Genomic DNA, 115343 nt, shown 5'->3' with positions numbered 1-115343 from the left:
TACACCAATGAAGGCGGCATCCGTTCGCCGGCCTTCGTCTCGTTTCCTGGACATGTTCAACCGGGCAAGAGCGAACAGGTGCTCACGGTCAAGGATCTGACGCCGACCATCCTCGACTTCGCCAATATCCAGCAGCCTGGTATCGAGTTCCACGGCCACACCGTGCTACCAATGCAGGGCATGTCGATGAAACCATATCTGACCGGCGAGCGTAAGCGCGTGCATGTGGACGACTACGTGTACGGTATGGAGCTGATGGGACGTAACGCGCTGCGCAAGGGCAACTGGAAGCTGGTCTATTCCTACGACAAGGGTAAGGGCCACTGGCAACTGTACGACCTCGCGCACGACCGCGCCGAACTGCACGATCTCTCCGCGAAGCGTCCTGAAGTCCTCGAGCAGATGCTGACCGAGTGGGCGCAATACGTGCAGCAGAACAACGTTGTCGAGACGTGGCGCGATACGTCTTACCCACGCATGGATTACTGAGGAGTGTGGGCATGAGCATGCACATCCGGAAATCGACCGTGCGATATGGCCTAGCGATGGTGTGCGTCGTGCTCACTCGGGCGGCGCTGGCGGCCACTGTGACGGCCGGCGCGGCGCCGCAAGCCGTGCCGCTCGGCAACCTGCAGGCGTGCAAGGCGTTCAGCGGTTTGCCGCCGGCATCGTCGGAAAGCGATCAGGTACGTGTGCCGGCCGGCAGCTTCGTGATGGGTTCCGACGGCGATTATCCGGAAGAAGCACCTGCCCGGCGGGTCAAAGTGGGCACCTTCATGATCGATCGCTACGACGTGACGAACGCGGAGTTTGCCCGCTTCGTTGCGGCGACGGGTTATAAGACGCTCGCCGAACGCGGACTCGATCCGAAACGCTATCCATCGTTGCCGGCGGAGATGACGCGGCCCGGCTCGACGGTTTTTCTGCCGCCCAAGGACCTGCTGGTCGGTGCGATGCAGTGGTGGCATTTCGTGCCCGGCGCCGACTGGCGGCATCCCACCGGGCCCGGCAGTTCAATCGACGGGCTTGGCAATCATCCGGTCGTGCATATCGCCTATGAAGATGCGCTGGCCTACGCGAAGTGGCGTGGCCGCGATCTGCCGACCGAAGCCGAGTACGAGTACGCGGCGCATGGCGGCACCTCGACCCCCTATCCGTGGGGCGACACCTTCGCGATCCGCTCGAAGATGATGGCCAACACCTGGCAGGGTGCTTTTCCGTTTCAGAACACCGCGAAAGACGGCTTCGTGTCGACTTCACCGGTCGGTTGCTTTCCGGCCAACGGTTATGGGCTATACGACATGGTCGGCAATGTCTGGCAGTGGGTGAAGGACCCGTGGCAGCAGAACCATGCGCAACAGGTGAGCGAGCCGCCGCCGAACCCGAACGTCGATCTCGAAGACGCGCTGGTGGCGAAGGCACGCAGCACGGACCTCGGCACGATCAAAGGCGGCTCGTTTCTCTGTTCGCCGATCTATTGCAAACGCTATCGGCCGAGCGCGCGCCATGCGCAGGACGTGACGATGGGCACCAATCACATCGGTTTTCGTACGGTGCTGAGACTGCCCGGGTCATAAACGCGTCGGCGTGAGCGCCGGCCGCAAAAACTAAACAACTGGATCTGGAGAGGACTTTTGAAATCACGAGAAAAGACCGTGAGGATGACGCTCGTCGCTGCGTCCTGTGCCTGGCTGGTCGGCGCGCCGTTCGCCGCTCATGCGCAAAGCAGTGTGACCCTGAGCGGCATTATCGATGCGGGCATCCTCTACGCGAACAATAGCGGCGGGCATTCCGACTGGTCGACGACGAGCGGGCAGTTGACGGCGTCGCGCTGGATCATGACCGGCAGCGAAGACCTGGGTGGCGGATCGCACGCAATTTTCCGCTTGATGAGCCCGTTCAATGTCCAGAACGGACATGGCACGGGTCGCGCGTTCAATGTCGCGTACGTGGGTCTCGCCGACGATCGTTTCGGCACGGTGACGGTGGGCCGGCAGTGGGACACGACGATCGACACGGTCTCAGGTTTCGCGACCAACGAAACATGGGCCGGCTATATCGGCGCCCATGTCGGCGATGCGGATAACACCAATGCGAGCTTCAAGGTTAGCAACGCCGTTAAATACGCGAGTCCGCAATTCGCCGGGCTGAGTTTCGGTGCGACCTATGGCTTCAGCAATCAGGCAGCGGCCTCGGACGGTTCGTCGGGCTTTGCGAATAATCGCATGATGAGCGCCGGCGCCGCTTACACACGTGGACCGTTTGCGGCAGGCCTCGGCTTTCTGCAGGCGGACCGGCCCGACGCGCAACCTGCCGGCGCATTGGGCGCGCCGGGTGCCGGCGTGTACGACGACTATGAGAATACGTTTTCTGGCAGCATCGCCAGTACAGCGGGGGTGAAACGGCAGCGTATCTGGCTTGCCGGGGCTTCGTACCGGTTCTTCGGTGCGCTCACATTGGGTGGTATGTACTCGAAAACGCAGTACCGTTATCTGGACGCGACCGCGTTGACGCTCGATAACTACGAGGCGAATCTGACGTGGCAGATCACGCCGGCCTGGCAAACCGGTGTGGCCTACATCCGGACCAATGGGCGCTACTCGGGCAGTGGCACGGGCGATGCGGAGCCAGGCTGGGATCAGATCAACCTCGGCACGGAGTACGCGATATCCAGGCGCACGACGCTCTATCTGATTGGCGTTGCGCAACAGGGGCGTCATGCGGTGGCGCAGATTTATGGCGTGTCGCCGTCGGGTACGCGCCGGCAACTGGTGGTGACCTCAGGCATCCAGCATCTGTTCTAAACCGATGAGGACGGCACGGTGGTGCTGTTGCGCGCCGTGCCGGTGATTATCTGATCCTCACCAGCCTTGAAAGCGCCGCCACTCGACACTCTCGCCGTCCGCCGAAACCGCGTGATACTCGGGGAACTGCGCACCGGTCGCGCATGCGTGATTCGGCAGGATGCGCAGTTTCATGCCGATCGGAAAGCGTTCTGCGATGTCGTCGGCCGGCACACCTTCTTCCGCTGACGACAGAATCCCGTGCTCCTGATTGGCGCCGCTCACCACATAACCGCCAAGCGGGGTACCGTTCAGCAGACAGGGCTGGCCGTAGCCGAAATCATGAGCTTGCTTCGAGGTGCCGCGATCGCGGCTCATGGCCATCCAGCCCGCGTCGAGAATCGCCCAGCCTTTATCCGCCTGATGCCCGATCACGGTAGCGAGCACGCTGAGCGCGATATCTTCGAGCGCGCATACGCCGACGTTGTGCATGACCAGATCGAAGAAGACATAGACGCCCGCTCGCACCTCGGTCACGCCATCCAGTTGCGCGGCGGCGAGGGCCGTGGGCGTTGAGCCGACGCTGACGGCGGGGCACGGAATGCCCGCGTCGCGCAACCGTTGCGCCGCGCGTACACAGCCGACGCGTTCCTGTTCCGCAAGCGCCGTGAGCGCCTGCGGTGTATGAAGCTCGTAGCTGGAACCCGCGTGAGTCATCACGCCGCCTACGGTGACGCCGTTCTCATGCAGAATCCGGCCGACTTCGAGCAGCGTGTCCTGTTCCGGTGTGATACCGGAGCGGTGCCCGTCCGTGTCCACCTCGATCCAGACCTCGAAGGTTTCGCCGTGCTGGTCCGAGAATGCGGCGACGGCTGCCGCGGCGGTCGGATTGTCCACCACCAGCTTCAGATCGCAACCCTGGCGGCGCAACGCCAGCGCGCGCGGCAGTTTGGAGGGGACAATACTGACCGCGTAAAGAATATCGCTGACACCAGCCGCAAAGAATGCCTCAGCCTCTTTCAGGGTCGAGACCGTAATGCCACGCGCCCCGGCGGCGATCTGCGCGCGAACCACGTCGATGCATTTGGTGGTCTTGACGTGCGGGCGGAATGCCACGCCCAGTGTGTTCATATGAGCCTGCATCCGCGCGATGTTCTTCTGCATCCGGGGGATGTCGATCAGCGCGGCGGGGGTGCCGATATGGTCGAATTTCATGTTTTCACCGGGAAGCAGGGTGACTTGAGACCGGGCCGAACCGGCCGAGCCACGGGACCAGCGCGTCGAGCGTCGGCGACTCCACCTCGGGCGCCTGTGCGCCCGCCACGAGCGGCAGACCCACGCGGTTATGCCAGTAGGTCCGCAGGCCGACCGCGGCCGTGCCGAACATGTCGTAGCTGGAGCCCGCTACGAACGCGGCTTCATGGGCGCCGACGCCGAGCTTGTCCAGCGCGAGCCGGTAAGGCAACGGATCCGGCTTGTACATACCGGCCTCTTCCGCTGTGACAACAGCGTCCCAGTGGATCGGGAAAAGCTCCGCAGCCTGGGTGCCGAGACGGATGGAGCAGTTGGTGACAATCGCCAGTTTGCAATGCGGCCTGAGCGCATGCAACGTATCGACAGCGCCGCTCCAGGGGGCGAGCTTCAACCAGTTGGCTTCGAGCGCGATTGCCGCGAATTCCGGTAAGCCCACTTCCGCGGCGGCTTCGCGCACCAGTTGTTCATACGCGATGTATTGGCCGCAGCCGTAGGTCCGGCGCAAATAAGCCGCGCGCCACGCACGGCCCGCCGCTTCGGAACCCGCGGCGTGATTCCATGACGTCCACGAATCGAGCAGGGCGGTCAGGAGATCGAAGAGGACCGCCTTGGGGTAGGCGGTGGAGGGCGATAAGGATGTCATGATTTAACCGGCGAGGAACGGTAAGCTGATTATAGAGTTTCGATACGTGCGTGGCGTTCAGCCCGGCTAACTCTCAAATTCAGTTTCAATGAATTTACCGCGTTTGAATCTCTATCTTCGCCACGGCGGCAACGGCCTGAATCTGCTCTGTAAATACTGCATGAAATGCCGCGTACGAGCCGGCAAGCCGGCCCGCTGATGCGTGAGCGCGATGACGTTGGCGTCAGGCGCCTTCCAGCCTTGCAGCAGGCGCACGAGTCTTCCTTTCGCGAGGTCGTCCGCCACGTCCCATTCGGAACGCAGGATTACCCCCCGGCCTTCGCACGCCCATTGGCGGATCACGTCGCCGTCATTGCAGCTCAGATGCGGAGAAACGCGCACGCTGCGCCGCGTGCGGCCCTTGCTGAACTGCCACAGCGAGACATCTTCGCTGTTCTCGCGCAGCACGATGCACGGCAGCTTGCTCAGTTCCTCCGGCGACTCCAGCTGACCCATGCGCTTGACCAGCGCTGGCGCGGCGCAGACGAAGCGCGCATTCGGTGCAATCGCGTAGCCGATCAGATTGGATACCGGCAATTCGCCGATATGCACGACGATGTCGAAACGGTCCATCGTCTCGGTCAGCGGCTGGTCGGACAGCGTGAGCGCCACGTCGATATCCGGGTTCTGCTGCTGGAATTCGGCAATGGCGGGCGCCAGGTGGCGCCGTCCGAATCCCAGCGGCGCATTGATTTTCAGCGTGCCGATCAGACCGCCCCGGCGGGTCTGAAAGTCTTCGAACAGCGAGTCGAATTGCTGGACCAGTTCGGCGCCGCGTTCACACAGAAGCGTGCCTTCTTCCGTGAACTGCAAACGACGCGCCGTGCGGTTCACCAACTGGGCGCCCAACTTCCTTTCCAGTTGCTGCAGGCGTTGGGTGACCGCCGAAGGTGACAGTCCCAGTTTTCGCGCCGCGGCAATCAGGCTGCCACTTTCGCGGATGGTCAGCAGAAACCGGATATCGGCCGAGTCGTTCATGGTGGAAATTTTAGTGGCCTCGGCCGCTTTCTCAACGTTATCAATGTTTATCCGCCGCTCGAAGGGCGCGCATAACTCGATACATAGTCGTACTCCTGCGTATTCACATGAGTGAGCCGGTACTCGACCGGCTGTTCATTGTACGAATACGCGATCCGCTCGACTTCCAGGACGGACGCGCCCGAGGCGAGTTCGAGCAGTCCGCTCTCGAGTTCGCTCGCCTGTCCGACGCGCACCCGCTCGTCCGTGCTCACCACATTGATGCCGAACGTATCCTGATAGAAGTTGTAAAGCGTGTTGGGACGATTGCGCAGCGCGGCTTCCGTGAGGTCGGGGAAGCGCGCTTCCGGCACCACGATGTTCTCGACGATCACGATTACGCCGTGCAGCGCGAGCTGATTCGTGAACTGAAAGACCGGCGCCCCTTCGCTAATGCGCAACCGGGCCGCGACTTTCTGCGTGGCCTTCGTTTTACGGAAGTTGACGAGGCTCACGGTGGGGTAGGTCTTGTCGCCATCGTTGCGCACGATGCGAAAGAAGCGGAAGAAATGCCGGTCGCGCTGATGCATCGCGACGAAGGTGCCAAGGCCCTGGTGCCGGATGAGTATGTTCTCGGCGCACAGTTCGTCGATAGCCTTGCGCAGCGTGCCGATCGAGACGCCGAAGCGTTCCGCGAGACGTTTCTCCGCTGGAATCGCCTCGCCACCCTTCCATTCGTGCGCCGCGAGCGCCGCCAGCAACGCGCTCTTTACTTCCTTGTACCGCGTACCGCCAACGGCGGCCGGCGTCTCCGTCATGGTGCTCATGGTTCTCCCTGAATTCTTCTGAAACGCGTTGACGCGATTTTACGGCAATAAGTCACTCATGTAACACATATAGATGATCTAGTTGACATGGATGAATTTGACGCCTAGGATGATTCAACACAACGCAGCGGCGACTTGTGAATCGCCGCCCGGCACGCACCGGCCACTAATTGAACTCAACCAGGAGACGCAGATGAGTCAGGCAGCAGCAGAAACGCATGGCGCCGCGAGCACGGCGGCTGAAACCGGCGAACGCAAGACGATCCACATCGTGTTGCACGAGGCCAGAGACACGGTGGGTGTGGCGGTTGTCGAAGGGATTCAGGCAGGAACGCAACTGAACGCGTGGATCATGGACGAGGACGAGATCGTGACAGTGGCCGCGAAGCAGGACATTCCAATTGGCCACAAGGTGGCGCTCAAGGACATGGCCGTTGGCGACACGGTGTTCAAGTACGGCGTGGATATCGGCAAGGTGGTCGCGCCGATCAGCGCGGGCGAGCACGCCCATGTGCACAACATCAAGACGAAACGCTGGTAAGCCGCGCGCCTCCCAGGCAGTCAAAAAACATTTCGCTTCCCCATATCGAGAGAGACACCATGAGCGTCATTGAACTGGATACGACTTTCCGCGGCTATCGCCGCAGCAACGGCCGCGTCGGCGTACGCAATCACGTGATCATCCTGCCGGTCGACGATCTGTCGAACGCGGCGGCGCAGGCGGTCGAGAACAACATCAAGGGCACGATGGCGCTGCCGCATCCGTATGGCCGTTTGCAGTTCGGCGCGGACCTCGACCTGCACTTTCGCACGCTGATCGGTGCGGGCAGCAACCCGAACGTCGCGGCGGTCGTCGTGATCGGCATCGAGGAAGGCTGGACCAAGCGCGTGGTCGACGGTATCGCGGCGTCGGGCAAGCCGGTCATGGGCTTCGGCATCGAACTGCACGGCGACCACGACACCATCATGCGGGCGTCGAAAGCGGCGAAGGAGATGGTGCAATATGCGACCTCGCTGGAGCGCGAGGAATGCCCGATCGGCGACCTGTGGGTATCGACGAAATGCGGCGAATCGGACACTACGTCCGGCTGCGGCGCGAACCCCACCGTTGGCAACGCGTTCGACAAGCTGTACGGCTTCGGCACCACGCTCGTGTTCGGCGAGACGTCCGAGTTGACGGGCGGCGAGCAGATTGTCGCCGCGCGCTGCGCGAACGACGGCGTGCGCGAGCGCTTCCAGTTCATGTTCGATCGCTACCAGGACATGATCAATCGCTGGAAGACCGACGACCTCTCGGAGTCGCAGCCTACCAAGGGCAACATCGCGGGCGGCCTCACGACCATCGAGGAAAAGGCACTCGGCAACATCCAGAAAATCGGCAAGAAGTGCATGGTCGACGGCGTGCTCGACAAAGCCGAAATCCCGACGCATCCGGGTCTCTGGTTCATGGATTCGTCGTCGGCCGCAGCCGAGATGGTCACGCTGTGCGCGGCCTCGGGTTTCGCGGTTCACTTTTTCCCGACAGGGCAAGGCAACGTGATCGGCAATGCGATCGTGCCGGTCATCAAGATCTGTGCGAATCCACGCACCGTACGCACGATGAGTGAGCATATCGACGTGGACGTATCCGGCATTCTGCAGCGCGAGCAGAACCTCGACCAGTCCGGCGACCGCCTGCTCGAATGCATGCTTGCCACGGCGAACGGTCGCTGGACCTCGGCGGAAACGCTTGGCCATCGCGAGTTTGTGCTGACACGGTTGTTCGAAAGCGCCTGATCCGCCGCAGGCGCAAACGCGCCACAGCAGCACAGCAGCATTAGCAGCATTGGCAGCACCGATAGAAGCAGCAGGGCAAAACGAAGTCCCCGTCCGGTGCGCGCCGGCACGACACCGCTCGGCGAAGCGGGCGTGCCGTACGGCGCGCCCGTCTATCTTCTGGCAGCAGCGAGTGGAGGAGACACCATCTTGCGCGTGCTCAAGCATCTCTATGTGCAGGTCCTGATCGGACTTGCGGCCGGCATTCTCGTCGGTCATTTCGCGCCGTCGCTCGGCGTTCAGTTCAAGCCGCTCGGCGACACATTCATCCGCCTGATCAAGATGTTGATCACGCTGCTGATCTTCTGCACGGTGTCGGTTGGCATCGCGCGCATGGAGAACCTGAAGCAGGTCGGGCGTGTGGGCTTCAAGACGATTCTCTATTTCGAAGTGGTAACGACGATCGCGCTCGTCATCGGGCTCGTGGTCGCGAACGTCGTGCATCCGGGCGCGGGGCTCAACGTCGATCCCGCAACGCTCGACGCGAGCGGCGTTTCGCGCTTCGTGAGCGAGGCACATACGCAGTCGCAGGCGAGTTTCCTCGATCAGATCGTGCCGAATTCGGTGGTCGGCGCGTTCGCGCGCGGCGATCTGTTACAGGTGCTGCTGTTTTCGGTGCTGTTCGGGATCGCGTTGTCGATCATGTCAGGGCGCAGCCGGATTCTTCAGCGCGGCATCGAACAGTTCGGCGACGTGCTGATGCGGATCGTCGAGATGATCATGCGGCTCGCGCCGCTCGGCGCCTTCGGCGCGATCGCATTCACGGTTGGCAAGTACGGCATCGGGAGTCTGCAGCAGCTCGGCCTGCTGATCCTGTGCTTCTACATCACGAGCATCCTGTTCGTCGCGATCGTGCTGGGTACCGCATGCCGCTGGGCGGGCGTAGGTCTCTGGCCGCTCCTCAGATACCTGCGCGAAGAACTGCTGATCGTACTCGGCACGTCGACCACCGAATCCGTGCTGCCACGCCTGATGGAGAAACTCGAACGGCTCGGCTGCCCGAAGTCGGTCGTCGGTCTCGTGCTGCCAACCGGCTATTCTTTCAACCTCGACGGCGCCGCGATCTACCTCACGATGACTTCGCTGTTCATCGCACAGGCGACCAACACGCACCTCACGCTGATGCAGCAGATCGGACTGCTTGCGATCCTGATGCTGACGTCGAAGGGTGGGGCGGGCGTCGCGGGTGCAGCGCTCGTCGCGCTGACGGCGACACTCTCAACGCACCAGATCATTCCGGTGGCGGGTATCACGCTGATCATCGGCATCGACCGCGTGCTGAACGAAGTGCGCGCGATCGTGAACATGATCGGCAATGCGGTGGCGACGTTAGTGGTCGCGCGCTGGGAAGGTGTCTTCGATGTCGAAACGGCGCGTGCCGTGCTTGCGTCGCCGCGCAGCGAAGCGTTACAGGAGCGGACGGACGAAGTAGACGGCGGGATGATGCCGCTGTCTTCGCGTCAGACGATGCGCGAGGGTCACAAATGAGCGATCCGGGTCTGCGGTACGTTGCGGCTGACGAACTGGGCAAACTGGCTCGCGCGGCCCTGCTTGGAGCGGGCGCGACGCCCGCGACCGCCGACGCTACGGCACGCGCGCTCGTCTATGCCGACGCGCGCGGGCTCGCTTCGCACGGTGTTGCGCGCCTGCCGATGTACCTCGCGCAACTGCGCAACGGCCGGGTCGATCCGGCGGCGGTGCCGGGCATCGTACGGGACAAGGGTGCGGCTTTTCTGGTCGATGCCGCCGACGGTCTCGCGTTCGCGGCCTGCGAACTGGCGATTGCAACCGGTATCGAGCGGGCACGACAGTTCGGGACGGCGGCGGCGAGCATTGTGCGCAGCCATCATTTTGGCGCAGGGGCGTATCACCTCGAAGCGATCGGCGCGGCCGGGCTCGTCGGGCTCGCCTTCAGCAATGCGCCCGCATCGATGCCGGCCTGGGGCGGTAAGAAACCGCTCTTCGGCACGAACCCGATCGCGGCCGTGTTTCCTCGCTCGAAGGGTCGCCCGCTCACCATCGACCTGTCGCTATCGCAAGTGGCGCGCGGCAAGATCATGGTTGCGGCGCGAGATGGCAAGCCGATCCCGCAAGGTTGGGCGACGACCGCGGACGGCCAGCCGACGACCGATGCGCAGGCCGCGCTCGACGGCATGATGCTGCCGTTCGGCGGCGCCAAGGGGGCGATGCTCGCGCTGATGGTCGAACTGTTGGCTGCCGCGTTATCGGGCGCGCAATTCGGCGCGGAAGCGGGATCGTTTCTCACCGCCGAGGGTGCGCGTTCGCGCGTCGGGCATCTGTTCTGGATCATCGATCCGGCCGCGCTCGCGGGCACCGCGATATATGAGGCGCGGCTCGAGACGCTGATCGACCTGATGCTCGCGGACGACGGTGTCCGTCTGCCGGGCTATCGGCGAGACGAGGTGGCCGAAACTGCCGCGCGCGACGGCATTGGCCTGCCGGCGACGCTGCTTGCGCAACTGGAGGTGTTTGCGGCAGCCGCAGGGTAAACTGACGCTTCCGTGACGAAGCCGACAGTCTGACCCGTATGCCGAACGATCCCGCTTCCCAGCCAGCCGAAGACCCGCAACACAGTGCCCTGAAACACAACGCCCTGAAACAGGGGGTATTTCTGCACGCAGGCTGGCGTAGCGCCGGAACGTGGATCTGGTCGCGCCTGCGCGCGCTCGATTCCGTGACGGGGTTCTATGAGCCGTTCAGCAACGTGCTCGCCGATCTGAGCCTCGCCGACGTTTCTGCGTCCCGTCCCACGCTGACTTCCGGACATCCTCCGCTAGCCGCACCGTACTTCGAAGAGTACCGGCCGTTTCTGCAAGAGGGCGCGCGCGGCGTAGCCGGATACCGCAAGCGCTTCGGCACCGATCGCTTCTCACCTGAGCCGGACGCGGAATTCCCCGCGTTGCAGGCTTATTTGACCCATCTGTGCGAGCGCACGGCCGGGCAAGGCAGCGTACCTGTCTTCAAGTTTTGCCGGTCGTCGGGCCGGCTGCCGTGGCTCAAACGCGCCTTTCCTCAAGCGATGCATGCCGCGGTGCTGCGAAACCCCGCCTCGCAGTTTGCCTCGGGGTGGCTGCTCAATCAGCAATGGAGCAACCCGTTCTTCGTAGCCGCACCGTTTCGCGTGCTGGGTCTGAATCAGTCGGAGCCCTTGGTCCGGCAGGCCATCGAGATCTGCGGTGTAAGTTTGCCGCCAGTCGCGCCGGGTTCGGATGACGCTTACGCGATGGCATGCGAGCAATATGCACGCACAGCGGAGGGCAACAACGCGTATCGGGCGTTCGTCGCGTTGTGGATTCTCTGCGCGTTGCGGATGGCGGACGGCGTCGATCTGATGATCGACATCGACCGCCTCGGACAGTCGCGCGACTATGCGGCCGGACTGCGCGCCGGGTTTCTGGCGCAGAGCGGCTTGTCGCCCGACTTCGGCAGCGCGCGCGATCTGGTCGAGGAAACGCGTCGCAGCGCGGCACGTATGGCCGGGATCGACGGCCGGTCGATGCGGGCGGTTCATTCCGCGGCGCTGAAATTCCTCAAGGCGCAGGGCGTGGCGGACGCCGACTTTGTCGAACTCATCCGGCAGAAGATGGTTCTGGCCAACGAACTGACCGAGCAGTGGCACTGAAGGCACGGTAGGAGCGCGGCGATCCGGAGCGCCGCGTTCCTTGCACAACCTGATGGCGCCGTCCCGCACGGGGCGCCTTCTCTTTCTCCCCTGCATAAGCCCCGTTTCGTATGCGTTGCCGACCCCATCGGCCAATACAGTTGCCGCGCAAAAAACAATACAGTGAGGCGCGGTTTTATTGTGCTGTATCGGGAATATGACTGGCACCGTCGATACAGTTGGCGGGTCTTGATGGAGCCCGCCGACGAGCGCGGGGACCGTCCCAAGGTATCTTCCGGCATGCCACCGCTCGCGAAGCCGCGCGACGTCGCCTGATCTTTTTGCTTTGGCCCAGTGGTCCGCGCTTGCGGCCTTTCCCGAACACGAGGTAACGAAATGAATGCAGTGAACGAACAAGCGAAGTTGTCGGTGCAGCAACTGGGCCATTACATCGGCGGTGCGCCGGTTGCGTCGGCTAGCGGCCGCTTCAAGGACGTGTTCAATCCCGCTACCGGCCAGGTGAGCGGCTCGGTCGCTTTGGCGTCGGTCGAGGAAGTGGACGCGGCGGTCAAGGCCGCGAAGGCCGCCTTCCCGGCATGGAGCGAAACCGCGCCGATCAAGCGCGCGCGCATTCTGTTCAAGTTCAAGGAATTGCTGAACCGGCATCACGACGAACTCGCCATGCTGATTACGCGCGAACACGGCAAGGTGTTTACGGACGCGCAAGGCGAAGTGGTGCGCGGTATCGAAGTGGTCGAGTTCGCTTGCGGCATTCCGAACCTGCTGAAGACCGATTTCACCGACCAGATCGGCGGCGGCATCGACAACTGGAATCTGCGTCAGGCGCTGGGCGTAGTGGCGGGCATCACGCCGTTCAATTTCCCGGTGATGGTGCCGATGTGGATGTTCCCGGTGGCACTGGCTTGCGGCAATACGTTCGTGCTGAAGCCGTCGGAGCGCGATCCGTCGGCCTCGTTGCGCATTGCCGAACTGCTGAAGGAAGCGGGTCTGCCCGACGGTGTGTTCAACGTCGTGAACGGCGACAAGGTGGCCGTGGATGCGCTGATCGAACACCCGGACGTCGCGGCGCTGTCGTTTGTCGGCTCTACGCCGATTGCCGAATACATCTATACGGAAGCGTCGAAGCGCGGCAAGCGTGTGCAGGCGCTCGGCGGCGCGAAGAATCATCTGGTGGTGATGCCGGATGCCGATCTGGACCAGGCAGTCGACGCGCTGATCGGCGCCGCCTACGGTTCGGCGGGCGAGCGCTGCATGGCGATCTCGGTCGCGGTGGCGGTCGGCAATGTCGCCGATGAACTGATCGAACGCCTGGTGCCGCGCGTGAAATCGCTGGTGATCAAGAACGGCGAGAACCTCGACGCGGAAATGGGTCCGCTGGTTACCGCCGAACATAAGGCCAAGGTGGCGGGTTATATCGACGCGGGCGTCGCAGAGGGGGCAAAGCTGATCGTCGACGGCCGTGCTCATCCGGTCGCGCAGGAAGCGGGCTTCTTCATCGGCGGCACGCTGTTCGACCAGGTCGGCACCGAGATGAAGATCTACAAGGAGGAAATCTTCGGCCCGGTGCTGGCGGTGGTCCGCGTGCCCGATTTCGCGAGCGCGGTCGACCTGATCAATGCGCACGAGTTCGGCAACGGCGTGTCGCTCTTCACATCGGACGGCGGCGTGGCGCGCGCATTCGGCCGGCAGATTCAGGCGGGCATGGTCGGTATCAACGTACCGATTCCGGTGCCGATGGCATGGCACTCGTTTGGCGGCTGGAAGCGTTCGCTGTTCGGCGACCACCACGCGTATGGCGAAGAAGGCGTGCGTTTCTATACGCGCTACAAGAGCATCATGCAGCGCTGGCCGGATAGCATCGCGAAGGGTGCGGAGTTCACGATGCCGGTTGCGAAGTAAGCAGGCAGACGCTATCGCAGCGAAAAAAGCCGCGCCTGATTTCAGGCGCGGCTTTTTTGTTCGTGGGCCGCAGTCAGGCTGAGCGGGCACGTTGCCGTGTTTTATGCAGCGGGCGGATCAGCGCACGTTAAACGCCGGCGGACGAATCCTCTTCCGCTTCGCTCAGTACGGCATTCTGTATCGCTGTGACAGGGCTCACGTAAGGCGGCGCCTGGCGCGGATCGTCGATGCTGTAACGCAAGCGGCCGGCCTCGACATACACGCGCAACTGGCGGTACTTCACCAGATACATCAAGCCGACAACCGCCGCGGCAAAGCCCGATGCCGCGCCCACGCCAAGCGCCCAGCGCGGGCCAAAGCGATCCGCCACCCAACCCACCACCGGTGCGCCGAGCGGCGTACAGCCAAGCGAGATGGCCAGCAGGATCGCGATCACCCGGCCACGCATAGCCGGCTCGGTGGAGATTTGTACGAGGCTGTTCGTCGAGGTATTGAACGTCTGCGTTGCCGCGCCGACCACGACGAGCGCGAGGCCGAACAGGACGTAGTTCGGCATCAGCGCGGCCACCGTGCAGCTCACGCCGAAAATTGCCGCTGCGCCAAGCAGGATCGCCATGCGAGGCCTGGCTCTGCGGGCGGCGAGCAGCGCGCCGGTCACCGAGCCAATCGCCATGGTCGAGCTCAGCACGCCGTATTGACTCGCGCCCGCATGAAACGCGGTGACCGACATGGTCGAGATGAAGATCGGGAAGTTCAGCCCGAAGGTGCCGATCAGGAACAGCATCAACAGTGCGGCCTTCAGATCGGGACGCGTCCACACATACTTGAAGCCTTCCACGAAACTGCCACGCGAGCGTGTTGCGCGCGGTTTCAGATTCAGCTCGCTGAGGCGCAGCGTGCGCAGTGAACCGAGCACGGCGACGAACGAGAGCGCGTTGATCAGAAACACCCAGCCGGTGCCCACCGAGGCGATCAGCAGCCCCGCGACGGCAGGGCCGATCATGCGCGCCGCGTTGAACGAGGTGGAGTTCAGCGCGACTGCATTCGACAGATCGGCTTCTCCCACCAGATCGGAGACAAAGGTCTGACGCGCCGGCGAATCGAACGCGGTGACGCAGCCGAGCAAGCCCGCGAACACGTAGACCTGCCATAACTGCACGAGGCCGGTCACAGTGAGCAGCCCGAGGCATAACGCCAGCGTGCCCATTGCCGCCTGAGTGAAGAACAGCAGCTTGCGGCGATCGAAATGATCGGCCGCGTAGCCGGTGAGAGGCAGCAGGAGCATCTGCGGCCCGAACTGCAGCGACATCACAATGCCCACGGAGGTGGCATTGTGATGCGTGAGCTCCGTGAGCACGAGCCAGTCCTGCGCCGTGCGCTGCATCCATGTGCCGACGTTGGAGACGATCGCACCGCTGGCCCAGACGCGGTAGTTGAACGTGCGCAGCGAACGGAATGTGCCGCTCACCGGGATATCTCCAGGTGAGCGATTCGCGCCGCGCAGCGGTTCAAACAGGCGCTCATGCGCGCGACTTGTCGAGCAGATCGAGGACGTCTTGCGTCGTGCCGGTTTCGCCGAGACGCGGGAAGATTCGCGTGATGCTGTTGGTATGAGCGTCGGCGTTCATGTCCGTCATTGCGTCGACCGCGAACGTGACGTTGAGGCCGAGTTCATGGGCGAAACGCGCGGTGGACTCGACGCCGATACTGGTGGCCACACCGACCAGCACCACTTGTGTGACGCCTTGCTGGCGCAGATACGCTTCGAGGTCCGTGTTCGTGAACGCGCCCCAGGTGCGCTTGGTGACCAGATGATCCGACGGCTGTTGCTTCAGTTCGGCAACGAGGTCCGCGAAGCCGGCCGGGAAATCACCCGTGGGGCGCGATTGTTCCGCGCGGCCCGGTGCGCCGCCCGCCACGTTGACGAGCACGACGGGCAAACCGTGACGGCGAAATGCATCGGCCAAACCCGCGGAGAGTTTGACAATCTCGCCGGTGGGGTGGGCGGTGGGCAGCGCGACGATACCTTGCTGCAAATCGATGACGACCAATGCGGTCTTTGGGTCGAGTGTAGTGAGAGCCATGGTGTTTTCCTGTGCGTTACGAGTCGATGAGGCGTTTGAGCAATTCGACGCCAATCGTGAGTTGTTTCTGTTCGGCGGCGGAGAAGCGGGTCTGCATCGTACGGAATAGCCAGTCTTCGCGTGCCGCGCGACTGGCTTTTATCTTCTTGCGGAAGGCGGGCGTTAAAGAGAGAACGGTTTGCCGCCCGTCGTTCGGGTCGGGTGCGCCGCTGACGAGCCCCGCAGCTTTCAATGCTGAAAGCTGCTCGCCCATGGATTGCGGACGCATACCCTGGATACGCGCGAGCGTGGTGACCGTTGCAGGACCTTCGCGTTCCAGCAGAAGGAGAACCTGCACCTGCGACGGCGTGAAATCGCCCACGTGCGCCTCTTCACGCAACCGGCGGCGCAACTTGCCGATGAGTACGCGCAGGTCTTCCGCCGTGGCGTGCAAGGCGTCGGGATCGGAGGGGGCGCGAGTGGGCTGAGTGTCGTTGCTGGACATGCGGGCAGATGCGAAGGTTACCTTCACAGGTTACCTTCGCATCTGTCGGGCGTCAAGGTCTAGCCAGGCCCGCAAGCGTTGCGCGAAATGCCGAAATGCTGCTTGAGTCCTTCCCAGCCGAGCGCCGTAACGCTCACCGAGCGCGCCGCGGACGACCTGCTGATCCAGCCCCATGCAAGGAAGGCGGCCATCAGCCGGGCGCCCAATGGCCCCGCGACGTGATACTGCCGCTCGGTCCAGTCAAGACATTGGCGCGCATGCTCCGATGCCTGGCTGAATGCCGGGTCGTTCATATCGATGCCGAGTTGCTGCAGCCATTCGCAGCCTGGCGCGGTGACAGCGTATTGACGCTCACCCGCCTCGACGATGAAACCCCGCGTGAGCATGCTTTGCGTCACCGCGATGCTGATCTGTCCCGCCAGGTGGTCGTAGCAGCAGCGCGCGAAACGCAGCGCCTGAGCGGGACGATTGGGTGTATGGCGCCAGGCGGGGGTAACCGGTCCGATCGTCGCGAGGCTTTCGAGCACATGGGAAACGTGCGCGCCGGCGAGCCGGTAATAGCGATGCCGGCCTTTGCTTTCGACACTCAGCAAACCGCCATCGAGCAGCTTGGCGAGATGCGAACTGGCGGTCTGCGCGGTGACGCCCGCCGCTCGCGCAAGCGCGCCGGCCGACATGGCGCTGCCGTCGAGGAGGGTGATCAGTATCACCGAACGAACCGGCTCGGCGATCAGATGCGCAACGCTCGAAATATTGTGCTGGCCCATGTGTTTGCAGCGTCCTTGATTGATGCGTGTTTGACGCGTGTTGGCCGGTGAGAACCACCCGTTTATGCGGTTCGATACTTCGATACAGCCCGAAGCATTCTCAGCGCGAGCCGTCTTATAGTCAACGGTGAACCGATCACCAGGGGCTGGAACTCTTGAACAATGAACGTGAATACCAGAAACGGGTAGTGATCGCGACGTGCCTCAGCTACGTCATTGTCCTACTCGATACATCAATCGTAAATGTTGCGCTGGAGCCGGTGGCGATGAGTTTGCACTCGGATATCAGCGGTCTGCAATGGGTGGTCAACGCCTATACGCTGACATTCGCCAGCCTGCTGCTGAGCGGTGGCGCGCTAGGCGACCGGATCGGCGCAAAGACCGTTTATCTGGCCGGTCTGGTGATTTTCGCCTGCGCGTCGGCATTATGCGGATTGGCGCCGAATTTGCCGGTTCTGGTTGCTGCCCGGATCGGGCAGGGCGTCGGCGCGGCCTTATTGGTGCCGTGCTCACTGACACTCATCAACCGTGCTTTTCCGGTCGCGCGGCAGCGAGCCAGTGCGATCGGCGTATGGGCCGGATGCGGCGGCATCGCGATGGCGGCAGGGCCGCTCGCCGGTGGTCTGCTGATTCATCTGCTGGGCTGGCGGAGCATTTTTCTGGTGAATGTGCCGATCGCGCTGATTGGTGCCTGGCTGACCACGCGCGTCGACTCGGTGCGGCCGGACGCTACGGACAGGCCATTGGACATTGCCGGTCAGTTGCTCGCTATCGTGGCGCTCGGCGCGTCGGTCGCCGTGTTGATCGAGGGCGCGAAGCTCGGCTGGCAGGTGGGCATGATTCGCGTGGGTGCCGTGATTGCGCTCGTCGCCTGGATTGCGTTCGTGCTGGTCGAGACCAAGCGCAAACAGCCAATGCTGTCTTTACACTTCTTTCGTAGTCCGGTGTTTTCTGCGTCGGCGTTTGCTTCGTCGGTTTCCGGCCTGGTGTTTTACGGGTTGTTCTTTCTGCTGAGCCTCTACTTCCAGTCCGCTCGTGGATGGTCGCCGTTGCAGACCGGCCTGGCATTTTTGCCGCTGACGGCCATGGTGGCGATCGGCAGCTTTGCATCGGGCGCATTGAACAGGGCGTATGGCGCGCAACGACTCGTTTGCGGTGGCTTCCTGCTGTACGCGCTGGGTTTCGCCGGACTCCTCGCGCTCGCGGACAACGCGCCGTATTGGCGTATCGCGCTGTGCTTCCCGGCGGTCGGTTTCGGGGCCGGTGTGATTACGCCGGCGGCGACCGCCGCATTGATGACGACCGTGGACAAGGCGCGCGCCGGGGTCGCGGCGGGCGTGCTCAACGCGAGCCGGCAGACCGGCTCCGCCTTTGGCGTGGCAATCTTCGGCGCCTTGATGAGCGCGGTCCAGCCGCTCGATACCGGGATTCGCGTGGCGGTCTATCTGGCGATCGGCTTGTCGCTGCTGGCCGCGCTGGTCTGGAGTATCGCGTTGGCCGTGGCGACGCGTTATGTAGGCAGCGACGCCTGCTGAGCCTATTTTGACCAGCGGCGCGGCCACAAACGGGTCTCGCGCGTCGATAACAGGGTGTTTGGCGTGCCAGTTCCGGCTGGCACCATCGAAAGGACGCCGCTGGCACTACGCGGGTGTTCGGAATATTGCGAAGATACCGGCCCTTTCCTGAAGCTGTCGTCGTGCGCAAAACGTAGCAATCGATTTGACCTTCGATTCTCCGTCTATTGCGAACGAACGACTTATGAATGTTGCCGATACTCCTTCCATTCTGGGATGTCTGGCCCTGGTGACCGTGGTGGCGGGTATGGCAAAAGGCCTGACCGGATTCGGCGGCGCGCTTGTCATGGCGCCACTGTTCGGGCTCCTGATTCCCGCACCCGAAGCCGGTGTGCTGATCGTCCTGATCCATTTCGCGACCTCGCTGCAAGGCGTGCGCAGTTGGGCGAACGCGGTGCGCTGGCGCACGGTGATTCCTCTCGCGCTGGTTGCGATGGCGTGCACGGCAGTCACGACCCTATGGATGGCGAGCGAGAACGCGGTGGAACTGCGCCGGCTCGTCGCGCTCGCCGTTCTTGCCTCCACGGTGATGCACATCCGCGGCTGGCGCTGGCTTCACGATAGCGGCTGGCGGCCGACCTTCACTGCCGGCGCAATGAGCGGCGCGCTGACCGCGCTGGGCGGCATTGGCGGTCCGCCGGCCGTCTACTATCTCAACGGCATTGGCCAGGGTGCCGCGCTGCGTGCCAATCTTCTCGCTTATTTTGCGGTGCTCTATGTGGGTGTGGTGGCCCTTTTTGTGGCCGAACATCAGGTTCACGCGCCCCAGCTCAGCTCGATGGTGCTGCTCGTGCCCGTGTTCGTGCTTGGCGTCTCCGTGGGGGAGCGTCTGCGGCGGCGCGTGCCGGTGCGCCGGGTCGACCATTTCGTGAGCGCTTTGCTGCTGTGTTCCGGACTGGTCGCGCTGCTTACGTAACGGCGCGTAAAAAAACACGTAAAAACGACCTTGCCATCGAGGTACGAGCGGGTGCAATGTCCGCTCACGGTCTACTCCCATGTGGACCAGGCGATTTATTATCGCTGGTACTAGCCAGGTGCATTTTCGGCCACCGATACTGAAATCATTGTAATCGTCTGCAATGGCCGTCGTGCCGCATCCGCTTGCCGCGGATCAGCGCCGCCCGGTCCAGTCCGTCAATGAAAGGCGGATCAGCAGAGGTGATTTCACTGGTCACAAAAAAGCAGACGGAGACTTCATGCTCAAGTTCCTGATTGGGATCGGCATCCCCTATATCGGCGTGATCGGCCTGCTGCCCTGGGTTGCTTCAGTCGACCGATTCGTGCTGGGCGTGCCGTTCATTTATGCGTGGATTTTCATGTGGTTTGTTCTGACGTCGATCTGCCTGCAGATTTGCTGGCGTCTGTTCGATCGTCGCGCGGACGATGCAGATCCGCAAACTCACTGAAGCAGCAGGAGAGCCCGGATGTCCACCGTTGTCTTTCTCGGTTTGATTCTCTTCTCGCTGTATCTGGCGATACGCTCCAAAAAAGGGCATGGCGCGCAAAGCGTTCATGACTTCTTTGTCGCGTCCCGTCAGTTCGGCGCGTACCTGGTCTTTTTCCTCGCCGCGGGCGAGATCTACAGCATTGGCACGATGGTCGGTTTTCCCGGCGGTATTTATGCCAAAGGACCGACGTATGGGGTCTGGTTTCTTGGCTATATCCTGCTGGCGTATCCCGTCGGCTATTTCATCGGACCGAAAATCTGGGAGGCCGGCAAACGCTATAACGCCATTACGCTGCCCGATCTGTTCAAAGGCCATTTTGGCAGTCGCGCATTGGAGTTGATCGTTGCCGGATCGGCGATTCTATTCCTGCTGCCGTGGGGGGAGTTGCAGTTCACGGGACTGGTTGCCGCGTTCAAAGGTCTCGGCTGGAATTTCCAGCCGCTCTACCTGATCCTGATCTCCGCGGTATTGGCATTTACCTACATCGCCATTTCAGGCGTGCGGGCGTCGGCCTACATTGCGATCTTGAAAGACGTGCTGATGGTGTTGGCGATTGTGATCACCGGGCTCGCGGTCGCGTGGCAATCGGGCGTCACGGAGGTTTTTCACGCCGCGAGCCTGCACGTCAGCAACAGCATGAACGCCAGCCAACTGACGTTCTCGATGAGCACCATGCTGTTCCAGTCGCTAGGGTTCTACGTGATGCCGTTCGCCGTGCAGGTTTTCTTCACGGCGTCCAGTCCGAACACGATCCGGCGTACCCAGGTGGCCATGCCGCTGTACATGCTGATGTATCCGTTTCTGGTGATTGCTTCGTACTATGCGATCAGTCAGAACCTGCATCTGGGTTCGCCGAATGAGGCGTTCTTTGCTGCGGCGATCCGATTGCTGCCGGGCTGGCTGCTGGGTCTGGTCGCGGCCGGCGCCTCGCTATCCGGCCTGCTGGTGCTAACCGGGATCTGTCTTGCCATCGGTCCGATCGTGACACGCAATCTGTTGCCGAAGATGCCCGAGAACCGGCAGAAAGCCACCGCGAAAACGGTGATCGTGATCTACCTGCTGGTCTCGATCGTGATGACCCTGTTGACGCCGAATCTGATGCTCACGCTGATCAATACCGCGTACTACGGCGTGACCCAGTTTTTCCCGGGCGTGATGATCATTCTGTTTTCGCTTCGCGTCAAACCGGCCGCGATTGCAACCGGTATCCTGACTGGCCAGATACTCGCGATCATCCTGTACATGCTTCATGCCGATCTCGGCGGATTCAACCTGGGCTTGCTGTGTCTCGTGATCAACGTCGCGGTGACCGCCATGTTGAACCATGGCTGGAAGCGCAAACCGGTTCACGCGCTATCCTGAGCATTCGGCCCGCTTTCTGAATCTGAGACCATCTATTTATGAATTCGATTGAACGAGGTCCCGTTACTGTATTCGTCGCCAGAAAGATTCTGACCATGAATCCGGTCCAGCCGCATGCCACGCACGTTGCGGTGCGAGACGGCAAAATTCTTTCGGTCGGCAATCTGGAGGACGTTAGCCGCTGGGGCGAGGTTGAGATCGTCGACACGTTTCAGGACAAGGTGCTGATGCCGGGTCTTGTCGAAGGGCATTGTCATCTGATGGAAGGCGCCATGTGGGACGCCGTGTATCTCGGCTACTACGACCGGCGCGGTCCCGACGGCACGTTGTGGCCCGGTCTGAGAACGCTGGACGCGGTGATCGCGCGGCTCGCGGATGCTCAACGCGGTATGACGGACGCGGCGGCGCCATTGCTCGCATGGGGCTTCGATCCGATTTTCTTCGGCACGAGCCGCCTGTCGGTCAAGGAACTCGATACCGTTTCGACTACCCGGCCCATTGTCGTGCTGCACGCGAGTGTGCACCTGATGAACGTCAACTCCGCCATGCTGGCGCTCGCGGGGATCGACGAAAACACCGATATCGACGGCATCGACAAGGACGAAGACGGACAGCCGACCGGCGAGCTGCAGGAATTCGCCGCCATGTTCCCCGTGTACGAGGTGATCGGCAGTCAGCTTTCCATTGCGGCCAGCGAAAAGAAAGCGGCGATCTGGAACTTCGGTAAGGTCGCCCAACTCGCCGGTGTGACCACCGCAACGGATCTGGTCAACGATCTGTCGGCGCTGGGCAATCGCAACCTGCGCGAAGTCACGGCCGATCCGCAGTATCCGATCAGGATCGTGCCCGCGTTCGCGCCGCAGCGCAGCCCCGAAGGTGGCGCTGAAAAAGTACTGTCGGCGATGCGTGACAGCACGGAAAAACTGAGCTTCGGCCCGGTCAAATTCATCGTCGACGGATCGATTCAGGGCTTTACCGCGCGGCTGAAGTGGCCCGGCTATGTCGGCGGGCAGCCCAATGGCTTGTGGCTAATTCCGCCGAGTCAGCTGGAGGAGGTGTTCACGCCGTTTCACCGCGCGGGGCTGCAACTCCATATTCATACCAACGGCGATGAAGCTACCGAGGTCGTGCTGAACGCTGTCGAGAAGATGCTCGACGCGTGCCCGCGCAGCGACCACCGCCACACGCTGCAACACTGCCAGATGGCCGACGCGAGCCAGTTGGCGCGCGCGGCGAAACTCGGCATGTGCATCAATTTTTTCTCCAACCATATCTACTACTGGGGCGACGCCCACTACGCGCAGACCATGGGTCCCGACCGGGCGAACCGCATGAACGCGGCGGGCTCGGCGCGGCGGCTGGGCATTCCCTTTGCGTTTCACTCGGACGCGCCGATCACGCAGTTGAGTCCGTTATTTACCGCGTGGTGCGCGGTGCAGCGCAAGACCGCCAGCGGCCGTGTGCTGGGCGCGAGCGAGTGCATCCCCGTGGCGGACGCGTTGCGCGCGATCACGCTGGGCGCGGCTTATACGCTCAAGATGGATCATCTGATCGGCAGTATCGAAGTGGGCAAATTCGCGGACTTCGCCGTGCTGGCGGAAGACCCGAGCGAAGTCGCCGCCGAGCGGCTGAAGGACGTTGAAGTGTGGGGCACGGTGCTGGGCGGCCGCGTATTCCAGTCGCCGGAAAAATGAACGGAGTGGTGAACGACGCTGCTGCGCCGGACGTCCGGCCGCCCATTCCTCTGGTGGTGCTCGGCGGTTATCTGGGGGCGGGCAAGACGACCTTGCTGAACCACGTGCTGTCGATGGCGGGGCAGCGCAAGGTGGCCGTGCTCGTCAACGATTTCGGCGATATCAATATCGATGCCGCGCTGATCCGCGAACGCACGGACGACGTCATCAATCTGGAGAACGGCTGCATCTGCTGTTCGATTGGCGGCCGTCTTGTCGACGTACTCGTGAAAATCAGCGCGCGGCCCGAGCGTCCCGAGTTGCTGATCATCGAAGCGAGCGGCGTTTCCGATCCGGTGAAGATCGCGCAGATCGGCTTGCTCGACCGGGCCTTCAGGCTGTTCGGGATCATCGTTGCCGTGGATGCTGAGCGCATCGGCGCAACCTTGCTCGATCCCTACGTCGGCGATATTGTGCGTCGCCAGATCGAGGGGGCAACGGCCCTTGTACTCACCAAGACTGATCTCGTGACCGAACAGGAAAAGGTCGCGGCAACGCAGGCCGTGCTAGCGCTTGCGACCACCTCCATCCTGTTCGAGGCGGTCGATGGACAGATACCGCCGGCGTTGATCTTCGACGCTAGCGTGGTGCCTCGTCATCAAGCAGGTGGGCGAGGCGTGATGACGGCTGGCGCTTCGAGCCTGCATCGGGATATCAGCAGTTTTTCGTTTCGTTCGGACTTTCCTCTGGACCGGAAGAAACTCCGGGCCGCGCTGCGCGGCCTCTCCGCCACGCTGTTGCGAGCGAAGGGCATTGTCTGGCTGGATCAGGACAGCTTGCCGCAAGAGCTGCATGTAGCAGGTGGCCGCATTCTCATCACCCCATTCGCGGGTCACGCGGCGGCCGAATCGACACTCGTCCTGATCGGCCGTTTCACCGGCGAAGACGAGCGCGCAATCAGGCGTTGCCTCGAAAGCACGCGCGCGCTGAACTGACTTCCGTTGCGCGGCAGCGTGGCTCGCACACGCAGCACACGCAGCATACCCACGGCCTGAATCCAGAAACGCGCTTGGCGGCCTGTCAACTCGCGTCTTCTTTCCCACGCGCCGCACCGCACCACACTGCACCAGGCGAAACCAACGCACTGGCCCTACCGTCGAGCCGACACCAAACTTACACTTTTCCATAAGAGATCGCCGCTTAGGCAAGCTCACGAGTCTCACCCAAATCACCAAGCAGGAGACATGGATGGCCACAACAGAAACGTCCGCAGCGAAGGTCACCGCGGACACACTCGCTGCATTTTCCGATGCATTCAACCGTCACGACGCCAATGCGCTGATGGGCTTCATGACTGAAGACTGTGTGTTCGACACGGCTGGCGGAAGCGAAGTTTACGGCACGCGTTTCGTTGGTCGCGAGGCGGTGCGCGCGGCGTTCGAAACGGTCTTCAAGACCTTCCCGGATGCGCATTGGGGAGACGGACGCCATTACGTTATCGGTGAGCGTGGCGTGTCCGAGTGGGTGTTCACGGGCACGCATGCGGAGGGCTGGCGCATCGAAGCAGAAGGCTGCGATCTGTTCGAGTTCCGCGACGGCCTGATTGCGGTCAAGCGCGCGTTCCGCAAGGAACGTCCGAAGCAGAACGTTTGACGCCGACGAGGAGCTTCACATGGAGCAAAGTGTCATCACACGGGTCGGCGACGGCCTGTCCGCAGGACGGGACGGCGCGACACAGTATGACCCGCGCTACGACCCGCTGGTCTCGCCGGGGCCGGGGCACGGCAAGCAGTACGCACCGACTTATTGGGCCGCGACTGCCGGCACGCCGCCGCCCGACGACGGCCCGATCACGAAAGATATCGACGTGGACGTGGCGATCATCGGCGCGGGGTATACCGGGCTCGCGACGGCGCTTTGTCTGGCGCGCGAGCATGGCATCAAGGCGGTGGTGCTCGAGGCCAACAAAACCAGTTGGGGCTGCAGCAGCCGCAATGGCGGACAGGGGCAGAATGCGTCGGGACGTCTGTCGCGTTCGCAATGGATCGAGCGTTGGGGTAAAGACGTCGCGCTGAAAATGCACGACGAGATCCAGGAAGGTTTCGACAACTTCAAGTCGCTGGTGGCCGAAATCGATTGCGATCCGCAACCCGGCGGCCACTTTCTGATTGCGCACCGGCCGCGCATGATGGCCAAACTCGCCGCCGAAGCCAAAGTCTGGAAAGACGTGTTCGGCTATCCGTCCGAACTCATCGATCAGGCCACATTGCGCCGCGAGTACGTCAACGATTCCGAGGCGGCCGGCGCGCTGCACGAACCCGAAGGTATCGGCATTCATGCACTGAAACTGGCGTATGGCTATCAGCGGCTGGCGCGCGAAGCGGGCGCGCGGGTTCATCCGTCGAGCCCGGTGATCGGCTGGGAAACGATTAACGGCATTCATCATCTGCGCACGCCGGGTGGCATTGTGCGGGCCCGCTCGGTGGGTATCGCGACCGGCGCCTATACGGCGCCGAACCTGCACCCCTCGCTGACGAGCCGCGTGATGCCGATCCTGTCGAATTCGATGGTGACGCGTCCGCTCACGCAGCAGGAAATCGCAGCCTGCAATTTTCGAACGACGCAGGTGCTGACCGATACGCGCACTTTGCGTTTCTACTATCGCTTCCTGCCGGACAACCGGTTGCAGATCGGCAGCCGTAGCGCGATCACCGGTGCGGATGCGCCGAATCCGCGCCACTACGAGTTGCTCATCGAAGGAATGGGCCGCAAGTTCCCGGCGTTGCGCGGTATCCAGATCGATTATTCGTGGTGGGGCTGGGTGGATGTGAGCCACGACATGATGCCGCGTGTGTGTCAGCCGGACCCGAAGCAGTCGGTGTTTTACGCACTGGGCTACGGCGGCAATGGTGTGTCATATTCGCAGCAGGCGGGGCGCCGCCTCGCCGAACGGATAGCCGGTAAAGGAGCGAAGCAGACACTGCCGATCTTCACCTCGCCATTGCCTGGTCATCCGTTCGCACCGTTCCGCCGCATCGGCCAACGCATGCTCTACCAGTTGTACTTCCGGCGCGACGAGAAACCTTGACGCGTTCTGCGTGCCGCGCGCGCTTGCGGCACGTCATTCGCCCGCCGTCGCGCCTCACGCGCACGGCGGCGCTGCGCGGCCAGACAGGTCTGCGCGTTAAGCCATAAGAAAAAACACGATGCAGCGAGGCGCGCAAGCGTCCTCGCTCGATCCGAATTGACGGCGCCCAGGTTCCGGGACTGCGCACGCAGTCTCGCGCAACCGGCGCCGACATCAACAGGATGTGGAGGTGACATGCAAGTATCGAATCGAAGTGAACTGAAGACCGGCCTCAAAGAGCGGCATATGACCATGATCGCGCTGGGCGGCGTAATTGGCGCGGGTCTGTTTGTCGGTAGCGGTGTCGTGGTCCAGCAGGCCGGCCCGGCGGCGGTGCTGTCGTTTCTGATTACCGGTGGCCTGATCGTGCTCGTCATGCGTATGCTCGGCGAAATGGCCTGTGCGATGCCGGCGGTGGGCTCGTTCTACGAATATGCGCGCATGGCCTTTGCCGGCAAGCGCGGGCCGGGCAAACTGGCCGGCTTTCTGACCGGCTGGATGTACTGGTATTTCTGGGTCATCGTCGTGGCCGTCGAGGCGGTGGCCGGCGCGAAACTGGTGCAATTCTGGCTGCCGGATACGCCGGCGTGGGCGATCAGTCTCGTGTTGCTGGTTGTGCTGACCGCGACCAATCTGATCTCGGTGGGCAGCTACGGGGAGTTCGAATTCTGGTTCGCGTCCATCAAGGTGGCCGCGATCGTCGTGTTCCTGTTTCTTGGCGCGCTCTATGTGCTGGGTCTGTGGCCCGCATCGATGCACACCACGGCCGTGATGCCGACACTGCTTTCGCACGGCGGCCTGATGCCGAAGGGCATTGGACCGGTGTTGAGCGGCGCTGTTGCGGCAACGGGTTTTTACTTCGGCGCCGAGATCGTCACGATTGCCGCGGCTGAAGCGCATGAGCCGGTCAAGGCGGTCGCCAAGGCCACCAATTCGGTGATTACCCGCGTGCTGATTTTCTATGTCGGCTCGATCCTGCTGGTGGTGGCGCTGGTGCCCTGGAATTCACCGGCTATGGCTACACCGTATGTGAGCGCGCTCAATGCCATGGGTATTCCCGCCGCCGCTAACGTGATGAATGCAATCGTGCTGACCGCGGTGTTGTCCGCACTCAATTCCGGCCTGTACGCAGCCTCGCGAATGATGTTTGCGCTGACCCGCCACGGCGACGCGCCGGCTGCGCTGGCCCGGGTCAATCGCCGCGGCGTTCCGGTTCGCGCGATCCTGGTCGGCACCTTGTTCGGCTATGTGTCGGTCGTCATGTCGTATGTATCGCCTGACACGGTGTTCGCATTCCTTGTCAATTCATACGGCACGGTGGCCATTTTCGTCTACGTGCTGATTGCCGTGTCGCAACTGAAGCTGCGCGCCCGGCTCGAGCGCGAGGCGCCGCAGATGCTGCGCGTGCGGATGTGGTGCTATCCGTATCTGACCTGTTTCGCGATCGTCGGCATGCTCGGCATTCTGGTGGCGATGGCGTTCATACCGGACCAGCGCACGCCGCTGTGGCTCGGTGTGGTGAGTCTCGGTGTGCTGCTCGTCGCGTATGTGTGGCGGGCCCGGAAAAGGGGCGCTGTTTCCACTGAGCCGGAATTCGTCGACTATCGGCCTCGTACGCATTGATGCATTGTCTTTTGCACGTGGTTTGACGACATGCAGCGGCGGTCCGCTTGAGGTCGCCGCTGCAAGGCAAGCTGCAGCGATGCGTGGGTGGCTCAGCCGGGGGCGGCGTCTCCCCGTTACTTCGACGCGGCCACTGCCGCCGCCGTTGCAGGCTGAAGCAGCGGTCCGATGCGCAACGCAATCTCCTTGAGCCGCGGCACCGCTTTCAGCAGATCTTCCAGACTGGCCCGCGCCGTGGGGGCATGAACGGCCAGTGCCGCGAGCACATGGCCATCGTCGACGTGGCGCACCGGCACCGCGACCGCCACCATTCCGCGTACGAATTCCTCGTTGTCGACGCCGATGCCGCGCATGGCAAGACGGTCGAGTTCGGCCTCCAGCAGATCGATGTCGGTCAGGGTGCGATATGTCATCGACTTGAGCGGCAAGCGCCGGATGACGAGGCCACGCTCGGGCGCTGCCATCTGCGAAAGAAACAGCTTGCCGCTGGCGGTGCAATGCAGCGGCACGCGCGTGCCGGGTTGCAGATGCAGACGCAAGGGTTCGCTCGTCTCGACGCGCTCGACGTACAGCACGGTATCGCCGTCGAGCACGGTGAGATTGCAGGTCTCGCCAAGCGACTCCACGAGCGTGCGCAGCAACGAGCGGCATGCCCGCGTGAACGTACTGTTCGCGAGCGTGGTCAGGGCGAGTTGCGCGGCGCGTGGCCCGAGTGCAATGGCGCGATCGGCGCCGCGCGAGTCCGGCATATGTGTGACGTAGCCGCGCGCTTCGAGCGACTCGATCAGGCGCATCAGCGTTGCCTTCGGAATCTGCAGACGTGAGGACAACTGGGAGAGCGACGACGGTTGTCCCGCCGATGCAAGTTGTTCCAGCACGCTGAGCGCGCGCAGCACGCGGGTGTCGTCGGCGGGCTCGTGGGCAGGTGAGGGGAGATGCGTGGTGTCTCTCATTGTCCTTCCCGAGGCGGATCAAGGGGAATGCAGCCCGAACGGATCAGTGACAACCCGGATGAACGCGTTCGGACAGATTGAATAGTGAAACGAAAAAGTCGGTTTTCGTACCGGTTTATTCAATCGTAACCGGATTTGCTTGAAGTCGAAACTCTCATCCAATAAATTGGGACGAAATGATCCAGTTTTAAAAGAAAAGATATCGGCACGGAGACGTTATCAATGGTACGGAGTTTCGACTACGTGGTTGTCGGCGCTGGATCGGCGGGCTGTGTCCTCGCTAACCGCCTTTCCGAGAATGGCCGTTACTCGGTATGCCTGCTCGAAGCCGGTCCGCCCGACCGTTTTCTGTGGATTCATATCCCGATCGGTTACGGCAAAACCATGTTTCACCCGGTCTACAACTGGGGCTTTTACACCGACCCGGATCCGAACATGAACGACCGCAAGCTCTACTGGCCGCGCGGGCGCACGTTGGGCGGCTGCAGTTCCATCAACGGCCTGATCTACATTCGCGGTCAGAAAGAGGATTACGACCAGTGGGCCGCGCTCGGTAATCGTGGCTGGAGCTGGAAGGACTGCTTGCCTTACTTCCGGCGGCTTGAGCATAACGAACTCGGCGAGTCGCCGACACGTGGCGTGGATGGCCCGTTGTGGGCCTCCACGATCAAACAGCGGCACGAACTGGTGGATGCATTTATCGCCGCGTCGAATCGCCTGGGTGTCCAGACGGTCGACGACTTCAATCAGGGCGATCAGGAAGGGGTCGGCTATTACCAGTTGACCACGCGGCGTGGCTGGCGGTGTTCGACAGCGGTCGCTTACCTGAAACCCGCGCGCAAGCGCCCAAATCTGCAGATCGAGACCGACGCACTCGCTTCGAAAATTCTCTTCGACGGGACGCGCGCGACAGGTATTCGCTATGAGCAGCATGGCAAGCTTCACGAAGTGCGCGCGCATCGCGAGGTGGTGTTGACGGCAGGCGCGTTGCAGTCGCCGCAATTGCTGCAGGTGTCGGGCGTCGGGCCGGCGAAATTGCTCAATGAACTGGGTATTCCGGTGGTCGCCGATCGGGCCGGCGTCGGCGAGAATCTGCAGGATCATCTGCAGATACGTCTGACCTATGAGGTGGCGCGGCCGATCACGACCAACGACCTGCTGCACTCCTGGACGGGGCGCGCCAAGATGGGCCTGCAATGGGCGCTGTTTCGCGACGGGCCGTTGGCCGTCGGCATCAATCAGGGCGGCATGTTCTGCCGCGCGTTGCCGGATGTGGCGAAAACGCCGGACATCCAGTTTCACTTCTCCACGCTGTCGGCCGATACCGCGGGCGGCGATGTCCACGCGTTTCCTGGCTGCACCTATTCGATCTGCCAGTTGCGTCCAGAGTCGCGCGGGAACGTGCGGATTCGCACGGGCGATATGCGCGACGCTCCGTCGATCCAGCCCAATTATCTGGCGACCGATCTCGATCGCCGCACCACGGTTGCAGGTGTGCGTTTTGCGCGCAGCGTCGCTGCCACGGAGCCTATGGCATCACTGATGAAGCGCGAAGTCCGGCCGGGCCGGGAAGCGCAAAGCGACGACGAACTGCTGCACTTTTGCCGCGAATACGGCCAGACGATTTTTCATCCGTCCGGTACCGCGAAGATGGGTGTCGCAAGCGATCCGGGCGCCGTGGTCGACGAACGATTGCGTGTATACGGCACGCAGGGGTTGCGGGTGGTCGATTGTTCGATCATGCCGACGCTGGTTTCCGGCAATACCAATGTGCCGATCGTGATGGTCGCCGAAAAGGCGTCCAGCATGATCCTCGAGGATGCGCGAGCGGGCGACAGGCCGGCCGCACAGGTGCAATCGCCAAGCATGGCAGCACAGTATTAAGGCAGGAGCGGACGCAAAAGCACCGAACCGAAGTAGCTGCAGGCAGTAAAAAGATCACTACCTGACTCGCTGCATCCGAAGCCGATAACAGCAGCGGGCAGGCGGTGAAATTCGCGCCCCAGGAGGAGACAGACAGGGGCCCAGAAGTGCTGCGTTGCCGGGACGGCGCGCGGCCATTCATTGGAGGAGGCGCTATGGCAATCGATAAGCGGGTTATCCGCCGCGTTGCATTCGCGAGCGTGATTGGAGCGACGGTCGAATGGTATGACTTTTTTCTGTACGGTGTCGTGGCGGGCATCGTCTTCAACAAGCTCTATTTTCCCGCGCACGATCCGCTCGTCTCGACGATGCTGGCCTACGCCACGTTCGCCGTCGGTTTCGTCACGAGGCCGCTCGGCGGCGTGATCTTCGGCCACTTCGGCGACAAGGTCGGACGCAAGTCCGCGTTGATCTGCACACTCATCATCATGGGAATTTCGACGGCGGGTGTCGCCTTCGTGCCGACCTTCGCCCAGATCGGCATCTGGGCGCCGATTCTGCTGCTCGCCTTGCGGGTGTTGCAGGGCATCGGGCTCGGCGGCGAATGGGGCGGCGCGGTGCTGATGGCCTATGAATATGCGCCGCCGAACCGGCGCGGTCTGTACGCAAGCTTGCCGCAGATCGGCTTGTCGATTGGCTTGTGCCTCGCGTCGGGCATCGTCGCGGGTATCTCCCGCCTGCTGCCGGAGGCGGCGTTTCTCGCGTGGGGCTGGCGGGTCGCGTTTGGCGCTTCGCTGCTGCTGGTGGTGCTCGGCCTCTACATTCGCCTCAAGGTGATGGAGACGCCCGAGTTTCTCGCGCTCAAGCGCAATCGCCGCGACGTGAAAATCCCCTTCGTCGACATGCTCACGCGTTATCGCAGTTCGGTGCTGCTCGGCATGGGCGCGCGCTGGATCGACGGGGTGTTCTTCAACATCTTCGCGGTATTCATGATCGGCTACCTCACGCAACGTCTTTCGATGAGCCGCACGGAAGCGCTCACCGGCGTGATGATCGCGGCGATGGTGATGTGCTTCTTCATCCCGTTTTTCGGCCGGATGTCGGACCTGATGGGCCGCGCGCGCGTGTATCGCTGGGGTTCGCTGATTTGCGGCGTTTCGGTGCTGCCGGCGTTCTGGCTGATGGAGACGCAGGCCGGCAATACGCTGGCTGTCTGGCTCGGCGTGGTGATCCCGTTCGGCATCTTCTACGCGATGGTCTACGGCCCGGAAGCCGCGCTCTTTGCCGAGCTGTTCGATCCGGAGGTGCGCTATACCGGCATCTCGTTCGTGTACCAGTTCTCGGGCATTTTCGCGAGCGGCCTCACGCCGATCATCGCGACGGCGCTGCTGCGGCTGGATGGCGGCAAGCCCTGGTATGTGTGCGGCTATGTGATTCTGTCGGCGCTGCTGTCGGCATGGGCCGCGTGGGCGATGGAACGGCGCGCGAAACCCTTCGACGAGATGGCGACCGTGCGTTGACAGCGAGGCCTGCGGGGTGAATGTGGACGGAAGCGCCACCTGAAACGTGAGATTCTGCGTATAATAAAACGGAACAAAACGTACCGAAAATTATCGTAATTCGGCGGCGCCCCATCTACATCCCGCAGCAGGGAGGAGCATGAAGTGACTGATATCGTGACTGGCAAACCCGACAGAATGGTCTCGGTGCGGACTGTGTTCGGCATTGATTCCAGCCTGATGGTGCCCGCTTTCAGCGAGCGTGACGACCACGTGCCGGAGATCGACGAGGTCTACCGTTTCAATCCGGAAGTGACACTGGCCATTCTGGCCGGCTTTAGCCGGGATCGCCGGGTGATGGTGCAAGGCTTGCACGGTACCGGGAAGTCGACGCATATCGAACAGGTGGCGGCCCGCCTCAATTGGCCCTGCGTGCGCGTCAATCTCGACGGTCATATCAGCCGTCTCGACCTGGTCGGTAAAGACGCGATCGTGGTGCGCGACGATCTGCAGGTCACGGAGTTTCAGGAAGGGATCGTGCCATGGGCCTTGCAGCGCCCGGTCGCCCTGATCTTCGACGAATACGATGCGGGGCGCCCGGACGTGATGTTCGTGATCCAGCGCATTCTCGAGCGCGACGGCAAGTTCACGCTGCTCGACCAGAATCGCGTGATTCATCCACATCCGTATTTCCGCATGTTCGCCACCACCAACACGGTGGGCTTGGGCAATCTGAACGGCCTGTATCACGGCACACAGGTGCTCAATCATGCGCAGATGGACCGCTGGAACGTGGTGGCCACGCTCAACTATCTGCCGCGCGCGGAAGAGGCGGGCATCGTGCTCGCGCGTGTCCCGGAACTCGGCGATGCTGCGGGGCGCGCGCTGATCGAATCGATGGTGAGCGTGGCGGAACTGACCCGCAAGGGTTTCGCCGCCGGCGACCTGTCGACGCTGATGTCGCCGCGCACGGTGATCAACTGGGCGGAGAACTGCCAGATTTTCCGCGATCCGGCGATGGCGTTTCGTCTGACCTTCCTGAACAAGTGCGACGAAGCCGAGCGTTCGATCGTCGCCGAGTATTTTCAGAGGTGCTTCGGTACCGAACTCGAGGCCGACGTTAAGGTTGAAGGCCACCCGGCGGGTAGCCGCTGATGGCGCTGGACAGGCACCCGCAGCAGGATCAGCAGCAGGACCCGCAGCAGACCCAGCGGCAAGCGATCCTCCGCGCGGAGCAGCGCGAGGCGCTGTGCGCGGCGGCCGTGCGCGCGCTCACCGGCGACGCCGCATTGCACTACCGCGAAGGGCGCCTATGCCGTGATCTGCGACCTTTGCCCTTGCACGCACCCCATCTGCGCACCGACCCGCAGCAGGACGATTTCGCGTCTTTGCGCGGCGCTGCCGATGGCGCGGCCTTGCGGCTCATGCACTCCGACGCGGCGCTGCACAACCGGCTATGCCCGGCCGACTCCGTCGAACGGCTGCTATTCGAATTGCTCGAGCAGTTGCGCTGCGAGACCCGGACGCCACCTGGCATGCCGGGCCTCGTGCAGAACCTGCGCGATCGTTTCGAGGCCTGGTCGCGGGCGTTCTATCGCTCCGGACTCGCCGAGGATCATCTCGGCATTCTCCTGTACACGGTCGCGCAGATTGCCTGGTCGCGCCTGACGGGCTGGCCTGTGCTCGAAGACACCGAGGACCTGATCGAAGCCACGCGCGCGGCGATCGTGCCGGTGCTGGGCGTGTCACTGGCGGGCTTGCGCCGGCATCGGGCCGAGCAGGACGCGTTCGCGGTTCATGCGCTTGAACTGGCGCGGCTGGTGGCCGGGATGATTCGTGCCGCTCGCGCCGGCACACTGGACGATGCCGAAGATGATCCGCAGGAAAGCGACGATAAAGCGCCGCGCACGGCGTTCTCGCTCTGGTTCGACGTCGAGGACGACGAATACAAGGACATGGCCGTTGCGCTGACCGGCCAAAGCCGCGTGCTCGAGGCGTCGGAACAGGGTTATCGCGCCTATACGACGCGCTACGACCGTGAGTTATTCGCGGGTACGCTGGTGCGCAAGGCCTTGCTCGGCGAGTTCCGCGAGCGGCTCGACGAACGCGTCGCCGCCCAGGGCATCAACGTGGCGCGGCTTGCCCATGCGCTGAAAGCGGCGCTGGCGCTGCCGCAACGCGACGGCTGGTCGTTCGGCGAAGAGCATGGCCGTATCGACGGGCGGCGCCTCGCACAACTGGTTAGTTCTCCGGCTGAACGGCGCCTGTTCCGGCTCGAACGGAATACGCTCATGGCGGACTGCGTGATCGGTTTTCTGATCGACTGCTCGGGCTCGATGAAGGCGCATATCGAGCCGGTGGCGACCATGGTGGATATCCTCACGCGCGCGCTCGACCAGGCGGGCGTCACGACCGAGGTGCTGGGCTTCACCACCGGCGCGTGGAACGGCGGCCGCCCCCGGCTCGACTGGCTTGCGCAGGGCCGCCCGCATCACCCGGGCCGGCTCAATGAGCTGTCGCATCTGGTATTCAAGGACGCCGACCGGAACTGGCGGCGCGCCCGCGCGGACATTGCCGCGCTCTTCAAGGCGGACCTGTTTCGTGAGGGCGTGGATGGCGAAGCGGTCGACTGGGCCTGCGCGCGTCTTCTCGCCCGTCCCGAGGCACGGCGGATTCTGATCGTGATTTCAGATGGCAGCCCGATGGACAGTGCGACGGGCCAGGCCAACGACGCGTTCTATCTCGACAACCATCTCAAGACCGTTGTGGCGCGCCATGAAGCTTCGCGCGATGTGGAGGTGCTGGGTCTGGGCGTCGGGCTCGATCTCAGCCCGTATTACCGCCGCTGTCTGGCAGTCGATCTCTCGGTGCCGCCCGACATGAAACTGTTTGCGCAGATCGTGAGCTGGATTGGCGCACGCGGGCAGGGCGGCAGGCGCTAGTCACGCCCGCGGCCGGATGAGCGCGGCCGGGTCACGACGCGAGCGGTGTGGCGCGTGCGGCGAGCGGTGCAGCCGCGCTTTGCGCCTGCACCGCAGTGACCGCGATCACGTAGTAGATGTCGTCGGCGCTACAGCCGCGCGAAAGATCGTTGGCAGGCTTTTTCAGGCCTTGCAGCAAGGGGCCGATCGCTTTCGCATCGCCGATCCGCTCGGCCAGCTTGTAGCCGATATTGCCGGCTTCGAGGCTGGGGAAAATCAGTACGTTGGCGTGTCCCTGCACCTGCGAATGTTCGATCTTGCGCATCGCGATCTCGGAGACGAGGGCCGCGTCCAGTTGCACGTCGCCGTCGATCGCCAGATGCGGGCGCGCGGCTCTCACCTGGCGGGTCGCTTCCACGACCTTGTCGACGGCCGCGTGCCGGGCGCTCCCGCTGGTCGAGAACGACAGCATGGCCACGCGCGGTTCCTCCATCAGCAGGCTTTGCGCGCTGTCAGCCGCAGCCATGGCAATCTGCGCGAGTTCGCCGGCGTCCGGGTCCACTACCAGCCCGCAGTCGGAGAAGATCAGGCCGCCTTTGAGCGTGTGGAAAGGCTCGCACAACATCATCAGAAAGAAGCTCGAGACCAGTTTGAACGAGGGGTGAATACCAATGATCTGGATCGCCGTGCGGACCACGTCGGCGGTGGTGTGGACAGCGCCGGCCACCGAGCCGTCCGCGTGGTCGAGCCGCACCATCAGGTTCGCGAAGCAGAGCGGCTTGAGGATTTCCTGTTGCGCTTCCTCGAGCGTCATGCCTTTTTTGCTGCGCAGTGCGAAGAGCGCTTCAGTCAACGAGGGGGCGAGCGGCGAGGTTGCGGGATCCACCAGTTCCATGCCGCTCAAGTCGATGTTGTGGCCGGCCGCCGCCGCGCGGATGCGCTCGCCTGGACCTACCAGCACGATGTGGGCGATGCCTTCACGGCTCGCGCGTTGCGCGGCCTCCAGCATGCGGGGATCTTCCGCCTCGCAGAGCACGATGCGTCTCGGCGAAGTGCGGGCGCGTTCGATGATGCGATTGATGGCTTTCATGGCACAGGGCGGCGGTCACGGTTGAAAAAACGGCCGGAAACGGCAGGGGAAGCCCCGTTTCCGGCCTGCCGGGCACGCAGCAAGCTGCGCCTTGCGCCCGGGCCTTCAGACAACGGATGAATCAGACATAGTCCTTGTACTTGTCGAGCAGGCGTACCGGCTTGGCCAGCGCATCGCGGCGGAACGGATCGCCGAGTTCGCGGGTGCACATGATTTCGATGATGGTGGTCTTGCCATGGTTCATCTGCGCATCGATCGCACGCTTCAGTGCCGGGCCGACGTCCTCGAGCCGGTCCACCGTGACACCCTCGGCGCCCATCGCGCGCGCGATGCCGGCAAAGCTCTGGTTGTCGAGTTCACCGGCGACGAAGCGGCGGTTGTAGAAGTCGACCTGGTTTTTCTTCTCCGCGCCCCATTGCCGGTTGTGGAAAACCACGGCGGTGACCGGAATGTTGTGACGCACGCAGGTCATGGTTTCCATCAGGCTCATGCCCCACGCACCGTCGCCGGCATACGAGACAGCGGGGCGATGCGGTGCCGCGACCTTGGCGCCGATGATGGTCGGGAACGCATAGCCGCAATTGCCCCAGCTCATCGCGGCGAAGAAGCTGCGCGGCTTGTTGAAACGCAGATAGCTGTTGGCCACGGAGTTGATGTTGCCGATGTCGGTGGAGACCATCACGTCTTCCGGCATGGCCTTTTCGAGTTCGCGCAACACCTGGCGTGGATGCAGATAGTTGCCGCCGCCGGGGGTGCGCTCGCCTTTTTGCTCCTCGATCATGTCCATGCTGTAGGGGTCGCGCTCATGCGTCCAGCCGTCCAGCTCCTTCTCCCATGCCGCTTTCTCGGCGGCGATTTCGCCGGCGCGTTCTTCACGCGAGGCGTCGCAGACGAGGGTGCGGCCTTCGAGGCGCTGCGTGAGCGCTACCGCGGCGGCCTTGGCGTCACCGCAGATGCCTACCGAGATCTTCTTCACCAGGCCGAGCATTTTGTGGTCGGCATCGATCTGGATGATCTTGGCGTTCTGCGGCCAGTAGTCCATACCGTGCTGGGGCAGCGTGCCGAATGGGCCGAGCCGCGAACCGAGCGCGATCACCACGTCGGCGCGCTGGATCAGCTTCATGGCCGCCTTCGAGCCCTGATAGCCGAGCGGGCCGCACCACAGCGGATGGTTGGCGGGGAACGAGTCGTTGTGCAGATAGCTGTTGACGACCGGCGCGCCAAGGCGCTCGGCCAATGCCTTGCACTCCTCGATTGCGTCGCCCATGACCACGCCGCCGCCGGAGATGATGACCGGGAACTTGGCCTGAGCGAGCAGTTCGGCCGCTTCGTCGAGGCGTTGATCGCCGCCCGGGCCGCGGTCGAGGCGTTGCGGTTGCGGAATCTCGGCCTTGATCTGGCCGTAGAAGTAGTCGCGCGGAATGTTGAGCTGGGTCGGGCCCATTTCGGCCAGTGCGCGGTCGAAGCAGCGGCCGGTGAATTCAGCCATGCGCGCGGGATGGGTGACGTGGCCCTGATACTTGGTGAACTCCTGGAACATGGGGAGTTGCTTCGCTTCCTGGAAGCCGCCCAGGCCGATGCCCATGGTGCCGGCTTCGGGCGTAATCATGACCACGGGGCTGTGCGCCCAGTAGGCCGCGGCGATGGCGGTCACGCAATTGCTGATGCCCGGGCCGTTCTGGCCGATCACCACACCATGGCGGCCCGATACGCGGGCATAACCGTCGGCCATGTGGCCGGCGCCCTGTTCGTGCACCACGGGAATGAGGCGGATGCCGGCGGGCGCGAAGATGTCCATGGCGTCCATGAAGGCCGAACCCATGATGCCAAACATGTCGGTCACGCCGTTCGCGGCCAGGGTTTCGACGAAAGCTTCCGACGGGGTCATGGCCTGCGGGCCGCTGATGGGGGTGTGATCGCTCATGGGCTGTCTCCGATGTTTAATTAAACCGGAACAATTTGTTCCGAAAAGTGGTTATCTAAAATGTAGAGCATGCACCGGGGATGGTCAATAGGTGTAGCGAAATAAACGGTACGTTTTGTCTCTAAAAATCAATATCGAGGTGCGAACTGCAAGAGGCGCGCCGCTCGATAGCGGCCGCGCCGCGCCATCACACCCGGCCTTTCCACGGCACCAGCACGCGTTCGAGGTGGCGCATCAACAGGTCAAAGCACAAGGCAAAGAAGCCAATCACGATGATCCCCATGATCACCACGTCGCTCGCGAGGAACTCCGCGGCGTTGAGCACCATGAAGCCGAGGCCGCTGGTGGACGCCACCATTTCCGCGGCAACCAGCGTGGTCCAGCCGACCCCGATGCCGATTCGCATGCCCGTGAAAATCTCCGGCAGCGCGGATTTCAGAATCACGTACAGCACGACCTGGGTGCGCGAAGCGCCCATCGAATAGGCTGCGTGAATCTGTTCGATCGACACGGAGCGCACGCCCGAGCGCGCGGCGATGGCGAGTGGCGCGAAGATGGCCAGATAGATGAGAAAGACTTTGGAGAATTCACCAATGCCGAACCAGATGATGATGAGCGGCAAATAGGCGAGCGGCGGCAGCGGCCGGTAGAACTCGATGGGCGGATCGAAGATGCCGCGAGCAAACCGTGAGACACCCATCATCACGCCGATCGGAATCGCGCTCACGCAGGCGAGCGCGAAAGCGCCGAACACGCGCAGCAAGCTGATGCCGGTATGTTGCGCGAGCGTGGAATTGGCGAAACCCTCGGTGGCCACGAACACAAACTTGGCATACACCGCTTGCGGCGACGGCAGAAAGAGCGGCTTGATCCAGTGCAGGTTGGTCGCGGCAAACCATAGTCCGACGAATACCGCGACCGTCGCGAGGCTCGTGACGACGCTGCTGCCCTGGCCGGGTACGCCGAAGGTGTCGCCTGGCCGCGCCGGCTTCTTGGCGAGAAGCCGTGGACGTGGGCCAGGGGTGCGAGGCGGTTGGACAGGCATCTCGGTTCCGAGTGGGGCGTCATGGCCGCGAGGGAATGCCGGAGCCCGTTTTGAGCTAAACATGTGTCACCTCGGCTTCGGCGCCGTGCATTTTCTCGTCGCCGTAAATGATGCTGAGCACGCGCTCGCGCATTTCGATGAAATCGGGACTCGATTTGATGGCGCGCGCATCGCGTGTTTCGAGAAAGCGCCGGTTGAAATCCAGCGCGTAGGTGTGCGTGATGCGCCCGGGGCGCGGCGACATCACGATCAGGTGGCTCGCCAGGAAGAGCGCTTCCTCGACGCTGTGTGTGATGAAGAAGAACATCTTGTTCGTCTTCGTCCAGACGTCGAGCAGCAGTTCCTGAATCGTTTCGCGGGTCAGCGCGTCGAGCGCGGCCATCGGCTCGTCCATCAGCAGCATGGCGGGGTCGCAGGTCAGCGCGCGCGCAATGCCCACGCGCTGCTGCATTCCTCCGGAGAGCTGATAGATCATGTGCTTGTGAAAATCCTGCAAGCCGACCAACGCCAGATTGCGCGCGGCGATCTCGCGCCGCTGCGCTTTCGGGACGCCCTGGAGCTTCAGGCCGAACTCGGCGTTGTCGATTACGTTGAGCCAGGGCAACAAGGCATGCTTCTGGAACACGACGCCACGGTCAGAACCCGGCCCGGCGATCGGCGAGCCGCCGAGCAGGAGCTCGCCGCTGGTGGGCGCGATAAAGCCGGCCATCAGCGAGAGCAGGGTGGTCTTGCCACAACCCGATGCACCGAGCGCCACGACAAAGTCGCCCGAGTTGATCGTCAGATTGATGTCGTCGAGCGCGTGTACCGTCTGGCCGGCCTTACGGCCCGGAAAGACCACGCTCACATTCTTGACTCTCATGCTTTCCATGTTGCCTCCTGATTCGACAGAACCGGCTTACGTCATTTGAGTTTCATTGCCGCTTCGGCATACGCCGGGGTCACGAACTTCGAGTAATCGGGCAACACCGCGCTGATCTGTTTCTGATCTTTCAGGAACGTGGCCGTGTCCTTCAGCGCAAACGTCGCGCGTCCGGCACTGCCGCCGCCGAGCCATTGCGACGAGGCCTGCTCCTGGAGCGTCGGGAACGCATAAAGCGAGAGCGACTCCGGCACGTCGGCCGGCGAGCCGCCGATCATCTTTGCGATGGCGGCCGCTTGCGGCGAGGTGGCATTCCATTGCGCCGTATTCTTGCGGTACTGATCGTCCGCATCGGCGATGGCTTTCACGAGTTTTGCCATGAAGTCCTTATGCGCCTCGCCCCATTGGCGATCGACAGCAATGCCGTCGAAGGTCGGTTTGCCGAGCTTGGACAGATCGCCGGACGTAATCAGAACCTTGCCGCTCTTCTTCAATTGGGCGAGCGCCGGGTCCCACACGTAGGCGGCGTCGATATCGCCGCGCTCCCATGCCGCGACCAGCTGGTTAGGCTGCATGTTGAGGATCTTCACCTCGGACGGATTGATGCCCCAATGCTGCAGCGCGAACATGGTGTGATAGTGCGTGGTCGACACGAACGGCACGCCGATCGTTTTGCCCTTCAGATCAGCCGGTTTGTTGATGCCGGAGCCGTTGCGCACCACCATCGCCTCGGCCTGATTGATGTTGTCCAGAATCCAGAATAGCTGCAGATCGAGCCCCTGGCTGACTGCCGCGGCAAGCGGGCTCGAGCCGATCACGCCGACCTTCACGTCGCCCGACGCCATGGCGGTCGCGACCTTCGCGCCGGATTCGAACTGCCGCCAGTTGATCTTGTAGCCGGTTTCTTTCTCGATGGAGCCGTTCGCGATCGCGACGACCCATGGATCGACGATCTGCTGGTAGGCTATCGTGACTTCCTTGTCCTGCGCGTGGCTGGCCGGCGCCACCACGCAGGCGAGTGCGGCGAGTGCCGCCACAGTCGCACGGCGAGTCAGATTGCCGAACCAGCGGGACAACTTCGTGTGTGTGTCGCTTTTCATCGTAGGTCTCCAGAATGGCCGTGCAGGTACGCGAATAACACGTGAATCGAACGCCCGCCGACGGGGGCTTGTCCCAATCGCCGAGATTGGGTTGATGCGAGTATCGTCAGTAAAAAATGTTGCGGGTTAGGGCCAGACGTGGCTGATCGTTGAGTCCAACCGCTGCACCAGAACGGGCCGTGGCGCCAGTCCTGCCGGCAGCCGCTCAGGGCGGCTGGCAGACGCTTTTTGGCGCGTCCAGAATGACGGTGTCCGCCTTCGTGCGGACGGACTCCGTCTACAAAAAACAGGAGATAGAATGGCAAGTCGCACCTCGGTGGCCCTATGGAGCCAGCGGTTCCAGCGCTCACCCGAGTCGAACATGAGCCTCCAGGGCCAGATTCGCCAGATGCTGGTTGCCGCGATTCTGGACGGGCAACTGTTGCCGGATCACGCGTTGCCGTCCAGCCGCGAACTGGCCGACCAGTTGAGTGTTGCCCGCAATACGGTGGTGCTCGCGTATCAGCAACTGGTTGAGGAGGGCTATCTGATTTCGCGTGAGCGTAGCGGCCACTTCGTCAATCCGGCCATTCTCGAAGGGCGGCACGAATTCGCGCCGTTGCAGACGGTCCCCGCGCAGGCGGCCAATGAGGCGCTTGCACGGCCCGATTGGGACCACCGCCTCAGAAGGCGGCCGTCTTCGCAACGCAACATCGTCAAGCCGGGCAACTGGCTGAGTTACGAATACCCCTTTATCTACGGACAATTCGACCAGTCGCTGTTTCCCACCAACGACTGGCGCGAATGCTGCATGAAAGCGCTGTCGGTCATGGAGATCCGCAACTGGGCGCCGGACCTGATCGAGCGCGACGACGATACGCTGATCCAGCAGATCCGCACGCGGGTGTTGCCGCGGCGCGGCGTGTTTGCGATGCCGGACGAAATCGTCGTGACGATCGGCTGCCAGCAGGCGCTTTATCTGATCGCGGACCTGCTGGCGAGCGAGCGGACCACGATCGGCTTTGAAAACCCCGGTTATCCGGATGCCCGCAATATCTTCGAGAATCGCAATGCGCGGCTGCAGCCGCTGCCGGTGGATAGTGGCGGCGTGCGCCCGGTCGAAGACGCCGATCTGCTCGCGCAATGCGACTACGTCTACGTGACGCCGAGCCACCAGTGCCCGACTACGGCCACCATGCCGATCGAGCGGCGCCATGCGCTGCTGGAACAGGCGCAGGCCCATGACTTCGTGCTGATCGAGGACGACTACGAAAGCGAAAACAACTTCTCAGGCGCACCGCATCCGGCGTTGAAGAGCCTGGATACCGCGGACCGGGTGATCTATATCGGCAGTCTGTCGAAGACTTTCGCGCCGGGATTGAGGTTGGGTTATATCGTCGGGCCGCGTGAGCTGGTGCGCGAGCTGCGCGCGCTGCGGCGCCTGATGGTGCGGCACCCGGCAGCCTATATTCAGCGCGCGTTCGCTACGTTTCTGGCGCTCGGCCACCACGATGCATTGCTGCGGCGCCTCGCACACGCCTATCGGGAGCGCGCCCAGGCGCTGATGACCGCGCTCGACACACACTTACCGGAAGCGCGCTATCTGCCGATGTCGGGCGGCGCGTCGTGCTGGGTCGAGGGGCCGCCGTGGCTCGATGCGACACGCCTTGCAGCGGATGCGCAGACACACGGCATTCTGATCGAACTGGGGCGGGTCTTCTTCATGACCGGACTGGAGCAGAACCACTGCTTCCGGATGGGTTTTTCGGCCATCAAGCTCGAAAAGATCGACGAAGGCGTACGCCTGCTCGCGGAGCTCGTGCGCGCGCAGCAGCCCGAGGAGTAGGCGGCAGGCCGGGCGCCGCCGCGACCGGTGGTGTCAGCTATTCGCCGCGCAATCGGCGGCCTAGAACGTTTTGGCGAGTTGCTGGGCGGCTTCCTGCAGACGCGGCACGAATTCGAGGGCGCGCGACAGCGGCGCGCGCGAGACCGGCGCATGAACGGCGATTGCTGCGATGCAGGTATTGTTCTCATCCATCACCGGCGCGGCCACGCACGCGATGCCGGCGACGAATTCCTCATTGTCGATGGCGATACGCTTGTGTGCGGTACGGTCGAGTTCCGCTTCGAGCAGTTCGGGATCGGTGATGGTATTCGGCGTGAAGCGTTCGAGCTTCAATGTGCGCACGAGGGCGGAGCGCTGTTCGCGCGGCAGCATGGCCAGCAGCAGCTTGCCGCTCGCGCTGCAATGCGCCGGCACGTGCGAGCCGGGCTTGAGATCGAGCCGCAACGGCCAGGGCGCTTCGAGCCGGTCCAGATAGAGCACTTCGGTTTCGTGCAGCATCGTGAGATTGCAGGTCTCGCCGAGATCGGCCACCAGATTCGACAGGATGGCGTGCCGCAGCCGGCGTGCGCCCGAATGCATCATGACGCCAAGGCCGAGTTGTGCGAGACGCGGCCCGATCACATAGGCGTTCTTCTGGCCCGGTTCGCGGATCACGAGGCCGCCGGCCTCGAGCGAAGCCAGCATGCGATGCAGCGAAGCCTTGGGCAGATCGACGTCCTGTGCGATGTCGGCAAGCGACACCGGACCTTCGGCGCGCACGAGATGCTCGAGCAGCGCGAACGCGCGCAGGGTAGGGGTATCCGCTTTAGTCATGTCGGCCGTTCCGGAAAATGGATCGGCGTCATTGTACCGCGTGGCCTTGCCGGCCTTGGTTTTTGCGGGAAATCGGGTGATTCCCGTGTGTCGTTCCAGGGATGAGGGTTCCGTTTTTCGGAATGGCTGGCTGCGAACACTCTACTGCCGGAACGTCTTGGCGGTTTCCTCCGCCGCGAACCGCAGATCGGGCAGGAAGGCCAGCAGGTCGTCGAGTACAACGCGCCCGACCGGCGCCTGCACGGCAATCGCCGCGCACGCGCGATTGCGGTCCAGCATGACCGGCACCGCGATCGCGATCAGCCCCTGCAGGTGTTCCTGATTGTTGATCGCAAGCTGGCGCCGCCGCGTAATGGTCAGTTCGCGGCGCAATTCAGTGCGATCCGTAATGGTTCGCTCGGAATAAGCGCGTAGCGGCAAGGTTTCGATGACCCGTTCGCGCCGTTCCTTCGGAAGAAAGCTGAGCAGCAGCTTGCCGCTTGCCGAACAATGCAGCGGCACATGCGAGCCTGGCTGAAGGTGCATGCGCAGCGGCCATTCCGTTTCCACCCTGTCGACATAGACCACGTCGTTGCCGGCCAGCATCGTCAGATTGCAGGTCTCGCCGATCTTGGCCACCAGCTGTTCCAGCAGTACATGGCGGGCCGCGGCCGGGCCCGCGTGCATCAGCACGTTGACCGCCAGCATCCGCACGCGCGGCGAGCACTCGTACAGCCGGTCGCTGGCGCTGCGCGTGACCAGCCACGCATCCATCAACTGCACCAGAATCCGGTGCACGGTCTGCTTGGGCAGTTCGAGGGCGTGGACGAGATCCGTCATGGAAAGTGGGCCGCTTGCCTCAGCCAGGGTTTCGAGTACACGAAATGCACGCACGGCCGCTGCATTCGATTGATTCGAAGTCGACACGCTGTCTCCTCAACGTCGTAGTTATACGTTCGATTGTGCATCGGTCTGTTTAGTTTTCGGGACTATGGAAAGTCCCGAATATTGCACTTTTCGATTCTCGCCCGTCCGGCGCGAGGGATAGTTCAAAAAACGGGACTCCGAAGCAGGTGCGGCTCACTAGATTGGTATCAATACCCATCTTTTCCGTCCGGAGTGAACCGTATGAATGTCAGGGCCACAGAAGCCGAAGCTGCGCACGTGGGCGTGGGCGCGCATAGCGAAGTCGAACGCGTTGTCGCGTCATTGGTGGCGCGGGCGCGCGCCGCACAGCGCGTATTCGAGGTCGCGGGGCAGGAAGTGCTCGATGCCGCCGCCGACGCCGCCGCGTGGGCGATCATGGAGCCCGGGCGCAACCGGCAGCTTGCCGAACTGGCGGTGCGCGACACCGGTCTTGGCAACGCGGACGACAAGTTCCGCAAGAACTATCGCAAGACACTCGGGCTGTTGCGCGATCTGCGCGGGCAGAAAACCACCGGCGTAATCGAGCGTCATGACGCCACCGGGATCGTCGAGATCGCGCGGGCGGTGGGCGTGGTGGCGGCGATCACGCCGTCCACCAATCCGGCGGCCACACCGGTCAACAAGATCGTCAACGCGCTCAAATGCGGCAACGCCGTGATCGTCGCGCCTTCGCCGAAAGGGTATTCGTCGTGCGCGTTGCTGATCGATTTCATTCACGCGCAATTCGCCAAAGCCGGCCTCTCGCCCGACCTCGTCCAGATGTTGCCCGCGCCGATCAGCAAGGCGGCCACCGCTGAGCTGATGCGGCAGTGCGATCTGGTCGTGGCGACCGGCTCGCAGGCGAATGTGCGGATGGCCTATGCAAGCGGGACGCCTGCGTTCGGCGTGGGGGCGGGGAACGTGGCCTCGATTGTTACCGCTCCGGCCGATCTGCACGATGCAGCGCACAAGATTGCACGCTCGAAAACCTTTGATAACGCGACGAGCTGTTCCTCCGAGAACAGCGTTGTCATTGAAGCTGCGGTGTACGCAAACATGCTGGCGGAATTGACAGCTTGCGGCGGCGTGCTGCTCGACGCCGCGCAAAAGGCGCGCCTGGAGGCCACGCTGTGGTCGAACGGCAAGCTGTCCGCACACTGCACCGCACGCTCGGCCACGGAAATTGCACGGGCGGCCGGTCTGGACGAAATCGCCGCACGCGAGCCCGCATTCCTGATGGTCGAGGAAACCGGCTTCGGCGCAGATTTCCCGTTCTCGGGCGAGAAGCTCGCGCCGGTGCTGACCGTCTATCGCGCGCAGAGCTTCGACGCCGCGGCCGACATTGTGCGCGGCATCTACGCGTATATGGGCGCGGGGCACTCGGTCGGCCTGCACTCCACCGACCCGGAGCAGGCCTTGCAACTCGCCTCGACGCTGCCGGTGGCGCGCGTGATCGTGAATCAGGCGCATTGCCTCGCGACCGGCGGCAACTTCGATAACGGCTTGCCGTTTTCGCTTTCGATGGGATGCGGCACGTGGGGCCGCAACAATTTCTCGAGCAATCTCAACTTTCATCACTACCTGAACATCACGCGCGTGGCCTACCCGATTGAGGAGCGTGTCCCGGAACTGGACGACGTGCTCGGGGATTTCTTCGCGAGGTACGGCAAATGAAGACGCCTCGCACCATCCGCGCACTGATTGACGCGCGCGCCGCGCAGTATCCCGACAAGCCGTTCCTGCTGGCGGCCCCCGAATGTGACGGGGACGGCGGCGCTGCTGCGCGCGCCGACGTGTTGACCTTTGCGGAACTGCGCGACGACTGCCGCGCACTCGAGACGGTCTTTCACGAAGCAGGTTTGCAGGCCGGCGACGTGGTGTCGGTCTTCATGGGCAACGGCATCCATACGGCAAGGCTGCTGCTCGCGGCAATGTACAGCGGGCTCGTCGCCAATCCGCTCAACCTGTTGTGCCAGTCTTCGCAGTTGCGCTACATCGTCGAGCATTCGGACACGCGCATGGTCTTTGTTTCAGGCGAGACGCACGAGGCGATGTCGAGCGCGATCGCGCAGTTGCGTGAACAGGGTGTGACTCGCCCGGTTGCACTGATTCGCACGGAGCCGGATGCCGCCGTGGCTCCTGTGCCGGTGTGCGCCGAAACGGCGCTGCTGGAAGCGGCGGGCGTGAGCGCCGCGCAGAGGGGCGCGGCGGAGCGCGCGGCGTGTACGTCATCTCCAACCGCCTGGGATTCCAAAGCGTTATCGGACAGTGAACCCGATGCGAGCGACGTGGCACTGCTGATGTACACGTCCGGTACCACAGGGGCTCCGAAGGGTGTTCTTCTGGATCATCGGAATCTGCTGGCCAATGCGCGCAACATCTCGCACGAACACCGGCTCGATACCGGCGACCGGGTCTTCGCCGCGTTGCCGCTTTATCACATCAACGGGCTGGTGGTGACGCTGCTGGCGCCGCTTTTTCATGGCGGCTCCGTGGTCATGGCGCCGCGTTTTTCGGCGCGCACTTATTGGCGCGATGTCGCGCGCCACGGTTGCACATGGATCAATGTCGTGCCGACGATCGTCGCCTATCTGCTCAATAGCGACGAAGCGTGCACCTTCGATCTGTCCGCGCTGAGGTTCTGCCGTAGCGCGTCGGCGGCGCTGCCCGCCGATCATCATCGGGCGTTCGAGGCGCGTTTCGGTATCGGCATCATCGAAACGATGGGCATGACCGAAACTGCAGCGCCAGTGTTCAGCAATCCATATGATCCGGCGGACCGGAAAATCGGCAGCATCGGCCTGCCTTCAGGTGGTGAAGCGAAGGTGATCGATCGCGACGGCCGCGAATGCGCACCTGACGAGTGCGGTGAACTGGTGTTGCGTGGCGAACAGGTCATGCGCGGCTATTACAAGCGCCCTGAGGAAACGCGTGCGGCGTTCACCGCGGACGGTTGGCTGCGTACCGGCGATCTCGGCTATCGCGACAGCGATGGTTACTTCTACATCAACGGCCGCGCGAAGGAATTGATCATCAAGGGCGGTGAAAACATCGCCCCGCGCGAGATCGACGAAGCGTTGCTCAAACACCCCGGCGTGCTGGATGCGGCGGCGGTGGGTGTGCCGGATGCCGCCTACGGGCAGGAGATCGTCGCCTTTATCGTGCCCCGCGTAGCGCAGGGGCAGGGGCCGGGCGCGCTCGACATCGCGGATCTGCGTGAGCACTGTTTGCGCGAACTGGGCCGCTACAAGACGCCGAAGGAGTTTCGCTTCGTCGAGGAACTGCCCCGTGGACCCTCGGGCAAGGTGCAGCGCCTGAAACTCGTGCCCACCTGACGGCGCGTGCATCAACACGGTTTCGCGGCACGACGTACGGATCGAACGACCACAGACGCCACAGACGCCCCAGGCGTCACATAAGAGACACAGGAGACAGCATGCAAACGCACAAGCGGCGTGTGAAGACGCGCCACATCATTCTGGCGGTCATGTGCCTGATGTATTTCATCTCGTACATCGACCGCGTGAACATTGCCGTGGCCGGTCCGATCATCCGGCACGAAATGGGGCTGACGACGGTTCAACTCGGCCTTGTGTTTTCCGCTTTCGCTTATCCATACGCGTTCATGCAGGTGATCGGCGGCTGGCTGTCGGACAAGTACGGACCCAAACTGGTGCTGACCGTGCTCTCGCTGATCTGGGGGGCGGCGACGCTCGCCACCGGATTCGCCGGCAGCGTGGCGATGCTTGTCGCGTTGCGGTTCGCGCTCGGCATCGGCGAGGGCGGTGCGTTTCCTACGGCGACGCGCGCGTTTACTTACTGGATGCCGGTGGCGGAGCGGGGGTTCGCTCAGGGCATCACGCATAGCTTCGCCCGTCTTGGTGGCGCGGTCACGCCGCCGCTCGTGCTTGCGATCGTGGTGGCGGGAGGTTGGCGCGACGCGTTCATTCTGCTCGGCGTCGCAAGTCTCGCGTGGACGGTGCTGTACCTGTGCGTCTTTACGAATTCGCCGGAGCAGAACCGGCGCGTGACGCCCGAGGAGACTGCGGAGATCGGCTATCGCGTTGGCGATTGCGAGCGCGCCAAACGTGCGGCTACGCCATGGCGCAAACTGATCCGCCGTATGTGGCTCGTCACGTTCGTGGACTTCTGTTATGGCTGGCTGCTGTGGGTTTATCTGACCTGGCTGCCTTCGTACCTGAAGGAGGCGCGCGGCTTCGATCTCAAGCAACTGGCGCTGTTCACGGCGCTGCCGCTGCTCGCGGGCGTGATTGGCGATACTCTGGGCGGGGTCGTTTCGGACCGGCTCTACAAGCGTACCGGACGGCTGCGTTTTGCGCGCTGCGCGGTGCTCGTCGTCGGCATGGGCGGTTCGCTCGCCTTTCTGCTGCCGATGGTGTCCGCGACCAATCCGCTGATGGCGGTGCTGTTTCTTTCAGCGTCGTTCTTCTTTCTTGAGATCACCAATCCGGTGTTGTGGACTTTGCCGCTCGACATCGGCGGCCGATACGCAGGCACGGCGGGCGGCATGATGAACACGGGCTTCGGCATTGCCGGCATGATCTCGCCCGTGGTGTTCGGCTATCTGATCGAGACCACCGGGAGTTATAACGTGCCGTTCACGATTTCCGCCTGTTTGCTGGGAGTGGGGATCGTGGCCGCGCTTTTCATCGACCCGGCGAGGACCGTCGAGGCCGACGAGGAACGCGAACGGCGCGAAGGCGGCCAACTCGACAGCCTGCCCACGTTCCTGCAGGCAGGCACCGCGGTGCGACTGGAGCGGCACCATCTGCGCCGTCCGCTGCGCTGGCGCAGATAAGGCGTGCTCCAGGCGAGCGGGCGGGCTGCGATGTCATGGCCCGCCTGCTCGCCCGCTGGTGATGCGGGTAGTTAGCCGGCGCGCTTGAGTTTGCGCAGGCGCCAGATGAGACTTGAGGTGTCGTAGCGGTTGCCACCCAGTGCCTGAACGTCACCGTAAAACTGATCGACAAGCGCGGTGACCGGCAGCGATACGCCGACGCGCTTCGCTTCGTCGAGACAGAAACCGAGGTCCTTGCGCATCCAGTCGACAGCGAAGCCGTAATCGAACCGGCCTTCGATCATCGTCTTGCCGCGATTTTCCATTTGCCAGCTAGCCGCCGCGCCCTTGCCGATCACCTCCAGGACGCGCGTCATATCGAGCCCGGCGTTCTGGCCGAAATTAATCGCTTCGGACAAGCCTTGCACCATGCCGGCGATGCAGATCTGATTGACCATTTTGGCCAGTTGCCCGGCGCCGGTCGAGCCGATCAGCGTGACCGCAGCCGCGTAATGATGCAGGGTCGCTGCGCAACGCTCGAAGGCCGCCGCGTCGCCGCCGCACATGATCGTCAGCTTGCCGTTTTGCGCCCCTGACTGGCCGCCGGAGACCGGCGCGTCGATGAAGTGCAAACCCTGCGTACCCGCGATGTCCGCGAGTTCGCGGGCGACGTTGGCCGAGGTCGTGGTGTGATCGACGAAGGGCGTGCCGCGCGCCATGCCCGCAAACGCGCCGCGCTCGCCGAGGGTAATGCCGCGCAAATCGTCGTCGTTGCCCACACAAGCCAGCACCAGATCGGCGCCGTCCGCGGCTTCGCGCGGCGTGGCTGCGGCGCGTCCGCCATATTCGGCAACCCATTGTTCGGCTTTCTGCGCGGTGCGGTTGTAGACGGTCACGTCGAGGCCGGCTTTCGCCAGATGTCCGGCCATGGGGTAACCCATGACGCCAAGGCCAAGAAAGCTGACGCGGCGCACGGCATCGCTTGGGGAGGAGGCTGCTGAATGGTTCATTGGGGTTCCTCGGGGCTGAGGGGATATCGGGGAAATCAATTATGTCAGCGATATCTCCGAGGCGCGAGAAGCCGCGCCCCCCTCGGCTTGCCGTCTGTAGACCCAGGGAAGGTTCCGTTTTTTGGGGCCACGCCGGGACGCGACACGATACGAATACGCTACGAATGCGCCGCCCTTGCTTTTTCTATTTGTTTAACTATGATGTTAAATATCAACCTAAAAGTTAACAAATGAGGCAGTCATGAACGAACCGTATCATCGCCCTTCGCTGGGTGCGGCCGTGGTCTACAAGGATCCGTTTGCCGCGCTCGATTTCCTCGAAAAAGCGTTCGGCTTCGAGCGTCAAATGGTGATTACTGAGAGCGACGGCCAACTGGCTCACTCGGAAATGCGGTTCGGCGACAGCTACATCATGATCGGCCGCGAATGGTCGGCGGACATGGCGAGCCCGGTGGCGGTCGGCGGTAAGAATACGCAGTCGGTGCACGTGCAACTGCGCGAAGGAATCGACGAACATTGCGCCCGGGCGCGCGCCGCGGGCGCCGTGATTACGCGCGAACTGGCGGATCAGTTCTATGGCGACCGCGTCTACGCGGCACGCGATCCGGAAGGGCATGTCTGGAGCTTCGGCCAAACGGTTCGCGAGGTCTCGCGCGAGGAAGCGGAGCGCGTGAGCGGCCTGAAAGTCGAAGGATGGGTCTAACCGATGGGACTGCCCGCCAGCGTTTCGCTTGATCGCACTCTGGCGGCGCTCGCCGATCCAAACCGGCGTCAGGTGGTGGATCTGCTCAGCGTACAGCCGATGCGGGCCGGCGAACTCGCGCAGGCCACCGGCCTGTCGCCGCAGGCGATGAGCCGGCATTTGCGGGTGCTGCGTTCGAGCGAACTGATCGAGGAATCGCACGACGGCATCGACGCGCGCGTGCGTCTCTACGTGCTGCGATCGGCGCCGATGAATGAACTGAAGGCATGGCTCGAGCAGACCGAGGCTTTGTGGTCCGAGCAACTGCTGTCGTTCAAAGCGCATCTGGAGCAGCAGGAATGAGCTCACGTGTGCAGGTGTCGCTGCGCGTCGCGGCCTCGCCGCTGCGCGCGTTCGAAGTGTTCACGCGCGAGATCGGCAAATGGTGGCGCCCCAATGGCCTGTTTCAGTTCACGCCGCAAGGCGCGGGTGTGTTGTCGTTCGAGCAGGCTGCGGCGCCTCACGCGTCCGGGGAATGCGGCCGCCTGATCGAGACGCAGCCGGATGGGAGTGTGTTCGAGATCGGCAAAGTCACGGCTTGGGAGCCTGGCGAGCGTTTGGCATTCGGCTGGCGTCAGGCCAGTTTCACGGATGCGCAGCACACGCATGTGGAGGTGCGCTTCGACGCGGTGGGCGACGAAACGCGCGTGACGGTTGAACATCGAGGCTGGGATACGGTGCCGCAGGAGCATGTGGCACGCCACCATTTTCCGGAGCGCGTGTTTCTGTTGCGGCATGGCGAATGGTGGCAGGCTTTGCTGGCGTCTCTGCGTGATGAGGTGAAAACCTGAGCCTCAGAGACTGGGGTGCAGCCACGGCGCCGCCAGGCTGAACGCCTGGCGGGTGCGCTTACCTTCCAGTCAGCGCGTGGCGATGGCGGCGGCGACGCCGGCCATGAGGGTGGCGCTGGCGCGGTTGGTGATCTTCACCGCGCGGCGAGTGGTCAGCAGTTTGCGCGCACGGGTAGCGAGCAGGGCCCAGCCGAAGTCGACGACCATCAGCACGATCAGCATGGTGAGCGTCAGTTCGAACCACGCGACGGTGCCGATGCGCGAGAGGTCGATGATGGTCGGCAGCAACGCGAGATAGAACACCATGATTTTCGGATTGCCGAGCGTCACCAGCATGCCGGCGACAAACATGCGCCACGGCGACTGGCCGTTCGGCAAGTCGTTGCCCTGTACGTCGGCCGGTGCGCGCCACATCTTCCACGCAAGGAACAGCAGATAGGCGACGCCGGCAAACTTCAGCACGATGAACACCACGCCGAAGCTGCGCGCGATCACCGCGAGGCCGGCCACCGCGCAGGTGAGCCACAACGCTTCGCCGAGCCACATCGCCGCGAGAAACGGCAATACGTCACGAAAGCCGTTGGTCAGGACGCGGGCAACCAGCGCCGCGACGCTGGGGCCTGGCGTGCCGGCAGCGATGATCAGCGCCAGTGCGAAGACGAGCAAAGCGGACAGCGACATAGCGTTTCTCCACGAAATTCAATGAGCGTACAAGCTTCGGTTCCACAAGCCTGCTGGCGCCGGATCAGCGGGCACGCAACCTTCGGTTGACGAAACGCCACACGGCGCTCACCAGTAGCGATCCTACACCGAGCGAGACGCCCAGCAGCACGATCGAACTCATATGATCGCGCACCAGCGGCACGTTGCCGAACAGATAGCCGGCCGTTACCAGCGAGACGATCCACAGCGCGGCGCCGGCCGTGACGAACGACACGAAACGCGCGAACGTCATGCGCGAAACGCCGGCGACGAACGGCGCGAATGTACGCACGACGGCAATGAACGGCGAGAGCAGGAAGGTCAGGCCGCCGCGTGCTTCGTAAAACGCGTGCGCTTTACGCAGCGCATTCTTGTCGAGCCAGCGATAGTCGGCGGTGTAGACCTTTTCGCCGATCGCGCGGCCGATTGCATAGCAGACGACGCTGCCGGCTACCGTGGCGGCGAACAGCACAGGGATCACGAGCCAGACGTTCAGCGCGCCGGTGGCGGCGAGACCGCCACAGATAAAAATCAGCGGATCGCCAGGTAAAAAGAATAGCGGCAGGAAGCCGATCTCGACGAATACCACGAGAAATAGCATGGCATAGACGGCGGCGCCGTATTGCACGATCAAACCGCTCAGGTGCTGGTCGAAGTGCAGGGCGACCTGCAGCACATGCATGAAATCCATCTTGGTTCGAAAGGGAGTGGGGTGTTCAGGAGTTTAGTCCCGTGGCAGCGCGGGCACTTGTTTATTTCGAAGAGGTGATGTCAATATCGGGGATGTCTTTCAGAATCGCCCCTAAAAAGCCTACGAAATACCTATGCAATACGCTTCCAATCTTACGTTCCGCGTTGCCGCGCCGCACGATGCGCAGGCTATCCGCACGATCGAATTCGAGGCCGGCCAGCGCTTTGCCAGCGTCGGCATGGCCGGTATCGCCGACGCCCCGCCGATGGAACTGGACATCGTCAACCGCAAGATCGACGCGCAGCAGATCGTCGTCGCCGTGGCTGCCGATGGTAGCTGTGTGGGGTTCGTGATGTTCGAGCCGCAGCCCGCGCGCTTCTATATCCAGGAGCTCGACGTGCTGAGCTCGCATGCAGGGCAACGTATCGGCGCGGCGTTGATCGAGCAGGTCGCGCATCGGGCGCGCGCGCAACAGATCACGCAGCTCACGCTGTCGACGTATCGGGAGGTGCCGTGGAATGCACCGTACTATCGTCGGCTTGGCTTTCGCGATATCGAGGAGGCCGATCTCGATGCCGTGCTGATCGCGCGGCGCGACGCGCATATCGCGCGTGGCCTCGACGAATCGAAGCGCGTCTTTATGCGGCGTGACCTCGCTTGACGCGAACGCGCCGCGCACAGCGGCCAATGCATGAAAAAACGCGGAGGATGTGACCAGATATCGTTCCGGTCACATCCTCCGCGTGGTCCTGCAGCGTGCTACGAGTAAGTAGCCGCTTTAACGAAGCGGCTTATGCTCCTACTGACCTCCGCTGACGCTACAGGCTTACTCGACGGTTTCCAGCGCCGGATAGTCCACGTAGCCGGTTTCGCCGCGTGCGTAGTACGTCGCCGGATTCGGCTTGTTCAGCGGTGCATTCGTTGCGAAGCGGCGCACCAGATCCGGATTCGCGATGAACAGTTGACCCCATGCCACCGCGTCCGCTTCGCCCGCGTCGAGCACCTGCTGCGCGGTTTCCTTCGTGAACTTTTCGTTCGCGATGTACGGGCCGCCGAATGCTTTCTTCAGTTGCGGGCCGAGGCGATCGTCGCCGAGTGCTTCGCGTGCGGCGATGAACGCAATCTTGCGCTTGCCGAGTTCGCGTGCCACGTAGCCGAAGGTGGCCGCCGGGTCCGAATCGCCCATGGCATGCGCGTCGCGACGCGGTGCAAGGTGCACACCGACACGGTTCGCGCCCCAGACGTCGATACAGGCGTCGGTGATTTCGAGCAGCAGACGGGCGCGGTTTTCGATCGGGCCGCCGTAGGCGTCGGTACGCTTGTTGGTGCTGTCCTGCAGGAACTGGTCGAGCAGATAGCCGTTCGCGCCGTGCACTTCAACGCCGTCGAAACCTGCTGCCTTCGCGTTTTCGGCGCCCTTGCGGAACGCTTCGACGACACCGGCGATCTCGTCGAGTTCCAGTGCGCGCGGCGTCACGTACGGACGCTCCGGGCGCACCAGGCTCACGTGGCCTTGCGCTGCAATCGCGCTCGGCGCGACCGGCAGTTCGCCGTTGAGAAACAGTGGATCGGAAATGCGGCCAACGTGCCACAGTTGCAGGAAGATCTTGCCGCCGGCTTCGTGCACAGCGTTCGCGACGATCTTCCAGCCTTCCACCTGTTCCTGCGACCAGATGCCCGGCGTTTCGGCATAACCGACACCTTGCGGCGTGACGGAAGTGGCTTCGCTAATGATCAGACCTGCCGTGGCACGTTCAGCGTAGTACCTTGCCATCAGCGCGTTCGGCACGCGGATTTCTTCGGCACGCTGGCGTGTGAGCGGCGCCATGATGATGCGGTTCGACAACGTGATGTCGCCAATCTGGAGCGGGTCAAAAAGAGTCGGCATATGAGTTCACCTTAGGTGGCGGGCGCGTGGCCCGGGCCTTAAAAAACTGCATGATGAGAGAAGCGCGGCGATGCGGACGAGGCGTTCAGAGCCCGTTGTTCATGTACTCGAGAAACGCCTGAATGACGGCCTCGTTGCGTTTGAAAAACACCCATTGACCGACCCGCTTCGACGTGACGAGACCCGCGCGCTGCAAGGCGGCGAGATGCGCCGACACCGTGGACTGCGACAGGCCGCAGCGCGCGTCGATCTTGCCGGCGCACACGCCGTAGTCGAGCGGCAGGTCCTGATCGGAGAAATGCGCATACGGTTCGCGCAGCCAGCCAAGAATCTCCCGCCGTACAGGGTTGGCAAGCGCTTTGTGAATCGCGTCAATATCGAGCGTCATGAGACAGTTTTCAGGGCATGAACAACACGCAGCCATGCCGCCGGTTGGCGGTCACGCATCTGCATCGCTACAGAACGAATTATATATCGGATTTTAACGATATGCTTGAAGCCATCACTGGCAGTGGGGTCGATAGGGTTTAGCCGTTCATGACTCCAGCCGGTGCCGGGCGTGCCGGGCGATCATCAGTTCTTCGTTGGTCGGAATGACCCACACGTCGACGGCGCTTTGCGGATCGCTGATGCGCGGTCCGTGCTGCGCATTCGCCTGCGCATCGAGCGAGACGCCCAGCCACGCGGCCGCGCGGCACACGCGTTCGCGCACGGGCGCCGCATATTCGCCGATCCCCGCCGTGAAGACGATCGCGTCGAGGCCGCCGAGCGCGGCCGCGAGCGAGCCGAGTTCGCGCGAGATCCGATAGCAGAAGAGCTCGACGGCTTCGAGCGCAGCGGGCGCGTCGCTCGCGAGCAGGGTGCGCATGTCGCTCGATATGCCGGAAACGCCCAGCAAACCCGAGCGCTTGTAGAGCATGGTTTCGATCGCGCGCGCATCCATGTGCGCTTCCTCCATCATCCACAGCACCACGCCGGGGTCCAGGCTTCCCGAACGTGTGCCCATGACCAGCCCTTCGACGGCGGTGAAGCCCATCGTACTGGCGATACTCTTGCCGTGATGCAGCGCCGTCATGCTTGCACCGTTGCCGAGATGCAGCACCACGGTTTTGCCATAGGCGGCGCGTTCGTCGTATTGAGGCAGAACGCTCGCGATGTACTCGTACGAGAGGCCGTGAAATCCATAGCGCCGCACACCGCGCCGTGTGATCTCGGGCGGCAGCGCAAAGCGGGTCGCCACGGCGGGCTGGGTATGGTGGAACGCGGTGTCGAAGCAGGCGATTTGCGGCACCTGCGGGTCGCGCGCCGCTATCGAGCGGATCGCCGCGAGGTTATGCGGCTGATGCAGCGGCGCGAGCGGGATGAGCGCCTCGAGTTCGGCGAGCACATTCGCGTCGACCCGCACGGGCGCTGAGTAGCGTTCTCCGCCGTGCACGACGCGGTGGCCGACGGCGAGCAGGCGCGCGTCGCCTGCGTGCGCGCGCAGCCATTCCAGCAGGAAGGCGATCGCATTGTCATGACCAAGGCGTTCGCCCGCCGGCCAGCGCTTGTCTTCGATGATTTCACCGGTTTGCCGTTTGACCTGAAAACGCGGCTCGGTGTAGATCTCTTCGATCTTGCCGCCGGCGATCGGGTCGAGCTTGCTCCCGCTTACCGAGAAGGCGTGAAACTTGATGCTGGAAGATCCCGCGTTGATGACCAGGATGACGTCCATACGCGAACCCTCTTTAGACGATGGCCGCGGAAGGCTTCTCGCGCCGCGCGAGCGCGACGAGCGAGGCGACCGCGCACGACGCGAGCCGCGTGATCACCGAATCGGCACGACTGGTCAGGATGATCGGCACCTTCGCGCCCAGCACGATGCCGGCGGCATCCGCACCGGCGAGAAACGACAGGCTTTTGGCGAGCAGATTGCCGGCTTCGAGATCCGGTACGACCAGCACGTTGGCATGACCGGCCACAGGCGACGAGATGCCCTTGATTTTCGCGGCTTCTTCGCTGATCGCGTTGTCGAGCGCGAGCGGGCCGTCGAGAATCCCTCCCGTAATCTGCTGGCGGTCGGCCATTTTGCACAGCGCGGCGGCGTCGAGCGTGGACGGCACTTTGGAGTTGACGGTTTCCATGGCGGAGAGAATCGCCACTCTCGCGGCCGGAAAACGCAAGGCGTGCGCGAGGTCGATGGCGTTCTGCACGATGTCGCGTTTCTCGTCGAGCGTCGGTGAGATGTTCACGGCCGCGTCGGTGATGATCAAGGCATCTTCGCGGCCGGGCACGTCCATCACGAAGCAATGGCTGACGCGCCGCTCGGTGCGCAGCCCCGTGCCTCGCGCGACGACCGCGGCCATCAGTTCGTCCGTGTGCAGCGAGCCTTTCATCAGCGCCTCTGCCTTGCCTTCATGCACCAGTTGCACGGCGATTTCCGCCGCTGCATGACTGTGCGGCACGTCGACGATGGGCAGATCGCCGAGCTCAAGTTTTCCTTCTCGCGCGAGAGCCTCGAGCCTGGCGCGCGGCGCCACGAGTATCGGCGCAATCAGGCCGAGGCGGGCGGCTTCGATCACCGAGGACAGGGAGTCGTGATCGCATGGATGCGCGACAGCGGTTGGCAATGGCGGTAGCGTCGCGGCGAAAGCGACCAGCCGCTCGTATTTTTCGCGTTTATGTTCCATCTTGTATGCCTCCGGCTAGCTGGGTTGCAGTTTAGGTGGTGACGATTGCTCTGGCAATTGGAATCGGAGCGGGAATCGGAGCGGAAATCGGAGCGGAAATCGGAGCGGTTTCGATCATGCGCCGGCAATCGATGCCACGAAGGCAGGCCCGCTCTCTTGCACCAGGCTCACAGGCGAAATTTTTCCGGCCACGATGAGACCATCGATGTGAGGAGTACGATGCATATTGATTCAATCCGGCGTCGTCATGCGGATATGATGCGCGCCTTGTCTGGCGTGCGATCTCATCGGCAAAGCGTCGCTCATTCTACCGGAGAGGCCAGCAGCGACACCGGCACACCGTGGCAACTCACTCTGGCCACAAGCGCCGCGCCGAGTCCGGCGCTCGCTTTTGTGTGAGCGTCGAATGACGACACTTCCCTGTCGACCCGCAGAATGTTGAGCGGCCACGATGCCCGGGAGAGCCGTTCGTGCGCGAAAGCCCCGACCCATAGCGGGGCGGTCGACGCACCGTTATCCACGGCATAGCCGCTCGGCCAGAAGCGCAGGACGTCGCGTTCGTCGCGCGCGTTGCCGGGACGCATGAAGACCAGCGACGAAGGCACGCCGTTGTTCAGCTTCGGCAAGACGGGCAGCGATACCGCGGCGACGTTCGGCGAGGCGAGCGAGAGCAGGCTGTGCGCGGACACGTCGGTACCCTCGACCCATCCCTGCGCACGTAACTGTCCCTTGATTGAATCGAGGTTCGACACCCATTGCAGGGTGAGCGGTTCCTTGCGGTCGCCGCCCATGTCGGAGCGATAGCATGGCAGCATCTTCCACAGCGAACCCGTCCACTGCGCTTGCGTGACGAGCACGGGCGGCGGGCGCGGCGCATTGTCCGGCGGCGACGCCGGCGGATTGACGCTCAGTTGCACGCCCACGCTCACCAGCATCACCACCAGAACCACGAGCGGCATGAGGCCGCGTGAGGGCGGCACCTCCGGGTGACGCAACATCGCCGTCAACGCGACGATGGCCACCCAGATGTACGCAAGCGCGGCGCCGCCGATCGCATCGGAAACCCAGTACCTGCCGAAGTAAAGCCCTGCCAGCGCGACCACGAACACGACGACCGTACTCGCGGTCGCCACGAACAGGCCTTCCAGCATGCCGACCCGTCGCGCCAGCAGAAACGCGAGGAACCCGTAGACGATCACCGTCGCGGCGACGTGGTTGCTCGGAAACACGTAGGCGTCGGACAGCAGTTCGTTGGGCGGCGCGCGGTGCATGGCGAACTGCAGCGCGAAGATCAGCAATTGCGAAAACACGACTGCGGCGAGCCAGTAACCGATGGTGCGCCAGCGCCGTTCCACCAGCATCCACAGCACCACCGTCACGACCAGTGCAGTCAGCGTGAAGACGCTGCCGAGCGTGGCGAGCCCCGCAAGGACGGTGTCGCTCCATGGCGTGCGCACCGATTGCAGGAAGTGATAGACGGAAAGATCGACGCCGACCAGCGGGTCGCCGCTAATGACGTCTTCGAGGACGCCAAAGAACAGCGCGCCCGACGCCAGCACGATCAGCGACGTCACTACGATGCTGCTGGCATCCGGCTGCTCAGGGTCCAGCAGTCGCCGCGCGAGCCGGCCGAACGGGCCGGGGTGGCGGCAAGCCCAGCTTCCCAGATAGCGGCCCGCCGCGCTCGACCATGCACTGGCATGCGAAAGCAGGAAACCCATCGCGCGAAAGCTCAGCCAGACGATGCCCACCAGTAACACGATGACGACGACGAGCCGGAACGACACCGCGCCGGCGAGCAGCATCGAGGCGCCGAATACCACGCCCGGCAGGATGTGCGCGGGGGCCCATAGCAGCGCCGACAGCACGTTCATCGCGTAGAAGCGCGCCGGGGTCATGCCCAGCATGCCTGCCACCACCGGCACGATGGCCCGCAATGGTCCGATGAAGCGGGCGAACACGACGCTTTTGGCGCCGTGTTTCTGAAAGAAGCGGTGGCCGGCGTCGAGTACCTGGGGATGAGTGCGGAACGGCCAGAGCTGGACGATTCTGGCCTTATAGCGCTTGCCGATCCAGAAGCTCATGCCGTCCCCGGCGATGGCGCCGGCGATCGCCGACAGAAATGCCCAGCCAAGGCTCAGCGAACCGGTGCCGACCAGCGCGCCCGCAAGAAACATGGCCGTACTGCCCGGGACGAAGGTGCCGATGACAGCAATGGCCTCCAGAAAGGCCGCAAGGCAGATGACCGTGAGTGTCCATGCCGGATGGCCGGCAAGCAGATGCAAAAGGTGGATGTAGGCGTGCTCCATCGTGCGCGATCAGCCGTTCTGGACTAACGGTTGATCATAACGCGCACGACGCTTCCTCACATTCTTGCTGACAGGCAGCCGGCGCAATACCGGCTGCACGACCTCACGAAGCCGTCAGCGAATCGCCGGATACGTGAACCCGTTCGCCGATCTGAACGTCCGGCTGGGTCGGGTAGCTGAAGTTGCGATAGCTGCCGTCCTGCATGCGCACCTGGACCTGATAGGTGGTCTGCTTGCGCACGGCGTGCTCGATGCCGTTGCCGGCCAGGCCGCCGCCGACAACACCCGCGATGGTGGTGAGAATCTTGCCGCGTCCACCGCCGATCTGATTGCCGACGAGGCCGCCCGCGACCGCGCCACCCAGTGCGCCGAGGCCGGTGGTCGGCTCAGGCGCCTGGACCGTATTGACGGCGACGACTTCGCCCGCATAAGGATCGGCAACCGGTCTTACCGGCGCGGATTGATACGGTGCCTGGTAGCCCTGATTGTTTGCGTACCTCGGGGCGTCCGCGGCGGGCGTGCTGTGTGTGTGATGGACGCGCGGGCGGGCCGGCGCGGCCTGCTGGACGGTTTGCTGAACCGGCTGCTGAAGCGCGGACGGTTGGGGCGCGGCAACCGGAGCACTGGCCACCTGCGCCGCGGCCGTGGTGACTGGCTGCGCGGGCTCGGTGACGGCATGCGAGGTGGGCAGAAGACCGGTCATCGCCGCGATGCCGGTGGCGCTCGCAAGAATGACGGCTACCGCTGCGCCGGCGATCAGGGGATGAATGCGATTGCGTTGCGGATTGCTGGGTGTGAGATTGGTGTGCATTGCGGGCTCCGCGGGTAGATGCCTGCAATAACGCCGCAGCAGCGCGAGCGGTGTACGCCGATCGCATGCTGCTTTGTAAGCATTTGTACAGCTTGCCGACTTGCCGACTTGCCGACGAAAGCGGGCGTGCTCAGATCTCGTCGGTAAATTCGTCGAGGAAACGCTGCAGACGATCGTGGCGAATTCTGGCCAGACGCGCGCCGGTCGGCGTCTGGAAACCGGATGCCAGTTTCAGCAGCTTTGTGTGGAAATGGTCGAGCGTGTACGCCGTGTCGTCCAAAGGACGCGCTGTCGCGTGTGGGTCGGCGGGGTCGTACAACGCACGGCCCATCCGGCCGGCCACGTAAAAGCAACGCGCGACACCTAGCATGCCGATCGCGTCGAGCCGGTCGGCGTCCTGCAGCGTTTTTGCTTCCAGCGTGGTCGGTGCGATGCCGGCCGAAAAACTATGCGCTTCGACCGCGTGCGCCGCGGCCTGAACTTTCGCTTCCGGCCAGCCGAGCGATGCAAGAACGCGCGCGGCCTTTTCTGCTGACAGACGCGAAGCCTGCGCGCGCAGCGGCGAATTCTTTTCTACCGAGACGCAGTCATGCAGCAGTGTCGACGCGAACAGCACCTGTGCATCGCCACCTTCTTCCGCCTGGATGGTGGCCGCGTTTTTCCAGACGCGCTGCAGGTGCGAGGTGTCATGCGAGCCGTCGCCGTTATCGTCGTACGCGTGGGGCAACAGGATCGCGGCCAGTTCCTGAAAGGGGGCGAAGGCGCGTTGGGTCATCATGGTGTCGGGTGAGAAAACAGGGCCGTGGATTATCGCCGATCGTCCGTCAATTCTTAAGTTTCAGTAATGAACAAACGTCGCCGGCGGCCGGTCTTACTATTTGACCTGGCTTCTTCACGAGCGTCGTTGGCGAGTGGGAGGCGTTCGGTGGGGTAATTCAATGGCAGCACGGAGTGGGCTATGAAAATCGCGACAAAGGGTGTTTTAACGTCGGTGTTGATGCTGGGGCTGATGAGTGTAGCCTGTGCCCAGTCGGCAAACCTCGGCGTCAACGGGGCTAATGGGGCCAACGGGTTGAATGGAGCGGGCGGTTTGCAGGCCGGTGGGGCCAATGGTGCGGGGCAGGCCATGAGTCCGGGGACGGGCGTAGCAAGTCCGAGCCCGACGCCGGGACTGGGTACGGCGGGCAGTCCGCCGGCAATCGGTGGAACCGGCGGAACCGGCAGCGTGGGGTCGGGTCCCGTGCTCAACAACATGCGGGCGAACGGCACCAGCCTGAACATGAGCCCGAATCCCCGGGCGCCGAATGTGACGGGAAGAGCGTTCGGACAGTAGCCCTCACTCAACCGTCACTCAACCATCATTCAGCCGTAACCAGTTGCAGAACGATACGCTTTGCCGAAGCGAGATGTTCCACAGTCATCGATCGCGCGAGGCGTGCGTTACCGGCCTCGCATGCTTCGAGAATCTTGAGATGCTCGTCCTGGAAGGCAGCGGTATCGGCGAGCAAGGTGCTTTGCAGGCGTTCGTAACGCTCAACCTGGGCGCGCAACTCGCGGATCGCTTTCAACTGCCTCCCGTTGGCGCACGGGCGGTATAGCAGTTCATGAAACTCGCGATTCAGTTCACCCTGTTTTTGGGCGGTGTCGGCGTCTCCCAGAAGCCGATGAACGAGTTCGGCGCGCGATAGCGTCTCACTGTCCATACGTTTGACCGCGTGGAAGATGGCGTCTCCTTCAAGCAACATGCGCAGGCCGTAGATCTCGTCCAGGTCTGACTGGGTCAGGGTTCGCACAACGGCGCCGCGATTGCGCATGAGCTCGATCAGCCCCTCGCCTTCGAGCTTTTGTATGGCCTCTCGCATCGGCACCCGGCTCACTCCGAATCGATCGGCGAGCTCGCGCTCGACCAGCCGCGCGCCATCCTCCAGTTCGCCGGCTGCGATCAGTTCGCGCAGTGAGACGGCGATGGCGTCGGCCGTCGAATCCAGTTTGTGATCCATGTGCGTTGAGCCCTTGTCATTTGGAATAATGGTATACCAAATGCGCAGTGCACATATAGAATGTGTGTGTTGCGAATTCAGTTTCGGGTCAACAGCAAAGGAGAGCGGCATGGCGCACGGCGAGCACAAATACGCGGTATCGGTGCAATGGACCGGTAACCGCGGCAGCGGCACTGCGGGATATCGTGAGTATGGTCGGGATCACATCATTGCCTCGGGGAACAAGCCCGACATTCCTGGATCATCAGACCCGGCGTTTCTTGGCGACGCGAAGCGATGGAATCCGGAAGATCTGCTGGTCGCCTCGGCGTCCGCCTGTCACAAGCTCTGGTATCTGCATCTTTGCTCAGATGCGGGCGTTGTTGTTCTGAGTTATCGCGACAATGCCGAAGGCACGATGCTCGACAGTCCGGAGCAGGGGCGTTTTTCGCAGATCGTTTTACGTCCGCAGGTTGTGATTCAGGCCGGTGGCGATCTCGAACTGGCGAAGCATTTGCATCACGTGGCGCATGGGAAATGCTATATCGCGAACTCGGTCAACTTTCCGATTGTGTGCGAGCCGGAAATTTCAACGGACGGGGCGTGACAGATGCGTGGGCGTGGGCGTGACCGCCGGGATCGGATAGCGCGATTGCAACGCATTTGATCAGACTGGGGAGGGCGGTCCGGCTTTGCTGGATTCTCGTATCCCGGACGTCAATACGCAACTAACGGTCAAGCCCGCCTCGCGACTCCAGATAACGCGATGGCCGTCCCAATGCAAACTGAAAACGGCCATCGCCCGCGTATTAAGCCGCAGCTACGCAGTGAACAGACCGGCTATGCCACTCAACGATTGCCGTCAAGCAGATCGCCGAGCAATTCGTCGAATGCGGCTTGGGCGTCTTCTAGTTCCTGCAGCGCGGCGTCGAAGGTTTGCAGCGCAAACTGCGAAGGCTGGCCGCTGCCGGCCGGCGGGAATTGCGATTGCAGCGACGCGAACGCCGCCTGCACCCGTTTGGTTGCGGTCAACACACGCTCCATCGCGGCGGTTTCTTCGGCTCTCGCCTTTTCGTGATCCATGAGAACTCCGTGCTCGTCTGGTCGGCTCGCGCCGTATCAAATGGGTGACTATGCCACGTCCGCGTTCAGGACAGCGGCAAGCCGCCGTTAGCCTTGATTTCCCGTAGCGACAAGGCCGATTCCACCGACGTCACGCCCGGCAGGCTACGCATCTCGTCGCGCATGAACGTGCCGTAGTCGTCGAGATCGCGCGCGACCACCTGCAGGATGTAGTCGGCGCTGCCCGACACGTTGTGGCACGCCAGAATCCGCGGAATGGCCTGCACCTCGCGCTCGAAACGGGTTGCCACCGCGCGGTCGTGCACGGCGAAACGCACGTAGACGAACGCGACCACACCGAGGCCGAGGGCGGCGCGCGACAGCATCGCGCGGTACTGGTCGATATAACCGTCGTTTTCGAGGCGCTTGAGGCGCCGCGCGCAGGGTGTCTCACTCAGGCCGACCGTCTCGGCCAGCCGTGCATTCGACATGCGGCCGTCGTTCTGCAGCGCGGCGAGGATCGCGCGGTCTGTCTTGTCGAGCTCAGTTGTCATGGCTTCAAGGCGTTTCCTATGCGTTAGCGGAAAACTGGGTTTGGGGGAGAGATATTAGCGCATTCCTCCAAAATTTAATCCCATGTCTCTGTATTTCGCCAGCAAACCCTCCGCCGGTAATAGCAAGATAGAGCCCTTAAAACAAGAGGTTTCTATGATTTCCGCACACCTTCTGATCGTCTATATCGCTGCGTTGGCCGTGGTCTACGCGATTCCCGGACCTGACATGGCGCTGATTCTGCAAACCAGTATCGGACGGGGCGCGCGCACTGGGTTCGCGGCGGCCGGCGGCCTGGGTGTGGCGCGGGCAACGCATGTCACGCTGTCGGCATGCGGGGTGGCGGCACTGTTGCGCAGCGCGCCCTGGCTGTATGACGTGGTGCGCTACGGCGGCGCGCTTTATCTCGCGTGGGTCGGTGTCCAGATCTTCCGCTCGCCCGTATTCGCGTTGCCTGAAGGCGGTGTGGCGGGTGGCGAGTCGCAGCCGTTGCGGGCCGCTTTCGTAAAGGGCCTGCTGACCAATCTGCTGAACCCGAAAGCGCTGCTGTTCTGCTCGGTGCTCCTGCCGCAGTTCGTGCGTCCTGAGGCCGGACCGGTTGCGCTGCAGATGGTTGAGCTGGGTTTGGTGCTGCTCGCGATCGGTGTATGTTTCGATGCCATCTATGCGATCGGCGCGGCGCGCATCGCCAACTGGATGCGGGCTCATCCTCTCGCGCAGACACTGCAGCGTTGGACTTTCTCAGCGGCGTTGATCGGCTTTGCGTTGCGGCTCTCGCTGGACTGATTGGCTGCCGGATTTGCCGATGCCAACGTAGATGCCGATACAGGGTGGCGCGATATTTATGACCGATAGCGAATAGGGGTCTGCGGCGCGGGGCGTTGCACGCGTCATGCCCGCGCGCAAAAATGGTTGTGTTAATAAAGTCCATAAAAGCCGATAAACTGCCGCGCATCGTCTCGCGGCAACACAACCATTCGCTTCTACCTGTTCGATGAAAACTTTTCTGCTTTATGCCGTGACCGCCGTTGCCGAAATCGTTGGATGCTATTTGCCGTGGCGTTGGCTGAAGGAGGGGGGCTCCATCTGGCTGCTGGTTCCCGGCGCGCTTAGCCTCGCCCTGTTCGCCTGGCTGCTGACGCTGCACGGCACCGCCGCAGGCCGTGTGTATGCGGCTTACGGCGGTGTGTACGTGGCGGTGGCGATTGCGTGGCTATGGTGCGTCGACAAAGTGCGCCCCACGCTGTGGGACGCGGCCGGCGTGGCATTCACACTGGCCGGCATGGCGATCATCGCATTCCAGCCGCGCGTTTGACTCGGTTCCTGCGGCGCTCACACGTGGGTCTTGTTTAGCCGACGTGTGACCGCGCACTACCTGTCTGGAAGTCGCGCGGCGTTCACCCAATGGCCGACCCGCCTGTGTTACCTGATGCCGCCCAGATAGTCGAGCTTGCCAAGTTCGACACCGTTGTGACGCAGAATGTCGTACGCCGTCGTGACGTGAAAAAAGAAATTCGGCAACACGAAACCGAGCAGATATGACAAGCCCGTGAACTCGATCGGGCCATTACGCATTTTCAGCGTGACCGGACGTTCTTCCGACCCGTCGATCTGTTGGGCATTGAATTCCTTCAGATAATCAATCGTCTTTTGAAGGCGGGCATCGAGTTCGTCGAAAGTCTGCTCGACGTCGTCGTACTTCGGCGCTTCGACGCCGGCCAGACGCGCGGCGCAACCCTTCGCCGTGTCGCTCACGATATAGACCTGGCGCACCAGCGGCAGCATGTCCGGTGCGAGCCGGGCGCTCAGGAACACAGACGGGTCGATCTGTTTCTCGGCAGCGTGCGCCTCGGCCTTGCCGAGGATGACTTGCAGGTTGGTCATGCCGCGTACCAGCACGGGCAATGAGGCTTGATACATCGAAATTGACATGGGTTCCTCTGATTCTTTGATCGTGCGCGCGCGTGACGTGCGAGGCGTTGCGACGGCTGGATTGCCGCTTCAGCATCATAGCGCGGGTGCTGCACGATGCGCATTGATCCAACCCGGCGTTAGCCATTCGGACAACTGCCACGGATGCCGGAACTGTGTTCGAATGCATAGGTCGGACGGTTTGGCGAAGTCCTTGAAACAGCGATCCGCTGCCGGTCGCCAGGCGGTGGATTCGTGCAGACGCGTGCCGTGCATGGGGGCCGCCTTGTGGCCCACGCCGTCACGCTAACAGGAGAATCGACACCATGGTCAATAGACAACCGCTGCCGGGAAGCGAGCGAACGGCAGTGCAAGGTTCGACGGTCGTTGGGCAATGCAATCCGGCTGAACGGATCGAAGTTTTCGTGATACTGCGCCGTCAGCGGCAGGCGCAGTTCGACGCCCTGATGAGCAGGATCGAAGCGGGCGACCCAGGCGTCAAGCCGCTGTCGCGTGAGGCGTTTGCAAAAGAATATGGCGCCGCGCCGGACGACATCGCCAAGGTCAAAGCCTTTGCCGTCGCACACGGCTTGACGGTGGTGCGGGAAGACCCGGCGGCGCGCCAGGTGTTGCTGAGCGGCACGATCGCTCAGTTCCAGACCGCGTTCGGCGTCAAGCTGGAACATTACGAGCATCATACGGCGGGCCAGTTCCGCGGCCGCACCGGCACGATCAGCGTGCCGGACGATCTGCACGGCATCGTGCAAGCCGTGCTCGGGCTCGACAACCGGCCTCAGGCCCGGCCGCACTTTCGCATCCGGCCGCCGTTTCAACCGGCTAAAGGGCATCAGGTTTCCTTTACGCCGCCGCAGCTCGCCTCGCTGTATCAGTTTCCGCAGGGCGACGGCAGCGGCGAATGCGTCGGCATTATCGAACTCGGCGGCGGGTACAGCACATCCGACCTCAAGAGTTACTTTGCCAGCCTTGGCGTGGCTTCACCGAAGGTGACATCGGTCGGTGTCGATGAGGGGAGCAATCAGCCGAGTGGCGACCCGAACGGACCCGACGGCGAAGTCACGCTCGACGTCGAAATCGTCGGAGCGATCGTGCCGGACGCCACGATCGCGGTCTATTTCACGCAGAACAGCGACGCCGGTTTCATCGACGCGGTGAGTACCGCGGTGCACGACGCCACCAACAAACCCACGGTCATCTCGATCAGTTGGGGCGGCCCGGAGTCGAGCTGGACCAGCCAGTCTTTGCAGGCATTCAACAACCTGCTGCAAACGGCGGCGGCCTTGGGTGTGACCGTTTGCGCGGCGTCGGGCGATAGCGGCTCGAGCGACGGTGCGGGTGGCGATCAGGTCGACTTTCCGGCCTCGAGCCCTTACGTGCTGGCATGCGGCGGCACGAGCCTGACCGCGTCGGGCACCGCGATTACGCATGAGGTGGTGTGGAACGACGGCGCGCAAGGCGGCGCGAGCGGCGGCGGCGTGAGCCGAGCGTTTCCGGTCCCCGTGTGGCAACAGGGCTTGTCGGCCACTTCATCGCGCGGCGCCAAAACGGCGCTGAGCGGGCGGGGCGTGCCTGACGTGGCCGGCGATGCATCGCCCGTCACCGGCTATAGCGTGCTGATCGACGGCACGCAGACGGTGGTCGGCGGCACCAGCGCGGTTGCACCGCTGTGGGCGGCGTTGATTGCGCGGATCAATGCGGCGAAAGGGCAGCCAGCGGGTTTCGTCAACCCGAAGTTGTACAAGGCGCCGGGTGCGCTCAACGACATTACTCAGGGCAACAACGGCAGCTTCGCCGCGTCGCCGGGCTGGGATGCGTGCACGGGACTTGGCAGCCCCAATGGTCAGAAGGTGGCGGCCGCACTATAGTCTGAAGACTCGCGGATTGTTGCGGGTGGCGCCCGGCGGATTATCGGCCCGGGTGCTCACCGGTTATCCGCGTCGGTCCCACGGTGCGCCGCGGTCAGGCCGCTGGCAGTACGGTGCACGAATTGAGGAGACGCTGGCAACGCTGGATACAGCAGGGACATCAGGGCAACCAGGACGCATCAGGAAACACAGAGACATCGAGACAATTCAAGACGCATCGAGACATATCAAGACAGATCAAGAGGTTAACGAACCCATGGAGCGATCATGACGAACACCGAGTCAGCTTCCGTTAGTCCGCAGTCGTCACACAGCACACATGCTTCGCCCGCAACGGCCACCGGCGCGTCGCACAAAACAGCCGATCAGCCGTTCTTCGATCCGGTTGCTTATGGCAACGGGCCGGACGATTCGGTCACCGATACCACTGAAACCGCCGCGATTACGCATCATTCGACTACGATCGGTGGCCAGAAGATCAACTACACGGCGACGGTGGGTCACCTCGTGATTGTCGACCCGAGCAGCTCGCAGCCCGAAGCCAAAATGTTCTACGTCGCGTTCACGCAGGACAACCAGAAGGAAGAGACCCGCCCGGTGACTTTCTTCTACAACGGCGGCCCGGGTTCGTCTTCGGTGTTCGTGCTGCTTGGCTCATTCGCGCCGCGCCGCATCAAGACCTCGATGCCGGGCTTTACGCCGCCCGCGCCGTATTCGATGGAAGACAACCCGGACAGTCTGCTCGACAAGAGCGACCTCGTGTTCATCAATCCGGTCGGCACGGGCTACTCGGCGGCCATCGCGCCGAAGACGAACCGGGCCTTCTGGGGTGTCGACCAGGACGCGGACTCGATCAAACAGTTCATCAAACGCTTTCTCACCAAGAACAATCGCTGGAATTCGCCGAAGTATCTGTATGGCGAGTCCTACGGCACGGCGCGCAGTTGCGTGCTGGCGTACCGGTTGCATGAAGACGGTGTCGATCTGAACGGCGTCACGCTGCAATCGTCGATTCTCGATTACACGCAATCCGGCAACCCGGTCGGCGCATTGCCCACGGCCTCTGCGGACGCGTGGTATCACAAGAAACTCGGCATCGCGCCGCGGCCGACCGACCTCGGCACGTTTGCCGAAGAAGTCGCGCAATTCGCACGCACCGACTATCTGGCAGCATTGCGCAAATTCCCGACTACGGATTCCGCAACGGTTGAAAAACTCAGCGAATACACCGGTATCGATAAAACTACGCTGCTCGCCTGGAGCCTCGATATCTCGTCGTACGACAGTCGCGGCAATTCGCTGTTTTTGACCACCTTGCTGAAAGCGCAAGGTCTCGCGCTCGGCGAATATGATGGCCGCGTGACGGCGATCAATACCGGCATCGCCGGCAAGATCGACCCGAACTCGGGCGGCAACGATCCGACCATGACGGCGGTGACCGGCGTCTACACGACGATGTGGAACGTGTATCTCAACGAGCAGTTGAAGTACACGTCGAATTCGGCGTTCACGGACCTCAACGATCAGGCGTTCCAGTATTGGGACTTCAGCCATATCGATCCGACCGGCGCACAGAAGGGGCTCGATGCGAAGGGCAATGTGATTCTGTACACCGCCGGCGATCTGGCCGCCGTAATGGCGCTCAACCCCGATCTGAAGGTGCTGTCGGCGAACGGTTTCTTCGACTACGTCACGCCGTTCTATCAGACCGTGATCGATCTGCAGCAAATGCCGCTGGTCAGCCAGCAGGTACGGCAGAATCTGTCGGCGCGTTTTTATCCGTCGGGGCATATGGTCTATCTCGACGGCGGGTCGCGTACCGCGCTCAAAGCGGATCTCGCCAAAATGTATGACGCAACCGTGTCCAATACGCAGGCGCTCGGGCGGATCCGCGCCTTGCAGGCTCGGGTGGCTAGACCCGGTTGACGTAGCTTGCCGCCAGCGCCGTGTGTGAGCGGTGTGCAGGCAGAGGGAGGCGTTGTATTCGCTTTGTGATTCGGCGTTGTCTTGCAGTGTGTATCAACGTGTATTCGCGCACGGCAAGACAGCGTCGGCAGACGGTTGCGAACGCAACGGGACGCCTCTTTACCCTATTGCGCCTGTGCGCCTTTTCACACCCGAATATTGAATGTGTTTTAATTAGCCTGCGAATTGAACTATTGCGCGCCGCTCCCGGCGCGCCGACGAATGAACGCAGGCATTGCAGACAGGCGTTGCATCACTCATTACAGCGACGCAACCAGCAGGACATATCAGGCGACTCTGTCGACGCTCACGCGCCGGTGTGGCGCCGCGCGTCCCGCCCGCAAGGTGCGTTTTGCGATTCTGTTCGGCTGTGCCGCCGTCCTCGCACTGCGCGCTAGTCAGGTATGGGCTCAGGACGCGGGAATGCTCGACGAGCGCGTCACGCAGGAGTCAGTCGGCGAAACGATTTGCCGACCTGGCTACGCCGACATGGTCGCTCCGCCGTTCGCCGATTTGATGGCTCATAAGGACCGCATGCTTGCCGCGCGCGGCATCGAGGCTGACAACGGCCCAGCCTTTGCGCTCGACAGGCGCGTGCCGGTTGTGCTTGGCGGCTCGCCGAACGCACCCGCCAATCTCGATCTCCTGCCGTGGGCAGGCCCGCAGGGCGAGCGTCGCAAGGCGCGCGCCGCAGTCATGCTCAAACGTTGTGTTTGCGAAGGGAAGCTGAGTCTCGCGGAGGCGCAAGCGGCGATTGTCGGTAACTGGTCGGTGATCTACTCGGGCTTCAGCCAGACGTCTTGCGACGTGAGCCGTCTCGACGTCGCGACCGGCGACAGCAATGGCCGGAGCGAAGGTCGCGACAGCGCGCCATGAGGTTGTCTGCCTCCGCGAGCTCCGATCTGATTGTTCATTCCGTTCATTCCGTTCATTCAGGCGTATTCAGTCGTGCCATCAGCCGCGCGCTGCCCCAACTTATTCTCGGAGAATCACCATGACCTACTCACGCCTTACCGCACTGGCGCTTGCTTTCGGCTGTCTGTCCGGCAGCGCCGCGGCGTTCGCTGCAGAACCCGCGCACTGCGGCAAAGCTGAGTCACTGCAGATTCGCGGCGATGTACCCGCGGCCATCAGTTTCGACGTGTACCGGCAACTGCGGCCGTTGAACGCGCAGCGCGTCGCGCTGTTCCAGGCGGCGGGCGAGGTGAAGCACCTGCCGGACGGCCTGGCGGTGTGTGAAATCGCCGACGATGGCGTTGACGATCCTTCCGCCGTGCTGGTTCACGTGCCGCAGGGCAAGAATGCATGGTGGGTGAGTGCGGCCAACGTGCAAGCGGCGGACTGATCTCGACGACCAGCCCGCCCTTTGCACACGTCCCCCGCAGGATGCCGGCGGCGATGCGTGTCGCGGCCCGGTTTTTGCGTCCAGTGTCCGCGACTGGCGCTTGTCGGGCTTGCACCACTGAATGAACATGTGTTTTGCTACTTTTATCTCTGCTTATTCAGGTACAGTGCATTAACGGAAGTTTTAAAGTCCGTTTTTTACGACATCGTGTCGCATCGCTTTTGTTGTCGATTGTGGCTATCCTGAAAACAGGACGAAATTCGAAGGGGAGATTTAAATGATTGCCTTCTATCTGTCATTGGCTGCTTTGGCTGCGGCCGGCGCTGCATTGATCCGCCAACTCGCGGCGGCTCAGGCGAAACAGCGCGCGGCGCTGCGTCCGGTGCGGGTGCATGCCGCGGATCGTAACGCGCGTCGAGGGTAGGCGGCATGAACCTGATCGTGCGCAATATCGCGGAATCGTGTAGCGCGCAGGAAGTGCAGGAATTCCTCAAACGTGAACTCGGGCATTACGCGAAAAGCGTCGAGGTGGTCGACGCCGGCAAACCCGGCGCCTACGCCACTGTCGAGCTGGACGCGAACGTGCCGTATGTGGGCGATGTAATCGCACGGCAGATTCACGGCAAGCATCTGGGTGGCCTCGCACTCGAGGCGAGTGCGGATCTGTTCAGCGACGACACGTCGCCGCCCGCTCACTGAACCTGTCGCAACTGCGCCGCGGTTACCGAACGCTTCGAACGCTCCAAGTGAAGAGAATGCGCTGCATCTGGCGCATTTTTAACGCGCATCCTCGCCGCATAGCCGGTTTTTACATCACTTCTGTCATTCTCCGCCTGTCTTCACCGGCCAATCGAACGGCGTGTAGGGCAATGCCCGCTTGTGCCGCGTGACATCGTAGAAACGCAGGATCGTCTCGCGCGCGGCGGCGCTCACCGGTTTGCCTTCCAGAAAGTCGTCGATATCGTCGTACGGGATGCCATATGCGTCCTCGTCCGGCCGCAGTGGGCGCAACATTTCGAGGTCGGCGGTCGGCACCTTGTGCGCGAGCGCTTCCGGCGCACCCAACGCTTTGGAGAGTGCCCGCACCCGGCGCTTGTTCAGACCGGTGAGCGGCAACACGTCGGCGCCGCCGTCACCGAACTTCGTGAAAAATCCCATCACCGACTCAGCCGCGTGATCCGTGCCGATCACCACGCCGGCGCGCGCGCCGGCCACCGCATATTGCGCGATCATTCGCTGCCGCGCCTTGATATTGCCGTGGATAAAATCCTGTTGAGCGTCGTCGTTGAATCGCAGGCCGCTGTTATCCAGCGCGGCGAGCATTGCGTCGGCGGCGGGTTTGATATCGATGGTGAGATTTTCATCCGCGCGAATGAAACTCAAGGCCTGCTGCGCGTCGGCCTCGTCTTTCTGCACGCCGTACGGCAAACGGATCGCGATGAAGCGCGCGTCATAATGCTCGGCCCGCAGCCGTTCGACCGCGAGTTGTGCAAGCCGCCCGGAGGTTGTCGAATCGACGCCGCCGCTAATGCCGAGCACGTAGGTTTTCAGGCCGCTGGTGCGTAAATAGTTCGCCAGAAAGGCGACCCGGCGCTCGATTTCCTGTGCGGCGTCGAACTCGGCAGCAACGTGCATTTCCGCTGCGATGCTCGCCTGGCGTGCGCCTGAATCTTGTTGCGTCATATTTCTCTTTCCTCTGTATCCGGTAGCGCGAGTGTCGACGATGAACGCTCGCGCGGATTGCACAAGTAATCACCCGCGCACGGCACGGCGGTGCGGGTATGGTGTGACAAATCGGTCTCGCGGTTATATCGCGAATATCGGCGTTAAATTTACATTACGCAGCTTTTAAACCGCTACGCGAATTGCTAAATATTGACGGTCAATACAATGATATTGATGAATCGGCCGATTCTTCATCGACAGGTGCCGGTGTGCTTAGTAACATCCTGGTTCCGAGCGCCGCATGAGCTGGCGAGCAGTCAATAATAATCAGGTTTGCTCAAATACGCGATGAACTACCCCAATCGGCCTGGCCAGTCTGCAACGGACCGTAGCACTTCCGCATCGGCAGATCGTCTAACCCTAATGGTGTGTATGTCGGATTTACTCTCTGTGCCGCGTTTCGCGCGCGCAGTTCTTTCAGTGCGCTATTTGACACGCACGTTGGGCGCCGCTTTTTGCGCGCTGTCATGCAGCGTCGCTCTTGCGGCGTCGGGTACGGCCTCAACTGCCGCTTCAGGCGCTGCATCCGCCCGGGCACCGGCATCCATGGCGGCGAAGCGCCCGGCGCCCGCTGTTGACGCGTCGGCCGTTGCCGCGCCCGACGCGGGCGGCGTGGTTGATCCGCGTCGGGCGTTGTTGCTACGGGATGTATTCGCGCAAGACGTAACACGCCGGTTGAAAGTGCCGGCTGCTGAGCAGCGCGCCTACGCCGAGCGCCTGCAAACGGCATTGAACGAGCACATGCTCGGCAATCTGTCGGGTGAGTATGTCGTGATGGTGGACCGCAACGCCAACCTTCAGGCGCTCTTCATCTATTTCCGGTCCACCCCGGCGGATAGCTGGCAGATGATCGGTGCGTCGCCGGTTTCAACGGGCCGGCCGGGCGAGTACGACCACTTCATCACGCCGCTCGGCGTGTTCGAACATACGCCGTCCAACATGGATTTCCGCTCGGAAGGCACGTTGAACGAGAACCATATCCGCGGCTACGGCAAGCGCGACATGCGGATCTTCGACCTGGGTTGGGCCCAGGGCGAGCGGGGCTGGGGCAAGGGCGGCATGTCGCAGATGCGTTTCCAGATGCACGCCACCGACCCGGACCGGCTCGAGCCGCTACTCGGTATTCGCCATTCGAAGGGCTGCGTGAGGATTCCCGCGTCGCTCAATGCCTTTATCGACCACTACGGCATTCTCGACGCCGAATATGCCGCGCTCGTCGAGTCCGGCAAATCGCTGTGGGTGTTGAAGAGCGACCGCCAGGTGACGCCATGGGCGGGGCGCTACATCGTCGTGGTGGATTCGGAGCGCAAGAGCCGTCCGGGCTGGGCCCCGGCGCCGGGCAGCAAGGTGCGCGCAAAAGTGCCGGCTGGCGCCGACACGGCGGATTGATCCGCCGGCGCGCCGCTCAAACCTTCACGAACGCGCCAGCAGCACGCCCACCAACGCCACCCCGAATCCGGCGATCTGCACCGGTAGCAGTGTTTCGCCGAAGCCGACATACCCTTCGAGCGCGGCGAGTGGCGGGGCGAGAAACATCAGGGCGGTGGCGCGCGCCGCGTCGCCGCGCCTGACCATCCACACCAGCAAGGTGACGCTGATCCCTGACAGCATCACGATGCCCCACGCAAGCGACCCCCACAAAGTAGCCGATGCAATCCAGCGATGCTCGCCGAGCGCCAGCGCAAGAATCGCCGCGACCACCGCCGCGCCGAAATTCTGCACGGCACTCGCACTGCGGATGTCGGCTTTCGCCAGCGAAGTCTTCTGAAACAACGTGCCCGCTGTAATTGCGCCGATTGCGACGATCGAGATGAGCACGACCAGCCAGGGCGGCGCGTCGCCATGCGGGGTGGCCGGCGCAGCCGCGGCGAGTTTCGGTTCGAGGACCAGCACGACGCCGACGAGTCCCAGCGCCATGCCGGCCCAGCCGCGCCGCGACAGGCGCTCGCCAAACAGTGGCGCTGCCACGGCAGCCGTTGCGAGCGGTTGCAGTGCGCCGAGCAGGGCCATCACACCGGCGCTCAAGCCCTGCGCGACGGCCCAGTAACCCGCGCCGAGGTAGACACCTTGCAGCAGCGCGCCCGCAAGCAGATGCTTGCCGAGATCGCGTCCAGTCGGCCACGCGGCGCGTGCGGCGAACGCGGCAAGCGCGAATATCAGCGCGGTGCCGCCAAAGCGCGCAAGCAGGAACAGGTTGGGATCGGCATAGGGGGTGATCGCCCGGGCGACCACGAAACCGGTCGACCACAACACGACGAATAAGGCGGCGATTGAGGAAACGAGCATCGGAGAGAGGTGACGCTAAAAGCTGTCATCTTGCCGCGCCACGCCAGGCGCGTCTTGTTCGAAGCTGCAATCACGGGCGTAGGCTTAGTGGCGGATTGCCCCCATGCGCTGGCACGTCCACCGCCACCGCCGCCGCCGCCGCAATATCACCACATCAACAAGACGGTCCCCGCGCCGAGCAAGCCGCCGCAGACCGCGCATGCCCATAGCAGCAGACGCGTACGCCGATATTCGCGGCCGATGTCCTGCAACAGTTGGGCATTTTGCTGCGGAGTGCGGGCGCGATCGTGTTCATGCTGCAGGTAGCGCACGGCCAGTTGCGGCAAGCGTGGCAGCATATGGGCCAGATGCGGTAATTCGCGCGAGATGCGTTTGATCCAGCCGCGGTGGTCCATGTCGCGACGGGCAATCTCCGTCAGCACACCGCGCGCGACATTCCACGTATCGACGCCCGGATGCAGCGCGCGCGCCAGCATCTCCGCCTGCTGGAACGAGCGCTGTGCGGTGGCAAGCCGGCCGGACACGGCACCGTCGAACGGCTGCACCGCGTGCAGCAAATGATGAAGCAGCGAACCCGCCGACCGGTCTTCCGGCTCGGCGGCGAAGTGCGCTTCAGCTCGTGTGCGCAACTCGGCTTCGAGCATTTCGGCGCGCGTGTCGTGCGGTACGTGCCCGGCTTCCCGATGCAACTCGGCAAGCCGGCCGTAGTCCTGGTTGAAGAGCGCGGTCGCGCCGTGCACGAAGAATTCGCGCTCGCCGGTCGACAGACTCGACATGATCGAAAACTCCGCGAGCACGAGACGTCCGAGTGTGTCCGCTTCGATGCTCACACGCACCCGCCGTGCATCGAGCGTGGCATGAAAGAAGCCGTGCTCGAACGCCTGTTCAGTCACCACCTCGACGATATGGGCGGCCAGCGGCGCGAGCTTGATGTGATGCGCGTGCAGGCCGGGCAGGTCGCTGGCGGCCAAGGTGCTGACGCGCTGCATGGTCAGCGTGTGATTGGTGCACAGGTCCCAGATCACGGTCGGCACGACGATGCGCCTGTCGCCGTCGAAGTGATGACCCGTCTGGCTCAGATTGGCGGCTTCGGCGCGCAGATCGAAGCGGCGCTGGATGTCGTCGGTGAAGGTTTGCGCCAGCGCACGCAGTTGCAGGCGGCGGGCCGAACCGGACAGCTTCTCCAGCCAGCGCGCAACCCAGCGCAGCAGCGCGAGTTCGTCGCCGATCTGTTGTAACTGATCGGCGCGCACCAGCTTGATGGCCACCTCGCTATGGCCGTTGACCGGCACGAGGAGCCGCGCGAAGTGGGTCTGTTCGGCAAAGCCGCTGCGTACCGGCACCAGATCGACCGCGCTGAAGAGGGTGGCGAGCGGCCGGCCGAATGCGCGCGCCAGCGCTCGTTCGGATTCGTCGGGCGGCAGCGGAGCTTCGAGATGATCGATCGCGTCGATGGCGTCGTGCAGCGAGCCGGTGGCGAGTTCGGGCCGCTCAGCGAGAGTCTGCGCGAAGCGGCTGGCGAGCGGCCCGAGCGCCGGCAGCACGCCGTGCAGGCGTTCGCCGCCGCCGCCGGACGCATGCACGCGGCCGACCAGCTCGATCATCCAGTGCAGTTTGTGCCCGGCCGGCGCGGCAAGCCAGATCAGGCGCGCGCCGTAACGCAGCGCGTGGAACAACAGCAGTAAGCGGCGAAACAGTGGCGGCATCGGTCGTTCGGTTGACAGACTACTATGCGGCACCGACAGGTGTCGGCGCGCGGCGAGACCAGTCAGGTTAGCAGGTAAGCGCGCTAGGGGGAGCATCCCCGCGCCGCGCGTAATACAATACGGCGGCCTTCCACCCGTGGCGAAACCCAAGCGTGCCGGCTTCCGGCCCTCAATAGATGCTCGCAGAACAACGTCACCAATACATCCTGGCGCAAGTCGCCAAAACAGGCGCGCTCTCGGTTGCTGAACTGGTGCGCGAACTGAACGTGTCGCGCGAGACGATCCGCCGCGATCTGAATGCACTGGCCGGACGCGGTCTGCTCGTCACGACCCACGGTGGCGCGCTGTCGAGCGACCGGCGCGAGCCCGACCTCGATACGCGCGAAGCCGCCAATGCCGGCGCCAAGCGGGCGATCGGCGAGCGCGCGGCCGAGTTCGTGCCGGACGGCGCCTCGCTGATCATCGATTCGGGCAGTACCACGCAGGCGGTGGCGCGAGCCTTGCTCGACCGGCATCGCCTGTCGGTCTATACGAACGACTGGCGTATCGCGCTGCTGCTCGGCCGTCGCAACGACAACCGCATCACGCTGCTCGGCGGCGAACTGTCGGAGATCGAAGACGCCACCTTCGGCCTCGACACGGTCCACCAGTTGACGCAGTACCACGCCGACTTCGCCTTTATCGGCGCGGGCGGCATTTCGCCGGACGGCTACCTGACCGACTACAGCCGCATGGCCGCCGAAGTGCGCAGCCGCATGATTGCCGCTGCCGATACGGTGGTGGTTGTCGCCGATCACTCGAAGTTCGGGCGCGTGACGCCGGTGCGCATCAACGGCATCGAATCGGCGCGTTATCTGGTCACCGAACTGGCGCCGGAGAAGGCGCTTGGCAAGGCGATCACCGCCCATGGGCCGGAAATCCTGATCGCCTGAGCCGCCTGATCGCGGGCACGCTGAGGGCATGAGAGCGAAAGCCTCATGCGCGCGTGTCAGCCATCAGGCGCTGCATGGCATTCCACGTCACTTCACGCGAATCCCAAGCCGTTTCAGCGTACGGTCGATCGCCGCCACTGCGTTATGCAGTTCATTCGCATCGATCGCGCCGATGCAACCCACGCGGAACGTTTCCACTTGCGTGAGTTTGCCCGGATACAGCACGTAGCCGGCCTCGCGTACCGCAGCGTAAAAGTCCGGAAAGTTCCACGCGGGGTCGCGCGGCGCGTGAAACGTGACGATCACCGGCGCCTGCACCTCGGGCTTCAGAAACGGCTCGAAGCCGAGCGCTTTCATGTCGCTCACCAGTGCAGCGCAGTTCTGCTGGTAGCGCGCACCGCGCGCCGCTTGTCCGCCTTGCGCGACGAACTGGTCGAGTGCCTCACGCAGAGCCGCGACCACGTGAGTGGGCGGCGTGAAGCGCCACTGCGTGGTCTTCTCCATATAGACGTATTGATCGTGCAAATCCAGAGCGAGCGACGGCGAGCGCCCCTCGCTCTGCTCCAGTACGCTGCGCCGCACAATCACGAAACCCATCCCCGGTACGCCTTCCAGACATTTGCCGCTTGCCGAAATCAGCGCGTCGATGCCGCCGCGCCGCAAATCGATCGGCAACGCGCCGAACGAACTCATGGCGTCGACGATCAGGCTTTTGCCGTGCCGCTGACACACCGCGGCGATATCGTCGAGTGGATTGAGCAAGCCGGTGCTCGTTTCCAGATGGACCTGCGCGACGTGACTGATACGCGAATTGCGATTGAAGGCGTCTTCGATGGCGGCCGCGCTGACCGGCTCGTCCTCGCGCAGCGCCAGTTCGACATAGGCAATTCCCATACGCTGCAATATCCGGATCAGACGGGCACAATACGCGCCGTTGTTCGGAACCAGCACGCAGCCTTGACGCGGCACCAGAGTGCCGAGCGCCGCTTCGACCGCGAAGGTGCCGCTGCCTTGAAGCGGCACGCAGACATAGTCGTTTTCGCCTCGCGCGATCGTCACGAGCTCGGCGCACACGCTGTGAGTCATGCGGTTGAACGCGGCGTCCCACGAACCCCAGTCGCGCAGCATGGCCTCGCGGGTTTGCGGCGAGGTGCAGAGTGGCCCCGGGGTCAGCAGGATTGGGTCGTTTCCAGGAATCACACAAGCCTCCGTCAGCAGATGGATATCCGTCGCCCGGACCGGGTGACGAAAAAAGATTGACTTGGATATTATTGGCGAATTGTGTCAATTTTTGGAATTCGACAGAATGGTCATGGCGTTGTCATGGAAACCTGCAATCCTTGCCGTGCCCGTTCAGGCATGGCAGGCAGCGCGAGTGTCGTAGGTGAGCTGTAAGTCAGGCTGGAGAAGAAGCAGCAAAGTTGTCAGCAATCTGCAATTTGTACGAAACTGCATGACAACTGGCTGCGGGCAACACGCAAGCGGCACGGCGCTAACGCCGTTCAATCACAACAGGTATCGGGTTATCCCGACCGTCTGGTTTTTTGCCTTTCGGAGAGAGCGACATGACAAAGACGAATTCCCTTCACGCCACGGCTGGCCTCGCACGCAAACTGTTGCCGGCGCTGATCGCCGCGGCAGCATTCGGCGGCATGGCGATGCAGGCTCACGCGGCGGACGCCGTGGTGCTGTACACCGCCGACGGCCTCGAAAACCTCTATAAGGATGTGCTGCCGGCCTTCGAAAAGAAGGAAGGTGTGAAGGTCAACATCGTCACGGCAGGCAGCGGTGAAGTGGTGAACCGCGCCACCATCGAGAAGGATCAGCCGAAGGCCGACGTGCTCGTCACGTTGCCGCCGTTCATCCAGCAAGCCGACCAGTCCGGCCTGCTGCAGGCTTATCAGAGCGCCAACTACAAGAACGTGCCGGCGATCGCCAAGGCGCCGAACGGTGCATGGGCGACCTTCGTGAACAACTATTTCTCGTTCGCGATCAACCCGGACGTCACGAAGAACCAGCCGAAGACGTTCGCCGACCTGCTGCACCCGGATTACACCGGCAAGATCGCCTACTCGAACCCGGCCACGGCTGGCGACGGTATGGCCGTGATCATCCTGACCACGTCGCTGATGGGTGAAGACAAGGCGTTCGATTATCTGAAGAAGCTCGAAGAGAGCGCCAAGTTCCACACCAAGGGCACTGGCTACCTCGACGTGCTGCTCTCGCGTAACGAAATCGCTTTCGCCAACGGCGACCTGCAGATGGATCTGGACGATGCAGCCAATGGCGGTCTGTCGCTCAAGCCGATCTTCCTCGCGGCCAGCGCCGGCGGCAAGCCGACCACCTTCCAGCTGCCGTACGCGATCGGCCTGATCAAGAACGGCCCGAATCAGGCGGCCGGCAAGAAGCTGATCGACTACCTGATGTCGACCGACGTGCAAGCCAAGGTGCCGGACATCTTCGGTATCCCGGGCCGCACCGACGTGCCGCTCGCCGGCAAGAACGGCGAAGCCGTCAAGCAGGCGATCGCGGGCGTGCAGCTGATCCCGGTGGACTGGACCCAGGTAATGGCGAAGAAGGCTGACTGGACGGCACGCTGGAAGAGCGACGTGATCGGCTCGTCGGGCAAGCAACTCGAAGTCGTCAAGCCGAAGTAAGCAGGACAAGTTCGTTGTTGAATCAGGCGGCGTTTCCCGCATGCGTGCGGGGCGCCGTATCAGCATTAATCCAGTTGGAGGATGAACCCGGTGAATACGGCCAGTCTTGCTCACCCAGGCGCGCTCGGCGCCACACCGGACGCGCTCGACGCCGCGCGTTCGAACACGCCGGGCGGCGTGCAGATCGACCATCTGACCGTGCGCTTCGGTTCGCGCACCGTGCTCGACGATCTGTCGTTGACCATTCAGCGCGGCGAATTGCTCACCGTGCTCGGCCGCAGCGGTTGCGGCAAGACCACGCTGTTGCGCTTTATCGCCGGGTTCATTGAAGCGGATGGATTGTCCGGTACCTTGACCGTTGCCGGTCACGACCTGACGCATGTGCCGCCGCATAAGCGCAATCTCGGCCTGCTGTTTCAGAGTTACGCGCTGTTTCCGCATCTGTCGGTGTTCGAGAACGTGGCCTTCGGGTTGCGCGCGCGCCGCACGCCTTCCAAAGATGTCGCGCGGCGGGTTGCCGACGCGTTGAAACTCGTGCAACTGGGCGACGCCGGGCACCACATGCCCGCGCAATTGTCGGGCGGCATGCAGCAGCGTGTGGCGCTGGCACGTGCGCTCGTGATCGAGCCGGACGTGCTGCTGCTCGACGAACCGCTTTCCGCACTCGACGCCAATCTGCGTGCCTCGGTGCGTTCCGAATTGAAGGCATTGCATGAGCGTCTGCCGAATCTGACGATCGTCTGCGTGACGCACGATCAGGACGACGCGCTGGTGCTGTCCGACCGCACGCTGCTGATGCGCGAAGGGCGCATCGCGCAACTCGGCACGCCGCAGCAGTTGTATGACACGCCGAACGACGGGTTCGTCGCGCGTTATCTGGGCGCGGCCAATCTGCTGCCGCCGCAAGTCGCATTCGCCATGGACGACGCGCGCTACAACGAGCGCGAGCGGGTGGCCTGCCTGCGTCCGGAAGCGCTGCGTATCGCGCCGCTCGGCGAAGGGCAGTTGCACGGCGCGATTACGTCGGTCGAATGGTATGGCGCGGTGTTGTCGGTGTCGGTCGTTCTGGACGCGATACCTAACGAGCCGGTGCTCGTCACCATGCAGCGCGGCCAAGGCATGATGCCGGAGAAGGGCGCGCGTGTTTCCCTGCGTTATGAGGCTGACGATGTCGTCCTTATCAACCCCTGATACCCCCAATCCGCTCAACGCGGCTGCAGACGCCCGCCGCAGCGCGAGCGCGGCCTCGCACACGGCGGCGGTCAAGCGGCGCGAACGCGCGGCGCAATGGCACCTGCTGTTCCTGGCAGTCGTGGTGCTGGGGCCGCTGGTGATCTACCCGCTCGTGCGTCTGGTATTGCTGAGTTTCACCGGACCGCACGGTTTGAGCCTGCAGGCTTACTCGACGTTTTTCAGCAATCCGGAAACGAGCGGCGTGGTCGGCACGACGCTGTGGATTCTGTTTGTGAGTGCCGGGCTCGCATCGCTGCTCGGCATCGGCCTCGCGGCGTTGCTGTTCTTCAAGCCGTTTCCCGGCGCGCGCATGGTCACCCGTTTCCTGGAACTGTTCGTCGCGTTCCCGTCGTTTCTGGTCGCCTTCACGCTGATCTTTCTGTACGGCTCGCAGGGCTCGGTCAGTATCGCCTTGCAGCAGCTGTTTCATCTTGAAGCGCCGCCGCTCAATTTCCTGTTCGGCGTGGGCGGCGTGATTCTCGCGGAAGTGGTCTTCTACGCGCCGTTTGTGGTGCGTCCGACGCTGGCCTCGTTTGCCACGCTCGACATGCGTCTGATCGAAGCCGCCCGCAGTCTCGGCGCAAGCGGCTGGATGGTGGCGTTCAAGGTGATCCTGCCGCTCGCGTGGCCGGGCATCGCCGCGGGCACGATCCTGTGTTTTCTGCTGACGCTGAACGAGTTCGGCATTCTGCTCGTGCTCGGCAGCGCGCATCTGATCACGCTGCCGGTCGCGATCTACAGCTCCGCGACCGTCGATCTCGATCTGCCCACCGCCGCCGCCGGCGCGGTGGTGATGCTGATCATGTCTTTGTCCCTGTACGCGTTGTACCGCCAGGTCAACCGTCGCAAGGTGAAAGGAGCGGGCCATGGCCGTTGAACTCGACCCGACCGTTTTGCCGGTCATGCACAAGAAGGCGCGGCCGGTGCGCCGCAGTCTGCCCGTGCGCATGCTCGGCGGTCTGTTTCTCGGTTTTGCCGCGTTGCTGTGCTTCTGGCTGTTCGTCTTGCCGGTGCTGGTGGTCGCGCTCTCGAGCGTGGCCGGGCACTGGTCGGGCACCATCCTGCCGGACAGCCTCAGCATGCGCTGGTTCGAACGGCTCGGCTCCAGCGACTTCGACGCGCTGACGACGAGTCTCGAAGTCGGCATGGGCGTCGCCGTGCTCGGCACGATCCTCGGGCTGTGGCTGGCGCTGGCGCTCGAGGGCCGCGACCGGCGTGGTCTCGGCGCGCTGGTCGACACCATCGCGATGATGCCCAACGGCGTGCCGAGTGTGGTGCTCGGGCTGGCCGTGCTGATCGCGTATCACAAGCGTCCGCTCGACCTGTCGAGCTCGGCGGCGATCGTCGTGTTCGTGCAGCTCGCGCTGGTGTTGCCGTTCTGCTACCGCTGCGCGGCCGCTGCGCTGCGTCCGGAACTGACCATTCTGCGCGAAGCGGCCGCCAGTCTGGGGGCGCCGCCCTCGATGGTGCTGCGCCGCGTCGTGCTGCCGCAACTGGTGCCGGCGATCCGCGCGAGTCTCGCCCTCGGCTTCGCACTCTCTCTCGGTGAACTCGGCGCCACGCTTACCGTGTACCCGCCGGGCTTTGCGACGGTACCGATCGTCGTGGTCGGGCAGGTGGAGCGCGGTTACTACCTGCCGGCCTCCGCGTTGTCGCTGATTCTGCTGATGGTTTCGCTTGCCGCACTGCTGCTGATTGCGGCGCGTGTGCCGCGCCGTCGAGTGGATTGACGAGCACCCTTTGATCCTTGTGTTTGTGTGCGCGTGCCGGGCGGCGGCGCGCAAACACATATCGGTGTGGTGAAATTTGTCAAAATGACCGAATATATGCAAACTGCTGCCGTCGATCCGATCGATGTTGTGCGCAGGCATTCGCTGACGGCGCTGGTTCGTGACGAAATCGAACGGCACATCATCGAAGGAGCGCTCGCGCCTGGCGACAAACTCAATGAAGCCGATTGGGCCACACGTTTGCAGGTCTCGCGCGGGCCGGTGCGGGAGGCGTTCCGCGCGCTGGAGCAGGCGGGCCTCGTGCGTACCGAGAAAAACCGCGGCGTGTTCGTGCGGACGGTGTCGCTGGCGGAAGCGGACGAGATTTATGCGGTGCGTGCGGTGCTCGAAGAGGCGGCGTGCCGGATCCTGGCTTCGCGTATCGACGCACGCAAGCTTGCCGGATTACGCGAGTGGCTCGACTCGATGCGCGCGGCGCTCGATGCCCACGATCACGATGCCTACGCGCGCGCCAACGTGGCGTTTCACGACGCGATCGTGGCGGCATCGGGCAACGGCAAACTGTATGAGACGTATCGAAGGCTGGTGGGCGAGTTGAGCCTGTTTCGCCGCGCCGCGCTGGTGGTGCATGCGGACGCGATGGAGCGCTCGCTCGCCGAGCATCGCGCGATCCTGACCGCGTTGGGTTCGCGCGACGCCGGGCAGGCCGCGGCGCTGATGCATGCGCATGTGAACGGCGGCTTGCAGCGCGCGCGTGAAGCCTGCGAACCGGCGGGGCCGCTGGGCGCGGTCCAGACATTGGCGGCATCGAACGATTGAGGCCGGCTGCAACGAATTGACTGGAGCACGCGTGCTCTCAACGCATGGAAGGTAATGATGGAAAACGCAAGCGAACGTACGATTGAAGTCAATGGCCGCGGCTACCGGCTGCCCGAGCAACCGACCGTTGTGGTGTGCGTCGACGGCTGCGAATACGATTACCTCGAAGCAGCGGTCGCGGCGGGTGCCGCGCCTTTCATCGGCAAGATGCTCAAAGGCGGTGCGGCCTTCAAAGCCGATTGCGTGATTCCGTCGTTCACGAACCCGAATAATCTGTCGATCGTGTGCGGCGTGCCGCCCTCGGTGCATGGTATTTGCGGCAACTACTTCTGGGATCCGGACGCAAACGGCGGCGAAGGCGCGGAAGTGATGATGAACGATCCGGCTTATCTGCGCGCGGGGACCTTGCTGGCCGCTGCTGCTGACGCCGGCGCGGCGGTTGCCGTGGTCACTGCGAAAGACAAGCTGCGCCGTTTGCTCGGCTGGCAATTGAAGGGGATCTGTTTCTCAGCGGAAAAAGCCGACAAGGTGACGCGCGAAGAAAACGGCATCGACGAAGTGCTCGATCTGGTCGGCTTGCCGGTGCCTGATGTGTACAGCGCGGGACTGTCCGAATTCGTTTTCGCCGCCGGCGTGCGGCTGGCTGAAACCCGCAAGCTCGATCTGATGTATCTGTCGACCACCGATTACATCCAGCACAAATGGGCGCCGGGCACCGAAGGCGCGAACGCGTTCTACGCGATGATGGACGGCTACCTCGCGAGGCTCGATGCGCTCGGCTGGGTGATCGGCCTGACCGCCGACCACGGCATGAACGCCAAGCACGACCCGAAGACCGGCGAGCCGAATGTGATCTATCTGCAGGACGTGCTGGACGATTGGCTTGGGCACGGCAAAGCGCGCGTGATTTTGCCGATTACCGATCCGTATGTCGTGCATCACGGCGCGCTCGGTTCGTTCGCGACGATTTACCTGCCGCACGATGTGAACGTCGCGCAGGTGATCGAACGGATCGGCGGTTTACCGGGTATCGAAGTAGTGCTCGACAATCGCGCCGCATGCGAGCGCTTCGAACTGCCGAACGACCGCGTGGGCGACATCGTCGTGGTCAGCACCCGGCATGTGGTGCTCGGCACGCGTCGCGACGAGCACGATCTGTCCGGACTGACCGTGCCGTTGCGCTCGCACGGCGGGATCTCCGAGCAGGAAGTGCCGCTGCTGTTCAATCGCCGCGTCGAGGAACTGGCCGCCGTCAAAGCGGGCAAGCGGCTGCGCAACTTCGATATCTTCGACGTTGCCCTGAACCACGTGGAGGCATCATGAACGCCGTGCTGCGGGACCATCCAGCATTCCGGGCCGAAGCGCTGCGGCTCAAGGGGGAGCGCGCGACGCGCTCGCGCACGCTCGACGTGTTCGATCCTTTTAGCGGGACGCGGGTAGGTACGGTCCCGTTGGCGAGCATCGACGACGTGCGCGCGGCGTTCGAATACGCTGCCGCATACCAGGCGAAACTCACCCGCTACGAGCGCTCGCAGATTCTCGAACGCGCCGCGGTGTTGCTGCGGGAGCGCACCGAGGAAGCCTCGGATCTGATTTCGCTCGAGTCGGGGTTGTCGAAGCAGGATTCGCGCTACGAGATCGGCCGCGTCGCCGATGTGTTGAAGTTCGCCTCGATCGAGGCTTTGCGCGACGATGGGCAGAGTTTTTCCTGCGATCTCACACCGCATGGCAAGCAGCGCCGGGTGTTTTCGCAGCGTGAGCCGCTGGCGGGCGTGATCGTGGCGATCACGCCGTTCAACCACCCGATGAACCAGGTCGCGCATAAGATCGCGCCGGCGATCGCGACAAATAATCGGGTGCTGCTCAAGCCGTCGGAGAAGGTGCCTTTGTCGGCGTTCTATCTGGCGGACATTCTTTATGAAGCGGGTTTGCCGGCGCCAATGTTGCAGGTGCTGACCGGCGATCCGCGCGAAATCGCCGACGAACTGATCACGCATCCTCTGGCCGAACTCGTGACTTTCACGGGCGGTGTGGCGATCGGCAAATATATCGCTTCGAAGGCGGCCTACCGGCGCGTCGTACTGGAGCTGGGCGGCAACGATCCGCTGATCGTGCTGGAAGACGCCGATCTCGATCGTGCCGCGACGCTTGCTGTGCAGGGCTCGTATAAGAACTCCGGGCAACGGTGTACCGCGGTCAAGCGGATGCTGGTGCAAAAGAGCATCGCGGCGGACTTCACGGATCTGGTCGTGGAGAAGACGCGCGCATGGAGCTACGGCGATCCGTTCGACGCAGGCAATCAGATGGGCACCGTGATCGACGTCGCCGCCGCGCAGCTGTTCGAAGCGCGTGTGAACGAAGCGGTGGCGGCCGGTGCGCGCTTGCGGATCGGCAACCAGCGCGACGGCGCGCTTTATTCGCCGACGGTGTTGGACGGCGTCGATCCGTCGATGGCACTGGTGCGCGAGGAAACATTCGGGCCGGTGTCGCCGATCATCACATTCGATACGCTCGACGACGCTATTCGTATCAGCAACGGCACGCCGTTCGGATTGTCGTCCGGGGTGTGCACGAACCGGCAGGACGCGATCACACGCTTCATCAATGAGTTGCGTGTGGGAACAGTCAACGTGTGGGAAGTGCCGGGGTATCGGATCGAGTTGACGCCGTTCGGTGGCATCAAGGATTCCGGGCTCGGCTATAAGGAAGGCGTTCAGGAAGCGATCAAGAGCTTCACCAACCTGAAGACCTTTTCATTACCGTGGGAGTAAGAGCGTGGCATTGAGTCTGAACGACATCCGCTCGTTATTCGAGCAATACGGCAAGCTCGCCTATAGCGGCGAGCCGGTGACGCAGCTTGAACATGCGCTGCAAAGCGGCGCGTTGGCGGAGGAGGCGGGCGCTGACGATGAACTCGTTGCCGCGGCGTTTTTGCACGACCTCGGTCATCTGCTGAATCTCCAGGGCGAAACGCCGACGGAGCGGGGCATCGACGATCTGCATCAATATTTCGCGCTGCCGTTCTTGCGGCCGGTGTTGTCGGATGCGGTGTTGGAGCCGATCCGTCTGCACGTCGACGCCAAGCGCTGCCTCTGTGCAATCGACGACGCTTACTTCGGCCAGCTTTCCGCCGATTCGGTGCGCAGCCTGGAACTGCAAGGCGGAATCTTCAGTAAAGAAGAGGCCGAGGTGTTCCTGCAGAAGCCCTATGCGCAAGACGCCTTGCGTCTGCGCAAATGGGACGATCGCGCGAAAGAAGAGAACCGCGCGACGCCGGACCTGGATCATTATCTGGGTGTTGTCGAACGTGCGATGCAGAAGCGCGCGGCCGCCTGAACGAGGTGGTTTTCGGCTGATCTTGGGGTGGGCCTGGCAGGCCACTTGTTGTGCCGATCATTCTTCTTTTTTGCGTCAGTTCCGGCGCAATTCGTGCATATCAAAATAACGCTTGCAAGGCGGGGTCCGGCTCGCTAGAATCTCGCTCTTTCGTGCTCCGGACGCCGGGGCACGGGAAGCGGGAGAGCCAGTAGTGGCAAGGCTTTGCGCGACGTGAACGGGTTCAGGAAGTGATAAAAACCTGTTGACGATGTAGCGAAAGTTCTCCATAATCTCGTTTCTCTGCTGCTGATGCAGCGACGCAGAACGAAGCGGTACCGGTGGTTGAGCAGGTGGGCGACACGGTGCGGATTCGGTGGTGAATGCGTATTTGATCTTTAAAAATTAACAGCCGATAAGTGTGGGCGCTTGATGCGCGACGCGCGGTGGACTCTTCGGGGTCTGCCGGAAGCGAAAGTATCAAGTCTCACACGAGTATTAAAGGAAGGTTTTCCTGTCGGGGTGGATTCACACCGGCAGGTTAATCATTCGTCAGTACGTTGAGTGAGCGACCGGTTTCGAAAGAGACCGAAAAACAGTAACAGGTTTGAACTGAAGAGTTTGATCCTGGCTCAGATTGAACGCTGGCGGCATGCCTTACACATGCAAGTCGAACGGCAGCACGGGGGCAACCCTGGTGGCGAGTGGCGAACGGGTGAGTAATACATCGGAACGTGTCCTGTAGTGGGGGATAGCCCGGCGAAAGCCGGATTAATACCGCATACGCTCTACGGAGGAAAGGGGGGGATCTTAGGACCTCTCGCTACAGGGGCGGCCGATGGCAGATTAGCTAGTTGGTGGGGTAAAGGCCTACCAAGGCGACGATCTGTAGCTGGTCTGAGAGGACGACCAGCCACACTGGGACTGAGACACGGCCCAGACTCCTACGGGAGGCAGCAGTGGGGAATTTTGGACAATGGGGGCAACCCTGATCCAGCAATGCCGCGTGTGTGAAGAAGGCCTTCGGGTTGTAAAGCACTTTTGTCCGGAAAGAAAACGCTCTGGTTAATACCCGGGGCGGATGACGGTACCGGAAGAATAAGCACCGGCTAACTACGTGCCAGCAGCCGCGGTAATACGTAGGGTGCAAGCGTTAATCGGAATTACTGGGCGTAAAGCGTGCGCAGGCGGTCCGCTAAGACAGATGTGAAATCCCCGGGCTTAACCTGGGAACTGCATTTGTGACTGGCGGGCTAGAGTATGGCAGAGGGGGGTAGAATTCCACGTGTAGCAGTGAAATGCGTAGAGATGTGGAGGAATACCGATGGCGAAGGCAGCCCCCTGGGCCAATACTGACGCTCATGCACGAAAGCGTGGGGAGCAAACAGGATTAGATACCCTGGTAGTCCACGCCCTAAACGATGTCAACTAGTTGTCGGGTCTTCATTGACTTGGTAACGTAGCTAACGCGTGAAGTTGACCGCCTGGGGAGTACGGTCGCAAGATTAAAACTCAAAGGAATTGACGGGGACCCGCACAAGCGGTGGATGATGTGGATTAATTCGATGCAACGCGAAAAACCTTACCTACCCTTGACATGTATGGAATCCTGCTGAGAGGTGGGAGTGCCCGAAAGGGAGCCATAACACAGGTGCTGCATGGCTGTCGTCAGCTCGTGTCGTGAGATGTTGGGTTAAGTCCCGCAACGAGCGCAACCCTTGTCCCTAGTTGCTACGCAAGAGCACTCTAGGGAGACTGCCGGTGACAAACCGGAGGAAGGTGGGGATGACGTCAAGTCCTCATGGCCCTTATGGGTAGGGCTTCACACGTCATACAATGGTCGGAACAGAGGGTCGCCAACCCGCGAGGGGGAGCCAATCCCAGAAAACCGATCGTAGTCCGGATCGCACTCTGCAACTCGAGTGCGTGAAGCTGGAATCGCTAGTAATCGCGGATCAGCATGCCGCGGTGAATACGTTCCCGGGTCTTGTACACACCGCCCGTCACACCATGGGAGTGGGTTTTACCAGAAGTGGCTAGTCTAACCGCAAGGAGGACGGTCACCACGGTAGGATTCATGACTGGGGTGAAGTCGTAACAAGGTAGCCGTATCGGAAGGTGCGGCTGGATCACCTCCTTTCTCGAGCTAACGTGTCGAACGTTGAGCGCTCACGCTTATCGGCTGTGAAATTAGACAGTAAGTCAGACAGACTGAGGGGTCTGTAGCTCAGTCGGTTAGAGCACCGTCTTGATAAGGCGGGGGTCGATGGTTCGAATCCATCCAGACCCACCATTGTCTTGTCTGCGATGGCTGCGCTAGTCGATGAACCCCGAGGTGTGATGATGGTCTGTGCATGACTGGGGGATTAGCTCAGCTGGGAGAGCACCTGCTTTGCAAGCAGGGGGTCGTCGGTTCGATCCCGTCATCCTCCACCAATCTTCAATGCCGGTTTTACTGCGGCAAACCTTGAAAGGGGTTTGCGGTGTAGTGAAACAGGCATTGGCGATTGAGCCAGTCAGAGTGATACGCGGTTATAGCAACTGCGATATCGGCTGTCGTTCTTTAACAATCAGGAAGAAGTAGTAAAGAGATTCACGAAAGCGTGTCTAGAGATGGGCATGTGAGTAGGTGAATCAGGGTTGTGATTGTATCAATGTATGAAAAGGTGATCGAAAGATTGCTTTGGAATACGGCGCAACACGAATACTCAACCTGTAACGATGTGACTGAGGTCCAGGCATTCCCTGTGAATGTCCCTGTCCCCTTCGGGGATGGGACCAGAGTAAGCGCTAAAGCGCTAACTCTGGGTCGACAGAGACACACCCGTTATAGGGTCAAGCGAACAAGTGCATGTGGTGGATGCCTTGGCGATCACAGGCGATGAAGGACGCGGTAGCCTGCGAAAAGCTACGGGGAGCTGGCAAACGAGCTTTGATCCGTAGATGTCCGAATGGGGAAACCCGGCCCGTATGGGTCATCCGTAACTGAATACATAGGTTACGAGAAGCGAACGCGGTGAACTGAAACATCTAAGTAACCGCAGGAAAAGAAATCAACCGAGATTCCCAGAGTAGTGGCGAGCGAAATGGGACCAGCCTGTACTCTTTATCTTCATTGTTAGTCGAAGGCTCTGGAAAGTGCTGCCATAGCAGGTGATAGCCCTGTAGACGAAAACAGCGAGGAAGAACTAGGTGTACGGAAAGTAGGGCGGGACACGTGAAATCCTGTCTGAAGATGGGGGGACCATCCTCCAAGGCTAAATACTCGTGATCGACCGATAGTGAACCAGTACCGTGAGGGAAAGGCGAAAAGAACCCCGGGAGGGGAGTGAAATAGATCCTGAAACCGCATGCATACAAACAGTCGGAGCCTCGCGAGGGGTGACGGCGTACCTTTTGTATAATGGGTCAGCGACTTACATTCAGTGGCAAGCTTAACCGATTAGGGCAGGCGTAGCGAAAGCGAGTCCGAACAGGGCGATTCAGTCGCTGGGTGTAGACCCGAAACCAGGTGATCTATCCATGGCCAGGATGAAGGTGCGGTAACACGTACTGGAGGTCCGAACCCACTAACGTTGAAAAGTTAGGGGATGAGCTGTGGATAGGGGTGAAAGGCTAAACAAACCTGGAAATAGCTGGTTCTCTCCGAAAACTATTTAGGTAGTGCCTCGTGTATCACCTTCGGGGGTAGAGCACTGTCATGGTTGTGGGGTCCATTGCGGATTACTACGCCATAGCAAACTCCGAATACCGAAGAGTGCAATCACGGGAGACAGACATCGGGTGCTAACGTCCGGTGTCAAGAGGGAAACAACCCAGACCGCCAGCTAAGGTCCCCAAATATTGCTAAGTGGGAAACGAAGTGGGAAGGCTAAAACAGTCAGGAGGTTGGCTTAGAAGCAGCCATCCTTTAAAGAAAGCGTAATAGCTCACTGATCGAGTCGTCCTGCGCGGAAGATGTAACGGGGCTAAGCAATATACCGAAGCTGCGGATGCACATTTATGTGCATGGTAGGAGAGCGTTCCGTAAGCCTGCGAAGGTGCATTGAAAAGTGCGCTGGAGGTATCGGAAGTGCGAATGCTGACATGAGTAGCGATAAAGGGGGTGAAAGGCCCCCTCGCCGTAAGCCCAAGGTTTCCTACGCAACGTTCATCGGCGTAGGGTGAGTCGGCCCCTAAGGCGAGGCAGAAATGCGTAGCTGATGGGAAGCAGGTTAATATTCCTGCACCATTGTTAAATGCGATGGGGGGACGGATCGCGGAAGGTTGTCCGGGTGTTGGAAGTCCCGGTCCTTGCATTGGAGAAGGCGCTTAGGCAAATCCGGGCGCGGAATTCAAGGGTGCGAGGCCATTCACCTAGGTGAAGAAGCAATCGGAAGTGGTTCCAAGAAAAGCCTCTAAGCTTCAGTTTAACAAGACCGTACCGCAAACCGACACAGGTGGGCGAGATGAGTATTCTAAGGCGCTTGAGAGAACTCGGGAGAAGGAACTCGGCAAATTGGTACCGTAACTTCGGGATAAGGTACGCCCCTGTAGCCTGACTGGCCTGCGCCAGGAGGGTGAAGGGGTTGCAATAAACTGGTGGCTGCGACTGTTTAATAAAAACACAGCACTCTGCAAACACGAAAGTGGACGTATAGGGTGTGACGCCTGCCCGGTGCCGGAAGATTAAATGATGGGGTGCAAGCTCTTGATTGAAGTCCCGGTAAACGGCGGCCGTAACTATAACGGTCCTAAGGTAGCGAAATTCCTTGTCGGGTAAGTTCCGACCTGCACGAATGGCGTAACGATGGCCACACTGTCTCCTCCCGAGACTCAGCGAAGTTGAAGTGTTTGTGATGATGCAATCTCCCCGCGGCTAGACGGAAAGACCCCATGAACCTTTACTGTAGCTTTGCATTGGACTTTGAACCGATCTGTGTAGGATAGGTGGGAGGCTATGAAGCGTGGACGCCAGTCTGCGTGGAGCCGTCCTTGAAATACCACCCTGGTTTGTTTGAGGTTCTAACCTTGGTCCGTTATCCGGACTGGGGACAGTGCATGGTAGGCAGTTTGACTGGGGCGGTCTCCTCCCAAAGTGTAACGGAGGAGTACGAAGGTACGCTAGGTACGGTCGGAAATCGTGCTGATAGTGCAATGGCATAAGCGTGCTTAACTGCGAGACCGACAAGTCGAGCAGGTGCGAAAGCAGGTCATAGTGATCCGGTGGTTCTGTATGGAAGGGCCATCGCTCAACGGATAAAAGGTACTCTGGGGATAACAGGCTGATACCGCCCAAGAGTTCATATCGACGGCGGTGTTTGGCACCTCGATGTCGGCTCATCTCATCCTGGGGCTGTAGCCGGTCCCAAGGGTATGGCTGTTCGCCATTTAAAGAGGTACGTGAGCTGGGTTTAAAACGTCGTGAGACAGTTTGGTCCCTATCTGCCGTGGGCGCTGGATATTTGAAGGGGGCTGCTCCTAGTACGAGAGGACCGGAGTGGACGAACCTCTGGTGTACCGGTTGTCACGCCAGTGGCATCGCCGGGTAGCTATGTTCGGAAGAGATAACCGCTGAAAGCATCTAAGCGGGAAACTCGCCTTAAGATGAGATATCCCCGGGGCTTCGAGCCCCTTGAAGGGTCGTTCAAGACCAGGACGTTGATAGGTCAGGTGTGGAAGCGCAGTAATGCGTTAAGCTAACTGATACTAATTGCCCGTAAGGCTTGATCCTATAACAGGTGTGTGTCGGCAGCCGTGAGTGCTTCAGCACTTATGGATGCCCCACCCTGCGCCACGCGCAGGGTCTTATGCAGACCACACACAGGTTGAGATCAGTGTTGTGCCAGAAACAACACAACCCCGAATCTCCCTCTGGTGAGCATCACCAGAAACTACTTCTTCCAGATTGGTTGTGCCGCCCCCCAGGGCGACACGACAACAAGTCATGCCTGATGACCATAGCGAGTCGGTCCCACCCCTTCCCATCCCGAACAGGACCGTGAAACGACTCCACGCCGATGATAGTGCGGATTCCCGTGTGAAAGTAGGTAATCGTCAGGCTCCCTAGCAGCAACAGAAACCCCGCCCCATCAAGGTGGGGTTTCTGCGTTTACGCACCCCCGGAAAAAACAGTACAAGATGCTGGTCGTCGTGAGCGCAGGGGGCGCTTGATTCCCGTTCCCAACCCCCACGTGACGACGCGCCTCCATTCCGGGAGGCGCGTCGTGAAAACGAAGCCATCCTGGCAGGCCATGAACTCCATCACAAATGGTCCGCCACTTCGTTATCCCCGCTACTGCCTTGCTCAGGCGCGGCAGCTTTTCAGCCGAAAATCTGCATCAGTGCGCCGCGACGTCTCCATCCCCAATGCTGGCCGTTCTCACAGGTACTCCGCCATCAACTGCATCCATCTGGCCGATTTCTGCAAGCAATGCCTCGTCGCGTGCAATTACCTTCGGCAGATGCGCACGTAAGAACTCAACCCACGTCCGCGTCTTCGCATCGATGAACTTGCGTGACGGGTACAGCGCATAAACGTTCATCTTCTGCAGCGTATATTCCGGCAACACGCGGACTAACGTCCCGTCACGCAAGCCCGTGATCGCTGCATAAAGGGGCACCATACCAATGCCCATTCCCTCGTGAATCGCAACGATCAGCGATTCCGCGATATTCACCTGCACGGGTCCGTTTACTTCCATCGTCTCGCTGCCGTTGGGACCGTCGAGCACCCATTCGTGGGGTGGAAATGCAGGCGTGTGCAAAATCAGGCACTCGTGATGCGCCAGGTCACCCGGCTGCTGTGGTGCGCCATGAGCGCGCACGTAAGCAGGCGATGCGCACAGGATGCTGAAAGTTGTACCCAGCGGGAGTGACACGAGATCGGAATTCGGCAGCGTCGAGGCGCCGACCACAGCGACGTCGGCGCTACCTTCGAACAGATCGGGCATGCGCTGCGATAACGTCAGCTCGACGGTCACTTCGGGATAGAGCGCGCGATAGCGCGAGATGGCCGGCAACACATAATGCTGGCCGATGCTGGCAAAGCTGTGCATGCGCAACGCGCCGCTCGGGCGTTCGTGTGCGCAACTTGCTTCTTCTTCCGCCGTATCGACATCTGCAAGGATCTGTTGAGACCGCTTCAGGTAACGCTCGCCCGCTGTGGTGAGCGCGAGCCGCCGCGTCGACCGGTTCAGCAGGCGTGTACGCAGATGAGCTTCGAGTTCCGAGACGGCACGGGACATCGCCCCGGTCGTTGAATTGAGTGACTGCGCGGCGGCGGTAAAACTCCCGGCTTCGACCACGCGCACGAACACTCGCATATTTTGTAACGTATCCATCGATCCTTCTATTTCACGGCAGAAGCCGTATTGTCCGCCTGTCCTGCAAGCCCATTGTTGTTCGTTCTGGAAGGGAGGTTCCGCGCCTGTCCTATTAATACGCGCAGCACATGCTCCTACAATCGGCGCCTTGCCTGCCGGTGTACGCAGCGTTCACCGGCGCCTCTTTCAGTGACAAACCGGGACGCGTTGCTTTCTGATGAAACGCCAACATGCGATCAAGCCGGCGGCGGATTCCCGCCGCCAGTGGAGCGCCATGTTGCCAACGCTCAGTCCAGCCATTCGCGACTGGGCGAATAGCGACGGTTTGATCTGGCTGCATCTGCTGAAAACGGTCACCGCAGGTCTGCTGGCGCTCGGCATTGCCATGCTGCTGGATCTCCAGCAGCCGCGGATCGCGATGACGACGGTGTTTGTGCTGATGCAGCCGTTTAGCGGCATGGTGCTCGCCAAGAGTTTCTATCGGATTCTCGGCACCGCGGTGGGAACGATCGCCGCGTTGGTGCTCGGCGCGCTGTTTGTCCAGCAGCCTGAACTCTACATGTTCGGCATGATCGGCTGGGTGAGCGCCTGTATCGCGGCGGCGGTCCGGTATCGGCATTTCAGATGGTACGGCTTTGTGCTGGCAGGTTACACCGCCGCTCTGATCGGCATTCCGAATGTCACCATGCCTCACGAGCTCTTTCTGGCGGCGCTCACGCGAGCTGCCGAGGTGGCAGTCGGCATTGTGTGTTCGAGCGCGGTAAGCGCGCTGATCGTGCCGCAGCGCTCCAGCCTTGCATTGCGGCGCGCACTCCAGATTCGATACACGAATTTTACTGCGTTCGCTGCGGACGTGCTGAGTCGTGGAATCGAGCGCGGCCAGTTTGAACGGCGCTTTGCGGACCTCGTCGACGAGATCGTCGGCTTCGAGGCGACTCGAACCTTTGCCGCCTTCGAAGACCCTGCCATGCGCTCACGCAGCCAGCATCTCGGCCGTTTGAACGGCGAGTTCATGGACGCATGCGCGCGGCTGCACGCGCTGCACCAGTTGCTCAAACGTCTGCGCGTTGGCGGCCCAAACCGGATAGTCGACGCCATCACGCCATATTTCCACGAGCTATCGATACTGCTGGCGCGCGCCCGGGACGCGGACGTCGATGCGTCACGCATCGCAGCCCGTATGCGGCTTTTTCAGGCGAGCTTGCCAAGGCGCGTGCGCGAAACGAGGCGGCCGCTGGAAGCCAGCCTCGCTGAATCGCTGGCGGACTTCGATACGGCCGCGGAATTGCTATACCGGTTCGTCGACGAATGGATCCGTTACTCCGAGACTTACGCGTCGCTGGCGCGACGCAAGTCGGGAGCAGGGCAGCGCACCGCCGGCCGCTACGTGAGCAAAACCAACGGCTTTGTGGTCGCGTTTACCTTTGCGAGATCGGCCGCGGTCATGGCGATTGCCGGCTGGTTCTGGATCGCCACCGACTGGCCGAGCGGCGGTCTTGCAGTGATCGGCGCGGCGCTGGTCTGTGCGTTGACGTCGAGCGCGCCGAACGCATCGAAAATGGCCGTGCAGATGGCCGTCGGTGCTGTGCTGGCGACCATGACGGGCTACCTTTTCACGTGCTACGTGTATCCCGGCATCGACGGCTTTCCGTTGCTTTGTGCGACGCTCGCGCCAGTGCTGGCACTCGGCGCCTTCATCGCGTCGCGTAAGCTCGCGGCAGGCTACGGCATCGGTTTTTCGGTGTTCTTCTGCCTGCTTGCCGGGCCGGACAACGTCGTCACATATGCCCCCGATCTGCTGATCAATAACGGTATGGCGATCACGGCGTCGCTATTGCTTGCCGCGATCGTTTTTGCCGTGGTGTTTCCCCTGGATATGCCGTGGCTCACCGAGAGAATCAAGGGTGACTTGCGCACGCAAGTGGTGTCCGCTTGCAAGGACGAATTGCCCGGACTCAATCAACGTTTTCAGTCGAGCACGCACGATCTGACGTCGCAGCTACGCATGCTGCTGACACGCCGCTCGCGCCGCCGCCGTGATGCGCTGCGCTGGATGCTCGTCACGCTCGAAGTAGGGCATGCCGTGATCGATCTGCGTAACGAAGCTGCGCATGCCAGCTATGTGCAAGGACTTCATCCGCGCTGGCGTGACAGTCTCGAGCGTACTTGCGATGACCTTGCACGGCTCTTTGCGCGACCTGATGCGCCTGCACTCGCACAGTCGCTCGTCTCCGTGCGCTCGGCCACATGGATCGCGCAGGACGTACTGGAAACCGTTCATGCCGATCGCGACAAGCGGCATGACCTGCAGCGCATCCTGAGTTGTCTGCATTTCATCCGCACCGCGTTGCTCGACAAAGATGCACCGTTTCATGCGCGTTGAGCGCTGTACTCATGTGCGCCGGGCCGGGCGCAGGCTTCGATCTTTCTGCCAGATGGAAAGATCACTTCCGCCCAGCCCCGTTTATCCGCGTAGGTGGCAGTCATATAGTTTCACCACTGCCTTGCAGTCCCCACAAGGGACTTCCTACTGGCGGTAACCGTAAGTACTGGAGAACGAAATGAATGTGTTGAAGATTGCCCTGATTGCCTGCTCTTTGTCCGCTGTTGTGGCCCATGCGCAAACGGCGCCGGCCGCTCCGGACCAACAGGTTGCGCAAGCGAATGCGCCGCGCGCCAACAGCGTTGCCGCGCAAGGCCGCGCCGTTGCACCGGCGGCTAAAGTGGAAGAGTGCGTTGGGCCTGTGAGCTTCTGCAATATCTACTTCGGCAGCTAGGCAACGTCACGAGCAACACCTGCGGTACCTGCTGGACCTGTCGCGGAAGTTCTGCATGCGACGAAATGCCTGGTCGCGACGCCGTCTCATCAAGACGCCGCGGCCGGTGCGGCAATCTGGCTACTGGGCGAAGCATACCGCAGACGTGCGCACCGGTAGACTGGACGGTTGACTATGGAGAGACCCAGTTTCATGTATCAAGACCGTATTCGTTGCTCCGCACTGCGCGGAAAAATCACGTCGGCCGCTGAGGCGGCGCTGCTCATTCAGGATGGCATGCGTGTCGGCGCCAGCGGTTTTACGCGCGCGGGCGATGCCAAAGCGGTCCCTGTCGCGCTCGCCGAGCGGGTCCGTCAGGAAGGCAAGCCGCTGCAAATTACGTTGATGACCGGTGCATCGCTCGGTCATGACGTAGATCGCATGCTTACCGAGGCGCATGTGTTAGCGCGCCGCTTGCCGTTTCAGGTCGACAAGACCCTGCGCGACGCGATTAATCGTGGCGAAGTGATGTTCGTCGATCAGCACCTGTCCGAAACAGTCGAGATGCTGCGCGCAAATCAGCTCGGCAAACTCGATATTGCGATTATCGAAGCCGCCGCGATCACCGAAACTGGCGGTATTGTGCCGACCACTTCAGTGGGCAACTCAGCCAGCTTCGCGATTCTCGCCGACAAGGTGATCGTCGAAATCAATCTTGCTCAGCCCCTCGCACTCGAAGGGCTGCACGACATCTGGATTCCGGGCCGCAGGCCGAATCGCGAACCGTTGCCGATCGTGCGTCCACAAGACCGGGTCGGCACGCAGGCCATTGAGATCCCGGCAGACAAAATCGCGGCAATCGTGATCACTGACAAGGCGGACAGCCCGTCCACCGTGCTGCCCGCCGATGTGGAGACCGAGTTGATTGCCGGCCATCTGATTGAGTTTTTCGAGCACGAGGTGGCGCGTGGACGCATGGCCCGGCACTTGCCGCCTTTGCAGGCAGGTATCGGCACGATTGCCAATGCGGTACTGGCCGGTTTTGTCGATTCGCCCTTCGACGCCTTCGAAATTTACTCGGAAGTTCTGCAGGATTCGACCTTCGACCTGATGGACGCCGGCAAGGTGACGTTCGCCTCCGGGGCGTCGATTACGCTGTCGGCCGCGCGCCAGGCGCAGGTGTTCGGTGAACTCGAGCGCTATCGCGATCGTCTGGTGCTGCGTCCGCAAGAGGTCAGCAACCATCCTGAAGTGATTCGCAGGCTCGGTTTGATCGCATTGAATACTGCGTTGGAATTCGACATCTACGGCAATGTGAACTCCACGCACGTCGGCGGCACGCACATGATGAACGGCATTGGCGGCTCGGGAGATTTCGCGCGCAATGCGTCGTGCGCGATCTTTGCGACGAAGTCGATGGCGAAGGGTGGGCGCATTTCGAGTGTCGTGCCGATGGTGCCGCACTGCGATCACAACGAACACGATGTAGACGTGGTCGTGACGGAGCAGGGCTTGGCCGACCTACGCGGATTGGCGCCGCGCGAACGCGCTACGCTGATCATCGAGAACTGTGCGCATCCGCTCTATCGCGATCTGCTGCGCGACTACTATCGGGACGCCTTGCAATGGGGTGGGCAAACACCGCATCAGTTGGATCAGGCTTTCGCCTGGCATACGCGGCTTCGTGACACCGGCTCGATGCTGCCGGCAGTGGAGGCAGTGCTCTAAATAAGTGAAGCCGGCGTCAGGTGGCATTCGCCCCCGACGCCGTAAGACATCAGGTGCTACGCTCAGGTGCCGCGCCGGACAAGCCGGATAAGAAACAGCAGAATGACGGCGCCAATCACAGCGGTAATGATCGAACCGATCCAGCCGCCGCCGAGTGAAATGTGCAGCACACCGGCAAGCCAGCCGCCGATGAATGCGCCGACAATCCCGACGATGATGTCGACGATCAGGCCGAAGCCGCCGCCCTTGACGAGCACGCCAGCCAGCCAGCCGGCGATTGCGCCGATGATGAGCCATGCAATGATGCCGTGTTCCATAATCGAGACTCCATGGTTGAGTGTGAAAAATTCACGGTGACAGAGCTTAGTCGAAGGTTATGGGACAGTCCATATTCAGGACGCGGAATTAACATTGTCTAAATCTATTGCAAACTAAGTGTAGACGATGCGCGCGAATATGGGGAGCTTACACGTGGCGACTCACTCCGGCGTCGGTTCCGCTTCTTTCGCGATCCAGCTGACGCTCGATACGCTCTTTTCCATGCTGATGCGGCTCGCCATCTGTTCGAGCTTCGATTGATCTTTCGGATGCAGCTTCAAGGTTGCCGTAACGCGAATGCGTCCCGACTCGTCTTCGATGTCTTCGCTCGTCAGGCTCTGGAAGGACAGCGGCGACGAATACATCGAGTTGGATACCGCGGTACGAATGTGAATCTCGTCGGCCTCCTGGCAAACGATCGTCAGCACATACTCGCGCACGAGATCGGCGTCCGAAACGGGCGCCGCGTTGATGGCACGGCTGACTTCACGCAGCACGGTATTGGTCAACAGCACGACTGCGGTGCCGGCGAGCGCCGGACCGTAATGCCCCGCACCGCACAATACGCCGACCGCCGCCGAACACCATAGTGTGGCGGCCGTGTTGATCCCCTGAATGGAACCCTTGTCGCGCATGATTACACCGCCGCCAAGAAAGCCGACGCCCGATACCACATACGCGGCAATCTGTGTGATGCCGGCGGTCCCGTTGCCCGTCAGCACGCCCAGCGTGACGAACAGGCACGCGCCGCTCGCCACCAGCGTGATGGTGCGCAGGCCGGCGTTGCGCTGGCGCATCTGCCGTTCGAGGCCGATCGCAACGCCGCAGCTGAAGGCGGCAAGGAGCCGCAGGACGAATTCAATTGTCATCGATAAGAAAGGTTGAGATGCGTTGTTCGCACAGTGTGAATCTTACGCGTGACAACAGCACGTAAACACGCGGCTACGGTTAGGCGTGACGAGGCCAGCGGGCCAACACTGGCGCGCTAGAAAATCATGGAGCGTCGGCCGGGCATTGAGCCGTGCGGCGCTTCACTGGCAGTGCGAGGGAATATACGACGTGCACCGTCGGCCCGAAGGCAAGACGGCGACAGATAAAGGCTGGCGCGGAAATCTTGCCGATCAGGCGATCGGGCGAATCGAAGCTCGACTGGTCCTACTGCTACTGTCCAAGATCGTGATTCCGGTTAAATGAACTGGCCGAATTTTAGGCAGCTCTGCAAAGTTAAGTCAAGCTGGGATGAGGCGGGGCGGCGCAATAAGTTGTCGGGTGTCCGCGGACTCTTCCACGGCAAGCGCAGAATTTTCCTTGCATAAATACGGACTCCGAATGTTGACGGTGTCCATCCCGGAAAACACACTGTTTGCACACTTCGAAACATGTCGTGCGGTTGTGGTGCCCAATCCGCGTTTCACTTCTCTCGGTTTTGCCCAGACATCTTTCGGTCGCCCTGGTGTCATGCCAGACGTATTCGATCCGCACAACGTCGCCCCTGTTCGCTGTTTACCCAATTGAGGAATGTATGAAAGATAAAGCTCTTGGCATCATTGCCGGTGCATTGATTGCCGCTGCTCCGCTCGTGTCGTTTGCCGCCGGGTTGCCCGCGCCGTTTGAAGGCAGCAGTACGCTGCAGGCAGATGGTGTGGTTAAGTCGGTTGACCAGGCTAAACATTCGGTGACCGTGCTCGACGCGCAGGGCGCCGAAGCGTCGTTCACCATTACCGATACGAGCAATCTGGCGCAGATCAAGCAGGGCGGCAAGATCCATATCCGTATGATGCGAAACGCCACGGTCAGCGTTACACATGGTGCCGACGGCCATGGTTCGGCTGCTCAACCGGCGCCGCAGAACACAGCCCAGAACGTAAGCGCTGAAGTTCAGGCCATCGATCACGCCACCGGCATCATGGCGCTAAAGAGCCCGAATGGCGAGGTGTTTCATATTCAGGGGCGCGAGCCGGCAAAGCTCGCTGGCGTGACGCCGGGCATGCAAGTGTTGGTGGCGTATGCACCGCAGGTTAGCGTGGCCGTGGCGCCCGCGCAGTAACTGGCATTAACTGAGGGGCGCATTAGCGCTGGAGCGCGGACGGTCTTTGCAGACGTCCGCGCTTTTTTGTGCCGCGTAATCCGGTATGACTTCGGCGCGGGAACGTTGGGTGGGTGGTCCGACGCTTCAGTCGGGCTCGCCAGGCACGAGGCGCAACCGCGTAATCTCCGAGGGTGCCCCCAGGCGCTTCGGCGGCCCCCAGTAGCCGGTGCCGCGACTCGTGTAAACCCACAGGCCATTCAGTCGCGCGAGACCGGCTGTGAACGGCTGCTGAAAACGCACAAAGAAGTTCCACGGGAAGAACTGGCCGCCGTGCGTATGGCCGGACAGTTGCAGCGTAAAGCCTGCTGCCGCGGCTGCTTCCGCGGAGCGCGGCTGGTGCGCAAGCAGTACTTTGATCAGCACGTCGCCTGGCGCGCCGGCGAGGGCCGCAACCGGGTCGCTGCGATGCAACGGGTCATGATGACCCGCCGAGTAATCCGTCACCCCGGCAATCACGGCCCGCGCACCGTCGTGTTCCACGATCACATGCTCGTTAAGCAGAACGTTTAGCCCCAGGCGCCGGAATTCGTCGATCCAGGCGTTCGCGCCAGCGTAATACTCGTGGTTGCCGGTCACGAGAAACGCGCCGTGACGCGCGCTGAGTCGCGACAGAGGCTGCGTGTGTTTCGTCAGTTGCGGCACGCTGCCGTCTACCACGTCGCCTGTGACGGCAATCAGATCCGGCTTCAGGCGATTCACCGCGTCGACGATCGCATCCACATAGCGGCCTTTAATGGTCGGGCCGACATGGATATCGCTGATCTGGACGATTGTGAAACCGTCGAGTGCTGCCGGTAAATCGTCGATCGGCACCTCGATCGTCACCACTCGCGCGCGGCGCCGTGCATTGAACAGGCCGACGAGTGTTGACAGCAATGCAAGCAACGGTACCGCCGCCGCCGAGCCGACGCGCCAGTGCGCGATCGCCAACGAGTTCGGCCAGATTGCATCGACGGTGAGCAGCGAGGCGAGCGCCAGGTCGCGCACGAAAGTCAGCACCAGTAGCGACGAGAAGAAGCCCATCGCTAGCAAGCCAATCCACGCGAGACGGTCGCTGAGCGGCTGCTGTTTGATGGTGCGCGCCAGCATGCCGAGCGGTATCAGAAAGATCGACAGCACCAGCCACAGCGCGCACAGCCATCGGCCGACAGCACTCACTGGCATGTCGGGAATCAGACGAAGGCCGACGTAGATATGCAGCAGGATGCCAATCAGGATGATACGAACAAGAAACGATGAGCGGCGCATAGAGAGGATAGAGGCGGGAAGGGGCCGACGCGCGGAGCAGCGGCAGCGGCTCGCCAGGCGCGATCATGAAATGGCGGACGAGCCGGATCATTCTACCGAGATGTGCCTCCCCTTGCCGACGGCGCCAGAATTGCCTCCAGCCGCGGCCGAGCAGGTCCGTGCCGGACGAAGCAACGGATATCGCATTGCAGCAATTCCGCTTGCCGCATCCGGGCCGGCTGGATCGGCGAAACACTCCGGACACTCTAATTAAATGGGCTTTGAATTGCCTGTCGCGTGGAGTATTCTCAATAGAAGCAGCTTGTAGAAGCAGCTTGTAGAAGCAGCTTGTAGAAGCAGCTTGTAGAAGCGGCAGCTTCAGGCCATCGCGGCCAAGGGGCGGTTTGTTGGGTTCTCAGTTGAGGGCGAGGCAGGAGGGCGCATCATGAAACTGCTTGGATCAGGTAGTCACGTACGCCACGTACTTCATGGGCATCACGTCGGACGAGAGGGCAGTCACGTCATGCTGCCGCTGGTGGGTATATGCCTGATGGCGCTCGCCTTGTACTTCGGCGTGCGCGGCATCGACTTCTCCGAATTGGGCAAAAGCGCGTTATTCGACATCGTGATGGTATGCGTTGCGCTCGGCATCGCGGGGCTGTTCGGCGTCGTCGGCGCGTGGTTGCGCTCCAGTGGCGACGACGCCGACGAAGGCTTCTGCTTTGTCGGCGCCGTGATCGGCGCGGTGGTGTTCTACGTGGCGCTTTTCGGATAAATGCACCGGCGGCCGGTTAGCATCGGCGTCGGCGTCGGCGTCGGCGTCGGCGTCGGCGGCTAACCGCCTGTCAGACGATCCGGGCGGCTTCGTCGAAGGAGAAGCGCGGGCTGCGCGGGAACAGCTTCGACGGGTCGCCGTAGCCCAGATTGATCAGGAAGTTCGACTTGACGGTCGTGCCGGAGAAGAAGGCCTCGTCGACCTTGGCGGCGTCGAATCCCGACATCGCGCCCGTGTCCAGACCGAGCGCGCGGGCGGCGAGAATCAGATAGCCGCCTTGCAGCGTCGAATTCCGAAAGGCCGTATCCGCGATCGCCTTATCGTTGCCTGCGAACCAGCTGCGTGCGTCGGCATGCGGAAACAGTTTCGGCAGATGCTCGTAAAACGCCATATCCATCCCGACGATCACCGTGACCGGCGCTGCCATCGTCTTCTCGAGATTGCCCGGCGACAAGGCCGGACGCAGCTTCTCCTTGCCTTCGGGCGTTTTCACGTAGACGAAGCGGCCGGGGCTCGAATTGGCCGAGGTCGGCCCGAGCAATACGAGCTCGGTGAGTTGCCTGAGCACGGCATCCTCGACCGGTTTGGCCTGCCAGCCGTTATGCGTGCGCGCTTCGCGAAAGAGTTGATCGAGAGCCTGATCGGAAAGAACCATGATAAAAGTCCGTTGAAGTAAAAGAATGAGAGAAATGGATGATCGTGGCGAATGACAGCGCAAGCCGCGGGCGTGAGTGTCGTCGTCGTTGCCGCCATAATAGCCGGGGTTCTTACTCGCGCACGAATCGCGTGCGCAATCGCATTCAGGCAATCTTATGGCGGACCTTTTCGATGACTTCCCCGCGCCCGACGTGGACTGGTTTCCTGAGTGGCTCACGCCCGAGGCCGCAGCGCACGCGCTAACCCAACTCATCGGCGAGGTGGAATGGCGTCAGGACATGATGGGCACGCCGGCCGGCCGTGTGCCGCTGCCGCGGCTGACTGCCTGGCAGGGCGAGCCGGACGCGGTCTACGTCTACTCTGGAATTCGCAACGTACCGCAACCGTGGACTCCGACCGTCGCCGAACTGAGGAGCGCGGCGCAGGCGAGTTGCCAGGCGCGCTTTAACAGTGTGCTGATCAACCGTTATCGCACTGGTACCGACAGCATGGGGTGGCACGCGGACCGCGAGCCGGAACTCGGCGTCCAGCCGGTGATTGCGTCGATCAGCCTGGGCGTGGCACGCACCTTCGATTTGCGGCACAACAGGACCGGCGTCGTGCAGTCGTTCTCGCTGAAGGGCGGTAGCTTGCTGGTAATGAAAGGCGACACGCAGGCCGATTGGCGGCATCGTGTGCCGAAGGAGCCGCGCGTGGCCGGCGAGCGAATCAATCTGACGTTTCGCTGGGTGACGCCGCTTGGAGCAACGCGCTAGCTCGAGGGCCAGCCGTCGGTTGTTCAACCCGGTGCCCACTCGGCACTGGCCACTCGCCGGAGACTCTGAGGTCGGCACTTAAACGCATAAAAGAGCATCGCCCACGTCCCCGTCCCGGTCCGAGCGAGCGCCACCTCCGCGGAACTGTCCCGCCCACGTCATAGCTGAACCCGCCCGCCATACCGAAATTGGTATCGCCGACGCGAATCATATGATTGGACGGTTAACGCCCCAGACACTACGCTACATCACGATCCACGCACCCTGAGGGCCGCAAACGCTGGGCGGGTTCGGTATGGATCGCTGACACAACAACGAACAGGAGACAGTCATGGCGAATACACGACGCGCCGCATGTCGTGCGTTGGGCGCGCTCGCGCTTTGCTCGAGCATCGGCGCGCTGGCGCTGGCAACACCGGGCGCTTACGCGCAGGACAAACAGATCACGCTCGGTTTCGCGCAGGTCGGCGCCGAAAGCGCATGGCGAACCGCCAACACCGAGTCGGTGAAGTCCGCGGCGGCGGACGCGAAGATCAAGCTCAAGTTCTCCGACGCTCAGCAAAAGCAGGAAAACCAGATCAAGGCGATCCGCTCCTACATTGCGCAGAAAGTCGACGTGATCGCGTTTTCGCCCGTCGTCGAATCGGGCTGGGAACCGGTGCTACGCGAAGCTAAAGCCGCAAATATTCCGGTGATCCTGACCGACCGCAACATCGACGTGAAGGACACGTCGTTGTACGTGACGATGATCGGCTCGGACTTCCTCGAAGAAGGACGGCGTGGCGGTCATTGGCTCGAGGATCACTATAAAAATGATCAAGGTCCGATCAACATCGCCGAATTGCAAGGAACGGTTGGCTCAGCCCCCGCGAACGACCGGCATGCCGGCTTGATCGAAGTGATCAAGAGCGATCCCAAATTTAAGATCATCGCATCGCAAAGCGGCGACTTCACGCTTGCTGGCGGCAAGCAGGTGATGGAAGCATTTATAAAAACTTATGGAAATAAAATAAATGTAGTTTATGCGCATAACGACGATATGGCGCTCGGCGCGATCCAGGCGATGGAAGAGGCCGGTATGCATCCGGGCAAGGACATCACCGTCGTTTCATTCGATGCGACCAAGGGCGGCTTCCAGGCGATGGCCGCGGGCAAGATGAACGTCGATGTGGAATGCAGCCCGTTGCTGGGCCCGCAACTGATGTCAGCGGTCAAGGACGTGGTGGCCGGCAAGCCACTGCCCAAGCGGATCCTGACGCAGGAGACGGTCTTCCCGATGAGCGTCGCGGCGCAGACTTTGCCGACGCGCAAGTACTGAGACGAACGGTATGGGGCAGGGTATGGCGGCTAACTGGTTAGCTATCCATACGATAGGCGCAGGATAAAAAGCGAACTGAAGACAGATCATCAGGGTTTCTCCAGCGGTGCCTGACCGCCCGGCTGCTTTGGCATCGGGCGGTCTCTTTTCCGCCGAATCAGCTTGTGCCCGATTTGATCTGCCTGAGCCCACCCGGCCAATGCAACGCCCATCGAGCGAGGTCTATGACGCATCCCGCATCGGAACCCAATCCGCCGGCCACCCAGGCCATCACAGAGGACGTTCGCGCAGGCGCGGCCTCGCATGCACTCGAGCCGATTCTTGCCACGGCTGGTGTCAGCAAGACTTTCCCGGGCGTGAAAGCGCTGCAGCGAGTCGATTTTCGCCTGTTTCCCGGCGAGATCCATACGTTGATGGGGCAGAACGGCGCCGGCAAATCCACCCTGATCAACGTCCTGACCGGCGTACTTGCGCCTGATGCGGGCACGATCCGCCTCGGTGGCGAAATCGTGGCGTTTGCTTCGCCGCAGGAGGCCGAGGCGGCCGGTGTGCGCACGCTGTACCAGGAAGTGAACCTGTGTCCGAACCTCTCGGTGGCGGAGAACATCTTTGCGGGCCGGCAGCCGAAGCGGTTCGGCGCGATCGACTGGCCCGACATCAAGCGCCGTGCGCAGGCCGCGCTGGCACGTCTTGACGTCACGCTCGACGTCACCCGGTCGCTGGATGCTTATCCGATCGCCGTGCAGCAGATGGTGGCGATCGCCAGAGCGCTATCGGTCGATGCACGCGTGCTGATCCTCGACGAGCCGACCTCCAGTCTCGACGACGGCGAAGTCACGCAGCTTTTCAAAATACTTCGGCATCTCAAGCAATCGGGAATCGCCATCCTGTTTGTCACGCATTTTATCGAGCAGACCTATGCCATCTCCGATCGCATCACGGTGATGCGCAACGGCGAACGCGAAGGCGAATATCTGGCGCGCGACCTGCCGGCCGACCAACTGGTCGCGAAGATGGTCGGTCACGAGCGCATGAGCGCGCGCCTGCGCGAAGCGGCGCAGGTCGGGCATGCTGCCCATGAAGGGGAAGGGCCGCAGGGCAAGGCAGCGGTTCAGCCATTCGTCGAACTGCGCGGCGTCGGACGGCGCGGCACCTTGCAGCCGCTCGACCTCGACGTGCAGCCGGGCCAGATCCTGGGGCTGGCCGGCCTGCTCGGTTCGGGCCGCACGGAGACCGCGCGGCTATTGTTCGGGGCGGACCGCGCCGACAGCGGCACGATTCTGATCGAAGGCCGGCCGGTGCGGCTGCGTTCGCCCCACGACGCCGTGCGGCACGGCATCGGCTACTGCGCGGAAGACCGCAAGAAAGAGGGCATCGTCGCCGAACTGTCGATCCGCGAGAACATTCTGCTGGCGTTGCAGGCGCGACGCGGCTGGTGGCGCAAGATCAAACGGCAGCGCGCCCATGAAATCGCCGACATGTGGATCGAGCGTCTCGGCATCAAGGCAACGGATGCCGAACAGCCGATCGGGCTGCTCTCCGGCGGCAACCAGCAGAAAGCATTGCTTGCGCGCTGGCTGGCTACCGATCCCAAGCTGCTGATTCTCGACGAGCCTACCCGCGGCATCGACGTCGCCGCGAAGTTCGACATCATGGACCGCTTGCTGGCGCTATGCGCGAACGGTCTGAGCATCCTGTTCATTTCATCGGAGATCAGCGAGGTGCTGCGCGTAAGCCATCGTGTGGCGGTGCTGCGCGACCGCCGCAAGATCGCCGAAGTGGCCGGCAAGGCGTCGAACGAAGACAACATCTATCGACTCATCGCGGGGAGCGGCGAATGAAGCTATCGAACTGGTTCGTGCGCGACGGTGCGGAGCGGCCGTTGATCTGGCCTTGCGTCACGCTGGTGCTGTTGTGCGCGCTGAATCTGTGGGTGAATCCGCATTTTCTGTCGCTGCGGATGCTCGACGGCCACCTGTTCGGCGCCCCGATCGACGTCCTGAATCGCGCGGCGCCGCTGGTGCTGGTCGCTACCGGCATGACGCTCGTGATCGCCACGCGTGGCATCGATATTTCAGTCGGCGCAGTCGTGGCGATTGCCGGCGCCGCCGCGGCCACGATACTCGCGACACAGCCCGAGCCGAGTGCCGGATTGATCGCGCAAGCGTTAATCGCGGCGCTGATCGTCGGCGTGTTGAGCGGCATGTGGAACGGACTGCTGGTGTCGTTCGTCGGCATGCAGCCGATCATCGCCACGCTGATCCTGATGGTTGCCGGCCGCGGCATCGCACAGTTGCTGACGGCGGGGCAGATCATACCGATCGGCGCACCCGGCTATCTGCTGGTCGGCGGCGGGTACTGGCTTGGGGTGCCGTGCTCGGTGTGGATCGCAAGCGCGGCTGTGCTGGCCACCGCGGCGCTCGTTGAAGGCACGGCACTCGGGCTTTTCATTCGCGCGATCGGCGTCAATCCGGTGGCGACGCGCCTCGTCGGTTTGCGCTCGAAAGCGCTGGTATTCGCGGTGTACGGTTTCTCGGGATTGACCGCCGCGATGGCGGGCATCCTCATCAGTTCGAACGTGCGCAGCGCCGATGGCAATAACGCAGGCCTGCTGCTCGAACTCGACGCAATTCTGGCGGTGACGCTCGGCGGCACCTCGCTGCTTGGCGGCCGCTTCAGTTTGACGGGCACGGTGCTGGGCGCACTGATTATCCAGACGCTCACTTATACGACCTACTCGATCGGCGTGCCGCCGGAGGCGACGCTCGTCGTCAAGGCGGCCGTGGTGCTCGCGGTGAGTGTGATCCAGTCGCCCTCGGCGCGCGCGCTCGCCATGTCGCTCTTCACGCAGCGCGGGGTGGCGCGATGATGAAACGACTCTTCGACGTCTGGGCTCATATTGTCGATCCGCGCACGCTGCCGATCGCCGTGACCATTCTGCTGTTCTGCGCGCTGTTCGGTTTCGGCTCCGTGATGTACACCGGTTTTTTCTCGTGGCAGGTGCTGCTCGACCTGCTGGTCGACAACGCCTTCCTGCTGATTGTCGCAATCGGCATGACGTTTGTGATCGTGTCCGGCGGGATCGATCTGTCGGTGGGCTCGGTGGTGGCGTTGACCACCATCGTCGAAGCGGTGCTGTCCGAACACATGCATCTGCCGGTCTGGCTGATCGTGCCGATCGTGCTGCTGATGGGCACGGTGTTCGGCGCGGTGCAGGGCGCACTCATTCACTTCTTCCGCTTGCAGGCGTTCATTGTCACGTTGGCCGGCATGTTCTTCGCGCGTGGTTTGTGCTTCCTGATCACGACGCAGTCGATCACCATCAACGATCCGACATTCCAGAAAATCTCCGCGTTTCGCCTCAATATCGGTGTCGGTTCGGTTTCAGCCAATGTGTTGATCGCCCTTGTCACGCTGGCCGCTGCGATCTATGTCGCGCATTTCACGCGCTTTGGCCGCAACGTGTATGCGGTGGGCGGCAATCCGCGCTCGGCATTGCTGATGGGCTTGCCGGTCGCGCGTACGCGGATCGGCGTGTATGCGCTGAGCGGGTTCTGCTCGGCGCTCGGCGGCGCGGTATTCACGTTCTATGTGCTGTCGGGCTATGGGCTGCAAGGCCAGGGCATGGAACTCGATGCGATCGCGGCGACGGTGATCGGCGGCACCTTGTTGACGGGTGGGGTCGGCTATGTAATCGGCTCGCTGTTCGGCGTCGGGATTCTGGGCACGATCCAGACTCTGATTACCTTCGACGGCACCCTTAGTTCGTGGTGGACCCGCATCGTGATCGGCGCGTTGCTATGCGCGTTTTGTCTGCTGCAACGATTGATCGAGCGGCACGCAAAATCGACGCGGCGTCCCGGTGGCACCGGCGCGGTCGCAACCCCCGGCCGCGAGCGTGAGCGGAGGCCGGGCGGCGCCACGGCGTCCGATTCGCACGTGATCGGACGCGCGCCGGAGCAGGCGCTATAGCAGGAATGTTCAGCGGCCTGTCTCAGGAGGCGTCGAGTTCACGTCCTTTGGTTTCCGGCAACGTCAGCGCGGCGAGAATCACGACGCCATATGCCGCGGCGGCGAATACGCCGATCGCATGTCCGAGCGGCATGGTCTGTGAGACGTAGCCGATCAGGAAAGGAAACGTTGCGCCGACCGCCCGCCCGAAGTTGTAGCAGAACCCCTGACCGGAGCCGCGAATCCGGGTTGGGAACAGTTCGGTGAGGAACGCGCCCATGCCCGAAAAAATACCGGACGCGCAGAAGCCGAGCGGGAAGCCGAGCGCGAGCATGGTGAGGTTGTCGAGCGGCAGTTGCGTATAGATCAGCGCGATCGCACACGAGGCCAGCGCGAATGCGATGAACGCACGCTTGCGGCCGATTTTGTCGCTGACATAAGCCCCCGTCAGATAGCCGCAGTACGAACCGACGATGACCACGCCCAGATAGCTGCCGGTGCCGATTACGCTCAGATGCCGCTCGGTTTTCAGATACGTCGGCAGCCATGTGGTGACCGCGTAGTAGCCGCCTTGCACGCCGGTTGCGAGAATGGATGCGCGCAATGTCGTCCAGACGATATCGCCGCGGAAGATGTCGATCAGCGAAGGGCGCGTTCGTGCGGCGGCTTGCGCTTCTTTCTGCTGCCGATGCACCTCCGGCTCGTCGACGAAGCGGCGGATCCAGATCACGAACGGCGCCGGTGCAATACCGATCGCGAACAGCGCGCGCCACGCGTATTCGGCCGGTATCCATGAAAACACCACCATAAACAGCAGCGTGGACACGCCCCAGCCGATCGCCCAGCCTGCCTGCACCAGGCCGACCGCCTTGCCACGGTCACGCGGACGGATTACTTCGCCGATCAGTACCGCGCCCGCCGTCCACTCGCCGCCGAAGCCGAGCCCCATCAATCCGCGCGCCCACAGCAACTGCGAAAAGTTTTGCGCCAACGCGCACGCCAGCGTGAACACCGCGAACCAGAGAATCGTGATCTGCAGGGTTTTCACCCGGCCGATGCGATCGGACAGCACGCCGGCCCCCCAGCCGCCGACGGCGGAACTCAACAGCGTGACCGTTCCGATGAGACCAGCATCGCCGCGTGTGATGCCCCATGTCGCAATCAGCGTCGGAATCACGAAGCTCAGGAATTGCGTGTCCATGGCGTCGAGCACGTAGCCGATCTTGCAGCTCCAGAACGCACGCTTTTCGCCGGTGGAAATCTGCCGATACCATGCGAACGGTCCTTTCCCTGTGCCGGGCACGTCGTAGCGTTCGGCGTCTGCGGTCAATTGCACTTCGGTTTTCATGCAAGGGCTCCGGTCGTGGTCGGTGGCCGCGTCTTGCCGCGCGGCTCGTGGTTGGGTCGAATGAGGCCGCGGTTAAAGTACCGCCAGCGTGGTGTTGGGAATGTCGGTGACGAGCATGTGTCCCGGTTTGTGCGCGATCGCAAACGGCAAACGCGCGCTTTCTATTGCGGCTTGCGGCGTGACGCCACAGGCCCAGAACACGGGTAACTCGTCGCTGCGCACTTCGACTGCATCGCCGAAATCGGGTCGCGCGATGTCATGAATACCGAGCAGCGAAGGATCGCCGATATGCACCGGCGCGCCATGTACCGCGGGAAAACGGCTGGTGATCTGAATGGCGCGGATCGCGTCGGCGGCTTTCATCGGCCGCATCGAGACCACGCGGTTGCCGCCGAACACGCCTGCGGCCACGTTGCGCTCGCGGGTTCGATACATCGGCACATTCACCTGCTGTTCGATATGGCGCAGCGGAATGCCTTCGCGCCGCAGCATTTCCTCGAACGAAAACGAACAGCCGATCGCGAACACCACCAGGTCGTCGCGCCATAGCTCGTCGAGGCTATGCACTTCCTCGGTGCGCTCGCCGTGGCGATATACGTAAAACGCGGGGACGTCGTTGCGTATGTCGAGATCGGCGCCGAGCGACGGTACGCGCCATTGGCCCGGTTCACCGATGCCAAGCAACGGGCAGGCCTTTGGATTGAGCGTGCAGAAGCGCAGGAAATCGTCGGCGTATTGCCTGGGCAGGATGGCGAGGTTGGCTTGTGCATAGTCGCCACAGTAGCCCGCAGTCGGGCCGGACAGGCGGCGATTGCGAATCTGTTGACGAAACTCGGAAGGCGTGTAGGACATGAAAGGCTCGACTCCAGCTAGGTCCGGGTGATTCATGGAACCCAGATTAGTAACGCCAAAAATATCCATCCAGCGAGTTATTCTTGTGTTTTGTTAAATTAAACTTAACAGCACAAGCAGGATTCAGCCGCGATGATCGCGTGCATCTGATCGCTGTTGGGAGAGCTAATGCAATGAATACGCGCTTTGTCGAAACGTTTTTGACGCTCGCCCGTCTGGGCAGCTTTCGCGCGACCGCGGCTGCAATGCATGCGACGCCCGCTGCAATTTCGCTGCGTATCAAAACGCTTGAAGCCGAGTTGGGCGTGGAGCTGATCGAACGCGACGCCGCGGAGTTTCAACTCACGGCGCATGGCGAGCGGTTGCTCGCGCATGCGCGCTCGGTCGTGCAGGCCACCCGTTCGCTGCAACTGGCCGCGCAGGACGAAACCCAGGTGACGAAGCGGCTGCGGCTCGGCGTGGTCGAAACAGTGGTGCATAGCTGGCTGCCGGACTACATCCGGATGCTGAATGTCGAGTACAACCGCATCGTCGTAGACCTGAGCGTCGACACGAGTGCCGTGCTTGGCCCCCGCTTGCGCGCCGGCGAACTGGATCTCGTCATTCAGGTGGAGGAAACCGGCGTGCAGGAAGCGTCGATTGTCTCGACCTTGCTGGCGAGCTATCCCGTGCGCTGGATCGCGCGCAACGATCTGATTCCGGCGAGCCGCGCGAAACATGTGCAGACGATCTTGCAGAAACCCGTGCTGACATTCGGCCGGGGCACCGCGCCGCAAATCGCCGTGGATGCGATCGTCGAGATGCTGGCGAAGCGGGCCGGCGTGCCGGCAGCGGATACGCAGGTGACCTGCATGCCGTCGGTCGCGGTGATCGTGAAACTGTTGCGCGACGGCTATGGAATCGCGGCGGTGCCGGCTCTGTTTGTCGAGCCTTTCCTGGCCAGCGGCGAACTGGGGCAACTACAGGTGCGTCCGTTGCCGCCGCCGATCGACATTGCCATGTACTACCGCGACGACGCCGACGTCGGCGTGCTGGCGGCGTCTCGTGTTGCGCGCAGCGCATGCGATCAGTATGCGAAGGCGATGGGGCGGCAGTTGATCGAGCGGCGGTAATCTGCCGCGATGAAGGGGTGTGTTCCAGCCTGGAAGATGGCGGTCAAATGAGGCGGCCGGGCCGCGTCGCGACACCAGCTATAGCGCGAGGCGCCGACGCGCCGTAGCGACCAGCCTGTCGAACGAGAAGCTGTGCGCGGCAAGCGCGGTGGTATCGGGAAAGTTCTCACGCGCAATGTCCGTCAATACCTGACCCGGCGGCGCTTCGATCAGCACGCGGGCGCCCATTTCCTGCATGACGGTGAGCGCGTCGAACCAACGTACGGTGTGGCGCATATTGGTCGCAAGATCGTCGCGAATGGCCTCTGCCGTGTACAGCGGGCGGCCACCGCGATTGCCGACATAGATGCTTTGTGGCGTGTGGAAAGGGACATGTTGTGCGTACGCAACCAGCTCGTCCGTGGCATGCGCGAGCAGCTCGCAATGCGACGGCACGCTCACCGCAAGACGGACAGCTTTGCGAGCGCCCGCGGTCAGCGCGCGTTCGATGAACACGTCCAGCGCGGCATTCGCTCCGGCCATGACGATCTGACGCGGGGCATTCACATTGCCGACATAGACCCGTTGATGGCCCGCGTCCACATGCTGCGCGGCGAGTGTTTCCAGTTGGTGTTCGGTCAAGCCCGACACGGCCGCGAGGCCGTAGCCGGACGGGTACGCCGTCTCCATCAATTCGGCGCGTTTTCGTACCATGCGTAACGCGTCATCGAAGCGAATCGCGCCGCAACTGACCGCCGCTGCATAGGCACCCACTGACAACCCCGCGCTGATCTCCGGCGTGAGTTGTGCATCGGCCAGTGCGCGCGTGATCGCCACGCCCGCAACGGTCAAGCCGATCTGAACGGCTACCGTTGAGCGCA

General features: G+C 62.3%; 103 protein-coding genes, 2 tRNA genes and 3 rRNA genes (2 of these 108 running past the window's edge). 66 read left to right on the top strand and 42 right to left on the bottom strand.

All coding sequences use genetic code 11. From position 1 onward, the window contains the following. The 3 genes in view from GH665_RS32090 to GH665_RS32080 are tightly spaced (at most 57 nt apart) and all read left to right on the top strand, a layout consistent with a single transcriptional unit that may run on beyond the window. On the top strand, window positions 1-489 hold the final stretch of the coding sequence (locus tag GH665_RS32090) for an arylsulfatase (protein ID WP_217361920.1). Its footprint begins 1236 nt before the window's first position; the window shows 489 of its 1725 coding nt (coding positions 1237-1725); its start codon lies beyond the left edge, outside the window; the stop codon is at window positions 487-489. 11 nt (window positions 490-500) lie between these two features. Continuing rightward, complete coding sequence (locus GH665_RS32085; protein ID WP_246216431.1) at window positions 501-1577, top strand: formylglycine-generating enzyme family protein; 1077 nt, start codon at window positions 501-503, stop codon at window positions 1575-1577. A gap of 57 nt (window positions 1578-1634) precedes the next feature. Then, on the top strand, window positions 1635-2804 hold the full coding sequence (locus tag GH665_RS32080) for a porin (protein WP_153141146.1): 1170 nt from the start codon (window positions 1635-1637) through the stop codon (window positions 2802-2804). A gap of 57 nt (window positions 2805-2861) precedes the next feature. Here the strand turns inward: GH665_RS32080 and GH665_RS32075 are convergent, their stop codons facing one another. From GH665_RS32075 to GH665_RS32060, 4 genes are all read right to left on the bottom strand, one after another. Further along, window positions 2862-3998 (bottom strand): DSD1 family PLP-dependent enzyme, encoded by a 1137-nt coding sequence (locus tag GH665_RS32075; protein ID WP_153141145.1) that lies wholly within the window; start codon window positions 3996-3998, stop codon window positions 2862-2864. A 4-nt stretch (window positions 3999-4002) separates the two neighbouring features. Beyond that, complete coding sequence (locus GH665_RS32070) at window positions 4003-4680, bottom strand: HAD family hydrolase (RefSeq protein ID WP_153141144.1); 678 nt, start codon at window positions 4678-4680, stop codon at window positions 4003-4005. A 111-nt stretch (window positions 4681-4791) separates the two neighbouring features. Beyond that, on the bottom strand, window positions 4792-5697 hold the full coding sequence (locus GH665_RS32065; RefSeq protein ID WP_153141143.1) for a LysR family transcriptional regulator: 906 nt from the start codon (window positions 5695-5697) through the stop codon (window positions 4792-4794). Window positions 5698-5744: 47 nt separating this feature from the next. Next, the gene (locus tag GH665_RS32060; protein WP_153141142.1) at window positions 5745-6503 is read right to left on the bottom strand and encodes a GntR family transcriptional regulator; all 759 of its coding nucleotides are present in this window, start codon (window positions 6501-6503) and stop codon (window positions 5745-5747) included. A gap of 271 nt (window positions 6504-6774) precedes the next feature. Between GH665_RS32060 and GH665_RS32055 the strand changes: the two genes are divergently transcribed. The 6 genes from GH665_RS32055 to GH665_RS32030 all read left to right on the top strand — a co-directional run bounded on the left by GH665_RS32055 (window position 6775) and on the right by GH665_RS32030 (window position 13860). Continuing rightward, window positions 6775-7044 carry a UxaA family hydrolase gene (locus GH665_RS32055; RefSeq protein WP_120346707.1) on the top strand — a complete coding sequence of 90 codons (270 nt, stop codon included), beginning with the start codon at window positions 6775-6777 and terminating at the stop codon, window positions 7042-7044. A 59-nt stretch (window positions 7045-7103) separates the two neighbouring features. Further along, a complete protein-coding gene (locus tag GH665_RS32050; protein ID WP_153141141.1) occupies window positions 7104-8279 on the top strand; it encodes a UxaA family hydrolase in 1176 nt (391 codons plus the stop codon). Window positions 8280-8468: 189 nt separating this feature from the next. Beyond that, entirely contained in the window at window positions 8469-9806 is a 1338-nt protein-coding gene (gene dctA / locus GH665_RS32045) for a C4-dicarboxylate transporter DctA (protein WP_153142398.1), read from the top strand. Next, window positions 9803-10828 (top strand): Ldh family oxidoreductase, encoded by a 1026-nt coding sequence (locus tag GH665_RS32040; protein WP_153141140.1) that lies wholly within the window; start codon window positions 9803-9805, stop codon window positions 10826-10828. The genes dctA and GH665_RS32040 overlap by 4 nt, the downstream gene beginning before the upstream one ends. 38 nt (window positions 10829-10866) lie before the next feature. After that, complete coding sequence (locus GH665_RS32035) at window positions 10867-11961, top strand: hypothetical protein (RefSeq protein WP_174771767.1); 1095 nt, start codon at window positions 10867-10869, stop codon at window positions 11959-11961. 375 nt (window positions 11962-12336) lie between these two features. Beyond that, complete coding sequence (locus GH665_RS32030) at window positions 12337-13860, top strand: CoA-acylating methylmalonate-semialdehyde dehydrogenase (RefSeq protein WP_153141139.1); 1524 nt, start codon at window positions 12337-12339, stop codon at window positions 13858-13860. A 127-nt stretch (window positions 13861-13987) separates the two neighbouring features. Here GH665_RS32030 and GH665_RS32025 read toward each other — a convergent pair whose 3' ends face one another. Genes GH665_RS32025 through GH665_RS32010 form a run of 4 tightly spaced genes read right to left on the bottom strand, consistent with a single transcriptional unit; the run spans window position 13988 to window position 17195 of the window. After that, window positions 13988-15328 (bottom strand): MFS transporter, encoded by a 1341-nt coding sequence (locus tag GH665_RS32025; protein ID WP_153141138.1) that lies wholly within the window; start codon window positions 15326-15328, stop codon window positions 13988-13990. Between the two features lie 52 nt (window positions 15329-15380). Continuing rightward, a complete protein-coding gene (locus GH665_RS32020; protein ID WP_153141137.1) occupies window positions 15381-15944 on the bottom strand; it encodes an isochorismatase family protein in 564 nt (187 codons plus the stop codon). Between the two features lie 16 nt (window positions 15945-15960). Continuing rightward, on the bottom strand, window positions 15961-16428 hold the full coding sequence (locus GH665_RS32015) for a MarR family winged helix-turn-helix transcriptional regulator (RefSeq protein WP_153141136.1): 468 nt from the start codon (window positions 16426-16428) through the stop codon (window positions 15961-15963). A gap of 59 nt (window positions 16429-16487) precedes the next feature. Continuing rightward, window positions 16488-17195, bottom strand: coding sequence for an ArsR/SmtB family transcription factor (locus GH665_RS32010; RefSeq protein ID WP_153141135.1), 708 nt, complete (start codon window positions 17193-17195; stop codon window positions 16488-16490). Window positions 17196-17383: 188 nt separating this feature from the next. On the opposite strand from GH665_RS32010, the gene GH665_RS32005 reads away from it, so the two are divergent. The 9 genes from GH665_RS32005 to GH665_RS31965 all read left to right on the top strand — a co-directional run bounded on the left by GH665_RS32005 (window position 17384) and on the right by GH665_RS31965 (window position 28002). Continuing rightward, window positions 17384-18730 (top strand): MFS transporter, encoded by a 1347-nt coding sequence (locus GH665_RS32005; protein WP_246216528.1) that lies wholly within the window; start codon window positions 17384-17386, stop codon window positions 18728-18730. A gap of 223 nt (window positions 18731-18953) precedes the next feature. Next, window positions 18954-19685, top strand: coding sequence for a sulfite exporter TauE/SafE family protein (locus GH665_RS32000; protein ID WP_153141133.1), 732 nt, complete (start codon window positions 18954-18956; stop codon window positions 19683-19685). 280 nt (window positions 19686-19965) lie between these two features. After that, complete coding sequence (locus tag GH665_RS31995; RefSeq protein ID WP_153142396.1) at window positions 19966-20175, top strand: DUF3311 domain-containing protein; 210 nt, start codon at window positions 19966-19968, stop codon at window positions 20173-20175. An 18-nt stretch (window positions 20176-20193) separates the two neighbouring features. Further along, window positions 20194-21579, top strand: a complete 1386-nt coding sequence (locus tag GH665_RS31990) for a sodium:solute symporter family protein (protein WP_153141132.1) — start codon at window positions 20194-20196, stop codon at window positions 21577-21579. Window positions 21580-21617: 38 nt separating this feature from the next. After that, on the top strand, window positions 21618-23273 hold the full coding sequence (locus tag GH665_RS31985) for an amidohydrolase (protein ID WP_153141131.1): 1656 nt from the start codon (window positions 21618-21620) through the stop codon (window positions 23271-23273). Window positions 23274-23281: 8 nt separating this feature from the next. Beyond that, entirely contained in the window at window positions 23282-24247 is a 966-nt protein-coding gene (locus tag GH665_RS31980; RefSeq protein ID WP_246216429.1) for a CobW family GTP-binding protein, read from the top strand. A 253-nt stretch (window positions 24248-24500) separates the two neighbouring features. Continuing rightward, on the top strand, window positions 24501-24905 hold the full coding sequence (locus tag GH665_RS31975) for a nuclear transport factor 2 family protein (RefSeq protein WP_153141129.1): 405 nt from the start codon (window positions 24501-24503) through the stop codon (window positions 24903-24905). A 19-nt stretch (window positions 24906-24924) separates the two neighbouring features. Continuing rightward, a complete protein-coding gene (locus GH665_RS31970) occupies window positions 24925-26340 on the top strand; it encodes an NAD(P)/FAD-dependent oxidoreductase (protein WP_153141128.1) in 1416 nt (471 codons plus the stop codon). A 234-nt stretch (window positions 26341-26574) separates the two neighbouring features. Further along, a complete protein-coding gene (locus tag GH665_RS31965; protein ID WP_153141127.1) occupies window positions 26575-28002 on the top strand; it encodes an amino acid permease in 1428 nt (475 codons plus the stop codon). Window positions 28003-28118: 116 nt separating this feature from the next. Here the strand turns inward: GH665_RS31965 and GH665_RS31960 are convergent, their stop codons facing one another. Further along, entirely contained in the window at window positions 28119-28955 is an 837-nt protein-coding gene (locus tag GH665_RS31960) for an IclR family transcriptional regulator (RefSeq protein WP_153141126.1), read from the bottom strand. Window positions 28956-29177: 222 nt separating this feature from the next. Here GH665_RS31960 and GH665_RS31955 point away from each other — a divergent pair, with 222 nt between their 5' ends. The 4 genes from GH665_RS31955 (at window position 29178) to GH665_RS31940 (ending at window position 35259) form a co-directional block, all read left to right on the top strand. Further along, window positions 29178-30839 (top strand): GMC family oxidoreductase, encoded by a 1662-nt coding sequence (locus GH665_RS31955; RefSeq protein WP_153141125.1) that lies wholly within the window; start codon window positions 29178-29180, stop codon window positions 30837-30839. A 194-nt stretch (window positions 30840-31033) separates the two neighbouring features. Beyond that, window positions 31034-32338: an MFS transporter gene (locus GH665_RS31950; RefSeq protein WP_144194571.1), complete on the top strand. Its 1305-nt coding sequence runs from the start codon at window positions 31034-31036 to the stop codon at window positions 32336-32338. Between the two features lie 144 nt (window positions 32339-32482). Continuing rightward, the gene (locus tag GH665_RS31945; protein ID WP_028200017.1) at window positions 32483-33472 is read left to right on the top strand and encodes an AAA family ATPase; all 990 of its coding nucleotides are present in this window, start codon (window positions 32483-32485) and stop codon (window positions 33470-33472) included. After that, complete coding sequence (locus tag GH665_RS31940) at window positions 33472-35259, top strand: cobaltochelatase CobT-related protein (protein WP_153141124.1); 1788 nt, start codon at window positions 33472-33474, stop codon at window positions 35257-35259. Before GH665_RS31945 ends, GH665_RS31940 begins: the two co-directional genes overlap by 1 nt. A 31-nt stretch (window positions 35260-35290) precedes the next feature. On the opposite strand, the gene pta is transcribed toward GH665_RS31940, so the two are convergent. The 5 genes from pta to tauA all read right to left on the bottom strand — a co-directional run bounded on the left by pta (window position 35291) and on the right by tauA (window position 41259). Next, window positions 35291-36328 carry a phosphate acetyltransferase gene (gene pta / locus GH665_RS31935; RefSeq protein ID WP_153141123.1) on the bottom strand — a complete coding sequence of 346 codons (1038 nt, stop codon included), beginning with the start codon at window positions 36326-36328 and terminating at the stop codon, window positions 35291-35293. A gap of 121 nt (window positions 36329-36449) precedes the next feature. Continuing rightward, entirely contained in the window at window positions 36450-38252 is a 1803-nt protein-coding gene (xsc, locus tag GH665_RS31930; protein WP_153141122.1) for a sulfoacetaldehyde acetyltransferase, read from the bottom strand. 187 nt (window positions 38253-38439) lie between these two features. Beyond that, the gene (locus GH665_RS31925) at window positions 38440-39297 is read right to left on the bottom strand and encodes an ABC transporter permease subunit (RefSeq protein ID WP_246216428.1); all 858 of its coding nucleotides are present in this window, start codon (window positions 39295-39297) and stop codon (window positions 38440-38442) included. A gap of 55 nt (window positions 39298-39352) precedes the next feature. Continuing rightward, window positions 39353-40168 carry a taurine ABC transporter ATP-binding protein gene (locus tag GH665_RS31920; RefSeq protein ID WP_153141120.1) on the bottom strand — a complete coding sequence of 272 codons (816 nt, stop codon included), beginning with the start codon at window positions 40166-40168 and terminating at the stop codon, window positions 39353-39355. A gap of 32 nt (window positions 40169-40200) precedes the next feature. Further along, the gene (gene tauA, locus GH665_RS31915; protein ID WP_217361919.1) at window positions 40201-41259 is read right to left on the bottom strand and encodes a taurine ABC transporter substrate-binding protein; all 1059 of its coding nucleotides are present in this window, start codon (window positions 41257-41259) and stop codon (window positions 40201-40203) included. A 298-nt stretch (window positions 41260-41557) separates the two neighbouring features. Between tauA and pdxR the strand changes: the two genes are divergently transcribed. Further along, window positions 41558-43084, top strand: coding sequence for a MocR-like pyridoxine biosynthesis transcription factor PdxR (gene pdxR, locus GH665_RS31910; protein WP_153141119.1), 1527 nt, complete (start codon window positions 41558-41560; stop codon window positions 43082-43084). 60 nt (window positions 43085-43144) lie between these two features. Here pdxR and GH665_RS31905 read toward each other — a convergent pair whose 3' ends face one another. Together GH665_RS31905 and GH665_RS31900 are read right to left on the bottom strand one after the other, a co-directional pair. Next, window positions 43145-43897 (bottom strand): IclR family transcriptional regulator, encoded by a 753-nt coding sequence (locus tag GH665_RS31905; RefSeq protein WP_074288001.1) that lies wholly within the window; start codon window positions 43895-43897, stop codon window positions 43145-43147. 141 nt (window positions 43898-44038) lie between these two features. After that, complete coding sequence (locus tag GH665_RS31900; protein WP_030103539.1) at window positions 44039-44803, bottom strand: IclR family transcriptional regulator; 765 nt, start codon at window positions 44801-44803, stop codon at window positions 44039-44041. Window positions 44804-45004: 201 nt separating this feature from the next. On the opposite strand from GH665_RS31900, the gene sauS reads away from it, so the two are divergent. The 3 genes from sauS (at window position 45005) to GH665_RS31885 (ending at window position 49601) form a co-directional block, all read left to right on the top strand. After that, complete coding sequence (sauS, locus tag GH665_RS31895; RefSeq protein WP_153141118.1) at window positions 45005-46456, top strand: acylating sulfoacetaldehyde dehydrogenase; 1452 nt, start codon at window positions 45005-45007, stop codon at window positions 46454-46456. Then, on the top strand, window positions 46453-48117 hold the full coding sequence (locus tag GH665_RS31890) for an AMP-binding protein (RefSeq protein ID WP_153141117.1): 1665 nt from the start codon (window positions 46453-46455) through the stop codon (window positions 48115-48117). Before sauS ends, GH665_RS31890 begins: the two co-directional genes overlap by 4 nt. Before the next feature lie 101 nt (window positions 48118-48218). Beyond that, window positions 48219-49601, top strand: coding sequence for an MFS transporter (locus tag GH665_RS31885; RefSeq protein ID WP_153141116.1), 1383 nt, complete (start codon window positions 48219-48221; stop codon window positions 49599-49601). 71 nt (window positions 49602-49672) lie between these two features. On the opposite strand, the gene GH665_RS31880 is transcribed toward GH665_RS31885, so the two are convergent. Beyond that, window positions 49673-50590 (bottom strand): NAD(P)-dependent oxidoreductase, encoded by a 918-nt coding sequence (locus tag GH665_RS31880; protein WP_153141115.1) that lies wholly within the window; start codon window positions 50588-50590, stop codon window positions 49673-49675. Between the two features lie 241 nt (window positions 50591-50831). Between GH665_RS31880 and GH665_RS31875 the strand changes: the two genes are divergently transcribed. Genes GH665_RS31875 through GH665_RS31865 form a run of 3 tightly spaced genes read left to right on the top strand, consistent with a single transcriptional unit; the run spans window position 50832 to window position 52123 of the window. Beyond that, window positions 50832-51293 carry a VOC family protein gene (locus tag GH665_RS31875; protein WP_153141114.1) on the top strand — a complete coding sequence of 154 codons (462 nt, stop codon included), beginning with the start codon at window positions 50832-50834 and terminating at the stop codon, window positions 51291-51293. A gap of 3 nt (window positions 51294-51296) precedes the next feature. Then, window positions 51297-51635, top strand: a complete 339-nt coding sequence (locus GH665_RS31870) for an ArsR/SmtB family transcription factor (RefSeq protein WP_153141113.1) — start codon at window positions 51297-51299, stop codon at window positions 51633-51635. Further along, the gene (locus tag GH665_RS31865) at window positions 51632-52123 is read left to right on the top strand and encodes an SRPBCC domain-containing protein (protein WP_153141112.1); all 492 of its coding nucleotides are present in this window, start codon (window positions 51632-51634) and stop codon (window positions 52121-52123) included. Before GH665_RS31870 ends, GH665_RS31865 begins: the two co-directional genes overlap by 4 nt. A gap of 69 nt (window positions 52124-52192) precedes the next feature. Here the strand turns inward: GH665_RS31865 and GH665_RS31860 are convergent, their stop codons facing one another. Next, window positions 52193-52804, bottom strand: coding sequence for a LysE family translocator (locus GH665_RS31860; RefSeq protein WP_153141111.1), 612 nt, complete (start codon window positions 52802-52804; stop codon window positions 52193-52195). Between the two features lie 64 nt (window positions 52805-52868). Then, entirely contained in the window at window positions 52869-53516 is a 648-nt protein-coding gene (locus tag GH665_RS31855; RefSeq protein ID WP_153141110.1) for a VTT domain-containing protein, read from the bottom strand. Window positions 53517-53649: 133 nt separating this feature from the next. Here GH665_RS31855 and GH665_RS31850 point away from each other — a divergent pair, with 133 nt between their 5' ends. Beyond that, entirely contained in the window at window positions 53650-54177 is a 528-nt protein-coding gene (locus GH665_RS31850; protein WP_153141109.1) for a GNAT family N-acetyltransferase, read from the top strand. 165 nt (window positions 54178-54342) lie between these two features. Here GH665_RS31850 and GH665_RS31845 read toward each other — a convergent pair whose 3' ends face one another. The 7 genes from GH665_RS31845 to GH665_RS31815 all read right to left on the bottom strand — a co-directional run bounded on the left by GH665_RS31845 (window position 54343) and on the right by GH665_RS31815 (window position 61968). Next, the gene (locus tag GH665_RS31845) at window positions 54343-55404 is read right to left on the bottom strand and encodes an alkene reductase (protein WP_153141108.1); all 1062 of its coding nucleotides are present in this window, start codon (window positions 55402-55404) and stop codon (window positions 54343-54345) included. Between the two features lie 85 nt (window positions 55405-55489). After that, window positions 55490-55792, bottom strand: a complete 303-nt coding sequence (locus tag GH665_RS31840; protein WP_153141107.1) for an ArsR/SmtB family transcription factor — start codon at window positions 55790-55792, stop codon at window positions 55490-55492. Between the two features lie 147 nt (window positions 55793-55939). Continuing rightward, window positions 55940-57118: an acetate/propionate family kinase gene (locus tag GH665_RS31835; RefSeq protein ID WP_153141106.1), complete on the bottom strand. Its 1179-nt coding sequence runs from the start codon at window positions 57116-57118 to the stop codon at window positions 55940-55942. A gap of 13 nt (window positions 57119-57131) precedes the next feature. Next, a complete protein-coding gene (locus GH665_RS31830) occupies window positions 57132-58073 on the bottom strand; it encodes a phosphate acetyltransferase (protein WP_153141105.1) in 942 nt (313 codons plus the stop codon). 302 nt (window positions 58074-58375) lie between these two features. Then, on the bottom strand, window positions 58376-60382 hold the full coding sequence (locus GH665_RS31825) for a bifunctional DedA family/phosphatase PAP2 family protein (protein WP_153141104.1): 2007 nt from the start codon (window positions 60380-60382) through the stop codon (window positions 58376-58378). Window positions 60383-60485: 103 nt separating this feature from the next. Next, window positions 60486-61193, bottom strand: coding sequence for a glycine zipper 2TM domain-containing protein (locus tag GH665_RS31820; protein ID WP_153141103.1), 708 nt, complete (start codon window positions 61191-61193; stop codon window positions 60486-60488). A gap of 130 nt (window positions 61194-61323) precedes the next feature. Then, window positions 61324-61968 (bottom strand): HD domain-containing protein, encoded by a 645-nt coding sequence (locus tag GH665_RS31815; RefSeq protein WP_153142394.1) that lies wholly within the window; start codon window positions 61966-61968, stop codon window positions 61324-61326. Between the two features lie 183 nt (window positions 61969-62151). Between GH665_RS31815 and GH665_RS31810 the strand changes: the two genes are divergently transcribed. Then, a complete protein-coding gene (locus GH665_RS31810) occupies window positions 62152-62526 on the top strand; it encodes a hypothetical protein (protein ID WP_153141102.1) in 375 nt (124 codons plus the stop codon). A gap of 25 nt (window positions 62527-62551) precedes the next feature. Here GH665_RS31810 and GH665_RS31805 read toward each other — a convergent pair whose 3' ends face one another. Next, on the bottom strand, window positions 62552-63304 hold the full coding sequence (locus tag GH665_RS31805) for a GntR family transcriptional regulator (protein ID WP_246216427.1): 753 nt from the start codon (window positions 63302-63304) through the stop codon (window positions 62552-62554). On the opposite strand from GH665_RS31805, the gene GH665_RS31800 reads away from it, so the two are divergent. Continuing rightward, window positions 63303-63779: an OsmC family protein gene (locus GH665_RS31800; RefSeq protein ID WP_153141101.1), complete on the top strand. Its 477-nt coding sequence runs from the start codon at window positions 63303-63305 to the stop codon at window positions 63777-63779. The genes GH665_RS31805 and GH665_RS31800 overlap by 2 nt on opposite strands. A gap of 242 nt (window positions 63780-64021) precedes the next feature. Here the strand turns inward: GH665_RS31800 and GH665_RS31795 are convergent, their stop codons facing one another. Together GH665_RS31795 and GH665_RS31790 are read right to left on the bottom strand one after the other, a co-directional pair. Then, the gene (locus GH665_RS31795) at window positions 64022-64255 is read right to left on the bottom strand and encodes a hypothetical protein (RefSeq protein WP_074287882.1); all 234 of its coding nucleotides are present in this window, start codon (window positions 64253-64255) and stop codon (window positions 64022-64024) included. A 65-nt stretch (window positions 64256-64320) separates the two neighbouring features. Next, a complete protein-coding gene (locus tag GH665_RS31790) occupies window positions 64321-64788 on the bottom strand; it encodes an Lrp/AsnC family transcriptional regulator (protein WP_025647722.1) in 468 nt (155 codons plus the stop codon). 154 nt (window positions 64789-64942) lie between these two features. Here GH665_RS31790 and GH665_RS31785 point away from each other — a divergent pair, with 154 nt between their 5' ends. Together GH665_RS31785 and GH665_RS31780 are read left to right on the top strand one after the other, a co-directional pair. After that, the gene (locus GH665_RS31785; protein WP_153141100.1) at window positions 64943-65572 is read left to right on the top strand and encodes a LysE family translocator; all 630 of its coding nucleotides are present in this window, start codon (window positions 64943-64945) and stop codon (window positions 65570-65572) included. A gap of 208 nt (window positions 65573-65780) precedes the next feature. Then, window positions 65781-66101: a YnfA family protein gene (locus GH665_RS31780; RefSeq protein ID WP_091802314.1), complete on the top strand. Its 321-nt coding sequence runs from the start codon at window positions 65781-65783 to the stop codon at window positions 66099-66101. 107 nt (window positions 66102-66208) lie between these two features. Here GH665_RS31780 and GH665_RS31775 read toward each other — a convergent pair whose 3' ends face one another. Further along, window positions 66209-66718: a DUF1993 domain-containing protein gene (locus GH665_RS31775; protein ID WP_153141099.1), complete on the bottom strand. Its 510-nt coding sequence runs from the start codon at window positions 66716-66718 to the stop codon at window positions 66209-66211. Between the two features lie 305 nt (window positions 66719-67023). Between GH665_RS31775 and GH665_RS31770 the strand changes: the two genes are divergently transcribed. From GH665_RS31770 to GH665_RS31750, 6 genes are all read left to right on the top strand, one after another. Next, window positions 67024-68580 (top strand): S53 family peptidase, encoded by a 1557-nt coding sequence (locus GH665_RS31770; protein ID WP_153141098.1) that lies wholly within the window; start codon window positions 67024-67026, stop codon window positions 68578-68580. A 267-nt stretch (window positions 68581-68847) separates the two neighbouring features. Beyond that, complete coding sequence (locus GH665_RS31765) at window positions 68848-70506, top strand: S10 family peptidase (RefSeq protein WP_153141097.1); 1659 nt, start codon at window positions 68848-68850, stop codon at window positions 70504-70506. 261 nt (window positions 70507-70767) lie between these two features. After that, window positions 70768-71421: a hypothetical protein gene (locus GH665_RS31760; protein WP_153141096.1), complete on the top strand. Its 654-nt coding sequence runs from the start codon at window positions 70768-70770 to the stop codon at window positions 71419-71421. Window positions 71422-71539: 118 nt separating this feature from the next. Beyond that, window positions 71540-71890 (top strand): hypothetical protein, encoded by a 351-nt coding sequence (locus GH665_RS31755; RefSeq protein ID WP_153141095.1) that lies wholly within the window; start codon window positions 71540-71542, stop codon window positions 71888-71890. 277 nt (window positions 71891-72167) lie between these two features. After that, window positions 72168-72314 (top strand): hypothetical protein, encoded by a 147-nt coding sequence (locus tag GH665_RS38840; RefSeq protein WP_167346800.1) that lies wholly within the window; start codon window positions 72168-72170, stop codon window positions 72312-72314. 5 nt (window positions 72315-72319) lie between these two features. Continuing rightward, window positions 72320-72589: a hypothetical protein gene (locus GH665_RS31750; RefSeq protein WP_025647699.1), complete on the top strand. Its 270-nt coding sequence runs from the start codon at window positions 72320-72322 to the stop codon at window positions 72587-72589. 123 nt (window positions 72590-72712) lie between these two features. Here the strand turns inward: GH665_RS31750 and nadE are convergent, their stop codons facing one another. Next, window positions 72713-73573: an ammonia-dependent NAD(+) synthetase gene (nadE, locus tag GH665_RS31745; protein WP_153141094.1), complete on the bottom strand. Its 861-nt coding sequence runs from the start codon at window positions 73571-73573 to the stop codon at window positions 72713-72715. Window positions 73574-73987: 414 nt separating this feature from the next. On the opposite strand from nadE, the gene GH665_RS31740 reads away from it, so the two are divergent. Further along, window positions 73988-75004: a L,D-transpeptidase gene (locus GH665_RS31740; protein WP_425496059.1), complete on the top strand. Its 1017-nt coding sequence runs from the start codon at window positions 73988-73990 to the stop codon at window positions 75002-75004. Between the two features lie 24 nt (window positions 75005-75028). On the opposite strand, the gene GH665_RS31735 is transcribed toward GH665_RS31740, so the two are convergent. Next, window positions 75029-75901: a DMT family transporter gene (locus GH665_RS31735; protein ID WP_153141092.1), complete on the bottom strand. Its 873-nt coding sequence runs from the start codon at window positions 75899-75901 to the stop codon at window positions 75029-75031. A gap of 146 nt (window positions 75902-76047) precedes the next feature. Next, window positions 76048-77607 carry an ABC1 kinase family protein gene (locus GH665_RS31730; protein ID WP_153141091.1) on the bottom strand — a complete coding sequence of 520 codons (1560 nt, stop codon included), beginning with the start codon at window positions 77605-77607 and terminating at the stop codon, window positions 76048-76050. A gap of 176 nt (window positions 77608-77783) precedes the next feature. On the opposite strand from GH665_RS31730, the gene GH665_RS31725 reads away from it, so the two are divergent. After that, entirely contained in the window at window positions 77784-78539 is a 756-nt protein-coding gene (locus GH665_RS31725; protein ID WP_153141090.1) for a DeoR/GlpR family DNA-binding transcription regulator, read from the top strand. Window positions 78540-78626: 87 nt separating this feature from the next. Here the strand turns inward: GH665_RS31725 and GH665_RS31720 are convergent, their stop codons facing one another. After that, window positions 78627-79736: a 2-aminoethylphosphonate--pyruvate transaminase gene (locus GH665_RS31720; RefSeq protein ID WP_153142392.1), complete on the bottom strand. Its 1110-nt coding sequence runs from the start codon at window positions 79734-79736 to the stop codon at window positions 78627-78629. A gap of 368 nt (window positions 79737-80104) precedes the next feature. Here GH665_RS31720 and phnS point away from each other — a divergent pair, with 368 nt between their 5' ends. From phnS to rrf, 13 genes are all read left to right on the top strand, one after another. After that, the gene (phnS, locus tag GH665_RS31715) at window positions 80105-81196 is read left to right on the top strand and encodes a 2-aminoethylphosphonate ABC transporter substrate-binding protein (RefSeq protein WP_153141089.1); all 1092 of its coding nucleotides are present in this window, start codon (window positions 80105-80107) and stop codon (window positions 81194-81196) included. A 90-nt stretch (window positions 81197-81286) separates the two neighbouring features. Then, window positions 81287-82387, top strand: a complete 1101-nt coding sequence (phnT, locus tag GH665_RS31710; RefSeq protein ID WP_153142391.1) for a 2-aminoethylphosphonate ABC transport system ATP-binding subunit PhnT — start codon at window positions 81287-81289, stop codon at window positions 82385-82387. Beyond that, window positions 82365-83306 (top strand): 2-aminoethylphosphonate ABC transporter permease subunit, encoded by a 942-nt coding sequence (locus tag GH665_RS31705; RefSeq protein WP_046570936.1) that lies wholly within the window; start codon window positions 82365-82367, stop codon window positions 83304-83306. Before phnT ends, GH665_RS31705 begins: the two co-directional genes overlap by 23 nt. After that, the gene (gene phnV / locus GH665_RS31700; RefSeq protein WP_153141088.1) at window positions 83296-84159 is read left to right on the top strand and encodes a 2-aminoethylphosphonate ABC transport system, membrane component PhnV; all 864 of its coding nucleotides are present in this window, start codon (window positions 83296-83298) and stop codon (window positions 84157-84159) included. Before GH665_RS31705 ends, phnV begins: the two co-directional genes overlap by 11 nt. An 84-nt stretch (window positions 84160-84243) precedes the next feature. Continuing rightward, on the top strand, window positions 84244-84978 hold the full coding sequence (locus GH665_RS31695) for a phosphonate utilization associated transcriptional regulator (protein WP_153141087.1): 735 nt from the start codon (window positions 84244-84246) through the stop codon (window positions 84976-84978). Window positions 84979-85035: 57 nt separating this feature from the next. Then, complete coding sequence (gene phnA / locus GH665_RS31690; RefSeq protein WP_153142390.1) at window positions 85036-86301, top strand: phosphonoacetate hydrolase; 1266 nt, start codon at window positions 85036-85038, stop codon at window positions 86299-86301. Then, the gene (gene phnY / locus GH665_RS31685; RefSeq protein WP_153141086.1) at window positions 86298-87749 is read left to right on the top strand and encodes a phosphonoacetaldehyde dehydrogenase; all 1452 of its coding nucleotides are present in this window, start codon (window positions 86298-86300) and stop codon (window positions 87747-87749) included. Before phnA ends, phnY begins: the two co-directional genes overlap by 4 nt. A gap of 4 nt (window positions 87750-87753) precedes the next feature. Next, the gene (locus GH665_RS31680; RefSeq protein WP_153141085.1) at window positions 87754-88314 is read left to right on the top strand and encodes a phosphonate degradation HD-domain oxygenase; all 561 of its coding nucleotides are present in this window, start codon (window positions 87754-87756) and stop codon (window positions 88312-88314) included. A 588-nt stretch (window positions 88315-88902) separates the two neighbouring features. Continuing rightward, window positions 88903-90433, top strand: a 16S ribosomal RNA gene (locus tag GH665_RS31675). Window positions 90434-90509: 76 nt separating this feature from the next. Next, window positions 90510-90586: transfer RNA gene (locus GH665_RS31670), tRNA-Ile, on the top strand. A gap of 67 nt (window positions 90587-90653) precedes the next feature. Next, window positions 90654-90729: transfer RNA gene (locus tag GH665_RS31665), tRNA-Ala, on the top strand. A 397-nt stretch (window positions 90730-91126) separates the two neighbouring features. Continuing rightward, window positions 91127-94006, top strand: a 23S ribosomal RNA gene (locus tag GH665_RS31660). 216 nt (window positions 94007-94222) lie between these two features. Beyond that, a 5S ribosomal RNA gene (rrf, locus tag GH665_RS31655) occupies window positions 94223-94335 on the top strand. The 16S, 23S and 5S rRNA genes sit together here with 2 tRNA genes alongside, the layout of an rRNA operon. 278 nt (window positions 94336-94613) lie before the next feature. On the opposite strand, the gene GH665_RS31650 is transcribed toward rrf, so the two are convergent. After that, on the bottom strand, window positions 94614-95615 hold the full coding sequence (locus GH665_RS31650) for a LysR family transcriptional regulator (RefSeq protein WP_153141084.1): 1002 nt from the start codon (window positions 95613-95615) through the stop codon (window positions 94614-94616). Between the two features lie 199 nt (window positions 95616-95814). Here GH665_RS31650 and GH665_RS31645 point away from each other — a divergent pair, with 199 nt between their 5' ends. The 3 genes from GH665_RS31645 (at window position 95815) to scpC (ending at window position 100081) form a co-directional block, all read left to right on the top strand. Further along, on the top strand, window positions 95815-97980 hold the full coding sequence (locus tag GH665_RS31645) for an FUSC family protein (RefSeq protein WP_153141083.1): 2166 nt from the start codon (window positions 95815-95817) through the stop codon (window positions 97978-97980). 178 nt (window positions 97981-98158) lie between these two features. Next, window positions 98159-98374, top strand: coding sequence for a hypothetical protein (locus GH665_RS31640; protein WP_153141082.1), 216 nt, complete (start codon window positions 98159-98161; stop codon window positions 98372-98374). 192 nt (window positions 98375-98566) lie between these two features. After that, entirely contained in the window at window positions 98567-100081 is a 1515-nt protein-coding gene (gene scpC / locus GH665_RS31635; protein ID WP_153141081.1) for a succinyl-CoA:acetate CoA-transferase ScpC, read from the top strand. A 62-nt stretch (window positions 100082-100143) separates the two neighbouring features. Here the strand turns inward: scpC and GH665_RS31630 are convergent, their stop codons facing one another. After that, complete coding sequence (locus tag GH665_RS31630; protein WP_028197420.1) at window positions 100144-100398, bottom strand: GlsB/YeaQ/YmgE family stress response membrane protein; 255 nt, start codon at window positions 100396-100398, stop codon at window positions 100144-100146. 162 nt (window positions 100399-100560) lie between these two features. Continuing rightward, entirely contained in the window at window positions 100561-101268 is a 708-nt protein-coding gene (locus GH665_RS31625; protein WP_153141080.1) for an MgtC/SapB family protein, read from the bottom strand. 653 nt (window positions 101269-101921) lie between these two features. Between GH665_RS31625 and GH665_RS31620 the strand changes: the two genes are divergently transcribed. Next, entirely contained in the window at window positions 101922-102446 is a 525-nt protein-coding gene (locus GH665_RS31620; protein WP_153141079.1) for a hypothetical protein, read from the top strand. Between the two features lie 126 nt (window positions 102447-102572). Here GH665_RS31620 and GH665_RS31615 read toward each other — a convergent pair whose 3' ends face one another. Next, a complete protein-coding gene (locus tag GH665_RS31615; protein WP_153141078.1) occupies window positions 102573-103736 on the bottom strand; it encodes a metallophosphoesterase in 1164 nt (387 codons plus the stop codon). A gap of 424 nt (window positions 103737-104160) precedes the next feature. Between GH665_RS31615 and GH665_RS31610 the strand changes: the two genes are divergently transcribed. Continuing rightward, the gene (locus GH665_RS31610; RefSeq protein ID WP_153141077.1) at window positions 104161-104490 is read left to right on the top strand and encodes a hypothetical protein; all 330 of its coding nucleotides are present in this window, start codon (window positions 104161-104163) and stop codon (window positions 104488-104490) included. Between the two features lie 70 nt (window positions 104491-104560). Here GH665_RS31610 and GH665_RS31605 read toward each other — a convergent pair whose 3' ends face one another. Next, window positions 104561-105145, bottom strand: coding sequence for a malonic semialdehyde reductase (locus GH665_RS31605; RefSeq protein ID WP_153141076.1), 585 nt, complete (start codon window positions 105143-105145; stop codon window positions 104561-104563). A gap of 157 nt (window positions 105146-105302) precedes the next feature. On the opposite strand from GH665_RS31605, the gene GH665_RS31600 reads away from it, so the two are divergent. From GH665_RS31600 to yjfF, 5 genes are all read left to right on the top strand, one after another. Then, window positions 105303-105902, top strand: coding sequence for an alpha-ketoglutarate-dependent dioxygenase AlkB family protein (locus tag GH665_RS31600; RefSeq protein ID WP_153141075.1), 600 nt, complete (start codon window positions 105303-105305; stop codon window positions 105900-105902). Window positions 105903-106233: 331 nt separating this feature from the next. Continuing rightward, the gene (locus GH665_RS31595; protein ID WP_030100885.1) at window positions 106234-107220 is read left to right on the top strand and encodes an ABC transporter substrate-binding protein; all 987 of its coding nucleotides are present in this window, start codon (window positions 106234-106236) and stop codon (window positions 107218-107220) included. A 224-nt stretch (window positions 107221-107444) separates the two neighbouring features. Continuing rightward, the gene (locus GH665_RS31590; RefSeq protein ID WP_153141074.1) at window positions 107445-109061 is read left to right on the top strand and encodes a sugar ABC transporter ATP-binding protein; all 1617 of its coding nucleotides are present in this window, start codon (window positions 107445-107447) and stop codon (window positions 109059-109061) included. Next, on the top strand, window positions 109058-110089 hold the full coding sequence (locus GH665_RS31585) for an ABC transporter permease (RefSeq protein ID WP_153141073.1): 1032 nt from the start codon (window positions 109058-109060) through the stop codon (window positions 110087-110089). The genes GH665_RS31590 and GH665_RS31585 overlap by 4 nt, the downstream gene beginning before the upstream one ends. Then, window positions 110089-111192, top strand: a complete 1104-nt coding sequence (gene yjfF / locus GH665_RS31580; protein ID WP_153142389.1) for a galactofuranose ABC transporter, permease protein YjfF — start codon at window positions 110089-110091, stop codon at window positions 111190-111192. The genes GH665_RS31585 and yjfF overlap by 1 nt, the downstream gene beginning before the upstream one ends. A 22-nt stretch (window positions 111193-111214) precedes the next feature. Here the strand turns inward: yjfF and GH665_RS31575 are convergent, their stop codons facing one another. Then, entirely contained in the window at window positions 111215-112519 is a 1305-nt protein-coding gene (locus GH665_RS31575; protein ID WP_153141072.1) for an MFS transporter, read from the bottom strand. A 72-nt stretch (window positions 112520-112591) separates the two neighbouring features. Next, a complete protein-coding gene (locus tag GH665_RS31570; RefSeq protein WP_153141071.1) occupies window positions 112592-113371 on the bottom strand; it encodes a putative hydro-lyase in 780 nt (259 codons plus the stop codon). Between the two features lie 173 nt (window positions 113372-113544). Here GH665_RS31570 and GH665_RS31565 point away from each other — a divergent pair, with 173 nt between their 5' ends. Next, window positions 113545-114483 carry a LysR family transcriptional regulator gene (locus GH665_RS31565; protein WP_153141070.1) on the top strand — a complete coding sequence of 313 codons (939 nt, stop codon included), beginning with the start codon at window positions 113545-113547 and terminating at the stop codon, window positions 114481-114483. Between the two features lie 78 nt (window positions 114484-114561). Here GH665_RS31565 and mdcH read toward each other — a convergent pair whose 3' ends face one another. Then, on the bottom strand, window positions 114562-115343 hold the 3' portion of the coding sequence (gene mdcH, locus GH665_RS31560; RefSeq protein ID WP_153141069.1) for a malonate decarboxylase subunit epsilon. 148 nt of this gene lie beyond the right edge of the window; 782 of the gene's 930 nt are visible here — the last part of the coding sequence; its start codon lies beyond the right edge, outside the window; it ends in the stop codon at window positions 114562-114564.

The organism is Paraburkholderia agricolaris, assembly GCF_009455635.1.
Lineage (GTDB): Bacteria > Pseudomonadota > Gammaproteobacteria > Burkholderiales > Burkholderiaceae > Paraburkholderia > Paraburkholderia agricolaris.
Note: the sequence above shows the minus strand (reverse complement) of the source record. Positions and strands in the feature narration are given on the sequence as shown.

Bases quoted from the DNA above. Each gene is read 5' to 3' on its own strand.
- GH665_RS32015 (WP_153141136.1), bottom strand. From the start codon at position 16,428: ATGTCCAGCAACGACACTCAGCCCACTCGCGCCCCCTCCGATCCCGAC.
- GH665_RS31650 (WP_153141084.1), bottom strand. From the start codon at position 95,615: ATGGATACGTTACAAAATATGCGAGTGTTCGTGCGCGTGGTCGAAGCC.
- GH665_RS31585 (WP_153141073.1), top strand. From the start codon at position 109,058: ATGAAGCTATCGAACTGGTTCGTGCGCGACGGTGCGGAGCGGCCGTTG.
- pta (WP_153141123.1), bottom strand. From the start codon at position 36,328: ATGAAAGCCATCAATCGCATCATCGAACGCGCCCGCACTTCGCCGAGA.
- GH665_RS31780 (WP_091802314.1), top strand. From the start codon at position 65,781: ATGAAAACTTTTCTGCTTTATGCCGTGACCGCCGTTGCCGAAATCGTT.
- phnS (WP_153141089.1), top strand. From the start codon at position 80,105: ATGACAAAGACGAATTCCCTTCACGCCACGGCTGGCCTCGCACGCAAA.
- GH665_RS31905 (WP_074288001.1), bottom strand. From the start codon at position 43,897: ATGACTAAAGCGGATACCCCTACCCTGCGCGCGTTCGCGCTGCTCGAG.
- GH665_RS32065 (WP_153141143.1), bottom strand. From the start codon at position 5,697: ATGAACGACTCGGCCGATATCCGGTTTCTGCTGACCATCCGCGAAAGT.
- GH665_RS31565 (WP_153141070.1), top strand. From the start codon at position 113,545: ATGAATACGCGCTTTGTCGAAACGTTTTTGACGCTCGCCCGTCTGGGC.
- GH665_RS31860 (WP_153141111.1), bottom strand. From the start codon at position 52,804: ATGTCGCTGTCCGCTTTGCTCGTCTTCGCACTGGCGCTGATCATCGCT.
- GH665_RS31570 (WP_153141071.1), bottom strand. From the start codon at position 113,371: ATGTCCTACACGCCTTCCGAGTTTCGTCAACAGATTCGCAATCGCCGC.
- GH665_RS31840 (WP_153141107.1), bottom strand. From the start codon at position 55,792: ATGACGCTCGATATTGACGCGATTCACAAAGCGCTTGCCAACCCTGTA.
- phnA (WP_153142390.1), top strand. From the start codon at position 85,036: ATGGAAAACGCAAGCGAACGTACGATTGAAGTCAATGGCCGCGGCTAC.
- GH665_RS31785 (WP_153141100.1), top strand. From the start codon at position 64,943: ATGATTTCCGCACACCTTCTGATCGTCTATATCGCTGCGTTGGCCGTG.
- GH665_RS31855 (WP_153141110.1), bottom strand. From the start codon at position 53,516: ATGGATTTCATGCATGTGCTGCAGGTCGCCCTGCACTTCGACCAGCAC.
- GH665_RS31575 (WP_153141072.1), bottom strand. From the start codon at position 112,519: ATGAAAACCGAAGTGCAATTGACCGCAGACGCCGAACGCTACGACGTG.
- GH665_RS31755 (WP_153141095.1), top strand. From the start codon at position 71,540: ATGACCTACTCACGCCTTACCGCACTGGCGCTTGCTTTCGGCTGTCTG.
- GH665_RS31795 (WP_074287882.1), bottom strand. From the start codon at position 64,255: ATGGATCACGAAAAGGCGAGAGCCGAAGAAACCGCCGCGATGGAGCGT.
- GH665_RS31965 (WP_153141127.1), top strand. From the start codon at position 26,575: ATGCAAGTATCGAATCGAAGTGAACTGAAGACCGGCCTCAAAGAGCGG.
- GH665_RS31805 (WP_246216427.1), bottom strand. From the start codon at position 63,304: ATGCCGCTCTCCTTTGCTGTTGACCCGAAACTGAATTCGCAACACACA.
- GH665_RS31770 (WP_153141098.1), top strand. From the start codon at position 67,024: ATGGTCAATAGACAACCGCTGCCGGGAAGCGAGCGAACGGCAGTGCAA.
- yjfF (WP_153142389.1), top strand. From the start codon at position 110,089: ATGAAACGACTCTTCGACGTCTGGGCTCATATTGTCGATCCGCGCACG.
- GH665_RS31995 (WP_153142396.1), top strand. From the start codon at position 19,966: ATGCTCAAGTTCCTGATTGGGATCGGCATCCCCTATATCGGCGTGATC.
- GH665_RS32000 (WP_153141133.1), top strand. From the start codon at position 18,954: ATGAATGTTGCCGATACTCCTTCCATTCTGGGATGTCTGGCCCTGGTG.
- GH665_RS31590 (WP_153141074.1), top strand. From the start codon at position 107,445: ATGACGCATCCCGCATCGGAACCCAATCCGCCGGCCACCCAGGCCATC.
- GH665_RS31880 (WP_153141115.1), bottom strand. From the start codon at position 50,590: ATGAACCATTCAGCAGCCTCCTCCCCAAGCGATGCCGTGCGCCGCGTC.
- GH665_RS31750 (WP_025647699.1), top strand. From the start codon at position 72,320: ATGAACCTGATCGTGCGCAATATCGCGGAATCGTGTAGCGCGCAGGAA.
- GH665_RS31735 (WP_153141092.1), bottom strand. From the start codon at position 75,901: ATGCTCGTTTCCTCAATCGCCGCCTTATTCGTCGTGTTGTGGTCGACC.
- GH665_RS31925 (WP_246216428.1), bottom strand. From the start codon at position 39,297: ATGCCTGTCCAACCGCCTCGCACCCCTGGCCCACGTCCACGGCTTCTC.
- GH665_RS31810 (WP_153141102.1), top strand. From the start codon at position 62,152: ATGAAAATCGCGACAAAGGGTGTTTTAACGTCGGTGTTGATGCTGGGG.
- GH665_RS31850 (WP_153141109.1), top strand. From the start codon at position 53,650: ATGCAATACGCTTCCAATCTTACGTTCCGCGTTGCCGCGCCGCACGAT.
- GH665_RS32060 (WP_153141142.1), bottom strand. From the start codon at position 6,503: ATGAGCACCATGACGGAGACGCCGGCCGCCGTTGGCGGTACGCGGTAC.
- GH665_RS31870 (WP_153141113.1), top strand. From the start codon at position 51,297: ATGGGACTGCCCGCCAGCGTTTCGCTTGATCGCACTCTGGCGGCGCTC.
- GH665_RS31815 (WP_153142394.1), bottom strand. From the start codon at position 61,968: ATGACCCAACGCGCCTTCGCCCCCTTTCAGGAACTGGCCGCGATCCTG.
- GH665_RS31960 (WP_153141126.1), bottom strand. From the start codon at position 28,955: ATGAGAGACACCACGCATCTCCCCTCACCTGCCCACGAGCCCGCCGAC.
- GH665_RS31765 (WP_153141097.1), top strand. From the start codon at position 68,848: ATGACGAACACCGAGTCAGCTTCCGTTAGTCCGCAGTCGTCACACAGC.
- GH665_RS31705 (WP_046570936.1), top strand. From the start codon at position 82,365: ATGTCGTCCTTATCAACCCCTGATACCCCCAATCCGCTCAACGCGGCT.
- GH665_RS31820 (WP_153141103.1), bottom strand. From the start codon at position 61,193: ATGCACACCAATCTCACACCCAGCAATCCGCAACGCAATCGCATTCAT.
- GH665_RS38840 (WP_167346800.1), top strand. From the start codon at position 72,168: ATGATTGCCTTCTATCTGTCATTGGCTGCTTTGGCTGCGGCCGGCGCT.
- GH665_RS32050 (WP_153141141.1), top strand. From the start codon at position 7,104: ATGAGCGTCATTGAACTGGATACGACTTTCCGCGGCTATCGCCGCAGC.
- GH665_RS31610 (WP_153141077.1), top strand. From the start codon at position 104,161: ATGAAACTGCTTGGATCAGGTAGTCACGTACGCCACGTACTTCATGGG.
- phnY (WP_153141086.1), top strand. From the start codon at position 86,298: ATGAACGCCGTGCTGCGGGACCATCCAGCATTCCGGGCCGAAGCGCTG.
- GH665_RS31970 (WP_153141128.1), top strand. From the start codon at position 24,925: ATGGAGCAAAGTGTCATCACACGGGTCGGCGACGGCCTGTCCGCAGGA.
- GH665_RS31600 (WP_153141075.1), top strand. From the start codon at position 105,303: ATGGCGGACCTTTTCGATGACTTCCCCGCGCCCGACGTGGACTGGTTT.
- GH665_RS31760 (WP_153141096.1), top strand. From the start codon at position 70,768: ATGAACGCAGGCATTGCAGACAGGCGTTGCATCACTCATTACAGCGAC.
- GH665_RS31775 (WP_153141099.1), bottom strand. From the start codon at position 66,718: ATGTCAATTTCGATGTATCAAGCCTCATTGCCCGTGCTGGTACGCGGC.
- GH665_RS32070 (WP_153141144.1), bottom strand. From the start codon at position 4,680: ATGACATCCTTATCGCCCTCCACCGCCTACCCCAAGGCGGTCCTCTTC.
- GH665_RS31990 (WP_153141132.1), top strand. From the start codon at position 20,194: ATGTCCACCGTTGTCTTTCTCGGTTTGATTCTCTTCTCGCTGTATCTG.
- GH665_RS32085 (WP_246216431.1), top strand. From the start codon at position 501: ATGAGCATGCACATCCGGAAATCGACCGTGCGATATGGCCTAGCGATG.
- phnV (WP_153141088.1), top strand. From the start codon at position 83,296: ATGGCCGTTGAACTCGACCCGACCGTTTTGCCGGTCATGCACAAGAAG.
- GH665_RS31835 (WP_153141106.1), bottom strand. From the start codon at position 57,118: ATGGACGTCATCCTGGTCATCAACGCGGGATCTTCCAGCATCAAGTTT.
- GH665_RS31975 (WP_153141129.1), top strand. From the start codon at position 24,501: ATGGCCACAACAGAAACGTCCGCAGCGAAGGTCACCGCGGACACACTC.
- sauS (WP_153141118.1), top strand. From the start codon at position 45,005: ATGAATGTCAGGGCCACAGAAGCCGAAGCTGCGCACGTGGGCGTGGGC.
- GH665_RS31800 (WP_153141101.1), top strand. From the start codon at position 63,303: ATGGCGCACGGCGAGCACAAATACGCGGTATCGGTGCAATGGACCGGT.
- GH665_RS31595 (WP_030100885.1), top strand. From the start codon at position 106,234: ATGGCGAATACACGACGCGCCGCATGTCGTGCGTTGGGCGCGCTCGCG.
- nadE (WP_153141094.1), bottom strand. From the start codon at position 73,573: ATGACGCAACAAGATTCAGGCGCACGCCAGGCGAGCATCGCAGCGGAA.
- GH665_RS31740 (WP_425496059.1), top strand. From the start codon at position 73,988: ATGTCGGATTTACTCTCTGTGCCGCGTTTCGCGCGCGCAGTTCTTTCA.
- GH665_RS31955 (WP_153141125.1), top strand. From the start codon at position 29,178: ATGGTACGGAGTTTCGACTACGTGGTTGTCGGCGCTGGATCGGCGGGC.
- GH665_RS31920 (WP_153141120.1), bottom strand. From the start codon at position 40,168: ATGGAAAGCATGAGAGTCAAGAATGTGAGCGTGGTCTTTCCGGGCCGT.
- GH665_RS31620 (WP_153141079.1), top strand. From the start codon at position 101,922: ATGAAAGATAAAGCTCTTGGCATCATTGCCGGTGCATTGATTGCCGCT.
- GH665_RS31630 (WP_028197420.1), bottom strand. From the start codon at position 100,398: ATGGAACACGGCATCATTGCATGGCTCATCATCGGCGCAATCGCCGGC.
- GH665_RS31865 (WP_153141112.1), top strand. From the start codon at position 51,632: ATGAGCTCACGTGTGCAGGTGTCGCTGCGCGTCGCGGCCTCGCCGCTG.
- GH665_RS31875 (WP_153141114.1), top strand. From the start codon at position 50,832: ATGAACGAACCGTATCATCGCCCTTCGCTGGGTGCGGCCGTGGTCTAC.
- GH665_RS31890 (WP_153141117.1), top strand. From the start codon at position 46,453: ATGAAGACGCCTCGCACCATCCGCGCACTGATTGACGCGCGCGCCGCG.
- GH665_RS32030 (WP_153141139.1), top strand. From the start codon at position 12,337: ATGAATGCAGTGAACGAACAAGCGAAGTTGTCGGTGCAGCAACTGGGC.
- scpC (WP_153141081.1), top strand. From the start codon at position 98,567: ATGTATCAAGACCGTATTCGTTGCTCCGCACTGCGCGGAAAAATCACG.
- GH665_RS31940 (WP_153141124.1), top strand. From the start codon at position 33,472: ATGGCGCTGGACAGGCACCCGCAGCAGGATCAGCAGCAGGACCCGCAG.
- GH665_RS31845 (WP_153141108.1), bottom strand. From the start codon at position 55,404: ATGCCGACTCTTTTTGACCCGCTCCAGATTGGCGACATCACGTTGTCG.
- GH665_RS31615 (WP_153141078.1), bottom strand. From the start codon at position 103,736: ATGCGCCGCTCATCGTTTCTTGTTCGTATCATCCTGATTGGCATCCTG.
- GH665_RS32020 (WP_153141137.1), bottom strand. From the start codon at position 15,944: ATGGCTCTCACTACACTCGACCCAAAGACCGCATTGGTCGTCATCGAT.
- GH665_RS32040 (WP_153141140.1), top strand. From the start codon at position 9,803: ATGAGCGATCCGGGTCTGCGGTACGTTGCGGCTGACGAACTGGGCAAA.
- GH665_RS32075 (WP_153141145.1), bottom strand. From the start codon at position 3,998: ATGAAATTCGACCATATCGGCACCCCCGCCGCGCTGATCGACATCCCC.
- GH665_RS31885 (WP_153141116.1), top strand. From the start codon at position 48,219: ATGCAAACGCACAAGCGGCGTGTGAAGACGCGCCACATCATTCTGGCG.
- GH665_RS31830 (WP_153141105.1), bottom strand. From the start codon at position 58,073: ATGGAACATAAACGCGAAAAATACGAGCGGCTGGTCGCTTTCGCCGCG.
- GH665_RS31645 (WP_153141083.1), top strand. From the start codon at position 95,815: ATGAAACGCCAACATGCGATCAAGCCGGCGGCGGATTCCCGCCGCCAG.
- GH665_RS31825 (WP_153141104.1), bottom strand. From the start codon at position 60,382: ATGGAGCACGCCTACATCCACCTTTTGCATCTGCTTGCCGGCCATCCG.
- GH665_RS31730 (WP_153141091.1), bottom strand. From the start codon at position 77,607: ATGCCGCCACTGTTTCGCCGCTTACTGCTGTTGTTCCACGCGCTGCGT.
- GH665_RS31985 (WP_153141131.1), top strand. From the start codon at position 21,618: ATGAATTCGATTGAACGAGGTCCCGTTACTGTATTCGTCGCCAGAAAG.
- GH665_RS31640 (WP_153141082.1), top strand. From the start codon at position 98,159: ATGAATGTGTTGAAGATTGCCCTGATTGCCTGCTCTTTGTCCGCTGTT.
- GH665_RS32035 (WP_174771767.1), top strand. From the start codon at position 10,867: ATGCCGAACGATCCCGCTTCCCAGCCAGCCGAAGACCCGCAACACAGT.
- GH665_RS31950 (WP_144194571.1), top strand. From the start codon at position 31,034: ATGGCAATCGATAAGCGGGTTATCCGCCGCGTTGCATTCGCGAGCGTG.
- GH665_RS31725 (WP_153141090.1), top strand. From the start codon at position 77,784: ATGCTCGCAGAACAACGTCACCAATACATCCTGGCGCAAGTCGCCAAA.
- tauA (WP_217361919.1), bottom strand. From the start codon at position 41,259: ATGAAAAGCGACACACACACGAAGTTGTCCCGCTGGTTCGGCAATCTG.
- GH665_RS32010 (WP_153141135.1), bottom strand. From the start codon at position 17,195: ATGGGCCAGCACAATATTTCGAGCGTTGCGCATCTGATCGCCGAGCCG.
- GH665_RS31790 (WP_025647722.1), bottom strand. From the start codon at position 64,788: ATGACAACTGAGCTCGACAAGACAGACCGCGCGATCCTCGCCGCGCTG.
- GH665_RS31605 (WP_153141076.1), bottom strand. From the start codon at position 105,145: ATGGTTCTTTCCGATCAGGCTCTCGATCAACTCTTTCGCGAAGCGCGC.
- pdxR (WP_153141119.1), top strand. From the start codon at position 41,558: ATGGCAAGTCGCACCTCGGTGGCCCTATGGAGCCAGCGGTTCCAGCGC.
- xsc (WP_153141122.1), bottom strand. From the start codon at position 38,252: ATGAGCGATCACACCCCCATCAGCGGCCCGCAGGCCATGACCCCGTCG.
- GH665_RS31695 (WP_153141087.1), top strand. From the start codon at position 84,244: ATGACCGAATATATGCAAACTGCTGCCGTCGATCCGATCGATGTTGTG.
- GH665_RS31625 (WP_153141080.1), bottom strand. From the start codon at position 101,268: ATGACAATTGAATTCGTCCTGCGGCTCCTTGCCGCCTTCAGCTGCGGC.